The 112,845-nt window shown below is 73.2% G+C and carries 95 protein-coding genes and 2 pseudogenes; 49 read left to right on the top strand and 48 right to left on the bottom strand.

From position 1 onward, the window contains the following. Positions 1-19: 19 nt before the first annotated feature. Together ACIBQ1_RS42310 and ACIBQ1_RS42305 are read right to left on the bottom strand one after the other, a co-directional pair. Positions 20-1,225 (bottom strand): hypothetical protein, encoded by a 1,206-nt coding sequence (locus ACIBQ1_RS42310; RefSeq protein WP_397286151.1) that lies wholly within the window; start codon positions 1,223-1,225, stop codon positions 20-22. A gap of 34 nt (positions 1,226-1,259) precedes the next feature. Then, positions 1,260-1,883 carry a DivIVA domain-containing protein gene (locus tag ACIBQ1_RS42305; RefSeq protein WP_397286150.1) on the bottom strand — a complete coding sequence of 208 codons (624 nt, stop codon included), beginning with the start codon at positions 1,881-1,883 and terminating at the stop codon, positions 1,260-1,262. Between the two features lie 308 nt (positions 1,884-2,191). On the opposite strand from ACIBQ1_RS42305, the gene ACIBQ1_RS42300 reads away from it, so the two are divergent. From ACIBQ1_RS42300 to ACIBQ1_RS42290, 3 genes are read left to right on the top strand one after another with little or no spacing between them, the layout of a single operon-like run. Next, a complete protein-coding gene (locus tag ACIBQ1_RS42300) occupies positions 2,192-2,752 on the top strand; it encodes a dihydrofolate reductase family protein (RefSeq protein ID WP_397286148.1) in 561 nt (186 codons plus the stop codon). A gap of 11 nt (positions 2,753-2,763) precedes the next feature. Next, positions 2,764-3,102 carry a YciI family protein gene (locus tag ACIBQ1_RS42295; protein WP_397286146.1) on the top strand — a complete coding sequence of 113 codons (339 nt, stop codon included), beginning with the start codon at positions 2,764-2,766 and terminating at the stop codon, positions 3,100-3,102. 3 nt (positions 3,103-3,105) lie between these two features. Next, on the top strand, positions 3,106-4,269 hold the full coding sequence (locus tag ACIBQ1_RS42290; RefSeq protein ID WP_397286144.1) for an RNA polymerase sigma factor: 1,164 nt from the start codon (positions 3,106-3,108) through the stop codon (positions 4,267-4,269). 208 nt (positions 4,270-4,477) lie between these two features. Here the strand turns inward: ACIBQ1_RS42290 and ACIBQ1_RS42285 are convergent, their stop codons facing one another. Next, positions 4,478-5,086, bottom strand: coding sequence for a nucleoside/nucleotide kinase family protein (locus ACIBQ1_RS42285; protein ID WP_397286142.1), 609 nt, complete (start codon positions 5,084-5,086; stop codon positions 4,478-4,480). A 204-nt stretch (positions 5,087-5,290) separates the two neighbouring features. Between ACIBQ1_RS42285 and ACIBQ1_RS42280 the strand changes: the two genes are divergently transcribed. After that, positions 5,291-5,773 carry a DUF4396 domain-containing protein gene (locus ACIBQ1_RS42280; RefSeq protein WP_397286140.1) on the top strand — a complete coding sequence of 161 codons (483 nt, stop codon included), beginning with the start codon at positions 5,291-5,293 and terminating at the stop codon, positions 5,771-5,773. A gap of 4 nt (positions 5,774-5,777) precedes the next feature. Here ACIBQ1_RS42280 and ACIBQ1_RS42275 read toward each other — a convergent pair. Next, positions 5,778-6,029, bottom strand: a pseudogene (locus ACIBQ1_RS42275) (ABC transporter ATP-binding protein); the annotation flags it as partial. Positions 6,030-6,260: 231 nt separating this feature from the next. On the opposite strand from ACIBQ1_RS42275, the gene ACIBQ1_RS42270 reads away from it, so the two are divergent. Beyond that, a complete protein-coding gene (locus ACIBQ1_RS42270) occupies positions 6,261-6,752 on the top strand; it encodes a hemerythrin domain-containing protein (RefSeq protein ID WP_397286138.1) in 492 nt (163 codons plus the stop codon). Here the strand turns inward: ACIBQ1_RS42270 and ACIBQ1_RS42265 are convergent, their stop codons facing one another. From ACIBQ1_RS42265 to ACIBQ1_RS42255, 3 genes are read right to left on the bottom strand one after another with little or no spacing between them, the layout of a single operon-like run. Continuing rightward, a complete protein-coding gene (locus ACIBQ1_RS42265; RefSeq protein WP_397286136.1) occupies positions 6,753-8,003 on the bottom strand; it encodes a cytochrome P450 in 1,251 nt (416 codons plus the stop codon). Next, positions 8,000-9,400: an aldehyde dehydrogenase family protein gene (locus ACIBQ1_RS42260; RefSeq protein WP_397286134.1), complete on the bottom strand. Its 1,401-nt coding sequence runs from the start codon at positions 9,398-9,400 to the stop codon at positions 8,000-8,002. The genes ACIBQ1_RS42265 and ACIBQ1_RS42260 overlap by 4 nt, the downstream gene beginning before the upstream one ends. Continuing rightward, positions 9,397-10,470 (bottom strand): NAD(P)-dependent alcohol dehydrogenase, encoded by a 1,074-nt coding sequence (locus ACIBQ1_RS42255; RefSeq protein ID WP_397286132.1) that lies wholly within the window; start codon positions 10,468-10,470, stop codon positions 9,397-9,399. Before ACIBQ1_RS42255 ends, ACIBQ1_RS42260 begins: the two co-directional genes overlap by 4 nt. A gap of 168 nt (positions 10,471-10,638) precedes the next feature. Between ACIBQ1_RS42255 and ACIBQ1_RS42250 the strand changes: the two genes are divergently transcribed. The 3 genes from ACIBQ1_RS42250 (at position 10,639) to ACIBQ1_RS42240 (ending at position 13,838) form a co-directional block, all read left to right on the top strand. Further along, positions 10,639-11,856, top strand: a complete 1,218-nt coding sequence (locus tag ACIBQ1_RS42250) for a CaiB/BaiF CoA transferase family protein (RefSeq protein WP_397286130.1) — start codon at positions 10,639-10,641, stop codon at positions 11,854-11,856. Further along, entirely contained in the window at positions 11,853-12,773 is a 921-nt protein-coding gene (locus ACIBQ1_RS42245; protein WP_397286128.1) for a citryl-CoA lyase, read from the top strand. Before ACIBQ1_RS42250 ends, ACIBQ1_RS42245 begins: the two co-directional genes overlap by 4 nt. A gap of 309 nt (positions 12,774-13,082) precedes the next feature. Further along, positions 13,083-13,838 carry a GntR family transcriptional regulator gene (locus tag ACIBQ1_RS42240; protein WP_397286126.1) on the top strand — a complete coding sequence of 252 codons (756 nt, stop codon included), beginning with the start codon at positions 13,083-13,085 and terminating at the stop codon, positions 13,836-13,838. A 105-nt stretch (positions 13,839-13,943) separates the two neighbouring features. Here the strand turns inward: ACIBQ1_RS42240 and ACIBQ1_RS42235 are convergent, their stop codons facing one another. Further along, positions 13,944-15,359 (bottom strand): 2-oxoadipate dioxygenase/decarboxylase family protein, encoded by a 1,416-nt coding sequence (locus tag ACIBQ1_RS42235; protein ID WP_397286124.1) that lies wholly within the window; start codon positions 15,357-15,359, stop codon positions 13,944-13,946. A 68-nt stretch (positions 15,360-15,427) separates the two neighbouring features. Between ACIBQ1_RS42235 and ACIBQ1_RS42230 the strand changes: the two genes are divergently transcribed. The 4 genes from ACIBQ1_RS42230 to ACIBQ1_RS42215 all read left to right on the top strand — a co-directional run bounded on the left by ACIBQ1_RS42230 (position 15,428) and on the right by ACIBQ1_RS42215 (position 21,973). Continuing rightward, the gene (locus ACIBQ1_RS42230; RefSeq protein ID WP_397286122.1) at positions 15,428-18,214 is read left to right on the top strand and encodes an FAD-binding and (Fe-S)-binding domain-containing protein; all 2,787 of its coding nucleotides are present in this window, start codon (positions 15,428-15,430) and stop codon (positions 18,212-18,214) included. A 9-nt stretch (positions 18,215-18,223) separates the two neighbouring features. Further along, positions 18,224-19,180, top strand: coding sequence for a LysR family transcriptional regulator (locus ACIBQ1_RS42225; RefSeq protein ID WP_397286120.1), 957 nt, complete (start codon positions 18,224-18,226; stop codon positions 19,178-19,180). Positions 19,181-19,246: 66 nt separating this feature from the next. Next, complete coding sequence (locus ACIBQ1_RS42220) at positions 19,247-20,401, top strand: NAD(P)/FAD-dependent oxidoreductase (RefSeq protein ID WP_397286118.1); 1,155 nt, start codon at positions 19,247-19,249, stop codon at positions 20,399-20,401. Positions 20,402-20,440: 39 nt separating this feature from the next. Then, positions 20,441-21,973, top strand: coding sequence for an aldehyde dehydrogenase family protein (locus tag ACIBQ1_RS42215; protein ID WP_397286116.1), 1,533 nt, complete (start codon positions 20,441-20,443; stop codon positions 21,971-21,973). Between the two features lie 6 nt (positions 21,974-21,979). Here ACIBQ1_RS42215 and ACIBQ1_RS42210 read toward each other — a convergent pair whose 3' ends face one another. Further along, positions 21,980-22,828: an alpha/beta fold hydrolase gene (locus ACIBQ1_RS42210; RefSeq protein WP_397286115.1), complete on the bottom strand. Its 849-nt coding sequence runs from the start codon at positions 22,826-22,828 to the stop codon at positions 21,980-21,982. A gap of 129 nt (positions 22,829-22,957) precedes the next feature. Here ACIBQ1_RS42210 and ACIBQ1_RS42205 point away from each other — a divergent pair, with 129 nt between their 5' ends. Then, complete coding sequence (locus ACIBQ1_RS42205; protein ID WP_397286113.1) at positions 22,958-23,557, top strand: TetR/AcrR family transcriptional regulator; 600 nt, start codon at positions 22,958-22,960, stop codon at positions 23,555-23,557. A gap of 21 nt (positions 23,558-23,578) precedes the next feature. After that, a complete protein-coding gene (locus ACIBQ1_RS42200) occupies positions 23,579-24,082 on the top strand; it encodes a cupin domain-containing protein (RefSeq protein WP_397286111.1) in 504 nt (167 codons plus the stop codon). 29 nt (positions 24,083-24,111) lie between these two features. Here ACIBQ1_RS42200 and ACIBQ1_RS42195 read toward each other — a convergent pair whose 3' ends face one another. The 3 genes from ACIBQ1_RS42195 to ACIBQ1_RS42185 are packed head-to-tail and all read right to left on the bottom strand — an operon-like array spanning position 24,112 to position 27,182. Further along, positions 24,112-24,894, bottom strand: coding sequence for an enoyl-CoA hydratase-related protein (locus tag ACIBQ1_RS42195; protein WP_397286109.1), 783 nt, complete (start codon positions 24,892-24,894; stop codon positions 24,112-24,114). A 43-nt stretch (positions 24,895-24,937) separates the two neighbouring features. Further along, positions 24,938-25,981, bottom strand: a complete 1,044-nt coding sequence (locus ACIBQ1_RS42190; protein ID WP_397286107.1) for an acyl-CoA dehydrogenase family protein — start codon at positions 25,979-25,981, stop codon at positions 24,938-24,940. A gap of 55 nt (positions 25,982-26,036) precedes the next feature. After that, positions 26,037-27,182 (bottom strand): acyl-CoA dehydrogenase family protein, encoded by a 1,146-nt coding sequence (locus ACIBQ1_RS42185; RefSeq protein ID WP_397286105.1) that lies wholly within the window; start codon positions 27,180-27,182, stop codon positions 26,037-26,039. A 131-nt stretch (positions 27,183-27,313) separates the two neighbouring features. Here ACIBQ1_RS42185 and ACIBQ1_RS42180 point away from each other — a divergent pair, with 131 nt between their 5' ends. After that, positions 27,314-28,165: a trypsin-like serine protease gene (locus tag ACIBQ1_RS42180; RefSeq protein ID WP_397286103.1), complete on the top strand. Its 852-nt coding sequence runs from the start codon at positions 27,314-27,316 to the stop codon at positions 28,163-28,165. Between the two features lie 204 nt (positions 28,166-28,369). On the opposite strand, the gene ACIBQ1_RS42175 is transcribed toward ACIBQ1_RS42180, so the two are convergent. From ACIBQ1_RS42175 to ACIBQ1_RS42160, 4 genes are all read right to left on the bottom strand, one after another. Beyond that, positions 28,370-28,624, bottom strand: coding sequence for a hypothetical protein (locus ACIBQ1_RS42175; protein ID WP_397286101.1), 255 nt, complete (start codon positions 28,622-28,624; stop codon positions 28,370-28,372). Between the two features lie 114 nt (positions 28,625-28,738). Beyond that, entirely contained in the window at positions 28,739-29,698 is a 960-nt protein-coding gene (locus ACIBQ1_RS42170) for a hypothetical protein (RefSeq protein ID WP_397286099.1), read from the bottom strand. An 84-nt stretch (positions 29,699-29,782) separates the two neighbouring features. After that, positions 29,783-31,201: an amidase gene (locus tag ACIBQ1_RS42165; protein WP_397286097.1), complete on the bottom strand. Its 1,419-nt coding sequence runs from the start codon at positions 31,199-31,201 to the stop codon at positions 29,783-29,785. Positions 31,202-31,437: 236 nt separating this feature from the next. Next, a complete protein-coding gene (locus ACIBQ1_RS42160) occupies positions 31,438-32,868 on the bottom strand; it encodes an alkaline phosphatase PhoX (protein ID WP_397286095.1) in 1,431 nt (476 codons plus the stop codon). Between the two features lie 223 nt (positions 32,869-33,091). Between ACIBQ1_RS42160 and ACIBQ1_RS42155 the strand changes: the two genes are divergently transcribed. The 3 genes from ACIBQ1_RS42155 to ACIBQ1_RS42145 all read left to right on the top strand — a co-directional run bounded on the left by ACIBQ1_RS42155 (position 33,092) and on the right by ACIBQ1_RS42145 (position 34,707). Next, positions 33,092-33,448 carry a luciferase family protein gene (locus tag ACIBQ1_RS42155; protein WP_397286093.1) on the top strand — a complete coding sequence of 119 codons (357 nt, stop codon included), beginning with the start codon at positions 33,092-33,094 and terminating at the stop codon, positions 33,446-33,448. A gap of 90 nt (positions 33,449-33,538) precedes the next feature. Further along, positions 33,539-33,769: a three-helix bundle dimerization domain-containing protein gene (locus tag ACIBQ1_RS42150; protein ID WP_397286091.1), complete on the top strand. Its 231-nt coding sequence runs from the start codon at positions 33,539-33,541 to the stop codon at positions 33,767-33,769. Positions 33,770-33,942: 173 nt separating this feature from the next. After that, positions 33,943-34,707 carry a DUF2267 domain-containing protein gene (locus ACIBQ1_RS42145; protein ID WP_397286089.1) on the top strand — a complete coding sequence of 255 codons (765 nt, stop codon included), beginning with the start codon at positions 33,943-33,945 and terminating at the stop codon, positions 34,705-34,707. A 13-nt stretch (positions 34,708-34,720) separates the two neighbouring features. Here the strand turns inward: ACIBQ1_RS42145 and ACIBQ1_RS42140 are convergent, their stop codons facing one another. Then, positions 34,721-35,362: a response regulator gene (locus ACIBQ1_RS42140; protein WP_397286087.1), complete on the bottom strand. Its 642-nt coding sequence runs from the start codon at positions 35,360-35,362 to the stop codon at positions 34,721-34,723. Next, positions 35,302-36,399, bottom strand: coding sequence for a sensor histidine kinase (locus ACIBQ1_RS42135; protein WP_397286293.1), 1,098 nt, complete (start codon positions 36,397-36,399; stop codon positions 35,302-35,304). Before ACIBQ1_RS42135 ends, ACIBQ1_RS42140 begins: the two co-directional genes overlap by 61 nt. Before the next feature lie 83 nt (positions 36,400-36,482). Between ACIBQ1_RS42135 and ACIBQ1_RS42130 the strand changes: the two genes are divergently transcribed. Beyond that, a complete protein-coding gene (locus tag ACIBQ1_RS42130) occupies positions 36,483-39,971 on the top strand; it encodes a protein kinase (protein ID WP_397286085.1) in 3,489 nt (1,162 codons plus the stop codon). Positions 39,972-40,004: 33 nt separating this feature from the next. Here the strand turns inward: ACIBQ1_RS42130 and ACIBQ1_RS42125 are convergent, their stop codons facing one another. Beyond that, entirely contained in the window at positions 40,005-40,979 is a 975-nt protein-coding gene (locus tag ACIBQ1_RS42125; RefSeq protein WP_397286083.1) for a helix-turn-helix domain-containing protein, read from the bottom strand. 175 nt (positions 40,980-41,154) lie between these two features. Here ACIBQ1_RS42125 and ACIBQ1_RS42120 point away from each other — a divergent pair, with 175 nt between their 5' ends. After that, positions 41,155-45,114 (top strand): S8 family serine peptidase, encoded by a 3,960-nt coding sequence (locus ACIBQ1_RS42120; protein ID WP_397286081.1) that lies wholly within the window; start codon positions 41,155-41,157, stop codon positions 45,112-45,114. A 52-nt stretch (positions 45,115-45,166) separates the two neighbouring features. On the opposite strand, the gene ACIBQ1_RS42115 is transcribed toward ACIBQ1_RS42120, so the two are convergent. Further along, positions 45,167-45,505 carry a hypothetical protein gene (locus ACIBQ1_RS42115; protein ID WP_397286079.1) on the bottom strand — a complete coding sequence of 113 codons (339 nt, stop codon included), beginning with the start codon at positions 45,503-45,505 and terminating at the stop codon, positions 45,167-45,169. Positions 45,506-45,646: 141 nt separating this feature from the next. Here ACIBQ1_RS42115 and ACIBQ1_RS42110 point away from each other — a divergent pair, with 141 nt between their 5' ends. The 4 genes from ACIBQ1_RS42110 to ACIBQ1_RS42095 all read left to right on the top strand — a co-directional run bounded on the left by ACIBQ1_RS42110 (position 45,647) and on the right by ACIBQ1_RS42095 (position 49,336). Beyond that, entirely contained in the window at positions 45,647-46,477 is an 831-nt protein-coding gene (locus tag ACIBQ1_RS42110; RefSeq protein ID WP_397286077.1) for a PP2C family protein-serine/threonine phosphatase, read from the top strand. A gap of 79 nt (positions 46,478-46,556) precedes the next feature. Next, complete coding sequence (locus ACIBQ1_RS42105) at positions 46,557-47,807, top strand: cytochrome P450 (RefSeq protein ID WP_397286076.1); 1,251 nt, start codon at positions 46,557-46,559, stop codon at positions 47,805-47,807. A gap of 32 nt (positions 47,808-47,839) precedes the next feature. After that, positions 47,840-48,436: a TetR/AcrR family transcriptional regulator gene (locus ACIBQ1_RS42100; RefSeq protein WP_397286074.1), complete on the top strand. Its 597-nt coding sequence runs from the start codon at positions 47,840-47,842 to the stop codon at positions 48,434-48,436. A 45-nt stretch (positions 48,437-48,481) separates the two neighbouring features. After that, a complete protein-coding gene (locus tag ACIBQ1_RS42095; protein ID WP_397286072.1) occupies positions 48,482-49,336 on the top strand; it encodes an aldo/keto reductase in 855 nt (284 codons plus the stop codon). Between the two features lie 51 nt (positions 49,337-49,387). On the opposite strand, the gene ACIBQ1_RS42090 is transcribed toward ACIBQ1_RS42095, so the two are convergent. The 4 genes from ACIBQ1_RS42090 to ACIBQ1_RS42075 are packed head-to-tail and all read right to left on the bottom strand — an operon-like array spanning position 49,388 to position 52,420. Next, positions 49,388-50,170 carry an IclR family transcriptional regulator gene (locus ACIBQ1_RS42090; protein WP_397286070.1) on the bottom strand — a complete coding sequence of 261 codons (783 nt, stop codon included), beginning with the start codon at positions 50,168-50,170 and terminating at the stop codon, positions 49,388-49,390. Between the two features lie 14 nt (positions 50,171-50,184). Next, positions 50,185-51,174: a PDR/VanB family oxidoreductase gene (locus ACIBQ1_RS42085; protein WP_397286068.1), complete on the bottom strand. Its 990-nt coding sequence runs from the start codon at positions 51,172-51,174 to the stop codon at positions 50,185-50,187. After that, on the bottom strand, positions 51,171-51,362 hold the full coding sequence (locus ACIBQ1_RS42080) for a hypothetical protein (protein ID WP_397286066.1): 192 nt from the start codon (positions 51,360-51,362) through the stop codon (positions 51,171-51,173). Before ACIBQ1_RS42080 ends, ACIBQ1_RS42085 begins: the two co-directional genes overlap by 4 nt. Before the next feature lie 5 nt (positions 51,363-51,367). Further along, a complete protein-coding gene (locus ACIBQ1_RS42075) occupies positions 51,368-52,420 on the bottom strand; it encodes a Rieske 2Fe-2S domain-containing protein (protein WP_397286064.1) in 1,053 nt (350 codons plus the stop codon). 295 nt (positions 52,421-52,715) lie between these two features. On the opposite strand from ACIBQ1_RS42075, the gene ACIBQ1_RS42070 reads away from it, so the two are divergent. Together ACIBQ1_RS42070 and ACIBQ1_RS42065 are read left to right on the top strand one after the other, a co-directional pair. Continuing rightward, the gene (locus ACIBQ1_RS42070) at positions 52,716-53,828 is read left to right on the top strand and encodes an arabinogalactan endo-beta-1,4-galactanase (protein ID WP_397286062.1); all 1,113 of its coding nucleotides are present in this window, start codon (positions 52,716-52,718) and stop codon (positions 53,826-53,828) included. A 293-nt stretch (positions 53,829-54,121) separates the two neighbouring features. Further along, complete coding sequence (locus ACIBQ1_RS42065) at positions 54,122-55,786, top strand: VanW family protein (RefSeq protein WP_397286060.1); 1,665 nt, start codon at positions 54,122-54,124, stop codon at positions 55,784-55,786. 3 nt (positions 55,787-55,789) lie between these two features. Here ACIBQ1_RS42065 and ACIBQ1_RS42060 read toward each other — a convergent pair whose 3' ends face one another. Both ACIBQ1_RS42060 and ACIBQ1_RS42055 read right to left on the bottom strand, forming a co-directional pair. After that, entirely contained in the window at positions 55,790-56,032 is a 243-nt protein-coding gene (locus ACIBQ1_RS42060; protein WP_397286058.1) for an isocitrate lyase/phosphoenolpyruvate mutase family protein, read from the bottom strand. A gap of 137 nt (positions 56,033-56,169) precedes the next feature. After that, positions 56,170-56,796: a DUF305 domain-containing protein gene (locus tag ACIBQ1_RS42055; RefSeq protein ID WP_397286056.1), complete on the bottom strand. Its 627-nt coding sequence runs from the start codon at positions 56,794-56,796 to the stop codon at positions 56,170-56,172. A gap of 407 nt (positions 56,797-57,203) precedes the next feature. On the opposite strand from ACIBQ1_RS42055, the gene ACIBQ1_RS42050 reads away from it, so the two are divergent. Beyond that, entirely contained in the window at positions 57,204-57,488 is a 285-nt protein-coding gene (locus tag ACIBQ1_RS42050; protein WP_397286054.1) for a GlsB/YeaQ/YmgE family stress response membrane protein, read from the top strand. Between the two features lie 16 nt (positions 57,489-57,504). Here ACIBQ1_RS42050 and ACIBQ1_RS42045 read toward each other — a convergent pair whose 3' ends face one another. After that, entirely contained in the window at positions 57,505-58,323 is an 819-nt protein-coding gene (locus ACIBQ1_RS42045; RefSeq protein ID WP_397286052.1) for an ion transporter, read from the bottom strand. Positions 58,324-58,434: 111 nt separating this feature from the next. Here ACIBQ1_RS42045 and ACIBQ1_RS42040 point away from each other — a divergent pair, with 111 nt between their 5' ends. Next, positions 58,435-59,403 (top strand): GlxA family transcriptional regulator, encoded by a 969-nt coding sequence (locus tag ACIBQ1_RS42040; protein WP_397286050.1) that lies wholly within the window; start codon positions 58,435-58,437, stop codon positions 59,401-59,403. Positions 59,404-59,438: 35 nt separating this feature from the next. On the opposite strand, the gene ppk2 is transcribed toward ACIBQ1_RS42040, so the two are convergent. Then, on the bottom strand, positions 59,439-60,233 hold the full coding sequence (gene ppk2, locus ACIBQ1_RS42035; protein ID WP_397286048.1) for a polyphosphate kinase 2: 795 nt from the start codon (positions 60,231-60,233) through the stop codon (positions 59,439-59,441). A 73-nt stretch (positions 60,234-60,306) separates the two neighbouring features. On the opposite strand from ppk2, the gene ACIBQ1_RS42030 reads away from it, so the two are divergent. Beyond that, entirely contained in the window at positions 60,307-61,974 is a 1,668-nt protein-coding gene (locus ACIBQ1_RS42030) for a SulP family inorganic anion transporter (protein ID WP_397286046.1), read from the top strand. On the opposite strand, the gene ACIBQ1_RS42025 is transcribed toward ACIBQ1_RS42030, so the two are convergent. The 3 genes from ACIBQ1_RS42025 to ACIBQ1_RS42015 form a co-directional block, all read right to left on the bottom strand. Continuing rightward, the gene (locus ACIBQ1_RS42025; protein ID WP_397286044.1) at positions 61,971-65,012 is read right to left on the bottom strand and encodes an AfsR/SARP family transcriptional regulator; all 3,042 of its coding nucleotides are present in this window, start codon (positions 65,010-65,012) and stop codon (positions 61,971-61,973) included. The two genes, ACIBQ1_RS42030 and ACIBQ1_RS42025, sit on opposite strands and share 4 nt — an antisense overlap. 252 nt (positions 65,013-65,264) lie before the next feature. Next, on the bottom strand, positions 65,265-68,144 hold the full coding sequence (locus tag ACIBQ1_RS42020) for an AfsR/SARP family transcriptional regulator (protein ID WP_397286042.1): 2,880 nt from the start codon (positions 68,142-68,144) through the stop codon (positions 65,265-65,267). Positions 68,145-68,152: 8 nt separating this feature from the next. Continuing rightward, entirely contained in the window at positions 68,153-71,002 is a 2,850-nt protein-coding gene (locus ACIBQ1_RS42015) for an AfsR/SARP family transcriptional regulator (RefSeq protein WP_397286040.1), read from the bottom strand. A gap of 283 nt (positions 71,003-71,285) precedes the next feature. On the opposite strand from ACIBQ1_RS42015, the gene ACIBQ1_RS42010 reads away from it, so the two are divergent. The 7 genes from ACIBQ1_RS42010 (at position 71,286) to ACIBQ1_RS41980 (ending at position 78,024) form a co-directional block, all read left to right on the top strand. Further along, complete coding sequence (locus ACIBQ1_RS42010) at positions 71,286-71,768, top strand: DUF1772 domain-containing protein (protein ID WP_397286291.1); 483 nt, start codon at positions 71,286-71,288, stop codon at positions 71,766-71,768. Between the two features lie 87 nt (positions 71,769-71,855). Beyond that, a complete protein-coding gene (locus ACIBQ1_RS42005) occupies positions 71,856-74,159 on the top strand; it encodes a sensor histidine kinase (RefSeq protein WP_397286289.1) in 2,304 nt (767 codons plus the stop codon). Then, entirely contained in the window at positions 74,134-74,775 is a 642-nt protein-coding gene (locus tag ACIBQ1_RS42000) for a response regulator (protein WP_397286038.1), read from the top strand. The genes ACIBQ1_RS42005 and ACIBQ1_RS42000 overlap by 26 nt, the downstream gene beginning before the upstream one ends. A 176-nt stretch (positions 74,776-74,951) precedes the next feature. After that, on the top strand, positions 74,952-75,476 hold the full coding sequence (locus ACIBQ1_RS41995; RefSeq protein ID WP_397286036.1) for a hypothetical protein: 525 nt from the start codon (positions 74,952-74,954) through the stop codon (positions 75,474-75,476). Then, complete coding sequence (locus tag ACIBQ1_RS41990; RefSeq protein ID WP_397286034.1) at positions 75,473-75,925, top strand: hypothetical protein; 453 nt, start codon at positions 75,473-75,475, stop codon at positions 75,923-75,925. The genes ACIBQ1_RS41995 and ACIBQ1_RS41990 overlap by 4 nt, the downstream gene beginning before the upstream one ends. Before the next feature lie 5 nt (positions 75,926-75,930). Continuing rightward, positions 75,931-77,403 (top strand): multicopper oxidase family protein, encoded by a 1,473-nt coding sequence (locus ACIBQ1_RS41985; protein WP_397286031.1) that lies wholly within the window; start codon positions 75,931-75,933, stop codon positions 77,401-77,403. A gap of 12 nt (positions 77,404-77,415) precedes the next feature. Then, positions 77,416-78,024, top strand: a complete 609-nt coding sequence (locus ACIBQ1_RS41980; protein WP_397286030.1) for a hypothetical protein — start codon at positions 77,416-77,418, stop codon at positions 78,022-78,024. Here ACIBQ1_RS41980 and ACIBQ1_RS41975 read toward each other — a convergent pair. From ACIBQ1_RS41975 to ACIBQ1_RS41965, 3 genes and pseudogenes are all read right to left on the bottom strand, one after another. Next, the gene (locus tag ACIBQ1_RS41975; RefSeq protein ID WP_397286028.1) at positions 78,021-78,908 is read right to left on the bottom strand and encodes a YceI family protein; all 888 of its coding nucleotides are present in this window, start codon (positions 78,906-78,908) and stop codon (positions 78,021-78,023) included. The genes ACIBQ1_RS41980 and ACIBQ1_RS41975 overlap by 4 nt on opposite strands. A 43-nt stretch (positions 78,909-78,951) precedes the next feature. After that, positions 78,952-79,560, bottom strand: a complete 609-nt coding sequence (locus tag ACIBQ1_RS41970) for a collagen binding domain-containing protein (protein WP_397286288.1) — start codon at positions 79,558-79,560, stop codon at positions 78,952-78,954. A gap of 222 nt (positions 79,561-79,782) precedes the next feature. Further along, positions 79,783-81,231, bottom strand: a pseudogene (locus tag ACIBQ1_RS41965) (MFS transporter); the annotation flags it as partial. Positions 81,232-81,392: 161 nt separating this feature from the next. Between ACIBQ1_RS41965 and ACIBQ1_RS41960 the strand changes: the two are divergent. Continuing rightward, positions 81,393-82,043, top strand: coding sequence for a TetR/AcrR family transcriptional regulator (locus tag ACIBQ1_RS41960; RefSeq protein ID WP_397286026.1), 651 nt, complete (start codon positions 81,393-81,395; stop codon positions 82,041-82,043). A 16-nt stretch (positions 82,044-82,059) separates the two neighbouring features. On the opposite strand, the gene ACIBQ1_RS41955 is transcribed toward ACIBQ1_RS41960, so the two are convergent. After that, positions 82,060-83,217 carry an alkaline phosphatase PhoX gene (locus tag ACIBQ1_RS41955; RefSeq protein WP_397286024.1) on the bottom strand — a complete coding sequence of 386 codons (1,158 nt, stop codon included), beginning with the start codon at positions 83,215-83,217 and terminating at the stop codon, positions 82,060-82,062. 178 nt (positions 83,218-83,395) lie between these two features. Between ACIBQ1_RS41955 and ACIBQ1_RS41950 the strand changes: the two genes are divergently transcribed. After that, a complete protein-coding gene (locus ACIBQ1_RS41950) occupies positions 83,396-84,316 on the top strand; it encodes a hypothetical protein (RefSeq protein WP_397286022.1) in 921 nt (306 codons plus the stop codon). A 23-nt stretch (positions 84,317-84,339) separates the two neighbouring features. Here ACIBQ1_RS41950 and ACIBQ1_RS41945 read toward each other — a convergent pair whose 3' ends face one another. From ACIBQ1_RS41945 to ACIBQ1_RS41925, 5 genes are all read right to left on the bottom strand, one after another. After that, positions 84,340-85,128 carry an N-acetylmuramoyl-L-alanine amidase gene (locus ACIBQ1_RS41945; protein WP_397286020.1) on the bottom strand — a complete coding sequence of 263 codons (789 nt, stop codon included), beginning with the start codon at positions 85,126-85,128 and terminating at the stop codon, positions 84,340-84,342. Positions 85,129-85,181: 53 nt separating this feature from the next. After that, positions 85,182-85,841, bottom strand: a complete 660-nt coding sequence (locus ACIBQ1_RS41940; protein WP_397286018.1) for a response regulator — start codon at positions 85,839-85,841, stop codon at positions 85,182-85,184. Next, the gene (locus ACIBQ1_RS41935) at positions 85,838-87,106 is read right to left on the bottom strand and encodes a sensor histidine kinase (RefSeq protein ID WP_397286016.1); all 1,269 of its coding nucleotides are present in this window, start codon (positions 87,104-87,106) and stop codon (positions 85,838-85,840) included. The genes ACIBQ1_RS41940 and ACIBQ1_RS41935 overlap by 4 nt, the downstream gene beginning before the upstream one ends. Before the next feature lie 56 nt (positions 87,107-87,162). After that, positions 87,163-88,857 carry an FAD-binding oxidoreductase gene (locus tag ACIBQ1_RS41930; RefSeq protein ID WP_397286014.1) on the bottom strand — a complete coding sequence of 565 codons (1,695 nt, stop codon included), beginning with the start codon at positions 88,855-88,857 and terminating at the stop codon, positions 87,163-87,165. A gap of 70 nt (positions 88,858-88,927) precedes the next feature. After that, positions 88,928-89,626 carry a DUF2306 domain-containing protein gene (locus ACIBQ1_RS41925; RefSeq protein ID WP_397286012.1) on the bottom strand — a complete coding sequence of 233 codons (699 nt, stop codon included), beginning with the start codon at positions 89,624-89,626 and terminating at the stop codon, positions 88,928-88,930. 170 nt (positions 89,627-89,796) lie between these two features. On the opposite strand from ACIBQ1_RS41925, the gene ACIBQ1_RS41920 reads away from it, so the two are divergent. The 3 genes from ACIBQ1_RS41920 to ACIBQ1_RS41910 all read left to right on the top strand — a co-directional run bounded on the left by ACIBQ1_RS41920 (position 89,797) and on the right by ACIBQ1_RS41910 (position 92,214). Continuing rightward, positions 89,797-90,399 carry an RNA polymerase sigma factor gene (locus tag ACIBQ1_RS41920; RefSeq protein WP_397286010.1) on the top strand — a complete coding sequence of 201 codons (603 nt, stop codon included), beginning with the start codon at positions 89,797-89,799 and terminating at the stop codon, positions 90,397-90,399. Further along, on the top strand, positions 90,396-90,890 hold the full coding sequence (locus tag ACIBQ1_RS41915) for a hypothetical protein (protein ID WP_397286008.1): 495 nt from the start codon (positions 90,396-90,398) through the stop codon (positions 90,888-90,890). Before ACIBQ1_RS41920 ends, ACIBQ1_RS41915 begins: the two co-directional genes overlap by 4 nt. A 337-nt stretch (positions 90,891-91,227) precedes the next feature. Continuing rightward, entirely contained in the window at positions 91,228-92,214 is a 987-nt protein-coding gene (locus tag ACIBQ1_RS41910) for an arabinan endo-1,5-alpha-L-arabinosidase (RefSeq protein ID WP_397286006.1), read from the top strand. Positions 92,215-92,265: 51 nt separating this feature from the next. Here ACIBQ1_RS41910 and ACIBQ1_RS41905 read toward each other — a convergent pair whose 3' ends face one another. Together ACIBQ1_RS41905 and ACIBQ1_RS41900 are read right to left on the bottom strand one after the other, a co-directional pair. After that, positions 92,266-94,410: a beta-galactosidase gene (locus ACIBQ1_RS41905; RefSeq protein ID WP_397286003.1), complete on the bottom strand. Its 2,145-nt coding sequence runs from the start codon at positions 94,408-94,410 to the stop codon at positions 92,266-92,268. After that, the gene (locus ACIBQ1_RS41900) at positions 94,407-95,393 is read right to left on the bottom strand and encodes a LacI family DNA-binding transcriptional regulator (RefSeq protein ID WP_397286001.1); all 987 of its coding nucleotides are present in this window, start codon (positions 95,391-95,393) and stop codon (positions 94,407-94,409) included. Before ACIBQ1_RS41900 ends, ACIBQ1_RS41905 begins: the two co-directional genes overlap by 4 nt. 384 nt (positions 95,394-95,777) lie before the next feature. On the opposite strand from ACIBQ1_RS41900, the gene ACIBQ1_RS41895 reads away from it, so the two are divergent. From ACIBQ1_RS41895 to ACIBQ1_RS41880, 4 genes are all read left to right on the top strand, one after another. Beyond that, on the top strand, positions 95,778-96,683 hold the full coding sequence (locus ACIBQ1_RS41895; RefSeq protein WP_397285999.1) for a carbohydrate ABC transporter permease: 906 nt from the start codon (positions 95,778-95,780) through the stop codon (positions 96,681-96,683). Beyond that, complete coding sequence (locus ACIBQ1_RS41890) at positions 96,680-97,585, top strand: carbohydrate ABC transporter permease (RefSeq protein WP_397285997.1); 906 nt, start codon at positions 96,680-96,682, stop codon at positions 97,583-97,585. Before ACIBQ1_RS41895 ends, ACIBQ1_RS41890 begins: the two co-directional genes overlap by 4 nt. Positions 97,586-97,607: 22 nt before the next feature. Next, entirely contained in the window at positions 97,608-98,966 is a 1,359-nt protein-coding gene (locus tag ACIBQ1_RS41885) for an ABC transporter substrate-binding protein (RefSeq protein WP_397285995.1), read from the top strand. A gap of 63 nt (positions 98,967-99,029) precedes the next feature. After that, a complete protein-coding gene (locus tag ACIBQ1_RS41880) occupies positions 99,030-100,556 on the top strand; it encodes a hypothetical protein (RefSeq protein ID WP_397285993.1) in 1,527 nt (508 codons plus the stop codon). Here the strand turns inward: ACIBQ1_RS41880 and ACIBQ1_RS41875 are convergent. From ACIBQ1_RS41875 to ACIBQ1_RS41860, 4 genes are read right to left on the bottom strand one after another with little or no spacing between them, the layout of a single operon-like run. Continuing rightward, positions 100,503-102,614, bottom strand: a complete 2,112-nt coding sequence (locus ACIBQ1_RS41875) for a dipeptide ABC transporter ATP-binding protein (RefSeq protein WP_397285991.1) — start codon at positions 102,612-102,614, stop codon at positions 100,503-100,505. The two genes, ACIBQ1_RS41880 and ACIBQ1_RS41875, sit on opposite strands and share 54 nt — an antisense overlap. Positions 102,615-102,631: 17 nt before the next feature. Further along, positions 102,632-103,711, bottom strand: a complete 1,080-nt coding sequence (locus tag ACIBQ1_RS41870; RefSeq protein WP_397285989.1) for an ABC transporter permease — start codon at positions 103,709-103,711, stop codon at positions 102,632-102,634. A 12-nt stretch (positions 103,712-103,723) separates the two neighbouring features. Continuing rightward, complete coding sequence (locus tag ACIBQ1_RS41865; protein WP_397285987.1) at positions 103,724-104,713, bottom strand: ABC transporter permease; 990 nt, start codon at positions 104,711-104,713, stop codon at positions 103,724-103,726. 4 nt (positions 104,714-104,717) lie between these two features. After that, complete coding sequence (locus tag ACIBQ1_RS41860) at positions 104,718-106,727, bottom strand: ABC transporter substrate-binding protein (protein WP_397285985.1); 2,010 nt, start codon at positions 106,725-106,727, stop codon at positions 104,718-104,720. A 272-nt stretch (positions 106,728-106,999) separates the two neighbouring features. On the opposite strand from ACIBQ1_RS41860, the gene ACIBQ1_RS41855 reads away from it, so the two are divergent. From ACIBQ1_RS41855 to ACIBQ1_RS41845, 3 genes are read left to right on the top strand one after another with little or no spacing between them, the layout of a single operon-like run. Further along, entirely contained in the window at positions 107,000-108,835 is a 1,836-nt protein-coding gene (locus ACIBQ1_RS41855; RefSeq protein WP_397285983.1) for a DUF2264 domain-containing protein, read from the top strand. Continuing rightward, on the top strand, positions 108,819-109,865 hold the full coding sequence (locus tag ACIBQ1_RS41850) for a LacI family DNA-binding transcriptional regulator (protein WP_397285981.1): 1,047 nt from the start codon (positions 108,819-108,821) through the stop codon (positions 109,863-109,865). Before ACIBQ1_RS41855 ends, ACIBQ1_RS41850 begins: the two co-directional genes overlap by 17 nt. Further along, on the top strand, positions 109,862-110,857 hold the full coding sequence (locus ACIBQ1_RS41845; RefSeq protein WP_397285979.1) for a hydroxyacid dehydrogenase: 996 nt from the start codon (positions 109,862-109,864) through the stop codon (positions 110,855-110,857). Before ACIBQ1_RS41850 ends, ACIBQ1_RS41845 begins: the two co-directional genes overlap by 4 nt. A 42-nt stretch (positions 110,858-110,899) precedes the next feature. Here ACIBQ1_RS41845 and ACIBQ1_RS41840 read toward each other — a convergent pair whose 3' ends face one another. Both ACIBQ1_RS41840 and ACIBQ1_RS41835 read right to left on the bottom strand, forming a co-directional pair. Further along, positions 110,900-111,916 (bottom strand): class I mannose-6-phosphate isomerase, encoded by a 1,017-nt coding sequence (locus ACIBQ1_RS41840; protein ID WP_397285977.1) that lies wholly within the window; start codon positions 111,914-111,916, stop codon positions 110,900-110,902. 76 nt (positions 111,917-111,992) lie between these two features. After that, positions 111,993-112,232 carry an EamA family transporter gene (locus ACIBQ1_RS41835; protein ID WP_397285975.1) on the bottom strand — a complete coding sequence of 80 codons (240 nt, stop codon included), beginning with the start codon at positions 112,230-112,232 and terminating at the stop codon, positions 111,993-111,995. Here ACIBQ1_RS41835 and ACIBQ1_RS41830 point away from each other — a divergent pair. Further along, positions 112,224-112,517 carry an SDR family oxidoreductase gene (locus ACIBQ1_RS41830; RefSeq protein WP_397286286.1) on the top strand — a complete coding sequence of 98 codons (294 nt, stop codon included), beginning with the start codon at positions 112,224-112,226 and terminating at the stop codon, positions 112,515-112,517. The genes ACIBQ1_RS41835 and ACIBQ1_RS41830 overlap by 9 nt on opposite strands. Positions 112,518-112,845 lie beyond the last annotated feature (328 nt).

Below are 112,845 nucleotides of genomic sequence, written 5' to 3'. Positions count from 1 at the left end.
AGCGGGGTGGCCCCGTGGCTCAGCCGTCGCGGCTCATCGGGGTGACGCCGAGGGCGAGGAGCAGGTAGTGACGCTGGCGCAGGGTGAGGTCCCCGATGCTGGCGCCGCTGCCGATCCTGCCCCTCCGCAGCACGCGGGTGATCTCGGTGGCGCTGCGCCCCGGCAGCGCCCGCAGCACCGTCTCCACGTCGGCGCCGATGGTGGCCAGGTCGGTGCGCGACAGCAGGGCCTCCAGGCCGAGCCGCCCGGCCGCGACGGCGGCGCGCAGCTCGCCGGCCGTCATCGGCTCCGGCCCGGGCGACGGCTTGGGCCGGGGCGACGGCGTACGCGGCTGCGGGATGGACGGCTTGCCCGCCAGGCGGGCGGCGGCGACGGGTACGGCCGGGGCGGGCAGTTCGTCGACCAGCATGGTCTGGGCGATGACGAGCAGCCCGCCCACGGCCAGCACGCCCGTGGCCACGACGACGACCTGACGGCGCGCCAGCCGGCCGCTGGCGCGGGCCATCTGCAACCCGACCAGCGCGGTACGCAGCAGCACGCCGGTGAGCACGCCCAGCAGGATCGGCACGCTCTGCGGCGGCAGCGGCGCCACGCTGGCCAGCAGGACCCCGGCCGCCGGGCTGAGGCAGGCCAGCGCCAGCCAGGGCACCAGCGGTTTGCGGGCCAGGTCGAGCATGGCCGTCAGGGCCAGCCCTTCACCGGCCGAGTGGATCATGAGCGCGGCCACGACGATGATCGAGGCGGCCAGCACCAGGGTGGCGCCCTCGATCATGCGGTGCAGGCTCAGCGCGACGGCGGTGCCCACTCCCCCGTACACGGCGGCGTTGACGGCCTGCTCGACCCGCCTGTGCATGCCGGGCGCGTGCCGGGCGCGCCGCCCCACCTCGTGCGGGTGCGCGCACCCGTGGCGGGTGAAGTGCGTGATGACGGCATACCCGAACAACCCGGCCAGCGCCACCAGCCACACCGGAACGTGCGTCGCGACGGCCTCCCGCCAGGCGTCGGGCATCACGTCGGTCAGGGCGGTGATGAGCATGAGCGCCGAGGCGACGGCCAGCCAGACGCTGATCCGGTCGGCCTTGCGCTGCGCCAGGTGGGCGCCGGCCAGCGTGGACAGCGCCACCAGGCCCACGGCGGCCCACACCGTCCAGACCGGCATGGCGGCGCCCAGGGCCGCGTCGTGCGCCGGCGACTGCAGTACCGGCCCCCCGATCGGCAAGGACATGTGACGGCCTTTCTGGCGAGAGTGCGGAGATCGATCACTGGGCCGCGAGGGGGCCGGTGCGCGCGCCGTGGGCGGGCGTGGAGACGTCCTCCAGGACGGTGCGCAGCCGGCCCAGCTGGGTGTGCAGGCTGTCCTGCAGCCGCCGGCCGTGGTCGGTGAGAACCGTGTCGAACTGGTTCAGCTGCTCCTCGATGGCCTCCTGGTAGGCCAGGCGGGCGGTCCGGGTCAGCGCCTCGGCCGCGGCGGCGGCGTCGAGTCGCAGCCGCTCGGCTTCGGCGCGGGCCTCGGTCAGGATCCGGCGTGCCTCCTGCCGGGCGATCTCAACGGTCTCGCGCGCGCTCTCCTCCGCGGCGGCCAGCGTGTCGGCCGGGGCCGGGACGGCCGCGGCGAGACGTTCGCGCAGGTGGGCGTTGTCCTGCCAGAGCAGGCTGATCGTGGTCTCCACGGTGGACAGGAACGTGTCCACCTCGGCCAGGTCGTAGCCGGCCCGCAACCGGACCACGCTGAAGACCTGGTGGTGCACGGCGGTGGGAGTCAGCAGGGTGAGCTGTCCCGGGCCGGCGGCCTGGGCCGGCACGGTGACGAAGCCGTCGCCGTCGGCGGCGTGGCCGTCCGGGATCGGGAGGCCGTAGACGTGGTCTTCGTGCTCGATGTGCATGACGGAGTTTCACCGAACCTTTCACCGTCAGCGCTGGAACGGCCGGGCGCGCCCGCGCCGGTCCCGGGGCATGGAGGGGTGCCCCGGATCGGGGGGAACCGGTGCGAAACCTTGACCGTCCAACCAGGCAACTTATACGCACAGTAGTTGACACGTTACCGTGCGATTAAACATGGGCCCAGACGCTCACAGGTAAAGGCCGCCCCGGACCGCCAGATGTGACCAGGGCCACACCGCCTGCCTGTCCCCCGGCGCCGTCCCCGTCCGTCCTCCCGCCGAGCAACCGGCTACGAGGAGGGTCCAAGGACATGGGCAAGCTGATCGTCATCGAGTTCGTCACCCTCGACCTGGTCGTCGAGGACCCGGACGGGGCCGACGGGACGCCGTGGGGAGGCTGGGCCTTCCGGTACGGGCCCGAGGCGGTGGCCGGCGACAAGTTCGCGCTGGGCGAGGTGCTGGACACCGGGGTCATGCTGCTGGGCCGCGCCACCTGGCGGCGCTTCTCGCGCATCTGGCCCGGCAGGGACGACGAGTTCTCCCGGAAGATGAACGCCATCCCCAAGCTCGTCGCCTCCCGATCGGCGGAAGGCGTCGAGGCGTGGAGCAACTCCGCCTTCCTGCGGGGCGACCTGGTCAAGGAGGCGGCCGAGCGCAAACGGGAGCGGGATATCGTGGTCGCCGGCAGCGGCAGCGTCGTCGCCGCGCTGGGGGCGCACGACCTGGTCGACCAGTACCGACTGCTGGTGTTCCCGACCGTGGTGGGCCAGGGCCGCCGCCTGTTCGACCGGCCCCTCGGCCTGGCTCTCGAGTCCGCCGAACGCGTGGGCCCGGCCGTCCGCCTCACCTACGGCCGCGACGCGGCGGCGTGAAGGAGACCACCGTGAAATACGCGCTGCTGATCAACGAGCGTCCCGGGGCGTACGACGGGCTGACCGCCGGCGAGCGAGCGGCCATCACCGCCGAGTACGTCGAGCTGATGCGGGACGAGCGCATGATCTCGGGCGAGCGGCTCCAGCCGGCCGGAACCGCGACCACCGTCCGGGTCCAGGGCGGCCGGACGCTGGTCACCGACGGGCCGTTCGCCGACACCAAGGAGATCTTCGGCGGGTTCTACATCGTCGAGGCCGCCGACCTCGACGACGCGCTGGAGCTCGCCGCCCGCGTCCCCGCCGCCCGCCTCGGCGGATCGGTCGAGGTGCGACCGCTGGTGGAGCGGTAGCCGGTGCTGGAAGAGATCTTCCGCGACCAGTGGGCCCGCGTGTTCGCAGCGCTGGTGAGCTACACCGGCGACATCGACGTCGCCGAGGAGGCCGCCCAGGAGGCGTTCGCGGTCGCGGCCGAGCGCTGGGCCCGCGACGGGGTCCCGGACAACCCCGGGGCCTGGCTCGTGGTGACCGGGCGCCATCGGGCGATCGACCGCCTTCGCCGGGATCGTACCCATGCGGAGAAGATCCGCCTGCTGGACCGGCCGGAGCCGGAAGAGGAGGTGACGATGGACGAGTCGGCGGTCCCCGACGAACGACTCGAACTGTTCTTCATGTGCTGCCATCCCGCGCTGGCGAACGAGGCCCAGGTCGCGCTCACCCTGCGCGCCCTGGGCGGTCTGTCCACCCCGGAGATCGCCCGTGCGTTCCTGGTGAACGAGGAGACGATGAAGCGGCGGCTCTCCCGGGCGCGCGACAAGATCCGGGCGGCCGGGATCCCGTTCGGGATCCCCCGGGAGCACCTGCTGCCCGCCCGCCTGGAGGCGGTGCTCTCCGTGCTCTACCTCATCTTCAACCAGGGGTACGGCGACGGCCGCGCCGACCTGGCGGCCGAGGCCGTCCGGCTGACCCGGGTCCTCGTCGAGCTCGTGCCCGGCGAGCCGGAGGCCGTCGGGCTGCTGGCGCTGATGCTGCTGCACGACTCGCGGCGCGCCGCCCGGGTCCGTGACGGCGAGATCGTCCTGCTGCACGAGCAAGATCGCGGCCTGTGGGACGCGGCCCGGATCGAGGAGGGGCAGGCGCTGCTCGACCGCGCCCTCGCGCTCGGCGCCCGCGGCGCCTACGCGGTGCAGGCGGCCATCGCGGCGTTGCAGACCGAGGAGCGGATCGACTGGCCGGCCGTGGCCGCCCTCTACGACCGGCTGCGCGAGCTGACGGGCTCGGCGGTGGTCGAGCTGAACCGCGCGGTGGCGGTGGCCGAGGTGGAGGGGCCGCGGGCGGCGCTGGCGATCGTGGACGCGCTCGATCTCGGCGGCTACCGCTACTTCCACTCCACCCGGGCCGAACTGCTGCGCCGCCTGGACGACACCGCGGGGGCGCGGGCCGCGTACCGGAAGGCGCTCGAACTGGCCACCACCGAGGCCGAGCGCCGCTTCCTCACCCGCCGCCTCGGCGAGCTCTGACCTCTTGTCCCAGGTCACCGACCCGTCAGCCATCCGAGTCGCCGGAGTTCGCGGTCATGCCGCCCGTCTTCGCCACCGGGTTCCTGGTGGGGTTGATCGAGTGGACGTGCGTTCAGGCCGGCAGGGGCACCCACGAACGCGCCACCGTTCCCCCCTCGCAGACGGCTGGGTCAGGGGTTTGGGGGCGGGGAGATGATGTCGAGGTCGATCAGGAGGTCGGCGCGGGCGCGGGTGGCTCGGATGGCGGTGGCGTTGGGCTCGTCGACCTCGGCGACCCACCGGGCGGCATGGGAGGGGTCTTGCCGAACTGGACGTGCCGCCGGGTGAGGCGGTCCAGGCGGGCGCGGTCGTCGACCTCGACGTACCAGACCTCGGTCATGGCCGCCCGCACCCGCCGCCACGCGTCCTCGTCGGCGAGGAGGTAGTTGCCCTCGCTGACCACGACCCGCGCGGCCGGCGGCACCGGGATGGCGCCGGCGATCGGCTGCTCGATCTCGCGGTCGAAGGACGGGGCGTAGACGACGGTGCCGGTCTCGGCGCGGATGCGCTGCAGGAGCGCCAGGTACCCGTGGGCGTCGAAGGTGTCCATGGCGCCCTTGCGCCGCAGCCGCCCGAGGCGTTCGAGCTCGACGTCGGCCAGGTGGAAGCCGTCCATCGGCACCCAGACCGCCGGCAGCCCGGCGGCGGTGAGGCGCTCGGCCAGCCAGCCGGCCAGCGTGGACTTGCCCGCTCCGGGGCAGCCCGCGATGCCCACCACGACGCGGTCGCCGGCGGCGGCCAGCGCGCGTACGCGCTCGATCAGGTGCGCGCCGGTCACCGGACGCCTCCGGCAGGCGGGAAGCAGCAGGCGCGGACGCCCGGGAGCGGGGTGGGGGTCACGGCTCTCCTCGGATCAAGGGGTGCGTCCCGGCGTACGGACTGAGCGCGTACGTCTCCAATGAGCTGCAAGCGTATCGACGCTCTGGCAGAGGACATACCCCATACCCGTACAATGTGTTTTCCCTCTACTAAGGAGCATCGTATGGACCACAGTGAGCACCACGAGCATGCGGCCCCGCCCGTGGCCACGTGGGGGATGGCCGCGCAGGCGACCCTGCACTGCCTGACCGGTTGCGCCATCGGCGAGGTGCTGGGCATGGTCATCGGCACCGCCGCCGGCCTGTCCAACCTGACCACCGTGGTGTTAGCGGTCGCGCTGGCGTTCGTGTTCGGTTACGCGCTGACCATGCGGGGCGTGCTGCGGGCAGGTGTCGACTTCCGCACCGCGTTGAGGGTGGCGCTGGCCGCCGACACCGTCTCCATCGCGATCATGGAGATCCTGGACAACGCGGTGATGCTGCTCGTGCCCGGCGCCATGGACGCCGGCCTGGCGAACTGGCTGTTCTGGGTGGCGCTGGCCGCGTCGCTGCTGGTGGCCTTCGTGCTGACGACGCCGGTGAACAAGTGGCTCATCTCACGGGGCAAGGGCCACGCGGTGACGCACCAATATCACCACGGCCACTGAGCGTTCACCCGCCGTGCCACGAGCGCCAGAGCCTGGCGTACGCGCCGCCGGCCGCGACGAGCTCGTGGTGCGTGCCGAGCTCGGTGAGGCCGCCGTCCCGCATGACCGCCACCCGGTCGGCGTCATGGGCGGTCTGGAGGCGGTGGGCGATGGCGATGACGGTACGGCCGTCGAGCACGGCGGCCAGGGCGCGCTCGGTGTGGCGGGCGGTTCGCGGGTCCAGGAGCGCGGTGGCCTCGTCGAGGATCAGCGTGTGGCAGACCATCCAGGCGGAGCCCAGCAAGGCGCCGCAGGCGACGCGGCCGAGCTGCCTCGTGACCAGCCACCACAGGTACCGTCCGGCGCCTCGGCAGTCGGGGTCCCGGGGTCCACGATCTTCACCCTATTTGACGGGTCGCCGGAACGATGATGGGGTCCGTACCAGCGTCGCGGTGCACCCGGCAAGCAGACAGCCGAGGGCATGGAGGCGCCGGAACATGGGACGACCATGGAAACACCCGACGGGCGCCTGACGGCGTTCGGCAACCAGCTGATCGACGTGCACATCTGGCTCCGCGAGCAGCTCGCGGCGCTGCGCGAGGACGTGGACGCCCACCTCGCGGGCGGCGCGCTCCCCCGCGACCTGCGGGCCCACTGCCTGACCTTCTGCTCCGCGCTGGAGCGGCACCACACCGGCGAGGACGGCGACGCCTTCCCCGAGCTCGCCCGGAGCTTCCCCGAGCTGCGCCCGGTGCTGGAGGAGCTGCGCCGCGACCACCGGCTGGTGGAGGACTCGCTGCGGCGGCTGCAGGCGCTCCTCGACGACCCCGGCCGGGATCGCGACCCGGTTCGGGTGCGCGGCGAGCTGGACACCCTCGCCGCGCTGATGGAGACGCACTTCGTCTACGAGGAGAAGCGGATCGTCGCGGCGCTCGACGCGCTGGACGCCCCGGAGTGGCGCCGGTCCAGGCCCGGCTTCCTGATCTCCGGCGACACGTGATCAGCGGCGGAGTTTGTACCGGATGGGCAGGTGCTTGATGCCGCCGACGAAGGTCGTGGCGGTCCATTCCGGTACGCCGGCGAGCTCGATGCTCTCCAGGCGGGGCAGCAGCTCGGCGAACAGGGCCTTCAGCTCCATCCGGGCCAGCGCCGCGCCGAGGCAGTAGTGCACGCCGAACCCGAAGGCCAGGTGGCGGTTGGGGTCGCGGCCGACGTCGAAGGCGAACGGGTCGGTGAACACCTCCTCGTCGCGGTTGGCCGAGGGGTACGACAGCAGGACCGACTCGCCCGCCTTGATGTCCACGCCGTTGAGGGAGGTGTCGGCCGAGGCCGTGCGCATGAACTCCTTGACCGGGGTGACCCAGCGGATCATCTCGTCGACCGCGAGCGGCAGCAGACCGGGGTCCTCGCGCAGCCGGGCCAGCTGGGCGGGGTGTTCGATGAGGGCGTGCAGGCCGCCCGCGACGGTGGAGCTGGTGGTGTCGTGGCCGGCGGAGGCGATGATGACGTAGTAGGAGGCCGTCTCCACGTCGTCGAGCGGCTGGCCGTCCACCTGGGCGTTGGCGATGGCGGAGGCCAGGTCCTCGGTGGGGTGGGCGCGGCGGGCGGCGGTGAGCTGCTGGAAGTAGGCGAAGAAGTCGAGGAGCACCGCGAACTGGTCCTCGGCGGTGTCGCCGCGCCTGGTCTCCGCGTCCGCGCCGCCGAACAGCTCCTGGGTGAGCTTGAGCATGCGGGGGAAGTCGGATTCGGGCAGCCCGAGCAGGGAGAGGATGACGTACAGCGGGTAGTGCACCGCGATCTGGGTGGCGAAGTCGCATTCGCCGCCGTGGTCGGCCAGCCGGTCCACGTAGCGCCGGGCGAGCTCCTGGATCCGGCCCTCCAGGTCGCGCATGGCCTTGGGGCGGAACCAGTCGGCGCCGATCGCCCGGACCACCCGGTGGTCCGGGTCGTCCATGTGGACCAGCGTGCGCAGCTGGATGCCCTGCGCCGCCTGCTCCCTGGCGTGCTCCTCGAACGCCCTCTTGCCCAGGACCGGGCGCGGCGCGCTGAGCCAGAGGGCGTTGTCGCGCTCGACCCGCATGACGTCGGCGTGCCGGGTGACGGCGTAGAACGGGGTGTACTCGGGCGCCTCCACGAGATGGACCGGAGCCTCGCGGCGTAGCAGGGCGAGCGCCTGGTGCAGCCGCGCCTCGTCGGCGTAGGCGACGGGCTCGGCCAGCATGAGCCCCGCCTGCTCGATGGTCATGTTCATGATTCATTCCCTACCAGGACTTGGAGCTCGGTGTAGCCGTACAGGCCCCAGGGGCCGTTCTCGACGCCGAGGCCGCTCCACTTGTGGCCGCCGAAGGGCAGGTCGGGGCGGACGCCGCGGCCGTGGGCGTTGATCGAGACCTGGCCGCAGTCGAGCTCGGCCGCCACCCGCGCGGCCCGGTCCGGGTCGGGCGACCACACCGACGCCGTCAGGCCGTAGGTGGTGCCGTTGGCCCGCTCGACGGCCTCGCCGAGGTCGCGGTAGGCGATGACGGGCAGCGCCGGGCCGAACTGCTCCTCATCGACGATGCGCGTCCCGTCGCTCGCGCCGGACAGGATGGTCGGCTGGTAGAAGTAGCCGGGGCGGTCGATCGGCCGGCCACCGGCCGCGGCCGTCGCGCCGCGGTCCAGGGCGTCGCCGACCAGGCCGGCGACGCGTTCGTACTGCGGGCGGTTGTTGATGGGGCCGAGCTGGGCGCCCTCGGCGGTGCCGGCGTCCACCCGTACGGACCGGGCCCGTGCGGCCAGCGCCTCGACGAGGTCGGCGTACAGCCGTTCAGGGGCGTAGACCCGCTTGACCGCCAGGCAGACCTGGCCGTTGTTGGCGAACGCGCTCCAGAACAGGCTGTCGGCGATCTGCCCGGGGTCGGCGTCGTCCAGGACGATGGCGGGGTCGTTGCCGCCGAGCTCCAGGGTGACCCGTTTGAGGTCCTCGGCGGCGGCCGCGGCGACGCGCTTGCCGGTGGCCGTCGAGCCGGTGAAGCTGATCTTGCGGGGCACGGGATGGGCGGTCATGAGGGCGCCGAGCGGGTCGCGGCCGCTGATGACGTTCAGCACGCCGGGCGGGAGGATCGCCCGCAGCGTCTCCCCCATCGCCAGGGTGGTCAAGGGGGTGTACGGGGAGGGTTTGAGCACCATCGTGTTGCCGGCGCGGAGAGCGGGTGCGATCTTCCACGCGGCCAGGGCGATCGGGAAGTTCCACGGCGTGATGGCGGCCACCACGCCGAGCGGGCGCCGGATCACCTCGGCGGAGCCGTCCTGCGACACCTCGCGGGGCAGGTCCAGGTCGGCGTAGTAGCGCAGCCACGTCACGGCGGTGGCGATCTCGCGGTGGGCGTCCTTGAGAGGTTTGCCCTGCTCGGCGGTGAGGATCGGCGCGAGCCGCCCGGCCGCGGCCCGCAGCGCGTCGGCCGCCTCCCTGAGCAGGGCCCGGCGCCGCTTCTCGTCGCGCCGCCAGGCCGGGAAGGCCGCGGACGCGGCCGCCATGGCCTGGTCGAGCCGGTCGGCTCCGCAGTCGGGCGCCTGGGCGAAGACCTCGCCGGTGGCCGGGTCGACGACGTCGAAGGCGCCGGCGCCGGGTACCGCGGCGCCGTCGACGGTCATCGCGAACCCGGTCATGTGCCCGGCAGCAGGACGGGCTTGACCGTGGCGCCGCTCGCGGAGTCGCGTTCGGCGTCGTTGATCGCGTCCAGCGGGTACGTGCGGATCAGCCGGTCGAACGGGAACCGGCCCTGCCGCCACAGCCGGATCAGCCGCGGCACGAACTCCTGGGGCACGGCGTCCCCCTCGAAGATGAAGCGGACGGTGCGCCCGGCGAGCGCGGTCGGCGGCAGCGTGATCTCGCCGCCCGCGCCGACCAGGCCGCACGACCCGCCCGGGCGCAGCACGGCGATGGCGGTGCGGATCACCTCCGGCACGCCGGTGGTGTCGAGGGAGTGGTCCACCTGGCCGACGGCGGCGGCCAGGTCGGGGTCCGCGCCGTCGAGCGCCCGGGTGGCGCCGAGCTCCAGGGCCAGCTCGCGCCTGGAGGCGTGCAGGTCCACTGCGACGATCTCGTCCGCGCCCGCGGCCTTGGCGGCCATGACCGCCGCCAGGCCGACCGCTCCCGCGCCGAACACCGCGATGCCGGCGCCCGCGCGGACGTTCAGGGAGATCAGCACCGAGCCGGCCCCCGTCTGCAGGCCGCAGCCCAGCGGGCCGAGCAGCTCCAGCGGCAGCGACTTGTCGACGGTGACCAGGTTGCGCTCGGTGGCGACGGCGTGGGTGGCGAAGGAGGACTGGCCGAACCAGCGGGCCGCGACGGGCTCGCCGACGGAGCAGATGGCCCCGGTCGATCCGTCCGCGCGCACCCCGCTGAGGTTGCGTGCCATGAACTCGTCGCAGTACGGGGCCGCGCCGGTCAGGCACCGCCCGCACCAGCCGCAGGAGTCGTAGCTCATCACGACGTGGTCGCCGGGCGCCACGCGGGTCACCCCGGGGCCGACCGCCTCGACGACCCCCGAGCCCTCGTGCCCGAAGACCATCGGCATCGGCAGCTCCGCCAGCCCGCGGAACAGCACGTCGGTGTGGCACATGCCCGCGCCCGCCACGCGGACCAGCGCCTCGCCCGGGCCGGGCGGGGCGAGGGAGATGTCCTCGACGGTGAACGGCTTGCCCGGGTCGCGCAGGATCGCGGCTTGAGCTCGCATCACACTCCCCGGTTTTTGGATGGAGCCGTCCAATTGATGGCGACGCTAAGGCGGTTCCCCGGGCGTGTCAAGCATTCCTCGGCGTGCCGGAGACCGGGGTCATCGACATGCCTGCGCGAACCGCTGTACGGTATTTTTGGACCACATAGCGGTACGGACAGGGAATCGATGACCGACAACGCATCACCGCGGCTGCTCGACGGCGTACGCGTGCTCGACATGACGAACGTCCTGTCCGGCCCGTACGCCGGCTACCAGCTCGCCCTCATGGGCGCCGACGTGATCAAGCTGGAGATCCCCGGCACCGGAGACCTGGCCCGCCAGCTCGGCGCCGACCCCGCCCTCAACGACGAGAACCTCGGCGTGTCCTTCCTGGCGCAGAACGCGGGCAAGCGCTCGGTCACCGTCAACCTCAAGCACGACTCCGGCCGCGAGGTCTTCGCCAGGCTGCTCGGCGAGGCCGACGTGCTGCTGGAGAACTTCCGCCCCGGCGTGCTGGACAAGCTCGGCTTCGGCTGGGACCGGCTGCGCGAGATCAACCCCGGCCTGGTCTACTGCGCGCTGTCCGGCTTCGGCGCCACCGGGCCCATGCGCGGGCGTCCCGCCTACGACCAGGTGATCCAGGGCCTGGCGGGCATCATGAGCGTCACCGGCACCCCGGACACCGCGCCCGTGCGGGTGGGCTACCCGGTGTGCGACAGCGCCGGGGGCATCACCGCCGCCTTCGCCGTGGCCGCCGCCCTGCACCGCAAGCTCCGCACCGGGCAGGGCGCCTACCTGGACGTGTCCATGCTGGACGCGGCGCTCACGGGGATGGGCTGGGTGGTCTCGGACTACCTCGTCGCCGGGTGGGAGCCGGTCGCCATGGCCAACGAGAACCGTACGTCGGCGCCGTCGGGGACGTTCGAGACCGCCGACGGCCGGCTCAACATCGCTGCCAACAAGCAGGAGCAGTTCGAGGCGCTCTGCCGGGTGCTGGGCCGGCCGGAGCTGCTGAGCGACCCCCGCTTCCGCACCAGGGACGACCGCAAGGTCCACCGCGACGCCCTGCGCGAGGAGCTGGAGAAGACGTTGACGACGAGGTCCGCGGCCGAGTGGGACGAGATCCTGCTGCCGGCCGGCGTGCCCGCCGCGCCGGTGGTCACCGTCCCGCAGGCGCTGCGCTCGCCGCAGGTCGAGCACCGCGGCCTGCTGCACCGGCTGCCCTCCCCCGCCTCCGGCGGCGGCGAGCTGGTCCTGCTGGGCGGGGCCGCCCACGTGGACGGCCGACCCCTGGCACCCGCCGGCCCGCCGCCGAAGCTCGGCGAGCACACCGACGCGGTGCTGCGCGCCCTCGGCTACTCCGAGTCCGACATCGTCCGTCTGCACGAGGAAGGAGCGGTTTGAGCACGACCACAGAGCAGGTGACCGATTGGTGGTCCACCGCCATATCCGACATATCCCCCGGCGTCATCCGGCTGCACGGGTATCCCGTCGAGCAGCTCATCGGCCGGCTGTCGTTCGCGGACACGATCTGGCTGATGCTGCGCGGCGACCTGCCCTCGCCCGGCCAGTCCGCGCTGTTCGAGGCCGCGCTGGTGTCCGGGGTGGACCACGGGCCGCAGGCGCCCTCGATCGCCGCCGCCCGCATGGCCGCCACCTGCGGCGTCGGCCTCAACACCGCCGTGGCCACGGGCGTGGGCCTGCTCGGCGACGTGCACGGCGGCGCGGGCCAGCAGTGCATGGCCGTGCTCGCCGACATCCGGGGGCGGACGACCCCCGCCGCTCTGACGGGACCCGACCCGACGGGACCCGACCCGGCAGGAGCCGACCCAGCGGGAGCCGACCCGACAGGAGGCGACCCGGCAGGGCCCGATCCGGCGGGGGCCGGCCTGACGGAGGCCGTCTCGCGGGTGCTGGCCGAGTATCGGGGCACCCGGCGGTACGTTCCCGGGTTCGGCCACCGCTTCCACCCGCGAGACCCGCGCCGCGACCCGCTCGTGCGGGCGGTCGAGGACGCGGCGCGCGACGGCATCGTCGAGGGCGCGTACCTGCGGATCGGGCTGGAGATCGAGCGGCTGCTCGCGCCGGTCCCGATGAACGTCGACGGCGCCACCGCCATCGTCTACAGCGAGCTCGGCTTCGCGCCCGAGCTGGGCCGGGGCCTGTTCGTCGTGTCGCGCGCGGTCGGCGTCCTGGCGCACGCCTGGGAGGAGCACGGGCAGGGCCGCCGCATCAAGGGCCCCATCCCGCCCCCGCTCCTGCCCGCCTACCGGGGACCGAAGCCCCGCGACCTGCCCCTCCGGAACCACGGCACCGCGTGACCCGCCCGGCCGCCCGGACCACAGCGCCGCGTGACCCGCCCGACAACCCCGGACAGCGCTCTATGGCGATGACGTCCCCGGGAGCAGGGCGGGCTGGCGGCCTGGGCACGGTGACCGCGGCCATCACGAACGGCTCCCGCCCGGCGCTCTCGGGGACCGTGATCTCCCGGAAGCGGTCGATGCTGAAACGGCCGCCCTCGCGGCGGCGGGCGCGGACGGCGGGCACAGGCAATGGGCACAGGCGGTGGACCGCGGCACGACGACCCCGGCGCATGATCGCCACCGGTCCCGTACAGGTAGCATGCCGACATGCCGCCGACCCGCGAACACGCCGAGCTGAAGCTGCAGCCGTTGCCGCACGCGGGCCGGTCGCTGGCCGAGCAGGTGATCTCCGAGGTGCGCCGGGCGGTGCACACGGGCGCGATGGTCCCCGGCCGGCTCTACTCCGTCTACCAGGTGGCCGAGCAGCTCAACGTCTCCAGGAGCCCGGTCCGGGAGGCGATGCTGCGCCTGGCCGAGGCGGGGCTGGTGCAGGTCGAGCGCAACCGCGGGTTCCGGGTCGTGCTGCCGCACCCCCGGGAGATCGTCGAGATCTTCGGGGTGCGGCTGGCGCTGGAGCTGCCCGCCGTACGGCGGGCGGCCAGGGGTGGCGCGGCCGGGCTCGGCGAGGAGCTGCGGGCGACCATGGAGGAGATGGCGGCAGCGGTCGAGGCGGCCGACGATGCCTTGTTCTTCCAGCTCGACCAGGCCCTGCACGACCGTGTCCTGGCCGCGGCGGGCAACGGCAGGGCCCGCGCGATCGTCGGCGGGCTGCGCGACACCATGCGCATCCTCGGCACGTCCACGGACGACCGGTCCCGCACGCTGCGGCAGGTGCACGAGGAGCACGAGCCGATCGTGGCGGCCCTCGCGGCGGCGGACGCCGAGGGCGCGGTGCTCGCGATGCGGGCCCACCTGACCAACACCGGCCTCATCCTGGCCCGCCAGGCGGCCAGGGCCCAGGGCGAGCCCGCCGACGTGGACGCGTTGTGGGCCTCCATCGTCGACGAGCCGCAGCCGGGCTGACGAGCCGGAGACGGGCCGACGGGCCGACGGGCCGCAGCCGCGCCGACGGGCCGCAGGCGGGGCGACGGTGGGGCGCAAGCCGGGCCGACGAGCCGCGGGCGGGGCTCAGCCGGGCTGGCGGGCCGCGGGCGGGGCGAGCTCCTGGGCCAGGCCCAGCTCGTCGCGCACGCGGGCCAGCGACGCCGCCCGGATCGAGGCGTACAGCTCGTAGGGGTCGTGCAGCGGACGGCCGAGCACCCCGGCCAGCGCGTCGGCGCCGAAGTCCGCGCCCGCCGCCGTCACGTCCTTGGCGCCGTCGGAGGTCAGGTTCGACTGGAAGATGCCGGCCGCCGAGCGCGGCAGGAAGTCCTCGTACACGATGGGCCGGGCGCCGACCCACCCGTCCGCCAGGAGGGTCGCGAGGTCGGCGGGCGGAACGGCGCCGGGGCGCGCGTCCAGGACGTGGAAGGTGAAGTAGGCGAGGTCGCCCGCGACCAGCTCGGCCTCGGTAGGCGGCACCCGGTCCGACCACAGCTCGGCGCCGGCCGCGTTGCGCTCCTCCGCGGTGACCCGCTGCCCGGCGAGCACCCGGTCCAGCTCGGCGGACAGCGCGTCGTAGAGCGCGCGTCCCGCGGGCGTCACCGCGATGCCCCGCGCCTCCACCTCCCCGAAGCGCACGCGCAGGTCGTCCCGGACGACGCGGCCGTCGTCCTCCCGGAACATCCTCGGCTCGGCCAGCGCGCGGAAGGAGGTCTGGCGCAGCAGGAGGTCGGGGCCGTCCCAGCGGGGCGGGCCCTGGATGGCGTCGATCATGGTGATGCCGCGCTCGCCCATGCGGGCGTAGAGCGCGTCGATGTCGAGCACGCGCGGGGTCAGGTGGTTGACGTGCGTGGAGGCCACGCCGCCGATGTCGGCGGCCACCGCCGACACGCGCTCCAGCTCGGCGTACCAGCCTCGGGAGACGGGCTCCGCCGACAGCTCGAACGCCCGCGTGGCCAGCGTCAGGAACTCCTCGGCCGCCTCGTCGTCCAAGCCGCCCTCGGCCTCGGCGCGGTCGGCCAGCTCCAGCAGCCGCGGCGGGAACAGCCGGCGCGCCCCCAGGAACTCGCCGAGCCGCCGCTCCAGGTCCGCGCCGAAGAACCGCCGGTCGCCCGTCACCAGCATGGAGGTGAACACGCGGAAGGGGTTGGCGGCCAGCTCGGCCTCGTCCACGGGGCGGAAGGCCGTGGAGACGACCGGCACGGAGCTGCTGGCCGCCTCGCGCAGGTCGTAGTAGCCGACGGGGTACATGCCCATGGCGCCGAAGATCCGCGCGACCTGCGCCAGCTCGGCCGGGGTGCCGACGCGGATCGCGCCGTGCCGCTCGGCGGTGACGCGGCCGATGGAACCGAGCCGTTCGGCGTCGGCGCCCGTCCGGGCCAGCACCTCGCGGTTCACCTCCTGCGCGACCTCGACCAGGGTGTTGTACGCGGGGACCTCGGTGCCGTACATCGCTGACAGGCGCCGGGCGAAAGCCGCCCGCAGTGCGGTCGCGTCGACCATCGTGCCTTCTCTCCTCGCCGGCCGGAAGCGAGTAGCATGCTACATGAGTCGCATGTAGCATGCTACTCATGGACCGCGCTGCCGCTCTCGCGACCGACCTTCGCCGCCGTGGGGTCACCGACGTGCTGGACGACTCCACGTCCCGGGCGCTCCACTCCTCCGACGCCTCCCTCTACCGGGTGCCGCCGCTGCTGGTGGCCCGGCCCAGGTCCGCCGAGGACGTGGCCACGGCGGTCGAGCTGTGCGCGCGCCACGGGATCCCCCTCACCGCGCGCGGCGGCGGCACCTCGGTGGCCGGGAACGCGATCGGCCCCGGTCTCGTGCTCGACTTCAGCCGCCACATGAACCAGGTGCTGAGCGTCGACGCCGAGACCCGCACGGCGGTGGTGCGGCCCGGCGTGGTCCAGGCGGCCCTGCAGCGGGCGGCGGCGCCGTACGGGCTCAGGTTCGGCCCCGACCCGTCCACCCACACCCGCTGCACGATCGGCGGCATGATCGGGAACAACGCCTGCGGTTCCAGGACGCTCGGCTACGGCCGCACCTCCGACAACGTCACCGGTCTCAAGGCCGTGGCGGGCGACGGGACCGCGCTGGACCTGCCCGCCCGGGACGCCCCCGCCGCGCTGCGGGAGCTCGCGATGGCGAACCTGGCCACGATCCGCACCGAGTTCGGCCGGTTCGGGCGGCAGATGTCGGGATACGCGCTGGAGCACCTGCTGCCGGAGCGGGGCTTCGACGTGGCGCGCCTGCTGGTGGGCAGCGAGGGCACGCTCGCCGTGCTCACGGAGGCGACGGTGCGGCTGGTGACCGATCCGGCGCACCGCGCCCTGGTGGTGCTCGGCTACGCCGACATCGCCGCCGCCGGGGACGCCGCGCCGGGAGTGCTGGAGCACCGGCCGACGGCCTGCGAGGGCATCGACGCGCGCATCGTCGACGTGGTGCGCCTGCGGCGGGGCCCCGGCGCGGTGCCGTCGCTGCCGCGCGGCGCCGCCTGGCTGTTCGTCGAGGTCGCGGGCGACGACGAGACCGAGGTGCTGGAGCGGGCCGCACGGGTGGCGGCCGGCGGCGAGGACGCGCTGGTCGTCACGGACCCGGCGAAGGCGGCGGCGCTCTGGCGCATCCGCGAGGACGGCGCGGGGCTGTCGGGGCGCAGCCCCGCCGGACGGCCCGCGCACGCGGGCTGGGAGGACGCCGCCGTGCCGCCCGCGATGCTCGGCAGCTACCTGCGCGACTTCGAGTCGCTGATGGCCTCGCACGGCCTGACCGGCCTGCCGTACGGGCACTTCGGCGACGGCTGCCTGCACATCCGGCTGGACGTGCCGCTGGAGCGGCCGGGCGGGCGCAAGGAGTTCAGGGACTTCCTGGTGGCCGCGGCCACGCTGGTCGCCGGCTACGGCGGCTCGCTGTCCGGCGAGCACGGCGACGGCCGCGCCCGCAGCGAGCTGCTCCCGCTCATGTACTCGCAGGCGGCGATCGACCTGTTCGCCGGGGTCAAGGCGATCTTCGACCCGGGCGACGTGCTCAACCCCGGCGTGCTCGTACGGCCCCGCCCCTTCGACGCCGACCTGCGCGTCCCGGCCGCCCGCCCGGTGCGCGCGGGCCTGGCCCTGGCCTACCGCCACGACGGCGGCGACTTCGGCCAGGCCGTGCACCGCTGCACGGGCGTGGGCAAGTGCCGCGCCGACAACACCGCGGCCGGCGGGGTGATGTGCCCGTCCTACCTGGCCACCAGGGAGGAGAAGGACTCCACCCGGGGCCGCGCGCGGGTGCTGCAGGAGATGATCAACGGCTCGGACGTCTCCGGCGGGTGGCGCTCCCCCGAGGTCCACGAGGCCCTCGACCTCTGCCTGTCCTGCAAGGGTTGCGCCTCGGACTGCCCGACGGGGATCGACATGGCCGCGTACAAGTCCGAGGTGCTCCACCAGACCTACAAGGGGCGGATCCGCCCGGTCACGCACTACTCCCTGGGGCGGCTGCCGCGCTGGGCGCGGCTGGCGAGCAGGATGCCGCGGGCGGTGAACGCGCTCATGCGGGTGCCGGGGCTGCCGGCGCTGGCCGGGGTGGACCGGCGGCGCGGGCTTCCGGGATTCGCGCGGGAGACGTTCCGGGCCTGGTTCGAGCGGCGGGAGGTGGCGGGCAGGCCGGCGGAGGGCGAGCCGGTGATGCTGTTCGTCGACACCTTCACCGACCATTTCGCCCCCGAGATCGGCCGCGCGACCGTGAAGGTGCTGGAGGCCGCGGGCTACCGGCCGCGGATCAGCGCGCGCCGCCAGTGCTGCGCGCTCACGTGGATCTCCACCGGCCAGCTGGACGCGGCCCGCGCCATCCTGGGCCGCACGGTCGCCGAGCTGACCGAGGCCGCCGGTCAGGGCGTGCCGATCGTCGGGATGGAGCCGTCGTGCACGGCCGTGCTGCGCTCGGACGCGCTGGAGCTGCTGGAGGAGGCGGTGGCGGCGCCGGTGGCGGGCATGACCCGCACGCTGGCCGAGCTCCTGTCCGATACGCCCGGCTGGCGGCCGCCCTCGCTCGACGGGGTGACGGCGGTGGCCCAGCCGCACTGCCACCACCACGCCGTCATGGGCTGGGAGCAGGATCTCCGGCTGCTGCGGGAGGCGGGCGCGCGGGTGAGCCGGCTGGGCGGGTGCTGCGGGCTGGCGGGCAACTTCGGCGTCGAGAAGGGGCATCACGACGTGTCCGTGGCGGTGGCCGAGCACCAGCTGCTCCCGGCGATCCGGCAGGCCGAGCCGGGTACGACCGTGCTCGCCGACGGGTTCTCCTGCCGGACCCAGATCGCCGACCTGTCGGACCGGCAGGGCACGCACCTGGCCCAGCTCCTCGCCGACCGGCTGCCGTAAGGTCTGCTTATGCTCAATCCGCTCCACCTGCGGACGCTGACCGCCGTGCTGAACGCGGGCTCGTTCGCCGCCGCGGCCAGGCGGCTCGGCTACACGGGGTCCGCGGTCTCGCAGCAGATCGCGGCGCTGGAGCGGACGGTCAGGATGCCGCTGTTCGAGCGCGGCGCCCAGACGATCACGCCCACGCCGGCGGCCCGGTATCTGGTGTTGCGGGCGTACGAGGTGCTGGCCGCGCTGGACGCGCTGGAGGAGGACGTGCGCGGCATGTCCGAGGGCACGATCGGCCGGCTCAGGCTGGGCAGCTTCCCCACCGCGAGCCAGCGCCTGCTGCCGATCGCCCTGGCCACGTACGCGCGCACGCACCCGGCGGTGGAGACCCTGCTCGACGAGGGGGAGCCCGACGAGCTGGTCCCGCTGGTCCGGGCGGGAGAGCTCGACCTGGCCCTGGTCTACCGCTACGACCTGGTGCCCCGGGCCTGGCCGCGCGACCTGCGGGAGATCCCGCTGCTGGCGGAGGAGCTGCTGCTCCTGCTGCCCGAGCGGCATCCGCAGGCCGGCGCCGGGACGGTCGGGCTCGACGGCCTGGCTCACGAGACGTGGGTGTCCACCAGGGAGGGCACCTCGGGGGCCTCCTGCCTGCGCCGGCTGTGCGCGCAGGCGGGCTACGAGCCGCAGGTCGACTACCGCAGCAACGACTACGGCGTCATCCACGGGTTCGTGCGCTCGGGGCTGGGGGTCGCGCTCGTCCCGGCGCTGGCGCACCTGCCCGGCGAGGGCGTGGTCGCGACCAGGCTCGGCGGCGTCGAGGCCCGCAGGCACATCGCCGCCGTGCACCGGACGGCCGGCGCGAACCCGGCGGTGGCCGGCGCCGTGTGCGCCCTGCGGCTGGCCGCGGCCCGGCTGGGAGACGATCTTCCCCGGAGCATAAGAACTTCTTACGCCTCGCCCACAGATGCCGATGCTTGACCGCTTCCTCCGGCTCTGTCCGATCCCCGATCCTGAATGCGGTAAGCGCGGAAAGGAAGCCGATCAATGGGACGTGTCCTGCCCCAGCGGGCCTCGGTGGTCGTCATCGGGGGCGGCGCCATGGGCGTCAGCTCGGCGTACGAGCTGGCCGCGGCCGGCGTGAGCGACGTGGTCCTGATCGACCAGGGGCCGCTGGGCTCCGGCTCCACCTCGAAGGCGGCCGGGGGCGTGCGCGCGCAGTTCTCCGACCGGGTCAACATCGAGCTCGCCGTGCGCAGCCTGGAGACGTTCGAGACCTTCGCCGAGCGCTTCGGGCAGGAGATCGACCTGCACAAGCCGGGCTACCTGTTCCTGCTCGACTCCCCCGAGTCGGTCGCGGAGTTCGAGAAGAACGTGGCGATCCAGAACGACCTCGGCGTCCCCAGCCGGATGATCCCGGTCCGGGAGGCCAAGGAGCTGTCGCCGCTGATCGACACCGAGGGGCTGCTCGCCGCCGCCTACTCCCCCAGCGACGGCCACTGCACGCCCGAGTCGGTGGTGCTCGGCTACGCGGGCGCGGCCCGGCGCCTGGGCGCGCGGCTGCTGCCGAACTGCGCCGCGACCGGCATCGAGACCGTGGACGGCCGCATCGTCGCCGTCCGGACCGAGGGCGGCCGCATCGAGACCGACACGGTGATCTGCGCGGCGGGCGCCTGGTCGCGGCAGGTCGGCGAGTGGGTGGGGGTCGACCTGCCGGTGACCCCGCTGCGCAGGCAGATCCTGGTCACCGAGCCGGTCGCGGAGCTGCCGCCGATGGCGTTCACCATCGACTTCGGCACCACGTTCTACTTCCACCGCGAGGGCCCCGGGCTGCTCCTCGGCATGTCCGACCCCGACGAGACCCCGGGGTTCAAGCTCGACCGCTCCGACGCCTGGCTGCCCGGACTGGGCGAGGCCATGGCCCGCCGGGCTCCGGCGCTGATGGAGACCGGCATCGCCACCGGCTGGGCCGGCCTGTACGAGGTGACCCCGGACCACAACGCGCTCATCGGGACCGCCCGCGGCGTCGACCGGTTCATCTACGCCACCGGCTTCTCCGGCCACGGCTTCCTGATGAGCCCGGCCGTCGGCGAGGTGGTCCGCGACCTCTACCTGGGCCGGACGCCGTTCGTGGACGTCACCGGCTTCGACGCGGGCCGCTTCGCCCTGTCGGGGACCAGGCCCGAGATCAACATCGTCTGAAGAGACCGTATCCCAACACCGTCTGCCAAGGAGAACCTGATGCTGACCACGCTGCCCGGCCCCGACGAGCTGGCCGCGACGGCGCGCGAGACCGCCAAGCGCTGCGGTGTGGACGTGGACGCGCTCGGCGGCGGCGTCACGACGACCTCGCCGATCAACGGCGGGCCGCTGGCCGCCGTGGACTGGGTGGGCCCCGGCGCCGTCGACACCGCCGTGGAGCGGGCCGGGCAGGCGTTCCTGGCCTGGCGGGCCGTGCCCGCGCCGGCCCGGGGCGCGCTGGTCAAGCGGTTCGGCGAGTTGCTGGCCGCGCACAAGGCGGACCTGGCCACGCTGATCAGCCTGGAGGTCGGGAAGATCACCTCCGAGGCGCTCGGCGAGGTCCAGGAGATGATCGACATCTGCGACTTCGCGGTGGGCCTGTCCCGGCAGCTGTACGGGCGCACGATCAGCTCCGAGCGGCCCGGCCACCGGCTCATGGAGACCTGGCACCCCCTGGGCGTCGTCGGCGTGATCAGCGCGTTCAACTTCCCGGCGGCCGTCTGGTCGTGGAACACGGCCATCGCCCTGGTGTGCGGCGACCCGGTCGTCTGGAAGCCGTCGGAGCTGGCGCCGCTGACCGCCCTGGCCTGCGCGGCCCTGCTCGACCGGGCCGCCGCCGAACACGGCGCGCCCGCGCATCTGAGCCAGGTCCTCCTCGGCGGCCCCGAGGTCGGCGAGGCGCTCGTGGACCACCCCGGGGTCGCCCTGGTCAGCGCCACCGGCTCGACCCGCATGGGCCGCGCGGTGGGGCCGCGCGTCGCCGCCAGGTTCGGCCGGTCGCTGCTGGAGCTCGGCGGCAACAACGCGGCCGTGGTGTGCCCGTCGGCGGACCTCGGGCTGGCCACGCGCGGCATCGTGTTCTCGGCCGCCGGGACGGCGGGCCAGCGGTGCACGACCATGCGCCGCGTCATCGCCCACGCCGACATCGCCGACGCGCTGGTCGAGCGGCTCAGCGACGCCTACGCGCGGCTGCCGGTCGGCAACCCGATGGCGCCGGGCACCCTCGTCGGCCCGCTGATCAACGGTCGCGCGCACGCCGCCATGCTCGCCGCGCTGGAGGCCGCCGGGGAGCAGGGCGGCACGCTGGTGGCCGGCGGCGGGCGCCGGTTCGCCGACCAGGCTCCCGACGCCTTCTACGCCGAGCCGGCGCTGGTGCGGATCGGGGCGCAGACCCCGATCGTGACCCAGGAGACGTTCGCGCCGATCCTCTACGTCATGCCGTACGACACCCTGGAGGAGGCCATCGCGCTCAACAACGCGGTGCCCCAGGGCCTGTCGTCCAGCATCTTCACCCGCGACCAGGCCGAGGCCGAGCTGTTCGTCTCGGCCGAGGGCTCCGACTGCGGCATCATCAACGTCAACATCGGCACCTCCGGCGCCGAGATCGGGGGCGCGTTCGGCGGCGAGAAGGAGACCGGCGGCGGGCGCGAGTCCGGCTCGGACGCCTGGCGGGCCTACATGCGCCGGGCGACGAACACGATCAACTACTCCGGGAAGCTGCCGCTGGCCCAGGGGGTCGAGTTCACCTTGTGACCCGCGCTACTCGCGCGAGTCCAGCCACCCGGCGGTGGCCGTCACGAACAGATCGGCGTCGTCCAGCCACGGGAAGTGCCCCGCTCCCGGCTGGACGACGAGGTCGGCGTCCGGGAAGAGCCCGGCGACCTCGGCCGCCGCACGGGGCACGGTGTTCACGTCCACCTCTCCGGCGAGCACCAGCACCGGCGCCCCGAACGCCGCGAGCGCGGCGCGGGTGGCCTCCGGGTCGAAGGCGCCCTCGGCGGCGAACACGGCCGCCGCTTCCTTGTTCTGGCGCAGCTCGCGGCTCGCGTCGCAGGCCCGTGCCGCCGCGTCCCACCGGCCGTGGAAGAGGGGCGCGACGGCCTCGGCGTCGCCGTCCGCGCCCTTGCCGGACACGATGGCCTCCAGGGCCGCCATCGCCCGCGGGTGCCAGGGCTCGGCTGCCCGCGAGCGCGCGACCTCCAGCCGGTCCTCCCCCGTGATGGTGATCCCGAGGGCCATCGCGCTCGGCCCGATCAGGGCGAGCCTGCGCACGCGCCGGGGGTGGCGGGCCGCGTACAGGACGGCGACGTTCGTGCCGGCGGAGTGCCCGAGGAGGTCGATCCGGTCGAGCCCGAGGTGCGTGCGCAGGGCCTCGACGTCGTCGACGAGGCGGTCGCAGCGGTAGGAGGCGGGGTCCTCGGGTGCCGCCGACCCGCCGGTGCCGCGCGGGTCCAGCATGATCAGCCGCCGGTGCGCGGACAGGCCGCCGAGCTCGCCCAGGTAGGCGGAGTCCTGCATCGGCCCGCCCGGCAGGCAGACCAGCGGCGTTCCCTGACCGTGCTCGTGATAGGCGAGGCCGGTCCCGTCATGGGCGGAGAAAGTCGGCATGACCGAGATCGTGTCAGCCGGCGCGCGGCCGGGCCAACTCGAGGCATATACGAAACCTCTGTTGCGTAAATGGGCGACCCGGATGTACCTTCAATTTCGCTACCACGGTAGCGAAATGGAGGGATTCACATGAGGCCACGAGGGCGACCGCGTGACACCGAGGTCGACGAGCGGGTCCTGCTGGCCGCCACCGAGCTGCTGCTGCGGCGCGGCTACGGCGGCCTGTCCACCGACGAGGTGGCCGAGCGGGCCGGCATCGCCAAGACCACGCTGTACCGCCGCTGGCCCACCAAGGACCACCTCGCCCTGGCCGTGGTGGCCAGGCTGCAGGACCACGACGAGATCACCGACACCGGCGACATCCGGCGCGACCTCACCGACTACATGGAGAAGGTCGCCGCCGGGCTCAACCGGATGCGGGTCGCGGGCCTGCCGCCCGGCCAGGAGAGCCGCTCGGCGGGCACGGTGGCCGAGCTGGTCGCCGCCGCCGCCCGCCACGACGACGTCGGCGAGCTGGAGCGCGCTGTCTACGCCCGCCGCAACGCGCTGGCCTGCCGGCTCATCGAACGCGCCCGCGACGAGGGCCGCCTGCGCCCCGACGTCGACCCCATGACGCTGCTGGAGCAGCTCGCCGGGGCCCTCTACTACCGCGTCCTGATCACCGGCGACCCGGTGGATCGCGCCTACGCCGAACGCCTGGTCGCCGCCGCCCTCGACGGCGCCCTGTAACTCCCCGGGAAGGACCACCCCATGTCGCTCATCACGCCTGACACCGCAGTCGTACGCGCGGCCGACGCCGAGATCGTCGGCGGCGGCGACGCCCCCGCCACCGGCCGGCTCCTGCTCGACTCCAGCGCCACCGGAGGCGCCCTGAGCAGCCTCCGCATGACCCTCACCCCGGGCGCCGACGGCGCCGTGCCCCACCTGCACACCGCGTCCAGCGAGCTGTTCTACGTCCTCGGCGGCGCCGCCCAGGTGCTGGCGGGCGACGAGGTGCTCACGCTGGAGGAGGGCGACCTGGCCGTGGTGCCGCCGAACGTCGCCCACGCCTTCGCCGCCGCCCCGGGCTCCGAGGCGGACCTGCTGATCGTGATCACGCCCGGCGTCGAGCGCTTCGAGTATTTCCGCCTGCTGGCCCGCCTGCGCTCCGGCGCGGCCACGCTGGAGGAGCTGCTCGACTCGCAGGAGCTCTACGACAACCACTTCCTCGACAGCCCGCGGTGGAAGGCGGCCCGCTCGCTCGGGCAGAGCTGACTTTGAGGGCTGACGATCAGGGCTGACGATCAGGGCTCCGGCTTGGGCGGTTTCCGGTCCCACCCCTGGCTGCCCTTGCGCCCCAGCGACCACATCTGCATCCCGCGTTCGATCTCCAGCGCCGACGGCCAGGACACCGCGGGCGGGCCGAGTTCGAGGGTGGCGCTCTGCTTGATCCGCCGGGCCAGCTGGGGGTCGGCGGCGGCCTTGGCCACGAGCCGGGTGGCGGCGGCCGGCATGGCGTCCGGCTCGACCACGTCCCAGGCCAGGCCGCGCCGCACGGCCTCGGCCCCGGACAGCGCCGCGCCCAGGGCCCCGAGCGCGATGGCGTGCTGATATCCGGCCGCGCGGCCGAGTAGGGACAGGTGCCCGCCGCCCGGGTGGATGCCGCGCGCCACGAACCCGCTGTCGAGCACCGCGTCATGGCTGACCAGCATGAGGTCGGTGGCCAGGGCCAGGTTGAGCCCGGCGCCGACCGCGCCGCCGGTCACCAGCGAGACGCTGGGCACCGGGAGCCGCCCGACCTCGACGAACGCCGCGTACACGGCGGAGGTCCGCGCGATCGACTCGGGCGCGGCGGGATCGGCGGAGGAGGCGGCCAGGTCGCGGGTGTCGGCGCCGCTGCAGAAGTAGCCGCCCGCGCCGTCGACGAGGACCGCGCCGATGGTGTTGTCGCCGTGGACAAGGGCGCAGAAATCCCCGATGAGGGCGGCCATCTCCAGCGTGATGGCGTTCTTGCGCCGGGGGTTGTTCAGGGTGAGCCTGGCGATCCCGTCGCGGACGGTCGTGAGGGCGGGCGGTTCGGCGTCCATGATGCTGCTCCTGTCTTCAACGGGCCCTCTCAAAGGGGCGCTGTCAGAAGGGCGCTGACGGCGGGCCGCCGGTGACGAGCTCCCACACGTCGCCCGATCTCCTCGCCAGGTCGGCGCACCTGCGCTGCCAGTGAAGCTCGTTGCCGTGTTCCTCGCGCCACGCCCACAACCTCCTGGTGCAGGCGCCGAGCCGGTGCTCCGTCGTGAACCCGATCGCGCCGTGCATCTGGTGGCCGGCGGCGGCCACCGACCGGGCCAGCGCGGACGCCTCGGCCTTGGCGCAGGCCACGACGAGCTCCCGGTCCCGGTCACCGTGCCGCAGCGCCGCGACCGCCGCGTCCGCCATCACCTCGACGGTGACCACGTCGGCCGCCAGCCGTGCGAGCCGGTGCTGGACCGCCTGGAAGCGGGCCAGCGGCCGGCCGAACTGCACCCGCTCGGCGACGTGGCCCGTGGTGAGCGTCAGGACGGCGCGGGCGGCGCCGGCCAGCTGCAGCGCGCGGGCGGTGGCTCCGTGCAGCTCCAGCTCCTGGCGCCACGGGCCGGGCGGCAAGGGCGTGACCGCCGCCTCGGCCCCGTCGAGCACGGCGCTGTCGCGCTCCTCCCCCGCCAGGTTCTCGCCGGGTGACGGCCGCTCGGGGGCGCGCAGCACGGCGGTCGCCGGCCCGTCCGGGGTGTCGGCCAGGGCCACCAGATGATCGGCGGATCGCAGCCAGGGCACGCGGGTCAGCGGGCCGGTGACCGTCCACCGGCCGCCGGGGGCCGGTTCGGCCACCAGCTCGCCCACGTACGCGGTCACCGTCCCGGGCGGCAGGGCGGCCCCCGACGCGGCCAGCAGCGGGCCCGCGATGAACAGGGCCTCGGCCAGGGGCAGCGCCACCCCGCCCGTGGCCGCCGCGGCGCCGGCTTCGCGGACCACCACGGCGGCGTCCGCGAGCGTTCCGCCGCTCCCGCCCTGGCGCTCGGGAACCGTGAGCGAGGTGAAGCCGAGCTCCTCCAGCCGGGTCCAGAGCCCCGGGCCGTGCGCCTCCACGGCCAGCAGTGCCCGCACCGCCTCGGCCAGGACGCGAAGGTGATCGCCCGTCATAGGAGCGGCTCCCCGGCCATGACCGCCTCGGCCGGATCGCGAAGATGATCGCCGGTCATGGGAGCAGCTCCTTGGCCACGATCGAGCGCAGGATCTCGTTGGCGCCCCCGCGCAGGGTGAAGGCCGGGACGTGCAGGACGGCCTTGGCCAGCATGGCCGCGAGCCCCTGGCCGCCCGGCTCGGGGCCGACGTGCCGCCGCACGGCGTCCACGACGTCGCCCTCGAACTCCGTGCCCAGGTCCTTGACCAGAGCCGCCGCCACGGCCGGGCTCTCTCCCCTGGACAGCCGCTCGGCGACCGACAGGGACAGCCGGCGCAGCGCCACCAGCCGGGAGACCAGCCGGCCCAGCTCGGCGTGCGCGACCGGGTCGTCTCCCAGGTTCTCCGGCCGGGCCCACTCCCGCAGCAGCGGCAGCGTGCTGAGGACGCGCTCGGGGCCGGAGCGTTCGTTGCCCAGCTCCGCGGTGACCTGGCGCCAGCCCTCTCCCCTGCGGCCCAGCAGGGCGCCCGCCGGGATCACCGCGTCGTCGAAGATCACCTCGTTGAAGTGGTGCGCCCCGTCGATGGTGATGATCGGCCGGATCGAGACCGCCGGGTGGGGCAGGTCCACGATGAACTGGGAGAGCCCGGCGTGCCGGTCGCCGGCGTCGTCCGTGCGCGCCAGGACGGCCACCGCCGTGGCGATGTGCGCCACGCTGGTCCACACCTTGGTGCCCGTCAGCCGCCAGCCGTCCTCGACCTCGGCGGCCCGGGTCCGGACCGAGGCCAGGTCCGAGCCCGAGTCGGGCTCGGACATCCCGATCGCGAAGAAACTCTGGGCGCGAGCGATTCTCGGGAGATACGTGTGTTTCTGGTGCTCTGTACCGTTACGCAGGATGCTGGGGGCGATCTGCCGGTCGGCGATCCAGTGGGCGGCCACCGGCGCCCCGGCGGCCAGGAGCTCCTCGGTGACCACGTAGCGCTCCAGCGCGGTCCGCCCGTGCCCGCCGTACGCGGCGGGGATCGTCATCCCCACCCACCCGCGCGCGGCCAGGCGGCCGCTGAAGGCCGGATCGACGCCGGACATCCAGGCGTCGGCCTCGCGGGCGAAGCCGCCGGCCGCGATCTCGTCCTCGAGGAAGCGCCTGACCCGCAGCCGCAGCTCTCGTAACCCGTCCGGCAGCCCGGCTACCGCGCCGAGCGCCAGGGCCTGAGCATCCACGAATGGGATCTTATCCACGCAAGGGCTCCCACCCCTGGAAAGGCACCGCCAAACCGGCCGGGCCTGCGAATATGAGTAGATCTTTTGCTCATATGTGCCATTCAGTGCCCGCCGACGCCTAAACTTCGGGGATGCGTTATGTCCCTTTTGTCCTGGTTGTCGCCGCCACGGTGGCGTACACCGCGACTCCCGCAGCGGCCATCACCAACGGCTCCGCCGACGGTGACACCCACCCGGAAGTAGGGGCTCTCATTTCCGATGAGCAGAATCCCGACGGCACGTGGACGTACTGCACCGGAACGCTCATCTCGCCGACCGTCTTCCTCACCGCCGCCCACTGCGGTGAGCCGAAGCAGAAGACCGCCAAGGTCTCCTTCGTCGACCGCTACAAACGCGGGGCCCAGCTCTACTCCGGCCGGTACATCCCGGACCCGCGCTTCTCGGCCAAGTCCGAGCTCCACGACATGGCCGTCGTCCTGTTCGACAAGCCCATCCTGAGCATCAAGCCCGCCCAGCTGCCGCCCGCGGGCCTGCTCGACCTCCTCAAGGCCGAGAACAAGCTGGAGTCCGCACGCTTCACCCCCGTCGGGTACGGCTCGCTCCAGCCCACCATGAGGAAGCCGCGCGACCAGCGCTTCCACTACACCGACACGCGCCACCAGGCGACCATCTCCTTCAAGAGCATGACCCGGAGATGGCTCAACCTCTCGCTGTCCACCAAGGGCGACGGCAGCACCTGCTTCGGCGACTCGGGCGGCCCGAACTTCCTGGGCGGAGTCACCTCGCACCTCCTCATCGCCACGACGATCTCCGGTGCCGACGACGCCTGCAGGAAGACCAACTACGACTACCGCCTGGACTCCGCCTCGGCGCGGCAGTTCCTCGGCAAGTACGTCACCCTTCCCGGCCCCGCCCAGCCAGCGGCGCCAGCGGCGGCTCCGAGCGCGCAAGCGGCGCCTCCGAGCCGTCCGAGCGCGGGCTGAAGATGGGCCGGGGCATCGGGACGCGCTCGGCCGCCGGCGACGGCGCCTGATCCACGAGCGCCTGGATCGCCGTCCTGCGCCTCTCGATGCCCGCTCCGTCGATGCTGATGCGCCGCCTGCCGCGGCTCTTGTCATCCATCACGCACGGGAGCGTACTGAGATCGACACCAAGAGCAGGTCACGAGCGCGCCCGGTTACCCCCCGTCAGTCGAAGGTCTCGTGGACGGTGTCCGGGACATCGTCGTCCAGCTCCACGCGTACCCGCTCGATCGTGCCGGTGAAGGGGAAACCGCGCGGATAGTCCCAGCTCACCGGCGACAGCGCGTCGCGGCCCAGCACCAGGCCCTGCCGGCCGATCAGGTAGCGGGCGGTCGTGAGCGGCTCCTTCCCGCCGTCGGGGCGGCCGTCCACCGCCAGGGAGGCCACGCCCTGGCGGGGGCCGGTCCTGGTGAAGATCATCGACAGCACGTGGTCGCCCGGCGGCAGGAGGCGGTCGCCGCGCTCATGGTCACCGGCGACCCGTACCCCGCACCGCCACCTGGCCGCCGTGACCCGCGAGCCCGAACCCGGCCGTCAGGAGCGGCGCCGGAAGTAGCAGGTCGTGGCGGTGGCCAGGGCGGCGCCCCAGATCGGCCAGAAGCACTCCGGCAGCCAGGCGCCCCATTCGTCCAGGGTGAACCGGCCGGCGATCGTCACCCTGAGGTAGGTCAGCCCGGCCACGGTGACGACGATCGAGACGAACCCGGCGGGGATGACCGCCAGCAGCGGCGGCACCCGCCTGCCGCGCAGGCCGGGGATCCAGCGCGGGAAGACCTCGCCCCACCGCTGGGTCAGCCCGAGCGTGAGCACGCCGCCGAACGCGCCGAAGGTCGCCAGGTACGCGCCGGCCAGCCACAGGCCGTCCTCCCCCTGGGCGAGGAACTCCGGGCTCACGCCGAGCGGGATGCCCAGCGCCCACGCCCACCGGGTCAGGCAGTACACCAGCGGCACCGCGACGGCCACGTACACGGCCCGGCGCCCCCGCTCGGGGGTGAACCAGCCCGCCACGCCCCGGTCGCGGCCGTACGCCAGCGCCGCGCCGGCCAGGAGCAGCCCGCCGAGCACGCAGACGAGCTGGTTGAGCACCGGCCACGGCCAGGCGTCGGCGAGGGTGGCGCCGCCCAGGCTCCAGTCGAAGAGCGGCGCGACCAACAGGAGGGGCGTGTAGGCCACGCCCATCATGAGCCGGGAGTCGGGCACGACCAGGACGAGAAGCACGGCGATCGGCCAGGCCAGGCAGAGCGGCGCGCGGCCGCCGCTCCCGCGGGTCAGCGCCAGCGCCGTCACCAGGGTGAGCAGCGCGAAGGCGGCGATCCACCAGCCGAAGACCGGCGTGACCCCGGCCAGGACGGACAGCGCCCCGTCCGGGTCGGGGTCCGAGGCGCCCCAGGGGAAGCCGGGCGCCCCCAGCGCCCACGCCGCCCCGAGCAGGCCGTAGCCCAGCGCCCACAGCGCCGCCGCGTGGCCGCGTCGGCCAGAAGTGAGGGTTTCCATGCGGTCAAGCCTCCTGGCGGGCCCCTCACCTGGCCAGATGCCGTTCGGCACCTCTTGAGGCCGGCGGAAGTGCCGTTCGGCACCTCAGGAACGGTTCCCGGCGAAGACCGCAGGGGTGCGCTCCTTCCAGGGCATCGCCTGTTCCAGGTGGGCGGCGATCCGGAACAGCAGGTCCTCGCGCCCGTAAGGGGCGACGATCTGCACGCCGACGGGCAACCCGTCGGCCTGGCCGAGCGGCAGGCTGATCGCGGGCTGCCCGGTGATGTTGAACACCATCGTGAACGGCCCGTAGTCGGTCAGCGACTCCAGCCAGCTCGTCATCGTGTGGCCGGGGTCGTCGTAGCGCAGCGTGCCGTGCGGCGCGGGCGGGCGGGCCAGCGTGGGGGTGACGAGCAGGTCGTACTCGGTGAAGAACCCGGCCACCGAGCGGGTCACCCGGTTCTGGGCGTCGAGGGCGGCCAGCAGGTCCAGCCCGGTGTACTCCCGCGCCGCCCGCAGGAACCGCCGGGAGACGGCCTCCATCCGGGCCGGGTCGGGCTGCCTGGGGGCCAGGAGCAGCGTGGAGGCGATCGCCACGCACTCGGCCGCCAGGCTCCGCATGACCGCCTCCCAGTCCACGGCCGGGCTCGCCTCGGTGACCCCGTGCCCGGCCCGCTCCAGCGCCTGGCCCACCCGGACCGCCGCCTCGGCGACCTGGGCGTCCACCGCCGTCCCCGACCAGGGTCTGGTGGTCACCGCCACCCTCAACCGGCCGGGACCGGCCCCGGCCTCGTCGGCGTACCTGCCCCGCGGGGGCGGCGCGGTGTACTTGTCGCCGATGCCGGGCCCCTGGACGGCGTCCAGGAGGTGCGCGGCGTCGCGGACGGTCCGCGTGAGCGCGAACTCGTACGACATGCCGAGCATGGCCTCGCCCGCGTCGGGCCCGCACGTGATCCGGCCGCGGCTCGGCTTGAGCCCGACCAGCCCGCAGCAGGAGGCCGGGACGCGGATGGACCCGGCTCCGTCGCTGGCGTGCGCGACGGGCACGGCGCCGGCGGCGACCAGGGCGGCCGCGCCGCCGCTCGACCCGCCCACGCCCCTGTCCAGGTCCCAGGGGTTGCGCGTGGTGCCGTACCTGAGCGATTCGGTGGCGAAGCTGACGCACAGCTCCGGGACGGTGGTCAGGCCCAGCGTGACCAGGCCGGCGGCCCGGAAGCGGGCCATCAGGCCGGTGTCGTGCGCGGGGACGACGCCCGGCAGGGCCCGGCTGCCGAGGGTGAACGGCACCCCCTCGGCCACCGGCCCGTGATCCTTGATCAGGAACGGCACCCCGGCGAACGGCCCGTCCCCGGCATGGGCCGGCGCCGGGCTGAACACCGGCAGGGCCAGGCCGTTCACCTGGGCGTCCGCGAACGCCAGGGCCCGCCTGGCGGTGGCCTCGACCTCGTCGGCGGTGACCTCGCCCGACCTGATCAGATCCCGGATCCCGACGGCGTCGTACCGCGCGTATTCATGGAGCTCCATGGAGAGCCTCTTTCTGGGCGTCCTCGACGCCCGCAACCTCGATCACATGTGGCGGTGGGCGGCGCGCGGCGCGCACCGCCGGATGACGGACAGCCTGAACACAGGCGATGGTCGCTCCGGGACCATCGCCTGCTGCGATCGAGGTGCTTCTACGCTCGGTACATCACGACCATGGTGACGGGTGCCGCCCATGGCCGTCGAGCGGTTTGTCCGGCGGGCGGGAGGGCGGCTGCGCGTCAGTCGTCGGCGTGCCCGTGGCGCCGCCACGGGCCGGTGATGGCGAAGACGTGGCCGGGCGCCTGGATGTTGGCGAACAGGATGCGGCCGTCGGCGCTGAAGGCCGGGCCGGTGAACTCGCTGTCGTTGAGGTCGTTGCGCGCCATCGGGTACGACTTGCCCTGCGCGCTGACGCCGATCAGGTGCTGGATGCCCTCGCCGTCCTCCGCGAGGATCACCCCGCCGTACGGGGAGACCGTGATGTTGTCGGGCCCGTCGTAGTCGGTGTCCTGGCTGGGGTCGGGGTTGACGCCGAAGATGACCTTGAGGGTGACCGTCTCGGTGCGCGGGTCGTAGAACCACACCTGGCCGTCGTGCTCGTTGGCGCTGCCGTCGGTGTGACGCGCGTAGCTGGCCACGAAGTACGCGCCCCCGTCGCCCCACCAGGCGCCCTCCAGCTTGCGGCTGCGGGTGACCTGGTCGTTGGCGAACTGCAGGCGTACCGACTGGGTCTTCGCGTCGCGGTCGGGCACCTCGACCCAGCGGACCTTGAAGCGCGTGCCCGGCTCGGTCGCCTCCGACAGGTCGGCGACGTGCGTGTCGTCCCGGTAGCAGCTCAGCGCCGCCAGCTTGCCGGCGGTGTCGCCGCCCTCGGACAGCGCCAGCGCGCGCAGCGCGCCCTTGCGGCCGTGGAAGCGCCTCGGCGGGGTCCACCGGTAGTACAGCCCGTTCGGGCCGCCGGCGTCCTCGGTCAGGTAGATCGCCGACGTCCTCGGGTCGACGGCGACGGCCTCGTGCGAGTAGCGGCCGAGGAACTTCAGCGGCACCGGGTCCTGGTTGGCCTCGCGGTCGAACGGGTCGACCTCGAACACGTAACCGTGGTCCTTCTGGTAGGCCCCGCCGGCGCGCTGCTCGGTCTCCTCGCAGGTCAGCCAGGTGTTCCAGGGGGTCTTGCCGCCGGCGCAGTTGTTGTGGGTGCCGGCCAGGCTGACGTACTCGCGGATCCGCTCGCCGCGGGCGTCCACGTCGATGTTCGTGGTGCCGCCGCCGGCTCCCGGATCGTAGGTGAGGCCGGACAGCGCCGGCACCCGGTACGGCTCGCTGCCGCCGATCTCGTGGTTGTTGACCAGCGTGCCGCCCCGCCCGTGCGAGAAGCTCGCGGTGCCGTCGGCGTCGCTCGGGGTCGGCTCGCCGCTCTCCAGCAGGGTCACCCCCGCCTCGGCGACGATGCGGTACGTGAACCCGGCCGGCAGGGCCAGGATCCCGGCCGGGTCGGGGACCAGCGGGCCGTAGCCCTGCGGGGGCCGGGTGGCGGCGATCGCGGCCGGGCCCGCGATGGCCTCGTAGCTGCCGGCTAACGCGATGCCGAGGCTTCCGGCGGCGGTGCGGCCGAGGAAGGAACGGCGCGCGATGGGACGAGGGGAATGACGAGGGGAATCAGGTGAGGACACGGGACATCTCCTCTAGCGTCTGACGCTTTTACACCAGCCGACCCAACGATGCCACGGAGACGGCCGCCGCGCCGCCCGCTGTCGGCATGATGAACGCCGGTTGAATAACCGGCCCGCCCGTCACCTCGGACGACTCGGCGGGGGTTCGACTTTCTCACGACGCGGATAACAGTTGAAGAACGGACGATGGCGGGTCGGCGGTCCGGTGCAGCAGCATGGAAACGTGACAGTCATTTCAGCCAGGCGGCGATCCACCGGGCGCCGGGGGCCGTACGTGGCCCGAGCGGTGGCCCAGCTGCTGTCCTGGCCGGCCCTGGAGCTGAGCGACACCAGGCGCGGAGTGGCCTTCGCCGTCCGTGGCATCGAGATCCTGCGCCTGACCGGCGCGGACGAGGTGCGCCTGCGCCTGACCGAGCCCGCGATCGGGCGGCTGGCGCCGTACCTGCGAGACTGCGAGCAGGTCCTGGCGTGCGCCGACGCGGCGTGGGTGGCGCTGAGACTGGAGGCCGAGCCCGACCTCGACCTGCTGCTGGCGCTGACCAGCGTGGCGATCAAGGCGCACGCGTCGGAGGTCGCCTGATATCGGACATGGACCGCCCGCCCTTGGTGACTGATTTATACCGAAAAAGTCCTCTATATGGCGGGCAGTGGAACGTGCTATGACAAGTTCATGGCGTACGACGAGCGTCTCGAACGTGAGGCGATCCAGGACGTGGTCAACCGGCTGATCGCCAGATACACCGGCACGCGCTCGGCCGAGCAGGTCGAGGCGGCCGTGCGGAAGGCCTACGACCGCTTCGCGAACAGCCCGGTCCGCGATTTCATCCCGGTGCTGGTGGAACACGACTCCAAGGAGCTGCTGCGCGGCGGCGCCCTGGCGGAGGTCCCGTCACCGATGTGAGGTGAGGGGCTCCATCGGCGTCCCCAGCGTGCGGGACACCTCGCGTGCGGTCTCGGCGACCAGCGGCCCAGCTCGCGGGCGGTGCTCGGCCGGCTGATCCCCTGGCCTGTGACGGCGTCCCTTTCCGGGGTAGCTGACCGGCGGAACGCGACAGTCCGGCGCGGGGAGCGGGAATGAATTACGATCAGTTCCTCAAGATCGTGGAGCAGCAGGCCGGGGCAGGGCCCCGGGCCGCGGAACGCGCCGTGCAGGCCACGTTCCGCACGCTCTCCGAGCGGCTCTCGAAGGTGGAGAGCCGGGATCTGCTCAGGGAGCTGCCCCCGGAGGCGATGCCCTGGCTCTACACCGAACGCGACCCCGAGACCTTCGGCGTCGGCGAGTTCCTCCGGCGGGTGGCCGAGCGCGCCGGCGTCGACGCCGAGACGGCCGGGCGGCACGCCCGCGCGGTCTTCTGGGCGATGGGGCAGGCCGTGAGCCCCGAGGAGTTCGCCGACATGGCGGCCGATCTCCCGCACGACTTCGAGCCGCTGATCACGGAGGCCGAGCGCCGCTACGTCGAGATCGTGCCGGCCAGGGCGTTCCTGGCCGGGGTCGCGGAACGGGCCGGGCTCGACCCCGAGGGCGCGCGCCGGGCCACCGAGGCGGCGCTGGAGACGCTCGCCGAGAGCGTCGCCCCGGGCGAGGTCGAGAACCTGGTCAGCCAGCTGCCCGCCTCGCTGCACGCGCCGCTGAAGCGCGGGGTGGGCGCGGCCGCCCGCATGCCGCTGGAGGAGTTCGTCCGTCGGATCGCCGAGCGCGAGGGGGTCTCCCCCGAGAGGGCGCGCGAGCACGCCGGCGCGGTCTTCGCCATGTTGCGCGAGTCGATCGCCGGCGAGGAGTATTTCGACGTGACGGTCCAACTGCCCGACGAATACCGCACTCTGCTCCCACATCCCTGACAATCAAAAGGGGTCACGGCTCGGCGCGGCCGGTGGCCCAGGCCCACGCGGCGATGGCGACGCGGTTCCTGGCCTCGATCTTGCGCTGGATCGCGGCGATGTGGTTCTTGACCGTGCCCGGCGCGAGGAAGAGTTCGGCGGCGATCTCGGCGTTGGTCCTGCCCTGCGCCACCATCGCCACGATCTCCTCCTCGCGCTCGGTGAGGACGACGTGCGGCGTTCCGTCCGGTGTCCCGCGCGGCAGGCCGCGCTGCCGGAGCAGCCGGACGGTGAGCTGGGGGCTGATGAGCATGTCACCGTTCATCGCGGCCCGGACGGCCTCGACGAGCAGCATGGGGCCGGAGCGCTTGAGCACGAACCCGGAGGCGCCGTTCCGCAGCGCCGCGTGAACGTACTCGTCCAGCCCGAACGTGGTGACGATCACGACGTGGACGCCGGTGCCGGCCAGGGCGCGGGCCACCTCGATGCCGTCGGCTCCCGGCATGCGGATGTCGGCGAGCACGACGTCGGGCCCGATCGCCCTGGCGGTCTCGATCGCGGCCCGGCCGTCGGCGGCCTCGGCCACGACCGTCATGTCGGGCTGGGCGTCGAGGATCAGCCGGAAGGCGGCGCGGATGCCTTCCTGGTCGTCGGCGATGAGGATGCGGATGGCCACCCCGGCGATTGTGCCAGCGGCAGTCGGGCGACCAGCGACCACCCGTCCGCCACGGCCTCCGCCACCAGGTCGCCGCCCTGCTCCCGGACGAGTGCGGCCAGGCTGGGCAGCCCGGATCCGCCGCGCCGGCCGCCCCGCGCCCGCGCCACGCCGTCGTTGGTCATGGTGATCTCGAGCGCGCCGGACTTCTCGGTCACGGCGAGGTCGACGCGGGCCGCCCGCGGGGCGTGCCGCCGCACGTTGGTCAATCCCTCGATCACGATCCGGTAGGCCAGGGCCCCGACGTCCGGGGGCACCTCCGGCAGCGGGTCCACGCGCAGGCGGACCTCGGCCGGGCCCGCGGCGGAGAAGCGTTCGGCGGCGGTCCGGATGCCGCCGACGTCGCCCGCGGGGGCGAGCGGCCGGTCGTGGTGCAGCGTGTCCAGGGTCCGGTCCAGCATCGACATGGCACGCTGGCCGGCCGCCTCGACGCGTTCGAGGGCGCGCAGCGGGTCGCCCGCCACCATGCCCGCCTGGGCGTGCGCCACCATCTCGCTGATGTCGTGGGCGACGAAGTCGTGCAGGTCCCGGGCCAGCCGCAGCCGCAGGGCGGTCCGGGCGTCGGCCGTCGCGCGCTCCTGCCGTACGTCGAGGAAGCGCAGATAGCCGCCCACGGCGGCGGCCAGGAGCGCGCCCAGCCCCCAGAACGCGCACGCGCCCACCGCTTCCAGCGGCGAGACCGGGAAGAAGAACCGCAGCAGCCAGAGCGCCCCGGCCAGGCCCGCCGCCGACGCGGCAGGAGCCGCCTGCCGGGGCGGCGCGTACCGGACGACCAGGCCGGCCAGCGCCGCCAGCGCCAGGCCCTCGGCCATGCCCATCGCGTCGGCGCCCGGCACCGCCTCCACCGCGCCCAGGACGTGGGCCAGCGTGACGGCCAGGGAGACCGCCGCGGCCAGGAGGGTCAGCGCGGGCAGGCGCGCCCGGAGCCGCGGGCGGAACGGCGCGGCCCCCGCCGATGAGACCGCGGCCAGCGCCGGTACGGCGTCGGCGACCCACATCAAGCTCACCGACCCGACGATACGCGCAACCTCAGGTCAGGGCCCGCCGCAACTTCGGCGCACCGCTGGGCATCTAACCCGCCGTGGAGGCGTTGACCGCGGGAGATCCGCAGCGGATCGGGGACTACTGGCTGGCCGGGCGGCTCGGCTCGGGAGGGCAGGGGGTCGTGTACGACGCCTATGACCCCGAGGGCCGGCGGGTGGCGGTGAAGGTGCTGCACGCGACGGGAGGGCGCGGGCGCTTCGCCAAGGAGGCGGCCGCGGCGGAGCGGGTGGCCTCGTTCTGCACCGCCCGGCTGCTGGCGGCCGATCTCGACGGCGGCAAACCGTACCTGGTCTCGGAGTACGTGCCGGGTCCGAGCCTGCGCGAGGCCGCACGGGACGGGCGGCGCTTCACCGGCGACGACCTGCACCGGCTGGCCACGGCGGTGGCCACGGCGCTCACCGCGATCCACGAGGCGGGCGTCGTCCACCGCGACCTGAAGCCGGACAACGTGCTGCTCGGCCCCGACGGGCCGCGCGTGATCGACTTCGGCATCGCCAGGACGGCCGAGATGTCGCTGACCAGCACCGGCGAGCTGGCCGGCACGCCCAGCTACATGGCGCCCGAGGTGCTGACTGGGCAGCGGGCGGACACGGCGGCCGACGTCTTCGCATGGGGCGCGATCATGGTGTTCGCGGCCACCGGGCAGGACCCGTTCGGCGGCGAGAACCTGGGCGGCGTCATGCACCGCGTGCTGACGCACCACCCTGACCTGAGCGCGCTGCCCCCGGCGCTGGCCGCGCTGATCGAGGCCGCGCTGGAGAAGGATCCGCGGGCCCGGCCGTCCGCCCGCGACCTGCTGCTGGCGCTGGTCAGCGGCGACAGGTCCGACGTGGGCGGGCTGCTGGCGGCCGGAAGCCGCCGGGCCGAGGGGATGCTGGTGCCCGACCGGGACGACCCAGCGCTGGGCTCGATCGCCGAGGACGCCTACGGCGCGCTGGGCCCGGAGGCGCGCGATCTGGCGGCCGAGGTGTTCCTGCGGCTGGTCGCGGTCGGCGCCGACGGCCAGGAGACGCTGCGCCGGGCCGGCCGCGAGGAGCTGTTCGGCGGCCGTCCGGACCACGAGGCGGCGGCCGTCCGGCGGATCCTGGAGGCGTTCTCGTACGTGCTCAGCACCAGGGACGGCTCGGTGGCGCTGGCGCGTCCCGGCCTGGTGCGGGCCTGGCCGCGCTTGCGCACGTGGATGGACGCCGAGCGCGCCGGGCTGGCGATGCTGGACCAGATCAACGCGGCGGCCCGGCACTGGGAGGAGCACGGCCGGCGCGACGGCGACGTGCTGCAGGGCAGCCGCCTGGAGCGGGCGCTGAGCTGGGCGGCGACCGGTCGCAGGCACCTGACGCTGACCCCGTTCGAGCGCGACTTCCTGCGTGCGGGCACGGAGCTGACCAGGAGGCGCGCCCGGCGCAGGACGCTGGTCACGACCGCGCTGGCGGGGCTGCTGGTGGTGGCGCTGGCGGCGGGCGGGCTGGCCGTGTGGCAGCGCCGGCAGGCCGTCGAGCGGCTCGACATCCTGACCGCCAAGCAGGTCGCGGCCGAGGCCGACCGCATGCGTACGACCGATCCGGGGCTCGCGATGCTGCTCAGCGTGGCCGCGTACCGGGTGTCGCCGCAGCCGGAGGCCCGCTCCAGCCTGATGGGCTCGCTCCAGCAGCAGGAGACGGCCGCCTTCCGCGACCCGCCGGTCAGGGGTATGGGCCGGCGGACGCTGAGCCGCGACGGGCGCACGCTGGTCAGCTTCAGCGAGGGCGGCGTCAACGTCTACGACGTGCGCAGCGGCAGGCGGACGGCGAACTGGCCCGGCATGACCCTGCGCGGGACGATCATCCAGGGCCCCGCGCTCAGCCGCAGCGGGCGCCTGCTCGCCCAGACCACCTCGGACGAGCTCGGCGTCTGGGACCTGAAGACCGGCAGGACGCTGGTGCGGAGATCGCTCCCGGCGACCGGGAACGGCGGCTACGGCGTCGTGTTCGGCGAGCACGAGACGACGCTCGTGGTCACCATGGCCGACGACGTCCCCTTCCTCGTCGATGTGACCACCGGCAGGCAGTTCGGCCGGCTGGTCTACGCGGACCGGACGACGGCGCAGACTCCCGCGCCGCTCGTCGACCCGACGGGGAAACACCTGCTGCTGCCCGGCTACCGGTTCGACCAGATCGCCCTGCCCGGCTGGACCGTCGAGCGCCCCTTCCCCGCCTGCGTGAAGAACCACGTGCTGGCGGCCTACAGCGCGGACGGCAAGACCCTGGCCTGCTCCGATGTCGCGGGCGACATCGTCCTCGTGGACGCCGTCACCGGCCGGAAGCGCACGCTGAAGGAGACGCTGAACTGCGCGATCTGCCACGACTCCGCGCGGCTCCGGTTCAGCGCCGACGGGCGCTACATCGCCGGCTTCTACGGCCGGGACCTGGAGGTCATGCGCATCGGCGACCAGCGGACCGTCCTGCGCTACCGCGGCGAGGGCGACTTCGGCGACGTCCGCTTCGACCCCGACGGCAGGACGCTGCGCTACCTCGTCGACGACACCGTCATCAGCGTGGACCTCGCGCCGCGCACCCCGTCCATCGCCCTGCCCGACACCCCGATGCTCAGCGGCGACGCCCACTGGGCGGTGTCCGCGACGAGCGGCACCGAGCTGAGCGTGTTCGACCTGCGGACGCGCAAGGAGGCGGGCCGCATACCCCTGAGGGAGGAAGGGCCCGTCCAGGGCATGGACGACGCCGGCACCAGGCTGGCCCTCGCCGACATGGACCGCACGATCACCCTGTGGGACCTGGCGACCAGGAAGAAACTCTGGTCCAAGCGGGTGGGGGACGGCGACCACCAGCCGGCGAACCTCCATTTCACCCCCGACGGGCGCAGGATCGCCGTCACCCTCCTCCTGGGGGAGAGCCCGTTGATGAGCGAGATCGTGCTGGACGCCGCCGACGGCCGCGTGGTGGCCTCGTACCAGACCCGGCTCAGCGTCGGCCCCTTCCTTCCTGGACGGCAGGTGTTCGTCTCGGGCGACGGCCGGCTCGTCGACGTCATGACCGGCAAGGCCACCGGCTCCGGGTTCGGCGACTCCGGCGCGCTGGCCATCAGCCGTGCCGGGCTCCTGGCCGTCCAGGAGCCCGGCACCCACCGGATCGCGCTGTGGGACGTCAAGGGCCCGACCCCGCTGCGCCCCGCCCTGCCCCGCGCCGCCGACACCAGTGCCAGCGCGCTCTTCTCACCGGACGGCAGGATCCTCGCCACGGCCACCGACCAGGGCGTGCTCGAGTTCTGGGACGTCCCCTCCAGGCGCCGGCTCGGCAGCTCGTACCGGGTCGGGGAGTTCGACCCCTCGTCCATGGCCTTCGGCCCCGACGGGAACGTCCTGTACGTCGGCATGCAGGACGGCCTGACAGCCGGGGCCGTGCGCGAGGTGCCCGTCGGGGACGCGCTGATGATCGGGAAGGTGTGCGCGCGGGCCGGTCGCACGCTCACGCCCGCCGAATGGGACCGCTACCTCGATGACGTGCCCTACCAGGACGTGTGCGCGGCCCGATAGCGGGCGCCCGGCGGCCGGACGTGCCGTGACCGGCTAGATCCAGCCCCGTTCCCGGGCCGCCAGCCCCGCCTGGAAGCGGGTGACGGCGTTCAGGTCCTGCATGACGGCGTGGATGCGGCGCTGCACCGTGCGCAGCCCGAGGCCCAGCGCCCGCGCGATGGCCTCGTCCGTCAGGCCGCCCGCGAGCAGCGCGAGCAGATCCCTGGTCGGCTCGTCGGGCTCGTCGGCGGCCGCCGTGGGCCGGGGCGCCGCGCGCAGCGGGAACCCCCGCCGCCATTCGAGCTCGAACAGCGCGATCAGCGCGTCGAGCAGGGCGGACTGGTGCAGGATGAACGCCGCGTCGATGGCGTACGCCCCGTTGCGGATGGGAATCAGCGCGAGCGCGTCGTCGGCGATCCACATCTTGGCCGCCGCGTCGGCCACCACGCGGGCCTTCTCGCCCCGCGCGACGGAGTCCTGGATGAGCCGTAACTTGCCGGGCAGCGCCACGGACTCCAGGTCGTACACGCTGCGGTAGTCGATGCCCGACTTGAGCATCCGCCGCTCGCGCTCGACGTTGTCGGCGTGACCGCGCATGACGTACGGGGGCTTGTCGATGTTGCGGAACATGGTCTGCGCGCTGTCCTGCAGCGCGTACGCCCTGCTGATGATGTTGTCGGTCCCCGTGACGACCTCCACCTGCTCGGCCGGGTGCGCCGCGTAGCGGGAGGCCAGGTGGAACGACGTGGTGAGCTCGTGGATGGCCGTGCGCACCTGGTGGAGCTCCTCCTCCTGGCGGGTGAGCAGCGGCCTGAAGGCGACGTCGGGGGCGACGGCGACGTAACGGGCGCGGCGGCCCGGCAACCTGCTGGCCAGGCCGCGCCGCGCGAAGGCCGCCAGCGTGCGGGCCGCCAGGAGGGTCGAGACGCCGCAGTGCGTGGCGAGTTCGGCGGCGGACGATCGCGGGTTCTCGACGAGCGTCGCGTACAGGCGGCTCTCGGCCGGTGACAGGCCAATCGCTTCGAGCATCGACGCCCTTTCTCCCGGTGACGGGAATGGCGGGTTACCGCCATCTGGCGGGTTTTGGCCCGTTCGGCGGGCTTGTGCCCTGACTGATTCCCAGATTAGGTCAGCGAGGAAACGATCTCCATCGCGCGCGGGCGACGATGGCCGGCGTTTCTCAGGTCTGGAGAAAGGTGTGCGTATGCTGTCCACCCCCCGGCGCCGCGGCCTCGTGGCCTTATTCGCGTCATTCGCGTCCTTACTGGCCGTCCCGCTCGCCGCGGTCCCGGGGACGGCCGCCGCGACGACCGGGCCGGCCCCGGCCACCGGGGCGACCGCGCAAGCAACCGGCCTGGCGCCGGTCAGGATCACGCTGATCACCGGGGACACCGTCACGTACGCGAAGGACGGCGCGGGCCGCGCCTCGGCCACGCTGGAGCCCGTCGAGGGCCAGGAGGCGCGCACGTACCAGGCCCGGCAGGACGACCACGGCTACTACGTGATCCCCGCTGACGCCGCGCCTTACGTCGACAAGGGACTGCTGGACAAGGAGCTGTTCAACGTCGACTACCTGGCGGCCAACGGCTACGGCGACGCCAGGACCGCGCAGCTCCCGCTCATCGTCCAGTACCAGCCGCAGACCAAGGCCGCCGATCTGGCGGGCAAGGCCAGGTCGCTGAAGGGCGGCACGGAGCCGATGGTGCTGGAGAGCATCGACGGCGCCGCGATCAAGGTGGACAAGAAGCAGGCGCCCGCGTTCTGGCAGTCCCTGGGAGGAGGCCGGAACGACGTCAAGGCCCTGACGAGCGGCCTGCGCAAGGTGTGGCTCGACGGCAAGGTCAAGGCGCTCGACGACGTCAGCAACCCGCAGATCGGCGCCCCCACCGCCTGGGCGGCCGGGTACGACGGCACCGGCGCCACGGTGGGCGTCATCGACAGCGGCATCGACCTGGCCCATCCCGACCTGCAGGGCAAGATCGTCGCGGCCCGCAGCTTCGTCCCCGCCGGCAGACCGGGCGGCGGCAACCCCGATGAGGTCACCGACCGGCACGGTCACGGCACCCACGTGGCGTCCATCATCGCCGGCAGCGGCGCCGCCTCGAACGGCAAGTACAAGGGCGTCGCCCCCGGTGCCCGGCTGACCATCGCCAAGGCCCTGGACGACACGGGCGGCGGCAACAACTCCGAGATCATCGCGGCGATGCAGTGGCAGGCGGCCACCGAGCACGCCCGGGTGGTCAACATGAGCCTGGGCAGCCAGAACCCGACCGACGGCACCGACCCGCTGAGCCAGGCGGCCGACGAGCTGACCGCCCGGTACGGCACGCTGTTCGTGGTCGCGGCGGGCAACTCGGGCCCCGGCCGGTACACCATCGCCTCCCCCGGCGCGGCGGCCTCGGCGCTCACCGTCGGCGCGGTCGACTCGGCCGACAAGATCGCCTCGTTCTCCAGCCGCGGCCCGCGCCTGGGCGCGGACTTCGCGATCAAGCCGGAGATCACCGCGCCCGGCGTGAACATCGGCGCGGCGCGGGCGGCGGGCACCTCGCTGGGCGCGGGCAGCAGCGTCCCGGGCGGCGGGCCGATCGACGACAACTACACCGCGGCGTCCGGCACCTCGATGGCCGCCCCGCACGTGGCCGCCGCCGCGGGCGTCCTCGCCGCCCAGCACCCCGACTGGACCGCCGACCAGCTCAAGACCGCGCTGACGGGCACCGCGAAGCCGGGCGACGCCACGGTCTACGAGCAGGGCTCGGGCCGCCTGGCCCTCGGGCAGGCGGTCACCCAGCAGGTCTTCGACGACCTGGCGACGGTGCACGCGGGGTTCACCGACCCGTACAGCGGCCAGACGCTGACCAGGAAGGTGACCTTCCGCAACGCCGGCAAGGAGCCCGTCACGCTGGCCCTGTCGATGACGCTGAAGCGCGATGACGCCCAGCCGCCCGCCGGGATGGCCACGCTCACCCCGTCGTTGCTGACCGTCCCCGCCGGCGGCACCGCCGTCGCGGACCTCACCGTCGAGCCCACGCTCGGCGACCCCGGCTGGTACGAGGGCCGCCTGACGGCCACCGCCGGCACGGCCCGGTTGACGGCGCCGATCGCCTTCCACAAGGGCGCCGAGATGGACACCGTGCGCGTCCGGCTCGTCGGCAGGCCGGAATGGGCGCTGAACCCGGGCGTCGTGTCCGCCCTCCGGGTCAGCGACACCGACCCGCTCCTCCAGGGGGAGCCGATGACCACGGCCGGCGAGAGCTGGCGCACCACCGACACGCCCGGCACGCTGGAGACGGAGCTCAAGCTCGCCCACGGCGGCGTCTACTCCATCGGCGACATGCCCTGGTGGTACACCAAGCCCGACCGGCAGATCCAGTACGCCGCGCTGCTCGCCCCCGAGATCAAGCTCGACGGCGACACCACGGTGACCCTGGACGCCACCGACCTCGAACCGATCCAGGTGAGCACGCCGCGCACGTCGGAGCCGGTGTTCATGAACGTGATGGTCACCCGCACGACGGCCTCCGGCCAGATGTACGGGGGCGCCTCGCTGCTCAGCTACGAGCCGGTCACCAGAGGCCGGTTCTGGGTCACGCCGACGCGGAAGGCGCCCACGGTGGGCACCTCAACAGTGCTGTTCGACCAGGTCCGCCGCGCCCCCGAGGTCGAGCTGAGCGTGCCGGGGCTCCGGCTCACCCCCCGCTACGTCAGCGAGCACGACCCGCTGGTGCCGAAGTTCACCGCCGACCAGCGCCTGAGCCTGACCACGGGCGACGACATGCGCGGCGGCGCGGACGCGCGCGGCAAGCTCGTCCACCTCCCGGCCAGGGACTCCCTCGATCTCTTCCTGGCCGACCTGGACCTGGCCATCAAGGCGGGGGCCGCGGGCGTGGTCACCAGCGACCGGTTCGCCTGGCTGCTCACCGCCTCGACGTACGCCGCCCACAACAAGATCCCGGTGCTGTACCTCGACAGCGGCGAGGCCGACCGGCTCGGCAAGGCCCTGTCCCGCAAGCCGTACCCGAGCGCCGCGCTGCGTGCCACGCCGACCACCCCGTTCGAGTACAAGCTGGCCTACTACCTGAAGGGGACCACGGCGGGCCGCCTGAACTTCGCGCCCAAGGCCCGCGACCTCACCGAGATCGACACCACCTACCACGCCCAGTTCGCCCCGAAGGCGGGCACGTGGGGGCCGTACGCGGACTTCACCGAGGTCAACCACACCTACTCGCCCGAGCAGCGCTTCAGCATCCGCGGCTCGCACTCCTTCACCGGGCCCGCGACGAGGACCGAATACTACAACTCCCCCGGCCGGGACATCCTGTGGGAGCGCAACTACACGTTCTTCGACCCCGCCTCGGGCGGCGCGCGCTTCGCCTCCTCCGCGCGCGGCTTCACCCGGGCCACCCAGGAGCGGGAGGACTGGAACGAGGCCATCATGCCCGCGCAGTTCGCGATCGGCTCCGGCCTGCCGGACTGGATCAGCCCGGCCGTCTACTGCGACGGCTGCCGCCAGGGCGACCGGCTGCGGCTGCGCGCGCTCAGCCCGATCGGCTTCGGCTACTACTCCGACGCCTCCGACCCGAGCCACATGTACCAGGGCGCGCCGGGGACCGAGGAGATCCACCTGTTCAACGGCGCCGCCGAGGTCGAGCCGCAGTACGACGACCTGGGCGTGCCCTACTACACCGTCCCCGCCGGGGCCGGCACGTACCGGGTGACGAGCTCGTGGAAGGACGCGTTCCCCGGCAAGCACGCCGGCACCGGCGTCGAAACCGCCTGGACGTTCCGCTCCGCCCGCCCGACGGGTGACAGCACGCCCTACGCCTGCCTGGACACCGTGCTGTGGGAGGACAAGCAGCCCTGCGCCCAGGTGCCGATGATCCGGCTGCGCTACGAGCTCGGGCTGCCGGAGAACGACACCGTCCAGGGCGGCAGGCCGTTCGCCTTCACCGTCAAGGCGGAGGGCGGCCGGTCGGCGTCGCTGCGGGGAGTCTGGATCTCCGCCGACAAGGGCGCGCACTGGACGCGGGCCACGGTGCTGCCCGGCGGCAAGGTGCTGGCGCTCAACCCCAAGGGCCCCGGCAGCATCTCGATCAAGGTCGAGGCGCGGGACAAGGACGGCAACTCCGTCCAGCAGACCCTCGCCGACGCCTACCTCGTGAAATGAACGCGGCCGGCGGGGGCAGGACACTGCCCCCGCCGGCGTCGTGTCCGAGCTCTCAGCCGCCGGGTCCGGTCGGCTGGATGGGGGCGCCGCCGCCGTCGCGCTCGCACGTGCCTGCGCACCTGTACGGCCCGCGGTCGATCCGCATCTCCACGCGCCTGCCGTCGGGCGCGGTGTAGAACGCCCCGAAACCCTCCTCGTTGACCGCGCCCACCGACTGCTCGGCCAGTTCGAACCCGGGCAGGTCGACCACGTACATCAGGTCGGGAGCCACGCCCTGCCGCCGGGCCTGGTCCATGGCCGCCCGGCTCAGCGCGGTCCCCGAGCCGCAGCCCGCCGGCATGGCGGCCAGTGTCGCCAGGGCGAGCAGCGTGAGTAATCGGCGTGATGACATGCCCTCAGTCTGAGGCACCCGGGTGCCGCCGGCGCGGCGCGCCGTACGCGCCGCGACCCTGGAAACCGGCTTTGACCTGGTCCTCCGACTAAGCTCAGCACGGTGGTCCGCGACTGCCGGGGACGGGGAGGGGGCGGCGCGATGTCCATCCCCGACGGGCCCCTGCGGCGCATCCGCAGGCTGGAAGAGCAGCTCGCCGACGCCAAGCAGGACGTGCTGGCCCTGGTCGCGGAGCTGGAGGAGCGCGACGAGCGGCTCAGGCGGGCCCACCGGGCGATCTTCCGCGAGCTGGAGGACGCCCTGCGCCCGCCGATCCCGCGCGTGGAGCAGGCCCGGCTCGCGGTCTACTACTCCTCCTCCGAGGACGACGCGCCCACCGGCGGCGACCTCTACGACGTGGTGGTCATGCCGAGCGGCGAGCTGCACGTCGTCGTGGTGGACGCGGCCGGCCACGGCGTGGCCAGCACCCGTGCCGCGCTCAACATCATCCACGCCGTCCGCGTGCTCTCCCTGGCCGGGTTGCCGCTGGAGAACGTGGTGGAGCGGGCCGCGGCCATCCTGCAGCCGGTCTACCCCGATCTGGCCGGGACCGTACTGGTGGCCCGCTTCGACCCGGGCACCGGGGCGCTCCGGGTGGCCACCGGCGGGCACCCGCCGCCGCTGATCGTGCCGCCCGGGGAGCCGGCGACGTACCTGGAGGCGTGGGGGCGCGGCCTGGGCTATCCCGATCCGGGCAGCGACCACGTGGCCGAGCGGCGGCTGGCGCCCGGCACGCTGGTGCTCTTCTACACCGACGGGCTGGTGGAGGCCCGGCGCGACCTCAACGCGGGGCTGGACGAGCTGGCCGAGCTGGCGGGGCGGTACCGGGACCTGCCGGTGGACGAGCTGACCGACACCCTCGTACGGGTGATGCACCGCACGGTGCTGCACAGCGACGACACCCTGCTCCTGGCCATGCGCTGGACGCCCTGACTCCGACCTGGGCTGTTGACATAATGACCTCGGGTCAATATTAATGACCTAAGGTCAATAGAGTCCGAGGAGTGCGAAGATGTCCATGGCGACGGAGACGTCCGGTCTCCACCTGGTCGGCAGGCTGCTCGATCCCGCGTCGAGAGCCGACCCCTATCCGATCTACGCCGAGTTCCGCGCCCGCGGCCCGGTGTGGATCGAGGAGATGTCCTCGTTAGTGGTGGCGAACTACCACGACTGCGAGACGCTGCTGCGCGACCCGCGGCTCAGCGCCGAGCGCGGGCGGTTCTTCAACGCCGGTCGGACCGCCGACCCGTATCCCGCGGACGCGCCGTCCTCGGTCCGGCAGCCGTGGTTCCTCTCCCTGGACCCGCCGGACCACACCCGGCTGCGGCGCCTGGTCAGCAGCGCGTTCACCGCCCGGACCGTCGCCCGGATGGAGGGCTCCATCGCGCGGCTGGTCGACGAGTTCCTCGACCGGGAGGCCGGGAGCGAGACGTTCGACGTGGTGTCCGGCCTCGCCTACACCCTGCCGGTGACGGTCATCTGCCGCATGCTCGGCATCCCGGCGGCCGACGAGCGGCTGTTCCACCGCTGGTCCGCCCAGCTCACCCGGCTGCTCGACGGCTTCGCCGGCCCCGACGAGGGAAGCGACGAGACCCCGGAGTGGGTGGGCGGCATGGTCGAGATGCACCGCTACGTCAACGAGCTCGTCGCCGGGCGACGCCGGAGCCCGCGCCAGGACGACCTGATCTCCGAGCTGCTCGCCGCGGAGGACGGCGGCGACGCGCTCAGCCATGACGAGCTGGTCTCCACGATCGTGCTGCTGCTGGTGGCGGGGCACGAGACGACGGTCAACCTGATCGCCAACGGGGTGCTCGCCCTGCTGCGCCATCCGGGCCACCTCGCCGCCCTGCGCGACGACCCCGGCCTGGCGCCCGCGGTCGTCGAGGAGACCCTGCGCTACGACCCGCCCGTCCACCTCACCGCCCGCGTCGCCGACCAGGACCTGCGCGTCGGGGAGGCGGAGGCGCCCGCCGGCAGCCTGGTCATCCTCCTGCTGGCCGCGGCTCACCGGGACCCGGAGGCGAACCCGGACCCGGACCTGTTCGACCCGAATCGCGAGCAGCCGCGGCACCTGGGATTCAGCTTCGGCGCGCACTTCTGCCTCGGCGCGCCGCTGGCCAGGCTCGAAGGCCGGCTGGCGCTGACCGCGTTCGCGCGGCGGGTCCGGGAGCCCAGGCTCGTCGCCGATCCGCCGTACCGGGAGCACATCAACCTCCGCGGCGCGCGCGAGCTCCTCGTCGCCCACGCGGGGGTGACCCGGTGAGGATCGGCCCGCGGGAGCACTAGCCTGGTGCGATGGCCACCTCCAGGAGCCGCCGGCGCCTCTCCCCCGAGGCCAGGCGCAACGAGCTCATCGACGCCGCCATCCGGCTCCTGGAGTCCGGGCAGGAGGTGACCAACTGGGTGCAGGCCGTCACCGCCGAGGCCGACTCCGCCAAGGGCACGTTCTACGTCTACTTCTCCTCCTGGGAGGAGATGCTCGTCGCGGTGCGCGACCGCGTGCTGCGGGGCTATGTGGACCGATACCGGCAGCTCGCCGAGTCCACCGAGCCGATCGACTGGTGGGCCGCCCTCGACGCCGAATGCGCGGCGGGCGTCGACACCATCGCCCGGCGCGGCGGGATCCACGACGCCGTCCTCCACTCCAACGTCGCGCTCGCGCCCGTGGACGAGGAGCTGGACATGATCACCGCTCTGGCCGGGGCGCTGCGCCGTGGCATGGCCGACGGCGCGTTCCGCCCCGTCGACCCGCACATCGCGGCCCGGATCCTGTTCACCGTCGTGCACGGCGCCGGAGACGCGATCGCCGCCGGCGAGGACCGGCAACGCTGGGTGGAGACCATCCGCGACCTCGCCCGCCACTGGCTCGCGCCGCCCGGGGCGGCGAATTGACCTGGAGTGCGCTCCAGCAGGCAGGGTGGACCCATGCACAACGCCATGAGAACGCGCACCATCGGAAACCGCCACGTCGGGGCCATCGGGCTCGGCGCCATGCCCATGTCGGTGGCCGGGCACATGCCCGACGAGGACCAGTCGATCCGCACCATTCTCGCGGCCTTGGACGCCGGCGTCACCCTGATCGACACGGCTGACGCCTACACGCCTTCCCATGACGACGTCGGCCACAACGAGCGCCTGGTCGCCCGCGCCCTGGCCCGCTGGAGCGGCGACGCCGACTCCGTGCTCGTCGCGACCAAGGGCGGCCACACCCGCACACCCGGCGGCGGCTGGTCCGTGAACGGCAGCCCGGACTACCTCAAGGAGGCCTGCGACCGCTCCCTCAAGGCCCTCGGCGTGGAGAGCATCGGCCTCTACCAGCACCACCGTCCTGACCCGAAGGTGCCGTACGAGGAGACCATCGGCGCGCTGAAGGACCTGCACGACGCCGGCAAGATCCAGATGGCCGGCATCTCGAACGCCGACCCCGAGCAGATCAGGCTCGCCCACGGCATCCTCGGCGACCGCCTGGTGAGCGTGCAGAACGAGTACTCCCCGCGCTTCCGCTCCAGCGAGCCCGAGGTCGACGTCTGCGCCGAGCTCGGCCTGGCGTTCCTGCCCTGGTCGCCGCTGGGCGGCATCGGCCGCACCGGGGAGCTGAGCCGGCGCGACGCCTTCATCGAGATCGCCGAGGCGCGCGGCGTGTCCCCCCAGCAGGTCTGCCTCGCCTGGGAGCTGGCCCGCAGCCCGGTCGTCATCCCCATCCCCGGCGCCAGCCGGCCGGAGACGATCATCGACTCCGCCGCCGCGGCCGACCTGGAGCTCAGCGAGGAGGAGCTGGCTCGGCTCGGCTGACCGGGACCCGTCACGTGAGGAGCCGGCGCGCCTCGGGCCGACCGGGACCCGTCACGTTCTCGCGGTGGACGGCGGCAGCGCCCGGGAGATGGCCCGGGCGCTGGTGCGCAGGAGCGGGGCGAGCGCGAGGGGTGAGGAGCTGCCGTGGTGGACCACGAGGGACACCGCGGCCACCACCTCGCCCTGGGCGTCGTGGATCGGCGCGGCGACCGACAGGGCGTCCATGGTGACCTGCCGGTCGCTGACGGCGTAGCCGCGGGCGCGGGTGTCGGCGAGCGCGGCGCGGATCTGCTGCGGAGTGGTCATGGTGCGTTCGGTGTAGCGGGTGACGGGGCCGGACACGACCTGCTCCTGCACCTCGGCGGGGGCGTACGCGAGCAGCACGAGCCCCACGCCCGTGGCGGTGAGCGCGAAGCGGCTCCCGACCCGCGTCAGCACGGGGACGGCCTTGCTCCCGGCGATCCGCTCCACGAACACCACCTCGGTGCCCTCCCGCACGGCCAGCTGCACGTTCTCGCGGGTGACCTGGGACAGGTCCTCCAGGTACGGCAGGGCGGCCTCGCGCAGGCCCAGCCCTCGGGGGGCGAGCGAGCCGAGCTCCCACAGGCGCAGGCCGATGTGGTAGCACCCGGCCGGGTCCCGTTCGAGCGCGCCCCAGGCCAGCAGCTCCGCGACCAGCCGGTGCACCGTGGAGACCGGCAGGCGGGCGTGCCGGGACAGCTCGCTGAGGGTGAGCGAGCGCCGGTCGGGCGTGAACGCGCCGAGGATCTGCAGCGCGCGGGCCACGACCGGGCCGGTGCGCTCGGCCGTCTGCCTGGGGGCGGGGATCGGCATCGGCGGCTCCGGGGTCAGAGTTCGAGGACCAGTTTGGGGCAGGCGGCGCGGGAGACGCAGATGAACATGGTGTCGTTCACCGCCCGCTCCTCTGCGGTGAGGAGCGAGTCGCGGTGGTCGACCGCGCCGGCCAGCACCGCGGTCTCGCAGGTGCCGCAGGTCCCCTCATGGCACGAGGATAGGACCTGTACGCCGGCCTCCTGCACGACGTCGAGGATCGACCGTTCCGGGGGCACCGTGAGGGTGACGCCCGAGACGGCCAGTTCGATCTCGAAGGCCCCCGTCCGTACCGGGGCGGTCGCCTGCTTGGGCGCGAAGCGCTCCATGTGCAGCGTTCCGGGCGGCCGGTCCGCGCAGCGGCGCTCGACGGCCTCCAGCAGCGGGGCCGGGCCGCAGCAGTACACGAGGGTGTCCGGTGTGGCCCGCGCCAGGAGGGCGTCGAGGTCGAGCAGGCCGTGCTCGTCCTGCGGGCGCAGCTCCACCCGGTCTCCGTGCGCGGCTTCGAGGTCGCGGGCGAAGGCCATCGAGCCCGCCGTACGGCCGCCGTAGACCAGGCGCCACCGGGCGCGGGCGGCTTCCACGGCGCGCACCATGGGCAGGATGGGGGTGATGCCGATCCCTCCGGCGACGAACAGGTAGCCGGCCGCCGGGTGGAGCGGGAAGTGGTTGCGCGGGCCCCGGGCGAGGACCGCCGTGCCGGGGTGGAGCTCTTCGTGCGCGTACGCCGAGCCGCCCCGGCCGTCCGGCTCGCGCAGGACGGCGACGCGCCAGGTCGTGCGGTCGGCCGGGTCGCCGCACAGCGAGTACTGGCGGACGCGGTCGCCGCCGAGCACGAGGTCGATGTGCGCGCCGGGCTCCCACGCGGGCAGCTCGGCGCCCGCCGGGTCGCGCAGGTCGAGGGCGACGACCCCGTCGGCCACCGGCTCGCGAGCGTGCACGACCAGCTTGCGCTCGATGCCCGCCGGGCTGCCGGGGTCCGGGCCGGGCGCGCGCCCGCCGCTCATCGGACGGCTCCCGGGTCCATGGGGGCGTCGTGGCCGGCCGGGTGGCCGAGGAGCCATTCCCAGACCTCGACGGGCCCGTCGGCGACGTGCGCGGCGCCGCAGTGGCAGGTGCCCTGGAGCAGATCGCTCCCCGGCAGCCACACCACGCGGAGCAGCCCGCGCCCGGCGGGGAAGCGTCCGGGCTCCATGCCCGTCACGCCCGCCCGGCCGGGGCGACCTGCCCGGCCAGCCTGGCCAGCAGGCGCCGGGCCGCCAGCCCGCCCGTGTCGATGTTGATCGACAGCTCCTGGTAGCCCGCCGGCTCGGTCGCGATCACCTGTTCCAGCACGTCGAGCGCGGCCACGTCCTGCAGCACCACCGTGCGGTTCTGCTCGGCCAGGAAGTCGGACACGGCCTGGTCGTCCAGGGCGAAGTCGCGGGCCACCGCCCAGAAGTCGTGCGTGGAGTGCTCGGTCTCGGGCGTGATCGCGTACACCACCTCGACGTGGAAGGCGTCCGGGTCGCTGCCGTCCGCGTTCGGCAGCACGCCGGGCGGGGCGATGCGCGAGTGCAGCTTGTACAGGCACGGCGGGGTGTACTCGATGTCCTGCCAGCGCATGATGCGGCCGGTCAGCCCGGTGGACTTGGCGTAGAACGGCGGGCATTCGGCGTCGTCCATGTGGCGGCTGACGTGGACGATCCCGGCCTCCTCGTCCACGGCGGTGGTGATCGGGGTGGCGGCCACCTCGGGGGTGCCGATGTAGCCGCCGTGCAGGTACGTCTCGTGCGACAGGTCCAGCAGGTTGTCCACCAGCAGCCCGAACCGCGCCTGGAGCGGCTCCATGCCCGACACCGTCGTGTACTCGGGCGAGTCCAGCCAGGGCGCCCGCGGGACGCGGGACTCGTCGGCCTTGGCCGGGTCGCCGATCCAGACCCAGACGAAGGAGTCCCGCTCGACGACCGGATAGCTCTTCAGCCGGGCGGTCCGCGGCACCCGGGTCTGGCCGGGGACGGCGACGCAGCCGCCGTCGGCGCCGTAGGTGAAGCCGTGGTAGCCGCAGACCACCTGGTCGTCGACGAGCCGGCTGGGCGGCTGCGACAGCGGGAACCGGCGGTGCACGCAGCGGTCGGACATGGCGGTGACGGTCCCGGCGCGGGTGCGCCAGAACAGGATGGACTCGCCGCATATGGTGCGGGAGAACAGCTCCTGGCCGATCTCGCGCCCGTACGCGGCGGCATACCACTGATCGCGGGGGATGGTCGACACGGCGACTCCTTCGTGGTGCGGCGGCCGGTGTGAACGATGGTGACCTCGGTCACCTGGACCGCGGAACAACGATTTCCGGATGCCGGAAAACGAATGTTCGGAAACACCGGCGAAACTCGCTCTTCCCCAGTGCCGGATTCTTCTTTATCCTCATGCTCAAGCAGTCTGTGAACGTTCACAGTATGCAGAAGGCCGCTTTCGCCCCCTAAAGGCGCATTTTTCAGGTAGCTCGCCGCCCCATGCGTCCGTGAACGTGCACACAGTCGGGATTTCGGCTCTACCAACGGGACCGATCATGACCACGTACCACTTACGAAGGATCCGGGTCACACTCCTGCTGACACTCGCGGCGCTGATCGCCCTCGCGCCCGCGACACCCGCCCAGGCCGCGCTCTCCATGCGCGGCGCCGACGTCTCCTCGCTCCAGCGGAGCCTGGACCTGGGGGCCAAGTACTACAACGCCGCCGGGACGGCCGCCGACCCGCTGGACATCCTCACCGGCGCCGGGGTCAACTACGCCCGGCTGCGCATCTGGAACAACCCGGCGAGCGGCTACAACAACAAGGCGAAGGTGCTGGCCTACGCCAGGACGGTCAAGGCCAAGGGCCTCGGCCTGATGATCGACTTCCACTATTCGGACACCTGGGCGGACCCGGGCAAGCAGTTCAAGCCGGCGGCGTGGGCCGGTCATGGCATCGCGCAGCTCCAGACGGATGTGTACAACTACACCTACGACATCTGCACCAGTCTGAAGGCGCAGGGCACCACCCCGGACAGCGTGCAGATCGGCAACGAGATCAACGTCGGCATGCTCTGGAACGACGGCAAGGTCATCAACAACGACTTCACCAACCTGAGCCTGCTGCTGAAAGCCGGATACAACGCGACCAAGGCGTGCAACAGCGGCACCCAGGTGATCATCCACACCGCGGACGCCGACAGCCTGGCGAACGCGCGCTGGTTCTACGACGGGATCCGCGCCAAGGGCGTGCCCTGGGACATCACCGCCCTGTCGTACTACTGCATGTGGCACGGCTCGCTGTCCACCCTGTCCAGCGTGATCAGCGACGCGCGCACCCGTTACGGCAAGCCCGTCATCGTCGCGGAGACCGCCTACCCGTTCACCGCGAACAACGCCGACAGCGAGCCGAACGTGATCAACGGCTCGGCGCCGTGCTCCGGCTACCCGGCCACCTGGGCGGGGCAGGCGAGCAACTTCACCGCCGTCCAGAACACCGCCCGCGGCGCCGGGGCGATCGGCGTCTTCTACTGGGAGCCGACCTGGTACGCCATCGCCGGCAACGGCTGGGACCCGGCCAACATCAACGGCACCGGCGACCAGTGGGACAACATGGCCACCTTCAACTGGACCGGCGGCGTCAATCCCGGCATCAGATGGACCCCGTAGCGCGACCCTGACCCCGGCTCGACGGCCGCCGTCCCGCGGGCGGCCCGCCGGGGGACGGCGAAGCCGTGACCAGCAGTTTCGGTGACTTCCCTACTACATCTGCTAGTAGACTTCGTCACCATGCGCGACCCCCGGGCATCACTCCAGGTCAGGTCGGCGGAGAACTCTCAACGGGTCGCCAGCCGTATCCAAGACCAAATGGACATCACAGTTACCGGGTCCGGGACCTTCCCGACCGGCGGTCACCTCGCCGCCGGCCCTCACCCGGACCGTACCTTCACGCTGGTGCCGTCGTGAGCGCCCGCCGCTCCCGGCGCACGCTCGTCGCCGTCGCCGCCGTCGTCCTGGTGGCGGTGCTCGGCTACGCCGTGCCCGCCATCTCGCTCGCCGGGAAGATCCCTCCGGGCACGGTCGTGGACGGCGTCGACATCGGCGGTCTCGCGCCCGAGGCCGCCCGCTCCCACCTCGACCGGCAGCTCGCCCAGCGCGTACGCCAGCCGATGACGCTGATCGCGGGCGGCAAGCGGATCCAGCTCACGCCCGCCGAGCTGGGCCTGGACTTCGACGCCCGGGCCACGATCGAGGCCGCGATGGCCGGGGCCACCACTCCGACCGGCATCGCCCGCTCGCTCTTCGGCAGCCGCCGGCTCCCGCCCCGGGTCCTCGTGGACGAGCAGCGGCTCGCCGCCGGGCTCGCCGGCCTGGCCAAGCGCGTGGACACCAAGCCGGTGCAGGGCGGCGTCCGGTACCAGGGGCTGGAGCCGCGTACGGTCCTGCCCAAGCCCGGACGCGCGCTGGACCGCGACGCCGCGGCCCAGGCGGTGCGGGCGGCCTTCGCGGCCGCGCGCCCTTCCGTCGAGCTGAAGGTCCAGGTGACGCCGCCCGCGCTCACCGAGGCCAAGGTCAAGGAGATCGCCGCCTCCACCGCGCGCACGGCGGTCGCGTCCCCGCTCACGCTGGCCAGCGGCGGCAAGCAGGCCACCGTGTCCAGGGAGCAGCTGGCCGCCGGGCTCCGCTTCGTCTCCGACGGCAAGGGCGGCCTGCGCCCGTCGTACGACGCCGGCAAGATCGCCGCGGACATGGCCAAGGCGCTGCTGATCACCCCGGCCAAGGACGCCTCCTTCACGATCGTGAAGGGCAAGCCGAAGGTCGTCCCGGCCAAAGCCGGCCACGGCGCCGACATCAAGACGCTCGGCCCGGCCATCGCCGAGGCCGTGGCGGCGGGCAGCCGCCGCGTCGACCTGCCCGCGACGGCGCGGCAGCCACGGGTGAGCACGGCCGCGGCGGCGAAGCTCGGCGTCAAGGAGCAGGTCAGCTCGTTCACCACCCAGTACCCGTGCTGCGCGCCCCGCGTGACCAACATCCACACCATCGCCGACATCGTGGACGGCTACGTGGTGCGTCCCGGGGAGACGTTCTCGCTCAACGATGTGGTCGGCAAGCGCGACAAGGCCCGCGGCTTCGTCGAGGCGCCAATGATCCTCAACAACCGGTTCGTCAACGACGTCGGCGGCGGGGTCTCCCAGTTCGCCACCACCATGTTCAACGCCGTCTTCTTCGGCGGCTTCCAGGACGTCCAGCACCGGGCCCACCAGTACTACATCTCCCGCTACCCGGCCGGGCGCGAGTCCACGGTCTCCTTCCCGCAGCCGGACTTCCGCTGGCGCAACGACTCCAGCTACGGCGTCCTGATCAAGGCCTCGTACACGAACACTTCGGTCACCGTGCAGTTCTGGAGCACCAAGCGCTACGACATCGAGTCGAAGAGCTCGGAGCGCTACAACGTCAAACCCGTCGAGACCCTGACCGAGACCGGATCCGAGTGCATCCCGATGGAGGGCTCGGAGGGGTTCGCCATCGACGTGTGGCGCACCTTCAAGAAGGACGGCAAGGTCGTGCGCAAGCAGCGCTTCCACACCGTCTACGACCCCGAACCCCGCCTCACCTGCGAGAAGTGACGCTCAGGGCCGTCCTCCGAGGAGGGAGTTGAGCCTGCCGTAGTCGAGGCCGCCGGCGAGCGTCTCGTACGTGCCGCCGCCGAGCAGCTCGCCGGCCGCCCGCGCGGCGCACGCGTACGCGGCCCGCGCGCCCGCGGCCTCGATCAAGGCCGCCGAGGCGGCGTCCCAGGCGTTGGGGAGCACGAGGACCGTGCCCTGGTGCAGGGCTCTGAACCGGGCGGCCCGCGTGACTGTGGTTGGCGTCATGCCGATCTCCTTCCAGGGCGCGGTACGCGACTTCACCGCACCGCGCGTCGACGACATCAAAGGACCTTCCACATTGCGGGATCAGGTCTGGCCATATTCGGACATGTCAGTATCCGCCGCCCGGCCGAGACCTCGCGTCACCGAATCCGGGCGATGAGCTTCTGCATCTGCGTCACCTGGGCCTGCTGGTCCTTCATGATCCGCTCGGCCAGCCGCTTCGCCTGGGAGTTCTTCCCGTGCTTGCGCTCGACGCGGGCCATGGCGATCGCCTCCTGGTGATGATCGATCATCATCGTGAGGAACGCCTTGTCGAAGGCGGTGCCCCGGGAGTCCAGCAGGGTCTTGATGGTCGCGTCGGTCATGCCGGCCGGCGCGTCATGCCCCGCCTCGCTGACCGGCGTCGCCTTGTCCCACTCCTTCAGCCAGCCCTGCATGGTCTCGATCTGCGGCTGCTGGTTGTCCTTGATCTTCTCCGCCAGTTCCTTGACCTCCTCGGTCGCTGCCCTTGTCGTGGCCAGCTCTGCCAGTTCGATGGCTTCCTGATGGTGCGCGATCATCATCTGCGCGAACATCACGTCGGCGTCGTCGAAAACCGGTTTCGACTGAGCGGTCGCCGTCGCGACCGGCACGGCCCCGGACATCATGGTCGTGTCCCGCCCCGCCTGACTTGTCGAATTACCGCCGCAGGCGGTGAGGACGAACGCCCCCACCGCCAAGGCCGTCGCCAGTGAGACGCCGTGCACAGCCGCTGGTTTTGTGGTCATGGCCGCTGAACCCCCCGATTTCAGCACGTCAGCCCACCCCGTCTACACGAGGCTGACCTGGCCATATGTTCCCCGGGAGCACCCGTTGCTACCGTACGAGATCCACACTCCCACCCGACCCGCCGCCGACGCCCCGGGAACGGGCATCCCTCAACCCGGCCGACGCGCCCGCCGCAGCACGGCAGCAGGCGCCCGCCCGCGCCCTCGGCCGCCCAACGGCACGTCCAGCAGACGGCGCGGCACTCGTCCGAAGCACGGCGGCGGACGGCACGGCCGCTCGGCATGCCCGCAGTGCCGCACAGCGGCGGCGAGCGGCGCGAGGAGGGGGCTGCGAGCGGACAGGAACCGCGCTTGGCGCGTGTTCGTTGTGCGGGGCAGACGGACCACCGAGCGTCGGGGAGTTCAGCATGGCGATCACCGGCATCATTTCCGGACTCATCATCGGCATCGTGATCGGCGCCCTCGGGCGGCTGGTCATCCCGGGGCGGCAGCGCATCCCGATCTGGCTCACGATCGTGATCGGCGTCGTCGCGGCGCTGATCGGCACCGCGATAGCCACCGTTCTGGGCGTGGCCGCGACCGGCGGCGTCGACTGGATCGAGCTGGCCATCCAGGTCGCCCTGGCGGCCCTCGGCGTCTCGCTGACGGTCGGCCTCTACGGCGGCAAGCGGCGAGGACAGCGGCGAGGGTAGCGGCGGCCCGGGACCGTCAGGGCACCTTGCCGGTCGCGGGCGCGGGCTCGCGCGTCAGCAGCTGGTCGAGCTTGGCGTTGACCGCCGCCAGCTCCTGCTTGACCTCCTCCAGCTCCACCTGCGCGCGGGTCTCCGCCGGGGACGGCTCCGGGGACGGCTCCGTCTCGTGCATGGCGTTGACCACCACGGCGATGAACAGGTTCAGCGCGACGAAGGTCGACATCAGGATGTAGACGATGAAGAAGACCCACGCCCACGGCTTGTGCTGCATCACCTCCTGCGCGACGTTGCCCCAGTCGTCGCCGGTCATGATCTGGAACAGGGTGAACAGCGAGCGCGGCAGGTCCTCGAAGCGTTCGGGCACGAGCTCCCCGAACAGCTTCGTGGAGATCACCGCCGCGATGTAGATCATCAGCACCAGCAGGCCGATGATGGAGGCCATCCCGGGCAGGGCGGTCAGCAGCGCGCCCACCACGCGCCGCATGCTGGGCACCGCCGAGACCAGCCGCAGCGCCCGCAGGATGCGCAGGGACCGCAGCACCGACGTGGGGCCGGAGGCCGGGACGAGCGCGACGGCCACGATGGCGGCGTCGAACCAGTTCCACGGGTCGGCGAAGAACGACTTGCGGTAGGCGTACAGGCGGGCGGCGATCTCGACCGTGAAGATCGCCAGCGCGATCCGGTCAACGGCGTGCAGCAGCCCGCCGGCCCGCTCCATCAGGTACGCGCTCGTCTCGCAGCCGATGGTGATCGCGTTGACGACGATCACGGCGATGACGGCCCGCTGCACGAACTTGCTCTCCAGGACGGCACGAACACGTTCTGGCCCGGACAACTTCTACCCCGCCCCCAGGTGACGATCATGATTATGGATCATCGTAGTGGGCGGCGGCGGGTGGAAGATCAGGGATCGCGGCGGGGCGCGGCTCACCCGTACGATGTGGCCATGCGGCTGATCGTCGTGATCGGTTACGACGGCATCGAGCTCGTGGACGTGGCGTCCGTGACGACCGGTTTCGACCACGCCAACCAGCAGGGTGCCGACCCGGCGTACGAGGTCGTGTTCGTGACACCGATGGGCCGGCCCGTGCGGTGCGACTCCGGGCTGGAGCTGTCCGCGCAGCACCGGGTCGACCGGATGAACGGCCCGATCGACACCCTGGTCGTCTCCGGCGGCCGGGGGCACGCGGCCGCCGCCGCGAACCCCCGGTTCGTCAGCCAGGTCACGCGGCTGGCCGGGCTGTCGCGGCGGGTGGCGTCGGTGTGCACCGGGGCGACGGTGCTGGCCGCGGCCGGGCTGCTCGACAACCGCCGGGCCACCACGCACTGGTACTACGCCGGGCAGTTGGCCGCGCGCTACCCGCAGGTGGACGTCGACCCGGCGCCGATCTTCATCCGGGACGGCGACGTGGCGACGTCGGGCGGGGTCACCGCCGCGCTGGACCTCACGCTGGCCTTCATCGAGGAGGACCACGGGGCCGAGCTCGCCCGCCGCGTGGCCATGGGCATGGTCGCCTACCTGAAGCGTCCAGGGAACCAGGCGCAGGTGAGCCTGTTCAACCGGATCCCGCGCTCCGATCAGGCCCTGGTACGGCGGGTCGTCGACCACGTGATCAGCAACCTCGACGGCGATCTCGGCGTCCCCCGGCTGGCCGCGCTCGCCGGGGTGAGCGAGCGGCATCTGAGCAGGCTGTTCGTCGAGCACGTCGGACGGACCCCGTCGCGGCTGGTCCGCGACGCGCGGCTGGAGGCGGCCTCCCAGCTGCTCGCCGGATCGCGCGAGCCGGTCGCGGCCATCGCCCGCCGGTGCGGGTTCACCTCCGCCGAGTCACTGCGGCAGGCGTTCGTGGCGTGGGCCGGCGTCTCGCCGTCACGCTTCCGTTCCAGGGCGACCGGGCGCGAGCCAAGCCGCTGAACGGGTCCGGCGCAGCCGCGGCCGACGGGCCGGGGTCAGGCGAGGTCCGCGGTCACGTCCGGGACCGGTGTCTCCACCCGCGGCAGCCGCCGGTAGCCGCTCGGGTCGGGCCGGTCCGGGATCTCCAGGGGCGCCCGCCGCACCTCCTCGTACGGGATCGTGGACAGCAGATGGGAGATCATGTTGATCCTGGCCCGCCGCTTGTCCTCGCTCTCCACCTCGTACCACGGCGCCTCGGGGATGTGCGTGTGGATCATCATCTCGTCCTTGGCCCGCGAGTACTCCTCCCACCGCGTGATCGACTCCAGGTCCATCTCCGACAGCTTCCACCGCCGCATCGGATCACCCAGCCGCGCCCGGAACCGCCGTTCCTGCTCGCCGTCGCTCACCGAGAACCAGTACTTGCGCAGCAGGATCCCGTCCTCCACCAGCAACCGCTCGAAGATCGGGCACTGGTGCAGGAAGCGGGTGTACTCCTCCTGCGTGCAGAACCCCATGACCCGCTCCACCCCGGCCCGGTTGTACCAGCTCCGGTCGAACAGCACGATCTGCCCCGCGGCCGGCATGTGCTCCACGTACCGCTGGAAATACCACTGCGTCCGCTCCCGCTCGGTGGGCGCGGGCAGCGCCGCGATCCTGGCCATGCGCGGGTTGAGGTATTCGGCGACCCGCTTGATCGTGCCCCCTTTGCCCGCCGCGTCCCTCCCCTCGAAGACCACGACCACCCGCGCGCCCTCCGCCTTCACCCACTCCTGCAGCTTCACCAGCTCCGCCTGCAGCTCAAGCAGCCGCTTCTCGTAAGGCTTGCGCCGCAACCTGTCAGAGCTCACGCGATCAGACTCCTCCCACCGGCAAGGGCGCGCGGTGCTGGCGCCCGCGTGCCATCATGCGCCATCCTCGGGCGTGCTCCGTTTTCTGCCCGGCCTGGCCAGTCTGACCGCCTACCGGCGCGAATGGCTGCGTGGCGACCTGCTCGCCGGGCTGACCGTCGCCGCCTACCTCGTCCCCCAGGTCATGGCGTACGCCACCGTGGCCGGCCTGCCGCCGGTGACCGGGTTGTGGGCGATCCTGGCGCCGCTGGCCCTGTACGCCCTGCTGGGCTCCTCCCGCCGGCTGTCGGTCGGGCCCGAGTCGACCACCGCGCTGATGACCGCCACCGCCATCGGCCCCCTGGCCGCCGGGAACCCCGCCGGGTACGCCGCGCTGGCCGCCACGCTGGCCGTCACCGTCGGGCTGCTCTGCGTGGGCTGCCGGCTGCTGCGGCTGGGCTTCGTCGCGGATCTGCTGTCCAGGCCGATCCTGGTCGGCTACCTGGCCGGCGTGGCCGTCATCATGATCGTGGGCCAGCTCGGCAAGCTCACCGGCGTCCCGGTGTCGGGCGAGTCCCTCATCGAGCAGGTGTCGTCGTTCGTCCGCCAGACGCCCCACGCCCATCTCGGCACCGTCCTCATGGCGGCCGCCGTGCTGGCCTTCCTGTTCCTGCTTCAGTGGCGGCTGCCCGCGGCCCCGGCGCCGCTGCTCGCGGTGCTGCTGGCCACGCTGAGCGTGACGGTGTTCCACCTGGAGGCCCGGGGCATCAAGGTGGTCGGCGAGATCCCGGCGGGGCTGCCCTCCCCCGCGCTGCCCCCGCTGGAGAACCTCCTGCTGCCCGCCGTCGGCGTCTTCCTCGTCGGCTACAGCGACAACATGCTGACCGCCCGCTCCTTCGCCGCCCGCCACCACCAGGACATCGACGCCAACCAGGAGCTCCTCGCCCTCGGCGTGGCCAACCTGGGCGCGGGCGTGCTGCACGGCTTCCCGGTCAGCAGCAGCGGCAGCCGCACCGCGCTCGCCGACGCCGCCGGCGCCCGCACGCAGCTGTACTCGCTCACCTGCCTGGTCGCCGTCGCGGCCGTGCTCATGTTCGCGGGGCCGCTGCTGGCCGACTTCCCCACCGCCGCCCTCGGCGCGATCGTCGTCTACGCCGCCACCCGGCTCGTCTCACTGCCCGATTTCGTGCGGCTGGCCCGTTTCCGCCGCACCGAGCTCCTGCTCGCCCTCGGCGCCTTCGCCGGCGTCCTGATCTTCGACATCCTGTACGGCATCCTGCTCGCCGTGGCGTTGTCCGTCGCCGAGATGCTCTCCCGGGTGGCCCGCCCCCACGACGCCGTCCAGGGCCTGGTGCCGGGCCTGGCGGGCATGCACGACGTCGACGACTACCCGGCCGCCCGCACCATCCCCGGCCTGGTCATCTACCGCTACGACTCGCCGCTGTTCTTCGCCAACGCCCAGGACTTCCACCGCCGCGCCCTGGCCGCCGTCGACCAGCAGGCCGACCCCGTCCGCTGGTTCGTCCTGAACACCGAGGCCAACGTCGAGGTGGACATCACCGCCCTGGACGCCGTCGACTCCCTGCGCCAGGAGCTGGACCGGCGCGGCATCGTCTTCGCCATGGCCAGGGTCAAGCAGGACCTGCGCACGTACCTGGACGCCTACGGCCTGACCGCCGCGGTCGGCGAGGACCGGATCTTCCCCACCCTCCCGACCGCGGTCGCCGCCTACCGGCAGTGGCAGGCCGAAACGACAACCTAGGGGCCGAGCGCGCGAGGGGCGTGCGCGGCGGCCAGCCTCAGCTGCAGGCGGGTGTGAAAGGACAGCGTGGAGACGAGCGCCTGGTGGCCGCCGTGCGGCAGGGCGGTGCGGAACGCCTCGTGCAGCAGGTCGTCGGCGCCGGAGATGCATCTGATCTCGTGGCTGACGGTGAGCGCGCGCCGCAGGTAGCGCGTCGTCTCCGCGTTCCGTCCCGAGGCCAGGTTCGCGAATCCCATGGCGGTGAGCGCGAGGCTCTCGCTCCAGCGGTCGCCGATCTCGCGGGAGATGGTCAGCGCCTGGCCGAGCGGATGGGACGCGTCCCCGAAGTCGCCGGTGATCAGCCGGCCGAGGCCGATCACGATGAGGGCCAGGCTCTCCCCCCAGCGGTCGCCGATCTCGCGGGAGATCGAGAGCGCCCGGTAGAGGGGGCCGGTGGCTTCCGCGCCGCCTCCGGCGATCAGGCAGGTGAAGCCGACGGCGACGAGGGCCAGGCTCTCACCCCAGCGGTCGCCGACCTCGCAGGTGACGCTGAGCGCCCTCTTGAGGTGGACCATGCTCGCGCGGTGATGCCCGAGCTGGCGGTAGGCGGTGCCGATGCCGACCAGCGCGCGGCCCTGGCCGCACAGGTCGCCCGCCTCCCGGTAGCGGGCGAGGGAGCGCTGATGCTGGCGCAGCGCCTCGGCGAAGTGGCCCGCGCGGTCGTGGATGAACCCCAGATGGTTGCGCGTCTTGGCCTCGCCCCAGCCGTCGCCGCTCTGCTGGTCCAGGACGAGCGCCCGGCCGTGGTGGTCCAGCGCCTCGGAGAGGTGCCCGGCCCGCCAGTACGCGAAGCCGAGGTTCTTCATCGTCTCGGCCAGGACGCGGGGGTCACCGGTGTCCCGCGCGGCGTCGAGTGCCCGCAGATGCGTGTCGATCCAGTCGCGTACGTGCCCGCGGATGAGGAAGAACCGCCAGAGCGCGTGCGCCAGCCGCCAGGTGAAGTCGTCCCATCCGTACTCGGCCGACAGCACGACGGCCGCGACGAGGTTGGCCCGCTCCTCCTCCACCCACGCCAGCGCGTCGTCCGGGCCGTCCAGCGCGGGCGGCTCGGCGGGGGCGCGGTCGATCGTGTCGGGGAAGCGTTTCCTGGTGGGTTCGACGAGGTCCGCGGCACGGCCGGCGGTGTGGAGGTACCAGTTCAGCACGCGGCGGAGCGCGGCCGTCCGTTCGGCCAGGCCGTCCGTGAGGGCGCTCTGCTCGGCGGCGTACGCGTGGAGCAGGTCGTGGAAGCGGTGCCGGTCCTGTCCCGGTCTCTCCAGCAGCGACCGGTCGGCCAGGACGTCGAGCAGCCGCCGCGCCTCGGCGACCGGGACGCCGGCCAGCGCGGCCGCCGCCCCCGGGCCGACGTCGGGACCGGGGTGCAGGCTCAGCAGCCGGAACATGCGGGCCGCCGGCGGCTCCAGCGCGCGGTACGACCAGGAGAGCACCGCCCGCACGCTCGCCTCGTGGTCGTCGGAGGTGTCCAGCGCGTCCAGCCGGGTCCGCTGGGCCCGCACCTCCTCGGCCAGGCTGTTCAGCGGGCTGTCGGGGCGGGACATCGCGTGCTCGGCCGCGATGGTCAGCGCCAGCGGCAGGTGGACGCACGACCGGGCCAGCTCGGCGGCGGCCCACGGCCTGGCGCCGATCCGTTCCGGACCGAGGATCGCGGCCAGCAGGGCGGCCGACTCGCCGGGCGAGAACTGGCCGAGGAGCAGGAGCCGCGCCCCCTCCCGAACGGCCAGCCCGCGCATCTGGTTGCGGCTGGTGACCAGCACGAACGAGTGCGAGCCCGGCAGCAGCGGACGCACCTGGGCCGCGTCACGGGCGTTGTCGAGCAGCATGAGGACCCGCCGCCCGGCCAGCACGCTGCGCAGCAGCGCCGAGCGCGCGTCGCTCTCCTTGGGAACCCGCTGCCCGACCACGCCCAGCGCGTTGAGCAGCAGCTCCAGCGCGGCATGGGGCTCGACGGGCGCGCCGGGACCGAAGCCGCGCAGGTTGAGGTAGAGCACGCCGCCGGGGAAGCGGTCGACGACCGAGTGCGCCCAGTGCACGGCCAGCGCCGTCTTGCCCACGCCGCCCATCCCGCTGATGGCGGCGATCACGATGGGCGGCGACGCCTGACCGTTCTCGCGGGCGAGGAGCGCGTCCAGAGCCGCGAGCTCGCGCCGGCGCCCGGTGAAGGAGGCGAGGTCGGAGGGCAGCTGCTGCGGGCGTACCAGGCTCGCGGGCGGGTCGTCCTCCTCGTCGAGGTCCTGCCAGGCGGGCGGCTCCGCGCGGGCCTGGGGCTCGTCGAGCCCGCGGGCGGGCTCGGGGTCGTCGGCGAGGATGGCGGAGTGCACGCGGACCAGCTCCTGGCCGGGGTCGATGCCCAGCTCCTCGCGCAGCAGCACGGCGACGCTGCGGTAGGTCTCCAGCGCCTCCGCCCGGCGGCCGGACCGGTGCAGCGCCACCAGCAGCTGGGCCCACAGCCGCTCGTGGAACGGATGCTCCGCGGTCGCCTCCTTGAGGACTCTGACCATCTCGTCGTCGCGGCCGAGCCGCAGGCCGAGCTGGAACCACCGGTCGACGGCCCGCAGCCGCTCCTCCACGACCAGCGGCACCTCGTCGCGGTGCAGCGACTCCGACGGAACCCCGGACAGCATGGGGCCGCGCCACAGCCCCAGCGCGCCGCCGAGGAGATCCGCCTCGCCGGCGGCGTCCGAGCTCGCGCCGGCCCGCGCGACCAGCTCCCGGAACCGCGACAGGTCCAGCCCATCGGGCGGCAGGTCGATGGCGTAGCCGTCGTTGGACGTGCGGATCAGCCGCCGGGCGCCGTCACTCCCCGGGTCCTCGCCCAGCGCGCGCCGCAACCGCGCGACGTGCGTGTGCAGCGCGCTGCGGGCGCTGTTGGGGACGGCGTCGGCCCAGACCCGCTCGATCAGCTCGTCCGGTGAGACATGGTGGTTGGCTCGCAGCAGCAGCGTGGCGAGCACGATCCGCTGCTTGGCCGCCGGCAGCGAGATCGGCCGGCCGTCACGCAAGATTTCGAGCGGTCCCAGAACCCCGAACCGGAACCCAGCATATGAACTTATATCCACATTCATCCTGACGTCGCGGGTGTTGGACGACAGCACGGGCGGGTGGGGAGGCGGCGTTTCCCCCGTCGCGCCTTGGATCACCACCCATCCTATGCGGGATGATCCGCCGCGCGCGGCCACGATCAGGGCGCGGACCAGCGGAGTCCGGGTGCGGCAGGTCTCGTCGAGCCGATCGACCTCGATGCCGTCACCACCTCAAAGGTGGCGTTCGATGACGTCAGGCGTGCGGGGGACGGCGCTCGCGTGGACGGCGGCCTGCTCCGCGGCCGAGATGAGGCCGAGGCGCCGCAGCGCCTGCGCGGACTCGTGCCAGCACCTGCGGGCCTCCTCCGCCCGGCGCAGGTCGTGGTAGGCCCGGCCCAGGCCCCACAGGTGTTCGGCCTCGCCGTAGGAGCCGCCGTGCCCGCCCGTGCCGTCGAGCGCCAGCGCCTCCCTGAACCGCTCCACCGCCGCGCCCGGATCCCCCACGAGCCGGTGCGCCTCGGCCAGCTGCCCGATGGCGCCGGCGAGGGGCAGGAGGCAGTCGCCGGCCCGGAGGGCGGCCACGGCCTGGCGATGGGCGTCGAACGCCTCCCCGAACCGCTCGGCCCGCCGGTGGGCCAGGGCGAGGTTCGTCAGCGTGACGCCCTCGTGGCAGCGGTCGGCGTGGGCGCGGTGCAGGCGCAGAGCCTCCAGGTGGCGGCCGACGGCCCGCTCGAACCTCCCCATGCGCCAGCACACGGTCCCGGCGTGGTCGAGCACGACCGCCGCGCGCCGGGTGTCGCCGATGCGGCGGTAGTCGCCGAGAGCCCGCTCGAAGCACTGGTCCGCTTCCGCCAGGAAGCCCAGCTGGGACCTGGCGGCGCCCAGGCCGGTGTACGCGAACGCCCGGTAGGCGACGTTCCCCATGCGTTCCGCGCTCTCCACGCCGATCTGGGCGATCAGCAGCTCCTGGTGCCAGTGGCCGCGTACGTGGAGCGGATGGGCGAGCGCGGCGACCAGCGCCACGGCCAGGTCGTCGTCCCGGCCGGCCGCCTGCCGGACGACGGTGACCATGTTGGCGGCCTCCGCGTCCACCCAGGCGTGCGCCTCCCGCCGGCCGGTCAGGGCCATCCCCCGGTCGCCGTCAGGCGCGGACCCCAGGGTGATGCGCCACCTGGCCGCCGGGTCGAGCAGCAGCGTCGCGCCGCGCCCGGTCGCCAGGTAGCAGTGCAGGACCCGGCGCACGGCCGCGTCGACGACCTGGCCGGGGTCACACGCCTCCGCGCGCTCCCGGGCGTACAGGCGGAGCAGGTCGTGCACGCGGTAGCGGCCGGGGGCGGGGCTGTCGGCCAGCCGGCACTCGACCAAGGTCTCCAGGAGCTCGTCGGCGCGGCCGGCGGGCAGGTCGGCCAGGACCGCGGCGACCTCGGCGCCGACGTCCGCGCAGCCGAGCACGCCCAGCAGCCGAAACAGCCGCGCGGCCGCCCCGTCGCCCCCGGTCGCGAGCTCCCGGTAGCCCACCTCGAACCCGGACCGGACCGCCCTGCCGTCCACCTGCAGCTCGGCCAGCCGGCGGCGCTCGGCCGCGAGCCGGTCCCGCATCGCGGCCACCGTCCAGGCCGGCCGGGCGGCCAGGCGCGCGGCGACGATGCTCAGGGCCAGGGGCAGGCCGCCGCACAGCCGTACCACGTCGGCCACCGCCTGCGGCTCCGCCTCGATGCGCTCCTGGCCGGCCAGCCGCGACAGCAGGAGGCCCGCGTCCTCGTCGGGCAGGACGCCGAGGTCGCGGTGGACGACCCCGCCGATGGGCGCGAGCAGCCGCCGGGACGTGATGACGACGCCGCAGCCCAGCCCGCCGGGGACGAGCGGGCGTACCTGCTCCGCGTCGCGGGCGTTGTCCAGGACGACCAGGACGCGCCTGCCGCTGGTCAGCGATCGGTACCGGGCCGTCGCCTCCTCGACCGAGGCCGGGACGGCCGGCTCCGCCAGGCCCAGGGAGCGCAGGAACCGGCGCAGCACCTCGACGGGCCGCGCCGGCTCGCCGTCGGTCGTGGCGCCGTGCAGGTCCGCGTACAGCTGGCCGTCGGGGAAGTGCCCGGCCACGCGGTGGGCGACGTGGACGGCCAGCGCCGACTTCCCCACGCCGCCCGCGCCGGTGATCGCGACGATCGCGGGGCGCCGGCGGCCGGCCGTCATGTGATCGCGCAGGAACTCCACCTCGGCGCCCCGCCCGGTGAAGGCGCCGTTGTCGGCGGGCAACTCGGCGGGCGACCCGATGGACGGTTCAGGGGGCACGGATGCCACCGGCGAGTCTCGCGGCGGCGGCTCGGCGGCCCCGGTCGGCGCGGCGATGTCCCGGCGCGCCTGCTGGATCTTCGGGCCGGGGTCCAGCCCGAGCTCGCCCAGCAGATCGCGGACCCTCCGGTACGTCTGCAGCGCCTCCGACTGGCGTCCGGCCCGCGACAGGGCGGTCATCAGCTGGGCCCAGAAGCGTTCGTGCGACGGGTGCGCGTCCACGGCCGCCTGCAGGCCCGGGATCGCCTCGGCCGGCTCCCCCCGGCTGATCGACACCTCGAACCAGCGTTCCTGCGCCCGCAGCCGCTCCTCCTCCAGGATCGGCACGACCTCGCGGTGCAGGGACGCCGACGCGACGTCGGCGAGCACGGGTCCGCGCCACAGGGCCAGGGCCTCGCGGAGCAGCCGCGCCTCCCGCGCGGCGTCGTCGCGCGCCCGCGCCTCGGCCGCCAGCTCCGTGAGGCGGCGGAACTCCAGGATGTCGAGCGTCTTCGGGGTGGTCCGGATGGAGTAGCCCAGGTCGTGCGTTTTGATCAGCTCCCGGCCGCCGCGCAGGGTGCGCCGCAGCCGGGCCATGTGCGTGTGCAGGGAGGCGAACGGATTGGCGGGCGGTTCGCTCCCCCAGAGCCGCTCGATCAGCTCGTCCCTGGTGACCAGGTGATTGGCCTGGAGCAGCAGGGTCGCCAGGGCGACCCGCTGCTTGGCGGCCGCGACGGTGACCGGGCTCCCCCGCCTGACGACCTCCAGCTGGCCGAGCACGCGGAAACGCAGCGCGTCGTCGAGTTCCAATGGCAGCCCTTTCCGGTGTCCGTGGCGCATCCGGCAGCTCATAGCTGCCGCTGGATGACCTCCGGGGTTTCGGGTGTCGTGCTCGTCTGGATGCGGCGCTTCTCGCCCGCCGAGATGAGATCGAGGTCGTGCAGGATCGTCGCGGCCTCGTCCCAGCACAGGCGGGCGTCGCACGACTTGCCCAGGTCGTGCAGGGCCCTGCCCAGTCCCCACAGGCGTTCGGCGTGCCCGTACGAGCCGCCGTGCCCGGCGCGGCGGTCGATGTCGAGGGCCTGCTCGAAGTGGCGGATGGCACGTTCCGCCCGGCCGGACAGCCGGCAGGCCTCGGCGAGGTTGCCCAGCGCGGCGGCGTGGAGCCGCCCGTTGCCGCTGGAGCTGAAGATGGCGATGGCCCTGCCGTGCAGGTGGAAGGCCTCCTGGTAACGCTCCATCCGCTGGTGGGCGAGCCCGAGGTTGGACAGGGTGATGCCCTCGCCGAGCCGGTTGCCCAGGCTGCGGTGGACCTTCAGCGCCTGGCGGTGATAGTCGACGCTCTCGACGTAACGGCCCTCGCGGCACTTGGCGCTGCCCAGGTCGTCGAGCAGGGTCGCCTCGTGGCGGGTCACGCCGACCGCCCGGTAGGCCCGCAGCGCCTGCTCCAGGTGGGGCACGGCGTCGGCCATCCGCTCCCGGGCCGACAGCGCGGTGCCCAGGTTCTGGTGGATGATCGCCCGGTAGAGCGCGTTGCGCGACCGGGTGGCCGCGACGATCGCGGTCTCGCAGATCTGCAGCTCCTGCCGCCACCGGCCGCGGGTGAACAGCACGTACGACAGCGCCGTGGCCAGCCCCACGGTCAGGTCGTCGTCCTCGCCCCTGGCCGCCTGCCGCACCACGGTCACCGCGTTGTACGCCTCGTCGTCGGCCCAGGCCAGCGTCTGCTCGCGGGTCTCCAGCAGGAGACCGCTGCCCGCCGGAAGGGCCGGACCGACCTCGGCCCGCCACAGTTGCGACGGGCTGAGCAGGCCCACGGCCCGGCGCGCGGTGGCCAGGTAGAAGTGCAGCATCCGCCGCACCGCTCGGGCCGCGTCGCCGTCCGCCGCCGCACGTTCGCGGGCGAACAGGCGCAGCAGGTCGTGCATGCGATACCGGCCCGGCGCGTACGTCTGCACCAGCTGCGCGTCCACCAGCAGCTCCAGCAGCCGTTCCGCCTGCTCGGCGGGCACGTCGGCGAGCGCGGCGGCGGTCGGCACGCCGATGTCGTGGCCGTCGAAGAGCCCGAGCAGCCGGAACATGCGCGCGGCCGCCTTACCGGCGGAGAAGGACAGCAGATCCTCGTGACTCACCATGAAGCTGGCGCGGATGGCCCGGTCGTCCGCCTCCAGCCCGCCGTCCGGCGACCGTTCGGCCCGCCGCATGCGGGCGGCCATGGCCGCGACCGGCCAGTCCGGCCGCCGGGCCAGTCGCGCGGCCGTGATGGACAGCGCCAGCGGCAGGCCGCCGCAGCGCCGTACGATCTCCGCGCTCGCGCCGGGCTCGGCCGCGAGCCGCCCGGCGCCGACGAGCCGGCCGAGCAGCGCGTGGGCGTCGGCCTCCGGCAGCACGTCCAGCTGCAGGTGCTGGACCCCGTCGAGCGAGGTGAGCATCCGGCGGCTGGTCACCAGCACGCCGCAGCCCCTGCCGCCGGGCAGCAGCGGACGCACCTGCCCGGCGTCGCGCGCGTTGTCCAGCACCATGAGCAGCCGCCTGGTCCCCGTCATCGAGCGGAACAGGCTCGCCGCCGCCTCCACGTCGTCGGGCACCGCGGAGGCCGGCACGCCCATCGCGTGCAGGACGCGCCCCAGCGCCTCGCGCGGCCCCAGCGGGGGGACGTCGGGGGTGGCGCCCTGCAGGTTGACGTACAGCTGCCCGTCGGGGAAGCGACCGGCGACCCGATGGGCGACGTGGATGGCCAGCGCGGACTTCCCGATCCCGCCGGGTCCGGCGATCGCCGCCACCCCCGCCCGCTCCAGGGTCGCCGTCAGGGACTCCACCTGCTCCGCCCGCCCGCTGAAGACCCGCACGTCCGCCGGCAGCCGCCCGACGACCGGGGCCGCGGCGGCCTCGGACCTCGCCCGCGGTGCGGGCAGCCGGCCTGCGGCCCCGGGCCCGGCCGGTGGCGGCGGGACGGCCTCCAGCGGCTCCTGGCGCAGGACGAGCGCCTGGACCCGCCGCAGCTCCGGGCCCGGCTCCAGGCAGAACGCGTCCCGGAGTCCCTTGCGCACCGTCTCGTAGACCTCCAGCGCCTCCGCCTGGCGACCGGCCTGGTAGAGGCAGAGCATGAGCCGGGTGCCCAGCCGCTCGCTCAGCGGCGAGCCGGCCAGCGCCGCCCGCAGCTCGCCGATGATCTGCGGACCCTGACCGGCGCGCCACGCGAGCTCGAACCACTCCTCCTGGGCATGCGTCCGCTCCGCCAGCACGGACGGCACGTCGTCGCGGTGCAGCACGTCCGACGGCACGTCGGAGAGCATCGGCCCCCGCCACAGTCCGAGCGCCCGCCGGAGCAGGAGGCCCTTCCCCTCCTCCTCCGCCTCCGCCGCCCCGGCCACCAGCTGCCGGAACCTGAGCAGATCCACCGACTCCGGATCCGCCCGCAGGAGGTAGCCGCCGCCACCGGTCTCGATCGGCTCCGATCTGTCCTGGCCCCCGTTGAGGACAGACCGGAGCCGGGTCATGTGCGTGTGGACCGCGGCCCGCGGGTCGAGTGGAGCGTCGTCGTGCCACAGCCGGTCGATCAGGCGGTCCATCGACACGTGCCGGTTCACGTGCAGCAGCAACGTCGCCAGCGCGACCCGCTGTTTTCCGGCACTGATCGCAAGCGCCCTTCCGTCGCGCTCCACCTCTAATGCGCCGAGCACCCTGAAAACGATCACATTGACCTCCTTCGCAGCCATCAGAGGCATGTGGGGACAGACGAGACGCCCGCGGCCGTTCCGGCACCGGCCCGCGAACCTTTCTCCGCACGAACGACGGTAGCCACCGGCGATGTCGCCGTTCTTGCACGAACCTTGCGTCGCGCGGACCGCGCGTTTCACCGGCGCGGCCGGGATCGGCGCCGCACGCGCGACAGGCTCACGACAGGTCCGCGAAAGGACCTGATGCGATCGTGAGGCCCGGACGACATCGCCGAGCCCGCTGGAGGACTCTGTGGAAGGCATGCGGATCACGGCGCTGATGGCCGCCACGCTCTCGATGGGCCTCGTGGCGGGGGTCTTCGGCCTGTACGCGCACACGATCATGCCGGGCCTCGCGCGGACCGACGACCGCACCTTCGTCGGCGCGTTCCAGTCCATCGACCGGGCGATCATCAACCCGTGGTTCATGGCGGGCGGCTTCCTGGGCGCCCTCCTGTTCACGGTCCTCGCCGCGCTGGCCTACATCGGCCGCCCGGCCCTGCCGTGGATCGTCGCCGCGCTCGTCCTGTACGCGATCACCGTGGTCATCACCCTGGTGGTCAATGTGCCGCTCAACGACGCGATCAAGGCGGCGGGGAACCCCGGCCACATCGACGTGGCCGCTGTCCGCGAGGCGTTCGATGAGATGCGCTGGCGCGGCTGGAACCTCGTCCGCGTGATCGCCTCCACGACCGCGTTCGGCCTGCTCGCCTGGGCGCTCACGTTGTCCGGCACGTCGGGCTAGCGCCCGCTGACACGCCTTCCCGGCCAAACCGTAGGCGTCCGGGTGATGGTTTCCCGCCCGGGTGTCGGTCACGATGTGTGCGTGTCCATGTGGCGACTGTGGCCGGCGCTCTGCTCGGCACTCTGGGCGGCGCCGCGGCGGGCGGCGTCAGGGTGGGCGCGCCGGGTCCCGGCGGGAGTGGCGATCGTCCTGGTGGTGCTGGGCGTGGTGGCGACCGCCGTCGGGCTGGACTCGCCGTCGGACGGCAGCGTCGTGCCGCTGGGCTGGCGCGCCGACGGCGTGGTGGTGGACGTCCCGGGGCCGCCCGGCGGGCCGGGGCTGCGCACCGGTGACCTGGTGACCGGCGTTTCCGGGCACCGGCTCGCCGACGGTCTGGGCGCCGTCCCCCGCCCGCGGCCGGGCACGACCCTGGTCTACGACGTGGTCCGCGGGCGGGCGATGACGACGGTGGTGGTCGGGGCCGGCCGCCCCGATCCGTACCCGCTGCTCGTGGCGGGCTGGGGCGATCTCGTCTTCGTCCTCGCGCTGGCCGGGCTGGCCGTCGCGCTGTATCTGCGGCGGCCCGAGGAGCCCGCGACGGCTCCGCTGCTCGTGCTCGCGTCGGGGCTGCTGGGCAGCACGCTCACCGTCACGGCCGGGCTGCCCGCCCTCGCCCTGGCCACCGGCGGCGCCCAGCTGTGGCTGTTCCACCTCAACGCGATCGCGGCGTACTCGATCTCGTGGGGAGGGCTGCTGGCCTTCACGGTCGCGTTCGCCGCCCCCCGGCCGCTGCCGGCGCGCAGCCGCCGGGCGATGGCCGTCGCGTACGCCGCGCCGCCGGCCGCGATGGCGCTCTGGTGCGCGATCGCCGCGCTGGCGGCCCCCAACGCGCTCGGCCGGCTCGGCCTGGTGCACGGCGGCCAGACGGCGGTCGTGGCGGCCAGCCTGGTCACCAGCACGGCGTGGGGCTTCATCGGCTACCGCCGCAACCCCGACCCGCTGACGCGCGGCAGGATGCGCTGGCTGCTGGCGGGCGGCGCGGGCGCGACGCTGCTGAGCCTGGCCGGCTGGCACCTCCCCGAGCTGCTCGCCGCGGCGCGTCCCCTGCCGGCGGGCGCCCTCGGGCTGTCGGGGCTGCCGTTCGTGGCCGGGATCGGGATCGCGCTGCGCCGCCATCGCCTGTTCGACATCGAGCGGCTGGCCAACCGGTCGCTGGTGTACGCGGGCGTGGTCGCGATCCTGGTCGCCGGGTACGCCGCCGTCGTGGCGCTGCTGGTCAGCGGGCTGGGGTTGTCGCAACCGGTGGCCGCCGCGCTCACCGCGGCCGGGGCGGCGCTCGCGCTGGCCCCGCTGCGCGCGCTGGCGCAGAGCACGGTCAACCGGGTGATGTACGGCGACCGCCACGACCCGTCCGCGGCGCTGACCCGCCTCGGCACCCGGTTGCAGGCGGTGCTGCTGCCCGCCGACGTGCTTCCGGCGATCGTCGAGACCGTGGCCCGGTCGCTGCGCGTCCCGCACGCGGCGATCGACCTGGTGGACGGCTCGGGCGCCGGTCACCGGGCCGCGCAGTACGGCGTACCCGTCGGCGAGGTGCACGTCGAGCCGCTGCGCTACCACGGAACGCTCATCGGGCACCTGCGCGTCTCGGCGCGCGGCGGCGACGATCCGCTCGACCCCGTCGACCTCGGCCTGATCGCCTCCCTGGCGCAGCAGGTGGGCACCGCGGTGCAGGCGGTCCGGCTGCATGACGACCTGGTCAGGTCCCGCGCCGACGTCGTGGCCTCGCGCGAGGACGAGCGCCGCCGGTTACGCCGCGACCTGCACGACGGGCTGGGCCCGACCCTGGCCGCGATCCGGCTCAAGGCCGGCCTCGCCGCGCGGGACGTACCGCCCGGCTCGGCGGCGCGCCCGCTGCTCGACGAGATCTCCGCGGAGGCGGCGGCGTCGCTGACCGACGTGCGGCGCCTGGTCGAGGCGCTGCGCCCGCCCGCGCTGGACGAGCTCGGCGTCGTCGGCGCCATCAGGGCGCGGGCGGCGACCCTGTCGGGCGCCATGTCCATCGAGGTCATCGGCACGGAGCCGCTGCCGGCGCTCCCGGCCGCGGTCGAGACCGCCGCCTACCGGATCGCCGTCGAGGCGATCACGAACGCGCTCCGCCACAGCGGCGCGACCCGCTGTACCGTGACGGTCACGACGCCGGACGGCGGCGTGGAGGTGACGGTGCTGGACGACGGCCGCGGCCTCGCCCCCGGCCGGACGGCCGGCGTGGGGATCCGCTCCATGCGGGAACGGGCCGCCGAGGTGGGCGGGGTCTGGTCGATGCGCTCCCCGCCCGGCGGCGGCACCCACATCCGCGCGTTTCTGCCGACGAGCCTGGGAGGGGACCATGATCAGGCTGATCCTCGCCGATGACCACCCCGTCTTCGTGTCGGGCCTGCGGGCCCTGCTCGACGCCGAGACCGGCATGACCGTGCTGGCCGTCGCCGCCACCGGCGCGGACGCCCTGCGCCTGGCCGTCGAGCACCGGCCCGACGTCGCCGTGCTCGACGTGAACATGCCCGGCGGCGACGGGCTCACGGTCACCGCGCGGATGCGCGCCGCCGGCCTGCCCACCCGCTCGCTGATCCTGACCATGTACGACGACGACGAGAACGTGCTGGCCGCCCTGCGCGCGGGCGCCCACGGGTACGCGCTCAAGGGCGCCGGCCCCGAGGAGATCGTGGCCGCGGTGCGCGCGGTCGCCCGCGGCGAGGCGGTCTTCGGCGCCGGCGTGGCCGCGCGCATCCTGGCCCACTTCGCCCGCGCCGCGGCGGCGTCGCCGTTCCCGCAGCTCACCGAGCGCGAGCACGAGGTCCTCGGGCTCGTCGCGCGCGGCCTGGACAACACGGCGATCGCCCAGCGGCTCGGCGTGAGCGGCAAGACCGTACGCAACTACGTCTCGAACGTCCTGACCAAGCTGCACGTCGCCGACCGGTCGGCGGCCATCGTCCGGGCCCGCGAGGCGGGACTCGGCGGCGAACCGCGCTGACCCGGCCCTGAGGCACCCCGGCCCGCGCTCCCAGTCGGGCTCCCAGTCGGGCTCCCAGCCGCGCTCCCAGCCGGGCGCCGTCCGGCTCCCGGCGCGGGCTCCCGGCGCGGGCTCCCGGTCCGGAAGGGACATCTGCCCCGTGACGCCGGGACGCGACGGCGCCGACGCTGACGGTCATGAGGACGCGGGTGGCCGGCGGGCTGTGCCTGATGGCGTCGTCGGCGCTCTGCCTGGCCGGGCGCCTGGCGGGAGAGCCGGCCCTGTGCCCGGCCGGTGAGCCGGGCGTCGGGCCGGTCCGCGGCACCGGTGCGTGGCTCGCCGTCGTGGCCGTCTCGCTGGTGTACCGCGACCTGTCCACGCGAGGGGCCCGCCACGCCGGCCGGGCGCCTGCCGCCATGGTCCTCGCCCTGCTGGGCGTGGTCGCCTCGGCGGCGACCGTCGAGGCGGCGCTGCACGTCGCGGGCCCGATCCTGCCGCCCGCGCTGGCCGTCGCCGCGGCCTCGGGCATAGCGGGCCTGTCGTACGTGGCGGGCCGGGCCGGGCTGGCGCACCCGGTCGCCGTCCTGATCACGGCGGTGGCCGCGCCGCTCGGCGCCCTCACCGCCGACCTCGCCGTCCCCTACCTCCTGGGCGCCGGCCCGCTCGGCGCCGCCCTGCTCGTCAAGGCGCTCCGCGCCACGTCGGAAGGACAGACACCATGAGAATCGTCTACAAGATCCTGGCGTACGCCGTCGCCGTCGAGGTCGCCGTCCAGGCGACGGTGATCGTCCTGGGCTTCGCGGGGCTCGGCAAGTGGGTCTCGGACGGCAACGTGTTCGACAAGGCCGTCATGGAGAGCGACGACCTCCCCTTCCCGGAGGTCGTCGGCATCATCGTGCACGGCATCAACGGCGGGATCGTCATCCCCGTCATCGCTCTCCTCCTCCTGATCGTCTCGTTCTTCGCCCGGATCACCGGCGGGGTGAAGTTCGCCGCGTTCGTGCTGCTCCTCGTCGCCGCCCAGGCGATGCTCGGCTACGCGGCCCACGACCTGCCCTGGCTGGGCGGGCTGCACGGGCTCAACGCGATGGCGCTGTTCGTCGTCGCCCTGCACGCCGCCCGGCGCGCGCGGCCGGTGACCGCCGACGCGCCCGCCTCGGCGACGGTGTGAGGGTCATGGCCCTCACCCGCCGGGTGCGGCTCGTCGTGGCCTGCGCGGCGACGCTGTCCGTTCTCGCCCCACTGGCCTGGCTGTGGCAGGCCAGTGGGCTGCCGCCGGCGTACTCGGTCATGGACATGGGGCACGCCGACGGCGGCCGGCAGGCGGGCGAACCGCACCACGGGGAGCATCGGGGCGGGACCACCCGAGACCTCACCTCCCTGGTCGCCGACCCGGCGCGCCGGCCGGACGTCGTGGTGACGCTGATCGCGCGCAAGCAGCGGGTCCGGCTGGCGTCGGGCCGCGAGATCGACGGGTACACCTTCAACGGCCGCTCCCCCGGCCCCCAGATCACGGCCGTGGCGGGCCAGCTCGTACAGGTGCGGCTGGTCAACGAGTCGGTGCCCGACGGCGTGACCGTGCACTGGCACGGCGTGGACGTCCCGGGCGGGCAGGACGGCGTCGCCGGGGTCACCCAGGACGCGGTCCGGATCGGCCGGGATTTCGTCTACCGGTTCGTCGTGCGCCGGGCCGGGACGTTCTGGTACCACTCCCACCAGATGTCGCACGGGCAGGTCGCCGGGGGCCTCCTCGGCGCCCTGGTCGTCCGGCCCGCGCGCCCGCCCGCCGCCCTCGACGTCGTCGCCCTGGCACACCTCTACCACGGCATCCGCACCCTCAACGGGTCCGAGTCCGACCTCACCGTACCGGCGGCGCCAGGCGCGACGGCGCGGGTCCGCGTGATCAACACCGACAACGGCCCCACCCCCGTCTGGGTCACCGGCGCCGCGTGGCGCCTGGCCGCCGTGGACGGCACCGATCTGCACGGTCCCACGGCCGTCGAGCGGGCCGCCGTCCTCGTGACGGCCGGCGGCCGGGCCGACCTGGAGGTGACCGTGCCGCCGGGCGGCGGCTCCGTACGGGTGCAGATCGGCGGGCCGCTGTCGGTGGTGGTCGGCGGCTCCGCCGGCGTGCCGCCGAGCGCCCGCCCGGCCGCCACCCTGGACCTGCTGACCTACGGCACCCCCGCGCCCCTAGGCTTCGACGCGGCGCACCCCGGCCGCGCCTTCCGCTACGAGATGGGCCGCCGGCCGGGCTTCCTCGACGGGCTCCCCGGCCTCTACTGGACCGTCAACGGCCGCATGTATCCGGACGTGCCGATGTTCACGGTCGCCGACGGCGACGTCGTCCGCATGACGATCGTCAACGACAGCGGCGAGGTGCACCCCATGCACCTGCACGGCCATCGCGCGGTGGTACTCGCCCGCGACGGCGTGCCCGCCACCGGGAGCCCCTGGTGGGTCGACTCCCTGAACGTCGAGGACGGCGAGTCCTACGACATCGCCTTCCTCGCCGACAACCCCGGCATCTGGGTCGACCACTGCCACAACCTGCCGCACGCGCGTGAGGGGCTGCTCGTCCACCTCATGTACGAGAACGTCACGACCCCGTTCCTCATCGGCGGCCCGGCGGGCAACTCGCGAGAATGAAGGAGGACAACAGTGAGGACGGATCCCCTCCGGCTGCCCGCGTCCCTACGGCTGCAGGCGGTGGCCGGCGGCGTCGCGGGCCTGATCGCGAACGTGTTCCTGGTCCTGTTCTACGTCGTCGCGCGGCCCTGGGGCGACGATCCGGGCGACAGCCGGCTCGGCCCGGCCAACGACGTCCTCGTCCTGCTCCAGTACCTCGCGCTCGTGCCCGTGGTCCTCGGGCTGGGACGTCTCATGGCCGGCGACGCCCGCGTGCGCGTGTGGACCAGGATCGGCCTCGTCGCCGCCGTCCTGGTCGTCGTGCTGCAGGCGCTGCTGCTCACGGGTGTGCTGCCGTTCGCGTACCAGGTCGTCCCGGTGAGCCTGAGCGGCGTGGCCGGCATGTGCTGGGCCGGCGCGATCAGCGCGGCGGGGGCGCGGAGCGGCGTCCTGCCCGCGGCCGTGACCCGCCTCGGGCGCGCCATCGTGATCGGGCTGCCGGTCGCCGTCGTCGCGTTCGGCGTCGGCTTCCTCGTCACGGTCGTGGCCGACGTGTCGTGGGCCTGGGCCGCCGGCGGGATCCCGGGGGCCGTCGTCTGGACGATGTTCCCCCTGTGGACGCTGCTCGTGGGACTCCGCTAAGGCAGGGACGCGCCCTGCACGGCCTGGATGTCCAGCTCCACCTTCAGCGTCGACCCGATGAGGTTGACCCCGGCCCGCACGACCTGGTTGTACGTCATCGCGAAGTCCTCGCGGCGCAGCTCCGTCACCGCCCGGAACGCCGCCCGCAGGCCGCCCCACGGGTCCGGACCGGTCCCGAGGTAGGCCAGGTCGAGGTCGACCGGCCGCTGCACCCCGGCGAGCGTCAGCGTCCCGTGCACGATCCACCGGTCGGAGCCCGCGGGCGTGAGCCCGGTGCTGCGGAAAGAGATCATCCGGTACGCGGCGGCGTCCAGGAAGTCGGCCGAGCGGAGATGGTCGTCCCGGGTGCCGTTGCCCGTGTCGATCGACGCGGCCACGATGTCGGCGGCCACCGACGAGGTCTCGGGGTCCGGGCCGATCTCGATCCGCCCGGCGAACTGGGTGAACCGGCCCCGCACGGTGCTGAGCCCCAGGTGCTGGGCCGTGGCCGCGATCGTGCAGTGGGCGGGGTCGAGCGTCCAGATCCCGGGCGGGGGAAGCTCGGCGCCGCCCTGCCGGGCCAGCACCACCGTGCCCAGCTCGGCGGTGCCGGACGCGGTGGCGATCGCCGTCATCGCGGCGGGCGTGTATCCGGCCGCGGTGGTGACGGCCGTGTAGGCGCCGGGCGCCAGCGGGCCGGTCGACACGGCGCCCTCGGCGTCGGCCTCGGCCCGCGCGACCTGCTGCCCGGTCATGTCGGTCACCGTGACGATCGCGTGCGGCACGGCCCACCCGTCCTTGGTGCGGATCAGGGCGTGCAGCCCCCGGCGGCCGGCCGGGGCGCCCCGCCGGTCCTGCGGGCTCACCGGGGCGCTCCGCCCGGTCTGCTCTTGGCTGGTGTACATGGTGCTCGTTCCTTCGGAGCGGTCGTCGCGCTGTCGGGTGTCGTCACTCGGCGTGGGCCAGCCACAGGTCGCGGTCGTCGTCGCGGCCGTCGATGCTCACGGTGTCGGCCACGGGCGGGTATCCGGTGGCGATGACCGTGTACTGGCCGCCGGTCAGGTCGGCGAAGGCGTACGCGCCGTCCTCGCCGGTCGTCGTGGTGCCGACCACGTTCCCGGCCGCGTCCAGCAGCGTCACCCGCGCGTCGTTCAGCGGGCCGCCGTCGCGCACCCGTACGGTGCCGCGGATCCTGGCGCCGGGCCGCAGCTCGACGTCCTGCCTGGTCAGGACGGTGCCGACGACCTCGACCGGGACGGCGGCCGGGCGGAAGGAGTCCGCGCTGACCGCGAGCGTGTAGCCGCCCGGGACCACGCCGGACAGGCCGTAGGCGCCGTCCGCGTCGGTGGCGCCCGTGGTGACGACCTCGCCGCGGACGTCGGTCAGCACGACGACCGCCCCGGGCACCGGCTTGCCCTCCAGGTCGCGGACCGCCCCGGTCAGCCTGCTCGATCCGGCGAGGACGAGGTTGAAGTCGACCGGCCGGTCGCCCACGACGAGGGTCGCCACCTGCGGTTCGCGTTCGGCGGCCGACGCGATCAGGACATAGCTCCCCATGCCGGGCGTCCAGATGGCGTACCCGCCGTCAGCGCGGGTCGCGGCCCGGGAGAGCTGCCGGCCGCGCGCGTCGATCAGCGTCAGCGTGGCGTGGCCGACCGCGTGGCCGTCGTCGCCGCTGACGGAGCCGCGGATCTCGACGCCGCCGTCCCGCGGGTCCGCCCAGGCGTCGCCCGCCGTCGCGTACGCGGGCTCGCCCGCCGAAGGCGCGGGGACGGCTGCCGAAGGCGCGGGGACGGCCGCGTGCGCCGTGGCCGGGGCCGCGCTCCGGCGCGGGAGGAAGGCGGCCAGGGCGAAGGCGAGGAGGGCGGCGCCGGCGCCGATGCCCATGACGACGCGGAAGCCGTCCTGGGAGGGGACGGCGACGGGGCCGAGCGTGATGGTCATCTGGGACAGGACGACTCCCGCCACGGCGCTGGAGACGGAGGTGCCGACCGCGCGCATGAGGGTGTTGAGGCTGTTGGCGGCGGCCGTCTCGGAGACCGGCACGGCCCCCATGACGAGGGCGGGCATGGAGGCGTAGGCGAATCCGATGCCGGCCCCGATGACGCAGGAGACCAGGACGAGCTGCCAGATCTCCGACATCAGCACGATGTTGAGGCCGTATCCGGCGGCCACGATGAGGGCGCCGATCATCAAGGTCACCTTGGGACCCCTGGCCGCGGACAGGCGGGCCGACAGCGGCGCGAGGACCATCATCACCAGGCCGGACGGCGCCATCACCAGGCCCACCGTCAGCATCGACCGGCCCAGCCCGTAGCCGGTGGCCTCGGGCAGCTGCAGCACCTGCGGCAGCACCAGGGACATCGCGAACATCGCGAAGCCCATCATGGTGGAGGCGAGGTTCGTGAACAGCACCTGGCGCCGCGCGGTGGTGCGCAGGTCCACCATCGGCTCCCGGGTGCTCAGCTCCCACCAGCCCCACAGCAGCAGCAGCACGACCGCCGCGGCGAACAGGCCGATCGTGAGGGAGTCGCCCCAGCCCCAGTCCGCGCCCTTGGAGATCGCCAGGAGCAGGCACACCAGCGCGGCCGACAGTCCGGCGGCGCCGACCACGTCGAAGCGCCCGCCGCCGCGCACCGCGGATTCGGGCACGAGGGCCAGCACCACCACCAGGGCCACGGCACCGAGACCGGCCGCGGTCCAGAACAGCGCGTGCCAGTCGGCGTTCTCGGCGATGAGGGCGGCGGCGGGCAGGCCCAGGGCGCCGCCCACGCCGAGCGAGGCGCTCATGAGCGCGGTCGCGGAGCCGAGCCGGTCGGCGGGCAGCTCGTCGCGCATGATGCTGATGCCGAGCGGGATGACGCCGGAGGCCAGCCCTTGCAGGGCCCGCCCGACGATCATGGGTGTCAGGGTGTCGCTGAGGGCGCACACGACCGACCCGGCGACCAGCAGGATCAGGCTGAACAGCAGCATGCGCCGCTTGCCGTACATGTCTCCCAGCCGTCCCACCACCGGCGTGGCCACCGCGCTGGCGAGCAGCGTGGCGGTGACCGCCCAGGTGGCGTCGGACGCCTCGGCTCCCAGCAGCTTGGGCAGCTCGGGAACCAGCGGGATCACCAGGGTCTGCATCAACGACACCACGATCCCGGCGAAGGCGAGCACCACCACGAAGGTGCTCGACCGCGGGGGATCGGCCGCGTGGGCGCGGCGGGCGGGGATGTTGGCCATGCGAGGTCTCCGTAAGGGGGTTGGGGGAGGCAAACGACGAGGCATTAGTAAATCAGTCGCTTGACTTAAGACTAACAGCGCGGTTTTACTGAGCACAACCGCAGGTCAGGCTCGAAGGAGGCCCTCGTGAGCAGGCGTGACGTTCCGGTACGGTGGTGCCGATGACCGGCAAGACCGTACGCGCCGAGCGTGCCGAAGTGACCCGCGAGCGCATTCTCGCGGCGGCGGAGCGGCTGTTCGCCGAGCACGGCGTGCTCGCCGTGTCCAACCGCCAGGTGAGCGAGGCCGCCGGGCAGGGCAACAACGCCGCCGTCGGCTACCACTTCGGCACCAAGACCCACCTCGTACGCGCCGTCGCCCGCAAGCACGCCGAGCCGATCGAGCGGATCCGCGAGTCGATGGTGTCCGGGCTCACCGACTCCGCCGGCGTGCGCGACTGGGTCGCCTGCATGGTGCGCCCGGTCACCGAGCACCTGTCGGACCTCGGCTCCCCCACCTGGTACGCCCGTTTCGTCGCCCAGGTGGTGACCGACCCCGCACTCCGCGCGATCATGGCCGACGAGACCCGCTCCTCCGCCTCGCTGCGGCGCACCGTCGAGGGGTTCAACCGGTGCCTGCCCGAGTTGCCCGCCGAGGTGCGCGCCGAGCGCGGCGACATGGCCCGCCAGCTGATCGTGCTCACGTGCGCCGACCGGGAGCGCGCGCTCGCCGAAGGCGCCCCCACACCCCGTGCCACCTGGCACGACGCCGCGACCGGGCTGATCGACGCGCTCGTCGGGATGTGGCTGGCGGCCGTCACGCGCGAGCCGTGACGGGCGCCGCGCGAGATCAGGTCCTGAACGGCCCGGTCACGCAGTAGGTGATGCCGCCGGACGACGACCCCGAGGTGCCGCGCTGGGAGGAGAAGTACAGCCGGTCGCCGGCGGGGCTGAAGGCCGGACCGGTGATCTCTGACGAGCTCTGGCCGTTGATCCGCAGGAACGGGGAGATCTTGTCGTCGGGTGTGATCAGGCAGATCTCCATGTTGCCGCCGTCCTCGGCCACGTACAGGTCGCCGAAGGTGGAGCCCGTGACGTTGTCGACGCCCGTCAGCGGCGCGGTGCCGGGGCTGACCAGGCTGTCGTCGTAGGCGAGCTCGTAGGTGTTGCCGGTCAGGTCGATCTGCCAGACCCGGTTGTCGCCCTTCGTGGTGAACCAGACCGTGTCGTCGGCGTAGTGGCAGCCCTCGCCGCCGTTGAACGACTTGGAGCCGGACACCTGGCTGCGCGTCGCGGTCGGCGAGCCGTCCGGGTCCGGGACGTTCGCCCAGGTGAACGAGCCTGACGTGGCGGATCCCGCCACCAGCACCTGGAGGGTGCCGGAGGACAGGTCGCCCCACGTGGTGGGGACGAACCGGTAGAAACGCCCGTTGGTCTCGTCCTCGGTGAGGTAGATCACCTGCCGTACGGGGTCGGCGGCGGCCGCCTCGTGCTTGAAGCGGCCCATCGCGGGGCGCTGCACGGCGGTGCCGCCGAACGGGTACGTCTCGTATACGAAGCCCAGGCTGACCTCCTCGCACGACAACCACGTGTTCCAGGGCGTCTTGCCACCCGCGCAGTTCTGCCGGGTGCCGGACAGGATGCGGTTCGCCGAGGTGACGGCGCCGCTGGAGTCGAACCGGACGGCCGAGGCGCCGCCGCCGGGGTTGATCTCGGAGTTGGAGACGTAGATCCAGCCGCTGCCGTCGGCGAAGCACGCGCCTCCGTCAGGGGCGTTGTGCCAGGTGTAGGACGTACCCGGAACGGCCTGACCGGAGCGGGCGATCACCTGGCTGGTGAAGCCGGCCGGCAGTTGGATGCCGTTGGCGTCGGCGGCCTGCAGCGAGCCGTAGGGACCGGGGGCGTTCTGCGCCGGCGCGGCCAGCGCGGCGCCCTGCCAGAGACTGCCGGAGAAGGCGACCGTGCTCGCGCCGAGCACGGTCGCGCGCAGGAAATTGCGGCGTTCCATCGACGAAACCTCCTTGAGAGGGTGCGGCCTCGCCGACAGTATGTCGATCAGACCGACATTCGCCCGTCAGAGAAGTTAACGGCAACAGTGCGGTACATCACATTCCCGTGCCCGGCGTGGCGTCGAAGCCGTCGATCGACTGAACTGGGTGGGACAGCCGCACGACAGAGGAAGGCCGATGACCACCGGCCGGGTGGATATCGTCGAGCAGGGGCCGCGCAGGCCCCGCCGGGCAGGGATCGCGGTGCTGGTCGCCCTCGCGGCCGTGCCGCTCCTCGGGATTCTCGCGAGCCGGGACACGAGCCGTCCCGCGCCGGCGCCCGAGCCGACGCCTGTGCCGGAGAAGACGCCTGTGCCGGTGCGCGACGCGGTCAGCGTGAGATCCAACGCCGTCTACCCGGCGGCGGACGGCGCGGGCGCGACCAGGACGCTGCGGGTCACGTTCCCCGACGGGTCGCGGGCGGAGCTGACCTACCCGGCCGGGCTGAGCCTGGACTCGCTGGGGGCGCGGCCGTACGCCGGCGGCAGGCTCACCGGTGACGGGGACTCCGGGGAGTTCCGCTCCCTGACCGCCCCGCTGTACGGCGAGGCCGAGATCGCCGCCGGCCGCCCGATGATCCGCCGTCTCACCGGCGGCGTCACGCTGTGGCCCGGGCCGCTCGGGGTGGACGGCGCCGGTTCGGTCCTGCTCTTCGCCTTCGGCGACTGGCGGCTCGCCCTGCAGGACGAACGGGCCGGGATGACCTTCGAACAGCGGCTGGCCTGGGCGGAGAACCTGCGCGGCACGCTCACCCCCGACGGCTTCCTCACCCTGTCGGCCGGCGGGCCGCTGCGGCTCTCGCGCCCCGGCGAGGTCCGCGACGGCGTGCTCGTCGGGCCGCAACTGTGGCTCGGCGGGCTGAGCCGCCGGATGCTGGTGCTGGCCCCGGTCGGCCGGCACGACCCTGGCTGCGGGCGGCTGGGCAGGGCGTCCGTCGCCCTCGACCCGCGCCACGCCATCTCGGGCAGCGCCTGCCGTGACGGCTTCTACCTGGCCGCGTCAGGCGACGAGAGCTTCGTGCGGAGCGCGCTCAGGAACGTCCGCGTCCGCGCCCTGTGAGCGACCCCACCCACCAGGCCCGGTCAGGCGCCGGTGAGATAGTTCTTGATGCCTTCGGCCAGCGCGCCGGCGATGCGCTTGCGGAAGGCGACGTCGGTCATCTTCGCCGCGTCGCCCTTGTTGCGCATGTTGCCGCACTGGATGAACACGACCGGCCGGGTCGACAGGTTGAGCCCGCCCAGGTCGGTGCGGGACCGCATGCCGTCCTCGCCCCTGTAGTTCGCGTACGGCATGCCCGTGCCGGCCTCGTATGCGTCGCGGATCGCCAGCCCGAGCCTGCGGGACGGCTCGATGACCTCGTCGTTGCGCCCGGCGATCAGCCCGGGGGTGATCACGTGGAACCCGTGCCCGCTCGGCTTGCCGCTGTCGCCGTGGATGGACACCACCGCGTCCGCCCTGGCCTCGTTCCCGATGGCCGCCCGCTCGGTGACGCAGGGGCCGACGCCGTCGTCGTTGGATCGGGTCAGCACGACCCGGGCGCCCATCTGCTCCAGGAGCGGCCTGAGGTTCTGGGTGACGCTCCAGGCGAAGGCGTTCTCCTGGTATCCGTCGGGGGTCTCGAAGCCGACGGCGTTGCAGGCTTTGCTCTTGGTGATGATGTCGACCTGGCGGTTGATCTCGTTGGGATGCGTGGCGTTCCCGCCGTTGTGCCCGGGATCGAGCACCACGACCTTGCCTGCCAGCGGTCCCTTGCTCGTGGGCGACGGCACGATCAAGCCCGACTGGCTCTGGCCCGGCGCGGCGTCGCCGCACCCACCGGACAACGCGGCCAGCAGGGTGAGTGCCACGAGTCCAGGTCGATGAACGCGCATGAACAGACCGTATCGGGCGATGACCCATCAAGACCGGAAATCGCGCCGCGGGTTCAGGGCTGTTCGGGCGTTCGCGGGACGAGCAGCCCCCGGTTGAACGCCTCGGTGACAGCGGCGGCGCGGCCGTTCACCCCGAGTTTGGCGTAGATGTTCAGCAGGTGGGACTTGACGGTGGCCTCGGTGAGGAACAGCCGGGCCGCCGCCTCCCTGTTCGTGGCTCCAGCCGCCACCAGTTGCAGCACCTCGACCTCGCGTGGGCTGAGCGGGCCCGGGGCGGGCCGGCGTACCCGGTTCATGAGCAGGGCCGCCACCGACGGCGCGAGCACCGCCTCGCCCCGGGCCGCCGCCCGGACCGCGCGCGACAGCTCGTCGCGGGGAGCGTCCTTGAGGAGGTATCCGGTGGCGCCGGCCTCGATCGCGGGGAGCACGTGGCTGTCGGTGTCGTACGTGGTCAGCACCAGCACGCGGGCCCCGATCCCCAGCTCGGCGAGCTCCCTGGTCGCGCTCACCCCGTCCATGCCCGGCATCCGCAGGTCCATGAGGATCACGTCCGGGCGCAGGGCCAGGGCCAGCCGGACCGCCTCGGCCCCGTCGGCGGCCTCGCCCAGCACCTCGAACTCCGGGTCGCGGGCGAACATGCTGCTCAGCCCGTCCCTGACCACCGGGTGATCATCCACGATCAGCAGCCCGATCGGGGCGGCGGGGCGGCTCACGCGCCCGCCTCCGCCCGATCGGCCGGGACTCGGGCCGAGATGCCCGTGCCGGTGCCCGGCTCCGACTCGACCTGCAGCGTGCCGGACAGGCTCTCCATCCGTTGCCGCATCGCGATCAGGCCGAACCCGCCGCGCTCGGCCCGCGGACCGAGCGCGGCGGTGTCGAGCGCGTTATTGAGCTGGGCCGGGTCGAAGCCGCCGCCGTCGTCGCGGACGTCCAGGGCCGCCTCGTTCTCCAGGTACGACAGCGTCACCCCCACCCTGGTCGCCCGCGCGTGCTTGGCCACGTTGGCCAGGGCTTCCTGCGCGATCCTGAGCAGCGCGGCCTCCGCCTCTGGCCGGATCGGCCGGGCCGTACCGGTCGTCGTGACCTGGACGGGGATCTCGTGCAGCGCCGACCAGCGCTCGGCGACGCCCGCCAGCGCCTCGCTCAGCATGGCCGAGCGCAGCGGCTCAGGACGCAGCGCGTGCACCGACCGCCGCGCCTCCGACAGGCTCTCCCTGGCCAGCTTGGTCGCGGCGGCGACGTGCCGGCGCCAGGCCGCCGGATCGTCGCCGGCGTGCTCGGCCGCGCGCAGCTGGCTGACGATGCCGGTCAGCCCCTGGGCCAGGGTGTCGTGGATCTCCCGCGCCATGCGCTGCCGCTCGTCCCGCACGCCGGCGTCGCGCGCCTGGGCCAGCAGCCGTTCGTGCAGGGCGGCGTTCTCCGCCAGCGACGCCGCCAGCCTGCGGTTCGCCTCGCGGACCTCGTGGAGCGCGCGCTCCCGCTCCTCGTTCTGGCGGGCGGCGCGCCGGGCGAACCAGGCGAAGGCGCACATGGGGACGACGTTCGCGGCCACGACGGCGCCGTAGGTGGCCAGGCCGACGACCGTGGTCTTGTCCACGCCGTACGCCTGCGCCGTGCCCGCGACCACCCCCACCGCGCCCACGCCGACCGCCTCCCACGGCCAGCGCAGGACCCGGAAGGCGTAGACGTACCCCACGGGGGTGAAGAAGCCGAACCACGGGTCCCTGATCACCAGGATCGCCGTGAGCAGGATCAGCACGGTGAAGAACACGGCCATCACCGGCGGCCGCCCGCGCCAGGCGGGACGGAGGGTGAAGACGCCCAGCATCCACGCCGCCACCAGCGCGCACAGGGCCAGGTCGACGATCAGGGACGCGCCCGAGCCCTTGACGGCCACGGTGACCCCGGCCAGGAGCGCCAGCAGCGCGTACGGCCCGACGATCAACGACACGGGCCACCGTGCCACCGGATCGCTCATCCGCGTCCCCCTCCCCGGCGCTCGCCCCCAGCGGACAATCTAGTCTCCGCCTCGGCTCATCCCGATGCCGGTTCGACGGCCAGGGCGTGCCGGAAGACGTTGCGCGGATCCCACCGGGCCTTCACCCGCTGGAGGCGCGGGTAGTTGTCCTTGAAGTAGAGCGTGTGCGCGGGTACGCCAGAGGTGTTCCACGCGGGATCGGCCAGGTCGGCGTCCGGGTAGTTGATGTAGGAGCCGTCGTCGACCTCGCCGGGCACGGGCACGCCGCCGGTGCCGGCGTACACGTCGCGGTAGAGCTCGCGGACCCAGGCGAGGTTGGCCGCGTCGTCCGCCTCGTCGGCCCAGACCGTCTGGTAGACCGCCTTCATGACCACGTCCCGCTGGGCGATGGCGGTGGCCCTGGGCGCCACCGCGCGGATCTGGCCGCCGTAGCCGACCAGCAGCATGCCGGCGCCCGGCCCGCCGGTGTCGTTCTTGAGGTTGCGGTAGATGGCCGCGAGCTGGGTCTCGGTGAAGCCGCGCCGCAGGTAGCCGGCCTTGATCTTGTACCGCCGGGTGAGCACGTCGCCCGGCTCGCCGCTGCCCGGCCAGGTCATCCGGTGCAGCCACGGCATCGTCCGCCGCTGGTCGTACACCGGTGTGAGATCGACGCCGTCCGTCACCGCCGACACGAAGCCCGTCACCATGCCGTCGGCGCCGGGGAGGTCCGCGTCGATCTGCGCGACCAGCATGACGGTCCCGCCGGCGCGGTGCGACGGCTGGAGGAGCCCGTACAGCCCGGCGTACGGGGAGCCGGGCGCGCTGTTGCGCTCGTGCCAGGTCCCGAAGTTACGCAGCAGCCCGGTGAGCGCCTGCTCGGTCATGTGCTCCCAGGACCAGATGACCACGTGCTGCACCATCCGCCGGGGTGCCGGGGGCAGCAGCCGGGACGGGTCGGTGCCGGCGGCCCCGGGCGAGCGCAGCCAGTACCGGGTCACCACCCCGAAGTTGCCGCCGCCACCGCCGGTGTGCGCCCACCACAGGTCACGGTTCGGGTCGTCCGGCTCCCGGGTGGCGACCACCGCGCGGGCGGTGCCGTCGCGGTCGACCACCACGACCTCCACGCCGTACAGGTGATCCACCACCGAGCCGTGGCGCCGGGACAGCGCCCCGTACCCGCCGCCCGCGAAGTGCCCGCCGGCGCCCACCTCCGGGCAACTGCCCCCGGGGATCGTCACGCCCCAGCCGGTGAGCAGCGTCCGGTACACGTGACCGAGAGTGGCCCCGGGTTGCACCGCGAACGCCCGCCGGCCGGCGTCATAGCCGACCGCGTCCATCGGCGACAGGTCCAGCAGCACCCGCACCGCCGGGTCTGCGGTGAAGCTCTCGAAGCAGTGCCCGCCGCTGCGCACCGCGACCCGGCGGCCGGACCGCACCGCCTCCCGCACCGCGCGCACCACCTGGTCGGTCGACCCGACCACGCGGATCTCGTCCGGGCGGCCGGCGAAGCGGAAGTTGTTGCCCCGCAACAGGTTGTCGTAGCGCGAGTCGCCCGGACGCACCGTCACCGGGCCGAACACCGCCGAGTCCGAGTCCGCCGCCGCGACGCCGGCATCCCACGTGCCGGCCGCCACAGTGGCCGCCACAGTAGCCGCCCCTGTGACCGCCCCTGTGACCACCGCTGTGGCCGCCGCCGCACCCGCACCCGCACCGGCGAGCAGCCCCCGGCGGCTCACCGCCGCGCGCTCACTCCCGTCGCCTGCTTCTGGCATGTGTCCCGCTCCCTTCCGATCGAAGGCCGTCAGCGTCTCAATCCGGCAGCGAGCCGCACATCCGCCTATGTCATGAATCGGCGGCTGAGCTCCTCGCCCCTCCGGACGGCTGATCCGCCCCGCCGATCGGCTGACGGGCGGCCCGCCGGGAGCGCCCGCGGATGGCCCATTCGGCCACGGTGAGGTTGATGCCCCATCCCAGGCCGTGGAGCAGTGCCCTGGCGACGGTGTGGGCGTCGCCGCCCGTGGCCGCGTACCAGGCGGAGAAGAGCACCGCCTGCGTGCCCGCGCCCATGCCGAGCGCGTAGGCGCGGATCATCCAGGCGCGGTGCCGGGCGACGTCGCGACGCAGGATCGCGGCGAGGCCGAGGGCGAGGCAGACGGCCATGGCCGAGCCGGCCGCCAGGCGGAAGGCGGTCAGGAGCCCGGTGTGGCCGGCGGGAAGGTCGGAGAACAGGGTCATCCACACGCCGGTGAGCGCCGCGAGCAGGCCGCACGGCACCAGCAGCCGCCCGGCCGCCCGATGCCAGGCGGGCCTGCGGCGGCGGAAGCCGGGCGCGAACTGGAAGGCGCCCAGGACGCTGTAGACGGTGACGCCCGCGATGTGCAGCATCACCGGCACGGGGCCGGCGTGGAAGCGGGCGCTGTCCGCGGTGATGGCGGCGCCGCCGGTCAGCTCGGCCACGCGGACGGCGCCCGCGAGGACGGGGACGGCGCTGAGGGCGAGCAGTCCGGCCGGGATGAGCCGGGCGGCCTTCGTGTGGGTCATGGCTCGATGGTGGCAACGGGGGCGGGGCCGGTTCATCGGCGTAAGGGCTCGTGCTCGTTCCGCCTTTCGGCCGCCGGCGGGGTAGTACTTTCGGCCGTCGGGGCCGTGACCCGGCGGCCGTGAACCTCGTCGGCGTCTCGTCCGACTGTGCAGGGTGACGGGAGGAAGAGATGACCGATGAGCTGCTGGTGGTCCGCGCCCAGTTGGGTGAGCGGGCGGCACTGGCCGAGCTGGTGGAGCGCTGGCGGGTGCCGGTGTGGACGTACGTACGGCGCATGCTGGACGCCGAGCGGGCCGACGACGTGAGCCAGGAGGTGTGGCTGGCCGTGATCCGGGGGCTGCCCAGGTTGCGGGAGCCGGCCCGGTTCGCGCCCTGGCTGTTCACGATCGCCCGCCGGTCGGTGACCGACCGCCTGCGCAGCCAGTACGCCCGGGAGGAGCTCGCGGCCCGCGACGTGGCCGCCGAGGTCCCGGTGGAGGGCCCGGTGGCGGGCCCGGTGGCGGGCATGGCGGCGGGCCCGGTGGCGGGCATGGCGGCGGGCCCGGTGGCGGGCATGGTGGAGGCCATAGTCGACCGTGCGGAGCTGGTGAGCGCCCTGTCGGAGCTGCCGGTGCTGGAGCGGGAGATCCTCGTCCTGTTCTACCTGGAGGACCTGTCGGTGGAGGACTGCGCGCAGATCTGCCGGATCCCCGCCGGCACGGTCAAGTCCAGGCTCAACCGTGCCCGTCGCCTGCTGCGTGCCCACCTTGAGGAGAAGGGAACCCGGCCATGACCGAGGAAGAACCGCGCCTGTCGGCACGAGAGATGATCGAGCGGCTCGAACCCGCGCTGTCGCCGAAGAGGCGCGTCCGGGCGCTGGTGGCGCTGCTGGCCGGCCTGATCGGGGCGCTGTTCGCGGGCACGCTGTGGTGGAGCGAGCCAGGGCCGCTGCCGGGGCGCACCCAGCTGGCCTTCGCCATGCTCATCCTGTTCTGCCTGGCCTGGGCGGGCTACGGCGGCTGGCTGGTGACCCGCCGGGTGCCGCTGTTCGCCGCCGACCGGGTGATCGCCGCCTGGCTCGGCCTGGCCGCCTCGCTCGCCACCACCGGCGTGCTGGCCGTCGTCGCCGTCCAGCGCGGCACCGGGCTGGGCCTGACGCTGGCGGTCGGAGGGGTGTTCGTCGCGGGGGCGCTGGTGCTGGCCGTCCGCGCCCATGCCCGCCAGGCCGCGCTGCTGCGCCGCCTGCGCGAGCTGACCGACCCGCCCGGGCCGCCCTCCCCTTGACCGCCGGGCCCGGCCGACCCGCTCCCGCCTTGAGCACCGGCGCGGGGAGAGCCGGCCACCCGCTCCCGCCTTGAGTGCCGGGCCGGGGCGCCAGGCCACCTGGTCAGCGCCCCGGCCCGGGCGCGTGAAAGTTTCACGCGCCCGACCTGCGGCGGTGGCAGACGTGCTTGACGCCCCCCAGGTGAACGGTAACTCTGGCCAGTCAAGTGTTAGCGCTCACAGAGACCTGAGAGAGGTTCAGCGGTGAGCCGCGCCTGGAGGTCTTCGGCTGCTCCGCGGCGGACGGCGCGAACATCCGGCAGCGGTCCGTCAGGGCCGTCTCCTAGGAGGTCACGTCATGTGGAAACGAGCTCTCGTCACCCTCCTGCTCGGCGCCGCCGCGGTGCTGCCCGAGCCCGTGCCCGTGCCCCTGGCCACGCCGACCACTCCCCCGTCGTCCTACCCCAATCCGGGGCGGGTGACGGGCGACACCGGCGTGCACGACCCGAGCGTGGTCAAGCGGCCCGACGGGTCGTACCTGCTGGTGCACACCGGTGACAACATCACGATCAAGACCTCGACCGACCGGACCGCCTGGCGCAACGCCGGCGCGGTCTTCCCCGGCGGCGCGCCGTGGACCACGTCGTACACCGGCGGCAGCGCCAGCCTGTGGGCACCCGACATCTCCTACCGCAACGGGCGCTACTACCTCTACTACTCGGCGTCGACGTTCGGCTCGCGCAATTCGGCGATCTTCCTGGCCACCAGCGCCACGGGCGCGTCCGGCTCCTGGACGAACCAGGGCCTGATCGTCTCCACCACGTCGTCGAGCAACTACAACGCCATCGACCCCAACCTCGTCGTGGACGCCCAGGGCCGCTGGTGGCTCTCCTTCGGCTCGTTCTGGACCGGGATCAAGCTCATCCAGCTCGACCCCGCCACCGGCAGGCGCCTGGGCACCTCGATCACCGGCCTGGCCCAGCGCACGGGCGGCACGACCGCGATCGAGGCGCCGTTCATCTTCAGGCACGGCTCGTACTACTACTTGTGGGCGTCGTTCGACGCCTGCTGCCAGGGGGCGAGCAGCACCTACCGGATCATGGTCGGCCGTTCCACCAGCGTCACCGGCCCGTACGTGGACCGCAACGGCGTCGCCATGACCTCGGGCGGCGGCACCCAGGTGCTGGCCGGGCACGGCAGCGTCCACGGGCCGGGCCACCAGGCGGTGGTCCCCGACAGCGACGCCGAGGTGCTCTACTACCACTACTACGCGAACAACGGCGCGCCCCTGCTGGGCATCAACCTCCTCGGATACGACAACGCCGGCTGGCCCTTCGTCTACTGACCGGCCCCAACTGACTGGGCCCCTACTGACCGGGCTCCTACTGACCGGGCCCTATTGACCGGCCCCGGAGCGGAGCACGGCGACGCCCGACGGCGGCAGCGTGACCGCCTCGACGTCCTCGCCCGAGAGGGCGTCGGTCCACTCGCCGCGGAGGGCGACGTCGTGCTTCTCGCCGGAGTGGTTCAGCAGGATCAGGAAGCGGCGGCCGGCTCCGGCGCGCACGCTCGCCTGGACCCCGGGAGGCAACCCGTCGACGGCGGGGGTGACGCCCGCTTCGGCGAGCGCCCGCGCGAGGACCGACCGCATGGCCGGCTCGTCGAGGCGGGTCGAGACGTAGCGGGCGGTTCCCTCGCCGAACGCGTGCCTGGTCACGGCCGGGCGGCCGGCCCCGTCGGGGCCGTCGAAGACGAGCTCGGCCTCGGCCCCGGTGAGCCGCAGGTCCTCGCGCCACAGGTCGGCCGTCCCTTCGAGGTGCGCGAGCGGCCCGCAGCCCCGTACGGCGAACGTCTCGTGCTCGGCCGCCGGCCAGAACTCCTCGACCCGCACCCCGAGGACGTCACGCAGCGGCGCGGGATAGCCGCCCAGGTGGACCCGGTCGTGCTCGTCCACGATGCCGCTGAAGAACGAGACGACCAGCGCGCCGCCGCCGGACACGTACGCCGAGACCCGCCGCGCGTCCTCGCCCGCCAGCAGGTACAGGTTGGGCACGACGACGAGCCGGTAGCCGGTCAGGTCGGCCGACGGCGGCACCACGTCCACGCCCGCGCCGAGCTCGAACAGGGGTCCGTAGTGGTCGAGCAGGCGGTCCTGCTGGCGCACCCCGTCGGAGGGGTGGGAGTCGAGTTCGAGCGCCCACCAGCTGTTCCAGTCGAGCAGGAGCGCCACCTGGTTGCGCACCCGCGTACCGGCCAGGTCGGGCACCGAGGCCAGCTCCCTGCCGAGCGCCACGATCTCGCGGTAGACCCTGCTGTCGGCCCCCGCGTGCGGCACCATGCCGGAGTGGAACTTCTCCGCGCCGCCCCGTGACTGCCGCCACTGGAAGTAGAGGATCGCGTCGGCCCCGTGCGCGACCGCCTGCCAGCTCCACAGCCGCATCTGGCCGGGCTGCTTGATCGCGTTTCTGGCCCGCCAGTTCACCGCGCTCGGCGCCTGCTCCATGAGGATCCACGGGTCCCCGCCGGCGGCGCCGCGCATCGTGTCGTACACCAGGCCGGGGGCCAGGTGCGGCCGCTCGTCGTGGGGGTCGGGGTAGGAGTCGACCGACACGACGTCCACCCCCGGCGCCCAGTCGAAGACGTCGACGGCCTTCAGCCCGGCCAGGAAGTTCGTGGTGATCGGCACGTCGGGGGTGATCCGCCGCAGGATGCCGGCCTCCAGGTCGTAGCAGGCGCGCAGCGCGTCGTTGCCGAAGCGCATGTAGTCGAGCTGCTGGGCCGGGTTGGGGTACGTCGGAGCCACGCGGGGCGGCAGGACGTGGTCGAAGGAGGCGTAGCGCTGCGACCAGAAGTCCGTCGACCAGGCGTCGTTCAGCGCCTCGACGTCGTCGCCGTAGCGCTCCCGCAGCCAGCGGCGGAAGTCGTCCGCCGACACCTCGCAGTAGCAGGCGGGGATGTGGCAGCCGTACTCGTTGCCGACGTGCCACAGGCCGAGGGCCGGGTGGCCGCGATAGTGCTCGGCCAGCCGCTCCGCCAGCAGCGCGGCGCGTTCCCGGTAGACCGGGCTGGACGGGCAGAAGTGCTGGCGCCCGCCGGGGCCGAGCACGGTCCCGTCCGCGGTGACCGGCAGGATCTCGGGGTGCTCGTGAACCAGCCAGGGCGGCGGGGAGGCCGTCATGGTGGCGAGGTCGGCGGTGATCCCGTGCGCGTGCAGGTCATCCAGGACCTGGTCGAACAGGGAGAAGTCGTACGCTCCGCGCGCCGGCTCCACGCGGGCCCAGCCGAACACCCCGACGGTGACGAGGTTCACCCGGGCCTCGGCCATGAGGCGCAGGTCCTCCGCCCTGGTCTCGGCCGGCCACTGTTCGGGGTTGTAGTCGCCACCGAAGGCCATGCCGCCGAGCCGGCGCCGGAGCCGGTCGGCGGGGGACGGGGCTCCGGCGGTCCCGGAGACCGGCCTGACATCGCGGGGTACGGCGTTCATCGTCGGCGCGGCGGCCTCGCCGGGCGAGGTCCGCCGCTCCTCCTTTCTCTCTGTCACGAACGGGGCGGCGCGGCGGTGCTCTGCCTGACGACCAGCTCAGGGGCGACGAACGCGGTGGCGGACGGGGCCGACCCGGTCTCGATCTGGCCGATCATGAGCGAGACGATCTTCTCGGCCACCACGTCGAAGTCCTGGCGGACGGTGGTGAGCGGCGGGGAGAGGTAGGCCGACTCGTCGAGGTCGTCGAAGCCGGCGATGCTGACGTCCTCGGGGACGCGGCGGCCCGCCTCGATCATGGCGCGCATCACGCCGAGGGCCATCTGGTCGTTGGCGGCGAAGACGGCCGTCACGCCGGGCCGCCGCGCCAGCTCCAGCCCTGCCCGGTAGCCGCTGGCCGCGCTCCAGTCGCCGAACAGCAGCTGGGGAGTCGCGGCCCCCGCCTCCTTGAGCGCCGCGTGCCAGGACTCGGCCCGGCGCCGCGCGGCGTAGGAGTCCTCGGGCCCGGCGACGTGCCAGACGGTCTCGTGGCCGAGGTCGAGCAGGTGGCGGGTGATGATCCGGGCGCCGAGGGCCTGGTCGGTGTCGACCATGGGGTGGCGGTGGCTGACGTCGCCGTCGGCCATCACGACCGGGACGCCGGGCGGCAGGCGCAGCGACGGGGTGTCCAGGATCTGCGCCTCGATGAGCACGATGCCGTCCACCGCCTGCACCGTGAGCTGGTCGAACGCCTCGTGCACGGCCTGCTCGGTCTGCGACTCGACGGCGATCATGTTGACGGTGTAGCCGGCGCGCTGCGCCGCCCTGGTGACGGCGTCGACGGTGCGGGCGTTGCCGAAGCTGGAGAGGCCGAAGCTGATCAGGCCCAGGGTGCGGAACTGGCCGGTGACCAGGGCGCGCGCGGCGGTGTTGGGCCGGTATCCGAGGACCCGCATGGCCGACAGCACGCGCTGGCGGGTCTCCTCCTCGACGTTGCTGCGGTTGTTGACCACCCGGGAGACCGTCTGACTGGAGACTCCGGCCATCGCGGCGACGTCGGCCATGGACGGTCGTCTGCGCGAGCGCCGTCCCACCGGCGATTCCTGGGTCGTCCCGTCCAACTGCCACCTCTGATCGTCCGATGTTCTCGCCCCGATGTTTACGTAAACATGCCCCAGCCGTCAATGGCCGCGAGAGCTCGACACAAAAGACTGCCAAATCGCCAGATGTGTTAACCGAGGGTTACCTATTGACATGATTCGGCGGCGGCTCCAGACTACGGGACACCTTCTTCATGTTTACGCAAACACACGATCACCGCAGCTACCGCAGCGAGTAGGTCCCCGGTGGCGCAGGTAGCAGCGCGGCCCATCGGCCGCAGACGGCCCCGACAAGGAGAGCTCAGTGCCAGTATTCGTGGCAGCGCGAACATCGCAGAGGAGCGCGACATGACCGCGCGGGCCGCCCGGCCCGGGCGGACGCTCCTTCGCCTGCGGGTCGCCGGCTACGCCTTCTTCCTGCCGTTCTTCGTGTTCTTCCTGGTCGCGGTGGTCGCGCCGCTGGTGTACGCGATCTATCTCAGCTTCTTCCAGGACCGCCTCATCGGCGGCACGGTCTTCTCCGGGCTGGCCAACTACACCCGAGCCCTGGGCGACGCGCTGTTCGGGGCGGGCCTGCTCCGCGTGGCGCTCTTCCTGGTCGTGCAGGTGCCCATCATGCTGCTCATCGCGCTGGGATGCGCGCTCGCCATCGACAGCGGCAGGCTGCGCTGGCCGTCGCTCTTCCGGATCTCCATCTTCATGCCGTACGCGGTGCCGGCCGTGGTGGCGGCCCTGATGTGGGGTTACATGTACGGCGACCAGTTCGGCCTGGTGGGACAGCTCGGCGACGCGCTGGGAGTCGCGGCCCCGGACCTGTTGTCGCGCCCCTGGATGCTGACCTCCATCGGCAACATGGTGACCTGGGAGTACGTCGGCTACAACATGATCATCCTGTACGCCGCGCTGCGGGCCATCCCCGAGGAGCTCTACGAGGCCGCCGAGATGGACGGGGCGGGCGCCATCCGCGTCGCCTGGAGCATCAAGCTGCCCGCCCTGCGCCCCGCGCTGCTCGTGGCGACGATCTTCTCGGTCATCGGCAGCTTCCAGCTCTTCAACGAGCCGAACATCCTCCAGAAGCTCGCGCCCGCGGTGATCTCGACCAGCTACACCCCCAACATGTACGCCTACAACCTCGCCTTCAACGGCCAGCAGATCAACTACTCGGCCGCCGTCGCCGTGGTCCTCGGCCTCGTCACCGTCGTGGTCGCGTACGCCGTGCAGCTCGTCACGGCGAGAAGGGAGCAGACCCTGTGACCGCGGTCGCCACGCGCCGGTCCGGCGCGCACCGATCCGCCCCCGCCAGGCGGCGCAGGAAGAGCGCCACCCTCACCGTGATCATGCTGGTGATGTTCGGGTACGCGGTGCTCCCGCTGTTCTGGCTGCTGGCCAACGCCAGCAAGAGCGGCGCCGACCTGTTCTCGACCTTCGGGCTGTGGTTCGGCGGGGACTTCCACCTGTTCGCCAACATCGGCGACACCCTGAGCTACCAGAACGGCATCTTCCTGCGCTGGTTCGGCAACACCGTGCTCTACGCCGTGGTGGGCGCGGGCGGCGCCGCCCTGCTGGCCACGCTCGGCGGGTACGCCCTGGCGAAGTACGACTTCCCGGGCCGCAAGCTGCTGTTCGCGACCGTGCTCGGCGCGATCTCCATCCCGGGCACGGCCCTGGCGGTGCCGACGTACCTGCTCTTCAGCCAGGTCGGGATCGTCGACACCCCGTGGGCGGTGCTCATCCCGGCGCTGTGCAGCCCGTTCGGCGTCTACCTGATGCGGGTCTACGCGGCCGACGCCGTGCCCGACTCGATCCTGGAGTCGGCCCGCATCGACGGGGCCGGCGAGTTCAGGATCTTCCGCACCATCGCCCTGCGGCTGCTGGCCCCCGGGTTCGTCACGGTCCTGCTCTTCGCGCTGGTCGCGACGTGGAACAACTATTTCCTGCCGCTGATCGTGCTGAACACGCCGGACTGGTTCCCGCTGACCGTGGGGCTCAACCAGTGGAACGCCCAGGCCAACAGCGGCACCTCGGGCGCCGGAGACGCCAGCTACCAGCTCATCCTGACCGGCAGCCTGCTGTCCATCGTGCCGTTGATCGTCGCCTTCCTGGTGCTCCAGCGGTACTGGCAGTCGGGTCTGGCCACCGGAAGCGTCAAGCAGTAACCCCCGTGAGTGAGGAAACATCATGAGAAGACATGCGATGACCGCCGGTGTCGCCGCGGCCCTGTCACTGGCACTGGCCGCGTGCGGCGGTGGCTCTGGAGGGGGCGCCACCGCGGCACCGTCCGCCGCCCCGAGCGCGTCGGCGGCCGTCCAGGACGCGCTGAGCAAGCCGGCCGAGCTGACGTTCTGGACGTGGGTCACGGGGATCGAGAAGACCGTCGCCCGCTTCCAGGCGAAATATCCGAACATCAAGGTCAACGTGGTCAACGCGGGGCAGTCCGCCGACCAGTACACCAAGTTGCAGACCGCGATCAAGGCCGGCTCCGGCGCGCCCGACGTGGCGCAGGTCGAGTATTTCGCGCTCCCCCAGTTCGCGCTGGCCAAGCAGGTCGTCAACCTGGCCGACTACGGCGCCGCCGAGCTGAAGGACAAGTTCGCCCCCGCGGCGTGGGGCCAGGTGGCGATCAACGGCGGCGTGTACGGCATCCCGCAGGACACCGGCCCGATGGCGATGTTCTACCGCAAGGACATCTTCGACAAGCTGAAGATCAAGCCCCCGACCACGTGGGCGGAGTTCGTGGAGGCGGCCAAGAAGATCAAGGCCGACAACCCGGACAACTTCATCACCACCATCGACCCCGGTGACGCCGGCGGCGTGGACAGCATGATCTGGCAGGCGGGCGGCACGCCGTTCAAGACCTCGGGCGAGAGCTCGGTCAGCGTCAATCTCGCCTCCGACCCCGGCGTCAAGCAGTGGGTCGGCACCTGGAACACCCTGCTCGGCGAGAAGCTGGTCGACCCGCAGCCCGGCTGGACGGACGAGTGGTGGAAGGGCATGGGCTCCGGCAAGTACGCGACCTGGCTGACCGGCGCCTGGGCCCCGAACGGCATCATCAACTCCATCCCCAAGACGAAGGGCAAGTGGGCGGTGGCCCCGATGCCCCAGTTCGACGCGGCCAAGCCGATGAACTCCGAGAACGGCGGATCGTCGGTGGCGGTCATCCCGCAGAGCAAGAACGTCCCGGCTGCCGTCGCCTTCGCGGAGTGGCTCAACTCCGACCCGGAGGCCGTCAAGTCGCTGAACTCCGAGGCCGGGCTGTTCCCCGCCACGAAGGCGCTGCTCGACGACCCGGCCTTCCGTGACGCTCCGCAGGACTTCTTCGACGGGCAGAAGATCAACCAGGTCCTGGGCGACGCCTCGGCCGCCGTCCGCCCCGAGTGGCAGTACCTGCCGTTCCAGGTGTACGCCAACAGCATCTTCAAGGACACCGTGGGCCAGGCCATCGACGGCGGCGGCGACCTGGCCGCCGCGCTGAAGACCTGGCAGGACCGCATCACCACCTTCGGCACCGAGCAGGGCTTCACGCTCAGCAGCGGCTGACCCGGGCGGATCGGGCGGCCCGGCGCGATGCCCCGGGCCGCCCGATTCCTTATGATCGAAGCCGTGCTGTCCGGTCTGGTGCGCGAGATCCGCGAGGTCGCGGCGAGCGACGAGCCGCTGCCCGCCCTGCCGTACACCGCCTTGCGCGAATTCGGGCGCACGGGCGACCGGCTGGGCTACGAGCGGCGCTACTTCGGCCGCCGCGCCAGACTCGCGGCCCTGGCCCTGCTCGATCCGGGGGACGCGCTCGACGACGTGGTGTGGGCCACCTGCGACGAGTACACGTGGGTGCTGCCCGCGCACCGGTCGATGCCCGTCGACCTGTTCGCCTGCGAGACCGCGCACACGCTGGCCGAGATCGCCGGACGGGTGGACCCGGTGGTCGGCGAGCGGGCCCGAGCCGAGGTCACGAGGCGGGTCCTCGACCGGTTCCTGGACCCGCGTCCCATGGAGTGGGAGGGGTTCGGCAACAACTGGGAGGCGGTGTGCGGGGGCGCCGCCGGGATGGCGGCGCTCGCCGTGCTGGACGACCCCGAGCCGGTGCTGGCGCGGTGCCGGGCCGCGATGCGACGCTTCCTGGACGGGTACGGCGACGACGGCGGCTGCGTCGAGGGCGTCGCGTACTGGGTCTACGGGTTCGGCTACTTCGTCTACTTCGCCGAGGCGCTGCGCGAGAGCACCGGGGAAGACCTGCTCGACGATCCCAAGGTGGCCGCGATGGCCGCGTTCCCGCACCGGGTGCGGTTCGCCGACGGCGGGCACGTGCCGTTCTCGGACACGACGGACGACCCGTCGCTCCCGGCCGGGCTGCTGACCCGGCTGGCCGAGCGCTTCGGCACGCCGGGGCCGGACAGGGTGCCCTCGTTCCACGCCGACCACTGCTACCGGTGGGGCCATCTGTCCAGGACGCTCTCCTGGTCCCGCCCGGTGCCGTCGCGTCCCGTGGCGGCCGTCAGCTACCTGCCCGACCTGGCCTGGGTGGTGGACCGGGGCGAGCGCGGCTACGGCTTCGCGGCCAAGGGCGGGCACAACGACGAGCCACACAACCATGACGACCTGGGCCATTTCGTCCTCAGGGCCGGCGGTCGCAACGTGCTCGACGACCTGGGGGCCGGGGAGTACACGCGGGACTACTTCGGTGACCGGCGCCACACCCTCCTGCACCCCTCGGCGGAGGGCCACTCGCTGCCGGTCGTCGGCGGCGTCCCCCAGCGCGGCGGGCGCGCCGAGGTCCTGGAGTACACCGAGACGCCCGACGGCCTCACCTTCGCGCTCGACCTCACCTCCGCCTACCCGGCGCCCGTGCTCCGCCGGTTCCGCTGGCACCGGGACGGCCGGCTCGACCTGCGTGACGAGTTCACCGGCGACGTGCCGGTCGAGGAGGTGTTCGTCAGCCGGATCCGCCCCGAGCCGCGCGGCGGACGGGTGAGCTGGGACGGCCTGGTCACCCTCGACCATCCCGGATTCGCGGCCACGGTCGAGACGCTGCGCACCCGCGACCACCACGGCCGCCCGGACACCGTCTACCGCCTGCGGCTACGCGTCCCGCCCGGCCATCCGGCCGTCGACCTCCGCTTCACCTGCCGCTGACCCGACCCCGGCGAGGGTGAGCTCGGCCGCGTGATGGCAGGCCGCCCGCCGCCGCTCGCCGTACGCCCGCAGCTCGGGCATGTCGGTGTGGCACAGCCCGGCGCGGACGTGCGCGCAGCGGGTGTGGAAGCGGCACCCGGGCGGCGGCGCGGCCGGGTCGGGCAGGTCGTCGGCGATCTCGAAGGCGTGCCGCGCCCGCCGCCGCGCCGGGTCGGGCACCGGCACGGCGTGCAGCAGCGCCTCGGTGTACGGGTGGCGCGGCCGCCGGTAGAGGCCGGCCGTGTCGGCGTCCTCCACGACCTTGCCCAGGTACATGACGGTGACCCGGTCGCTGATGTGCTCGACCACGGACAGGTCGTGCGAGATGAACAGGTACGTCAGCCCGAGCTCCTCCTGCAGGTCGGTGAGCAGGTTGAGGATCTGGGCGCGCACGGACACGTCCAGCGCGGAGACCGGTTCGTCGGCGACCACCAGCCGGGGTCCGGTGATCAGCGCCCGCGCGATGTTGATGCGCTGCCGCTGGCCGCCGGAGAACGCGTGCGGGTAGCGCCGCATGTACTCGGGGCGGAGCCCGACGCGGGCCAGCATGTCCGCCACCCGGTCGGTCAGCTCGCCGCCGGAGGCGATGCCGTGGGTCTTGAGGGGTTCGCCGACGATCTGCCGCAGCGTCATCCGGGGGTTGAGCGAGGAGAACGGGTCCTGGAAGATCACCCGGATCTGCCGCCGGAACTCCTTCAGCCGGGCCCCGGTCACCGTGGCGAGGTCGACCTCGTCCCCCGAAGCGGTCCGGTAGAGGATGCGCCCCGCGGTCGGGCCGGCCAGCCGGGCCACGCAGCGGCCGAGCGTGGTCTTCCCGCACCCCGACTCCCCCACCAGGCCGAGCGTCCGGCCGGGCAGGATCGTCAGATCGACCCCGTCCACGGCCCGCACGACCCCCGTCGGCCTGCGGAACAGGCCGCCGCCGATCGGGTAGTGCTTGGCCAGCCCCTCGATCCTGAGCAGGGGTTCGGCCGCCTCCGAAGCGGCGGCGGCCCGCTCGGCGACCCGGAGCGCCGGGGCAGGCGGCTCGGCCGGGACCTCGTCGAGGTGGCAGGAGGCCACGTGCGCCGCGCCGTACCTCCTGAGCGGGGGCGGCGCGGTGTCGCAGAGGCCGTCGATCGCGTGGTCGCAGCGGGTGTGGAACGGGCACCCGTCCGGCACCTGACGCAGTGACGGCACCATCCCGCGGATCGCGGTCAGCCGCCGGCGGGCCCCGCTCCCCCGCAGCTCCGGGATCGAGCGGAGCAGCGCGCGCGTGTACGGGTGGCGGGGATCGGAGAAGATCTCCTCCACGGTGCCGTGCTCGACGATCTTGCCGAGGTACATCACGGCGACCTCGTCGGCGATCTCCGCGACCACGCCGAGGTCGTGGGTGATGAACAGGATCGCCATGTCGTTCTGCGCGCGCAGGTCCATCATCAGGTCGAGGATGCGCGCCTGCGTGGTGACGTCGAGCGCGGTGGTCGGCTCGTCGGCGATCAGCAGCGCCGGGTCGCAGCACAGCGCGATCGCGATCATCACGCGCTGGCACATCCCGCCCGACAGCTGGAACGGGTAGGCGTCGAAGCGCTGCCCGGCGTTGGGGATGCCGACCTTGCGCAGCAGCGCGACGCCTTCCTGCCGGGCCTCCTGCCTGGTCAGGTCGCGATGCAGCCGCAGCGCCTGGGAGAGCTGGGCACCCACGGTGTACATGGGTGACAGGGACGCCATCGGCTCCTGGAAGATCATCCCGATCTCGCCGCCGCGCACCCGCCGGAGCTCCTCCCCTGCCGGGTCGAGCCCGGCCAGGTCGGTCGCGCCCTTCCAGTGGATCGAGCCCTCGACGATCCGCCCCGGCCGGTCGACGAGCTGCAGGATCGAGCGCGCGGTGACGGACTTGCCGCATCCCGACTCGCCGACCAGGCAGACGGTCCTGCCCGCCGGCACCGACAGGTCCACCCCGTCCACGGCCCTGAGCACGCCTTCCGAGGTGAAGAAGTGGGTGCGCAGCCCCTCGATCCTGAGCAGCGGTCCTTCCACGGGGCCCTCCGGAGAGATCAGTGCTTGTACGGGTCGGCCGCGTCGCGCAGGCCGTCGCCGAAGAAGTTCATGGCCAGCACGGTCACCACGACCGCGAGGCCGGGGATGAGCATCCAGGGCGCGGTGGACACCGCCCGGATGTTCTGCGCCTCCTGCAGCAGCACGCCCCAGCTGATCATCGGGGTCTGCAGGCCGAGCCCGATGAACGACAGCGCGGTCTCGGCCAGGATCACCGACGGGATCGACAGCGACAGGTTGGCGATGATGTGGCTGGTGAACGACGGCAGCATGTGCCGGAACATGATCCGCAAGCGCCCGGCGCCGTCGGCGGTCGCGGCCATGACGTACTCCTCGCCGCGTACCGCGAAGAACTTGCCCCGCACCTCCCTGGCCATGCCGGTCCAGCCGACCAGCGAGATGACGACGGTGAGCGCGAAGTAGCGTTCGAGCTGGCTCCACGAGGCCGGCACGGCCGCGAACAGCGCCATCCACAGCGGGATCGTCGGGATCGACATGATGATCTCGATGACGCGCTGGATGACCGTGTCCGTGCGGCCGCCCACGTACCCGGACACGCCGCCGAGCACGACGCCCAGCACCAGCGAGAGCAGCACGCCGACCAGCCCGATCGACATGGACACCGTGGTGCCCCTGATGATCCTGGACAGCAGGTCACGGCCCACCGAATCGGTGCCCAGCAGGTACATGTGCCCCCCGCTCGAAGGGCCGATCAGGTGCCGGTCCCAGGGGATGAACCCGAGCAGCTCGTACGGCTCGCCCTTGACGAAGAAGCCGACCGGCACCTTCTTGCCCTCGTCGACCTCGAACGACAGCGCCAGCGTCTCCGGGTCCTGCTTGAAGGTGTACGGGTGGACGTACAGCCCGGTGCCGGTGTCGAAGTGGAGCGCCTGCGGCGGGGCGTAGGTGTAGTCGGCGTTGGTCCGCTGGCCGGAGCCGGGGGCGAGGAACGGCGCGAAGACCGCCACCAGGTAGATGGCGACGGTGACGAAGCCGCAGACCAGCGCGACCCGGTGGCGCTTGAAGCCCCACCAGACGAGCTTCCACTGCGACGCGACGGCGAGGGTCTCGTCCTTCATGATCGGGCCCTCCTAGTACCTGAGCCGGACGCGCGGGTCCAGCCAGCCGAGCGCGACGTCGGAGACCAGCGTGCCGACCACCACCAGCACCGCGCTGATCAGCAGGATCGCCCCGGCCAGGTACATGTCCTGGGCCAGCAGCGCGCGCAGCATCAGCGGCCCGGTGGTCTGCAGGTTCAGCACCTTGGAGGTGATCGCGTCCGCGGCGATCAGTCCGGGCAGGACCCAGCCGATGGTGGAGAAGAACGGGTTCATCGCCACCCGCACCGGATACATGATCGTCATCTTCCGTTCGGGCATGCCGCGCGCCCTGGCCGCGACCACGTACGGCTTGCGCAGCTCGTCCAGCAGGTTGGCGCGCAGCACGCGGATGTTGCCCGCGGTGCCGGCCGTGCCCCAGATGACGATCGGGATCCACAGATGGGCCACCAGGTCGCCCGCCTTGGCCAGGCTCCACGGGGCGTCGCGGTACTCCGGCGACAGGATCCCGCCCGCGTTCAGGCCGAAGAACTTGAGCCCGACCCACATCAGCACGAGCGCGATCAGGAAGTTGGGCACGGCGAGCCCGAGATAGCCGAGGAAGGTGAAGGTGTAGTCGCCCGCCGAGTACTGCCGGATCGCGGAGTAGACGCCGATGGGGAACGACACCGCCCAGATGAAGACGAGCGTGACCAGCGACAGCGTGATCGTCAGCGGCAGCCGTTCGGCGAGCAGCGCGGTGACCGGCCGGGCGTAGTCGAAGGACTCGCCGAAGTCGCCGTGGAACAGGATGTTGGAGATCCACTGCCAGTACTGCACGATGACCGGCTGGTCCAGGCCGTAGCGCTCGGTCAGCCGGGCCACCTCGCCCGTGGGCACGGCGTCGCCCAGGGCGGCCCGCTGCGCGGTCAGCGTGGTCAGGTAGTCGCCCGGCGGGAGCTGGATGACCACGAACGTGACGACGGAGATCGCGACCAGCGTCGGGATGAGGACGAGGACGCGCCTGCCGATGTAGCGCAGCATCGGCTCAGGCCCCGAAGTACCAGGTCGGCACGTTGACGAGTCCGGGCGAGAGGAACTGGAACGCGTCGGGGTAGCTCGCCGGCACGTTCTTCAGCTTGTTGCCGACGATCGCGTAGCCGTCGGTGGGCAGGACGATCCCGATGACGTAGAACTGCTCCTTGGCGATCGTGAGGATCTGCCGGAACAGCTCCTTACGCTTGGCCTGGTCGGGCTCGGTCCGCATCTGCCGGTAGAGCTCCATCTGGCGCAGCGTCTGCGCGGGCGGCTTCTCCCCGTCCTCGTTCTCGCCGCGGGTCTGGAAGTACATGCCCCAGCGGGTGGCGTAGTTGGACTCCTCCCCGTTGGGGAACCACCAGCGCGGCTCGTCGATCTCGATGCGCAGGCCGCCGTCCCCGGCCCAGACGTTCGCGTCGTGGTCGTTGGCCTTGGCCGCCTTGCGGTCGTAGAACAGGGTGCGCTCGATCGGGTTCACCTTCATCTCGACGCCGACCGCCGCCCAGTTCTGGCGGACCATCTCGGCCGCGTTGGCCCACTCGGGGAACAGCGTGATCAGGTCGAGGGAGAAGCGCAGCCGTTCGCCGCCCGGCAGCAGGCGGAAGCCCTCGCCGTCCTTGCGGGTCAGCCCCGCCTGGTCGAGGTGCCGGCTGGCCAGGTTCACGTCGTACTGCGTGTACTGCTTGGCCATCTGCTCGTCGAAGAACTCCGAGTTGCGGTGCGGCGCCGCCTGCCAGGGCTCGCCCTGGCGCTGGTAGGCGGTGTTGATGATGTTCTGCCGGTCGATGGCGTGGGACAGGCCGACGCGGAAGTCCTTGTTCCTGAAGACCTCGCGCAGCTCCTTGTTCTTGTGGCACAGGTTCAAGGAGATGATCATCCGGTTCATCGAGGTCGGCTCCACCTTGATGAAGCGGTAACCGCCCTTCTGCCGTCCCTCGGCCAGCACCGGCTTGTTCACGTCGGAGTTGATGTGCCGGGCGTGGAAGTCGAGCTTGCCGTCCACGCCCTGGAGCAGCATCACCTCGGCCTCCTGGATGATCGCGAACTCCAGCTTGTCGATGTAGGGCAGCTGCGCGCCGCCGGAGTCGACCTTCCAGTAGTACGGGTTACGCTCGGCCACCGCCCGGTCGCCGGTGTTGAGCGGGTCGGTCACCACCCAGGCGTGCAGGGTCGGGCGTTCGGGGTTGTTCCACCACTTGATCCGGTCCTCCCAGTAGGCCGGGAACTCGCCGAACCCCTTCTTCTTCATGTCCTTCTCGACGTCCTTGTTGTACGTCGGGTGGAAGTCCTTGAGGTAGTGCTTGGGGAAGAAGCCGAAGTTGGTCCCCGTCCAGGTGGCGGTGCGGCAGCCGTCGAGGAAGTCGCCCTTGGGCTTGGCGAAGGTGAGCTTCACCGTGTGGTCGTCGACCTTCTCCACCTTGGCGCGCTCGCCGTCCACGTGCAGCAGCGCCGGCACTCCCGTGGTGGTGACCTTCTCGTTGTAGTAGACGTCCTCGATCGCGAACAGCACGTCGTCCGCGGTGAACGGCTCGCCGTCCGACCAGCGCATGCCCTTGCGCATGTGGAGGGTGTACGCGGTGCCGTCGGCGTCGGCGGTGACCTCCTTGAACGTGCCGGGCAGCGTCGTCCTGCCGGCCGGATCCACGCGCAGCATCGGCTCGTAGGCGATCAGGCGCTCCAGCCACGGGTCGTCGCCCTCGCCGAGGCAGGCGCCGTGGTAGGTGCCGCCGTAGCCGCCCGGGCCCTCGGGCCCGTCCACGACCAGGCGGTCGGCCACCTCGGGCAGCCGTTCGGCGAGCGCGGGCAGCTTGCCCGCCTTGACCTGCTCGGCGAGCGCCGGGGCCTCCAGCGGGCGGTTGGCCGGAGGCGCGCTCTTCGACGCCTGCGATCCGCCCTGTGATCCGCCCGGTGATCCGGGGGCGGTGCACGCCGACAGCGACGTGGTGACGAGGAGAGCGCCGCCGCCGAGCCTGATCAGGTCGCGACGGCTGAGGCTGGAGAGATCGGGTCGATGGGCCATGTCGAGACTCCAAGAGCGGCTGGGGGCGAATGGCTTGGTAACCGGTTACTCGACAAGTTGCGCTGAACGCTAAGAGCCGGTTACCCGGTCGTCAAGACCCATCCGCGTATCCCCGAATCCGGAAATATCCGGCCTTCCAGCGGGTTCACCACTCGGGTCGGTGGAGTTGTTAGCATCTCGTTACCTTCGACCAGAGCGGGTCTTGACGGCGGTTGTGAAGCGTGCGTATGTTCGCGCCGGGTTGACTAGTAACCGATTACCAGGAGGCGCTCGTGCGCGCTGACCGCCCTCGCGAGCACTGGGTGAAGGTGGCGGACGGGCTGCTCGACGCCGTGGTGCCGCATGCCTCTCCCGGCTTCTCGCAGTACCGGCTGCCGGGCCGGACGAGCTGGTCGGGGCCGGCCTCCGACGGGCTCGAAGGGTTCGCACGCACGTTCCTGCTCGCCGCGTTCCGCCTCGCGGGCGACCCGGCCGACGCGCCCGCGGGCCTGCTGGAGCGCTACGCCGACGGGCTCGCGCACGGCACGGACCCCGGCCACGAGTACGCCTGGCCGGCCGTCACCGACCTGAGCCAGCCGATCGTGGAGGCCGCCTCGATCGCGATCGCGCTGCACGAGACCCGGCCGCTGCTGTTCGACCGGCTCGACCCGGGTGTCCAGGAGCGGGTGGTGTCCTGGCTGGGCGAGATCGTGGGCAAGCGGGCCTGGCCGTGCAACTGGGTGCTGTTCAAGGTGATCGTCGAGCAGTTCCTGGCCGGGGCCGGCGGGCCGTACGACCAGGGCGAGATCGACGGGCACCTCGCGGACGTCGAGCGCTGGTACGTCGGCGACGGCTGGTACACCGACGGCGCCGGGCAGAACTACGACTACTACTGCGGCTGGGCCATCCACCTCTACACGCTCTGGTGGGCCAGGATGTCGGGCGCCGACGCCACGATCTACAAGGAGCGGCTGCGTACGTTCCTGGACGGCTACCGGCACTTCTTCGCCCCCGACGGCGCCCCGATGCACCAGGGCCGGTCGCTCACGTACCGCATGGCGAGCCTGGCCCCGCTCTGGCTCGGCGCGCTCGTCGACGCCTCGCCCGTCGAGCCGGGGACCACGCGCCTGATGGCGGGCCGCACGCTCGACCACTTCGCCGCCCACGGCGTGCCCGACGAGCGCGGGCTGCTCACCCTGGGGTGGCACCGGCCGTACCTGCCGGTGACCCAGGGCTACTCGGGGCCGGCGTCGCCGTACTGGGCGAGCAAGGGGTTCCTGGGACTGCTGCTCGGCCCGGACCACCCGGTGTGGACGGCCCCGGCCGCCGAGCCCGGCGACGGCGACCTCACCGTGGCCCTGCCCGCGCCCGGCTGGCTCCTGCACCGCACCGACGGGGTCACCCGCCTGGTCAACCACGGCAGCGACGGCAACGACCCCGACGCGGCCAAGGACGACCCGCACTACGCCAAGTTCGGCTACTCCACGCACACCGCGCCCGAGACCGGCCCCGGCGGCCGGGCCGAGAACGTCGACAACCACCTCGCCGTGCTCCTCCCCGACGGGCGCGCCACCCGGCGCCGCCGCATCGAGCGGATCGGCGTCGCCCGCGACTTCGCCGCCTCCCGTTACGCCGACGGCGAGGTCGTCGTGGAGACCGCCTCCGTGCTCGACGGGCCGTGGGAGGTGCGCGTGCACCGGGTCACCGCCCCGGCGGGCGGCGTGGTCCGCGACGGCGGCCACGCCCTCGCCTCCGGCGAGCCCTGCGCGGTCACGCTGGCCGGGCTCACCGCCTCCGTGCGGACCGCCCCGGACGACCTTGTGAGCGAGATCGCCGGGCTGCACGGCTGGCGGACCGCCCAGGCGGCGTTGCGCCAGGACGAGAACGCGATCGGCCCGCACTCCGCCACGCCGTACCTGGTCGGCGCCCATCCCGGCGGCGCCGCGGTCTACGTCTCGGCGGTGCGGCTGGGCCGCGGCTCCCCGGCGCGGATCCCGGAAATTCGCGTGGAGGGCGACCTGGCCTCGTGGAATGATGCCGCTGGATCGCGGGTCACGGTCGCGCTCGGCCGCGAGCCCGCCTACACCCGCAACGGATCCGTGGGGGCGCGCGTTGTCTGGACCGGCTAAACGCGTCACCATCCGCGACGTCGCCAAGCACGCCGGGGTCTCGGTGGCGACCGTCTCGCGCACCCTGGCCGGTGACTACCCAGTGCAGCCGAGCACCAGGCACAAGGTGCTGCGCGCGGTGCGCGAGCTGGACTACGTGCCGAACGCCCAGGCCAGGGCGCTGTCCGTGGCCTCGCCCGGAGCCGTGGCCATCGTCGTCAACTCGGTGTCGGTGCCGTACTACGCCTACATCGCCCAGGGCGTGGAGGAGCAGGCCGCCGCCGAGGGGCGCCTGTCGCTCATCTGCACCACCGGCGGCGACATGGAGCGCGAGCTCAGCATCGTCCAGATGATGCGCGAGCAGCGCGCCGAGGCGGTGATCCTGGTGGGCAGCGTGATCCTGGACGACGACTACCGCGAGCGCATGACGCGCTACGCCCACGGGCTGGCCTCCTCGGGCTCGCGCCTGGTGCTGTGCGGCCGGCCGCCGCTCGGCGACGGGGTCCCGGCGCTCACGGTGGGGTTCGACAACACGGGCGGAGCGCACGCGGTCACCGCCCACCTGCTGTCGGCCGGGCACCGGCGCATCCTCTACCTGGGTCTGCGGCCCGGCCACACCACGTCGGACAGCCGCGTGGCGGGCTACCGCGCGGCCCTCGCCGACCACGGGCTCGGCCACGACCCGGCGTTCGAGCTGCGCTGCGACTTCGACCGGGCCAGCGGGTACGCGGCGATGAAGCGGCGGCTCGCCGCCGGGCACGACTTCACCGCGGTCTTCGCCGCCACCGACGTGATCGCCGCCGGGGCCGTCCAGGCGATCCACGAGCACGGGCTGCGCGTCCCCGAGGACGTCTCCGTCGTCGGCTACGACGACGTGCCCCCGGCCGAGGACATCGGGCTGACCACCGTCCACCTGCCGCACGCCGAGCTGGGCCGGGCCGCCGTGCGCCTGGCCCTGTCCGGCAAGGACCCGCTGGCCGAGCCGCCGATCACGCTCGGCACCCACATCGTGGTCAGGCGCTCGGTGCGGCGCCTGCGGAGCGTGCGGTGAGGGCCGCCTTCGCGATGCACGGCGGGCTGTTCGGCGAGCTCTTCCCCGATGACGTGCGCGAACGGCTGGCCGGGCTGGTCGACGCCCCCGACGCCGTGCTCCCCCACCTCGGGGGGACGCTCGCCGACGTGGACGTGCTGATCACCGGCTGGGGTTGCCCCCGCATCGACGTGGCCGTGCTGGAGCGCGCGCCCAGGCTGCGGGCCATCGCGCACGCCGCCGGCAGCGTCAAGGAGCACGTCACCGCGGAGGTGTTCGAACGGGGCATCATCGTGTCGTCGGCCGCCGCGGCGAACGCGGTGCCGGTGGCCGACTACACGATGTCGATGCTGGTCCTGGCCGCCAAGTCGGTGCCGCGCCGGATCCGCGGCTACGCGGCGGGCGGCTGGCCGGACGGCCCCCGGCCCGGCGGCGTGCCGACTCCGGGCGAACGCGCCGGGCTCGGCGCCGCCACCGTCGGCGTCATCGGCGCCTCCCGCGTCGGCCGCCTGGTGATCGAACGGCTCCGGGGATACGGCGTGACCCCGCTGCTCAGCGACCCCTTCGTGGACGCCCGCCGGGCACGCGAGCTCGGCTGCGAGCCGGTCGGACTCGACGACCTGTGCCGGCGCGCCGACCTGGTGACGGTCCACGCGCCTGCCCTGCCCGAGACCTACCAGTTGCTGGACGGGCGCCGCCTGGGCCTGCTGCCGGACGGCGCCACGCTGGTCAACACCGCCCGCGGCACTCTCGTCGACACCGAGGCGCTCACCGGCGAGTGCGTGTCCGGCAGGCTGAACGCGATCCTCGACGTCACCGACCCCGAGCCGCTGCCGGCGGGCCATCCCCTGCTGTCCGCGCCCGGGGTCTGGGTGACCCCGCACGTCAGCGGCGCCCGCGGCGGGGAGCTGCGCGCGCTCGGAGAGTACGCGGTGGGCGAGGTCGAACGGTTCGTCACGGGGCGGCCGCTCCACGGCCAGGTGCGCCTCACCGACCTGCCCCGCATCGCCTGACGCCAGGCCACGCTCGACGACCCTGGCTCGGGCCGGCCCGGTTCAGGCCGGCTTGCAGCGCACCGCCGTGACGTCGCCGCGCAGCGTGCACCGCCCGGCCGCGTACGGGACCAGCAGCGTGTCCCCGGCGGCGACCGGGACCGGCGCGCCGTGCTCGCCCTCGACGGAGCCCTCACCGGCCGTGATCACGACGACGGAGTACGCCGGTTCCAGCACGCTGACGGGATCGGGGCGCAGCCGCTCGGCCGCGAAGAACTCGTCGGCGAGCTCGGCGAAGAGCCGGTGGACCCCGGGCCGGGCGTCGGCCGCCGGGCGGCGGTCGCGGCTCAGCTCGCCGAGTTGTTCCGCGCCCCAGCCGCTCCTGTCGACGCAGGCGAGCGCCTGGTCGAAGCCCAGCCCCAGATGCCCGGCGGCCGGGCCGTCGATGTCGAAGCCCTTCCACTCCAGCAGCACGGAGAAGTCGGTCGGCTCCTGCACCTCGACCATGAGAACCCCGGCCCCGATGGCGTGCGGCAGACCCGCGGGGCAGACGATGGCGTCGCCGGCCCGCACCGGCACCCGGTTCGTGGCGCCGAGCATCTGGTCGATCCGCTGGTCCGCGACCCAGCCGGCCAGCTCGCCCGGCTCCACGTCCCTCGCGAAGCCGAGGTGCACCACCGCCCCCGGCTCGGCCGAGACGATCACCCACGCCTCGGTCTTCCCGTACGGCGAGGCCAGGTGGGCGGCGGCGAACCGGCGGTCGGGGTGCACGTGCAGCGGCAGGCGTTCGCCCGCGTCGAGCAGCTTCACCAGGATCGCCGGGTCGGCACCGTGCTTCGCGACGTGCCGCTCCCCCAGCCACCACAGGGGATCGCCGGCGATGGCCTCGGCCAGTGACCGGCCGTCGGGCAGCGTGGTCAGCCCCGCGGGCGCCGCGCCGTGCCGGCTCGTGGTCGAGGCGATCCAATCCTCCGGATAGTACGGATCATCGACGGGACGAATGCCACGGAACCTGCCGATGCGCCCCTCGCCCCGGTAGAACGAGCGGGGTGTGTTGGCGGGCAGGCGGTAGATAGTCATACTCCCTGAATCATGTCAGACGTGCCAGAAGCGGCACCACTCGGGGGAAGCTCCCAGCAGGTCGTCGCCCTCGTGTTCAACTCCGGCGAGGAGCAGCGGGTTCTCCTACGACGGCGCGCTGCCGTACCGGGAGCCTGCCCTGGGTGACGGCCAGGACGGCTCCGACGAGGAGCACGGCCGCGCCCACCGCCTGCACGGTGCCGAACGACTCGCCCAGGAACAGGGCGGAGCACGTGGTCCCGACGACGGGCACGAGGAACATCATGATCGACGCCGACGCCGGCCCCACGTCACGGATGCCCCGGTAATAGAGCATGCCGATGCGCAGGACGGCGGCCGCATCATCAACCTGTCGGCGGCGGCGACCAGGATCGCGATGCCCGAGCAGCCGTACGCGAGGAGCAAGGCCGCCGTCGAGGCACTCAGCCGCTCCCTGGCCCAGCTGGCCGGCGGGCGGGGCATCACGGTCAACGCCGTCGCGCCCGGCCCGACGGTCACCGACCCGAACCCGTGGATGCCCGACGACCCCGAGGTCCTGTCAGCGTCAGTCACCCGTTCCTTCGCTCGGGGGGCGTGCCACGTTCGCCCCCTTCCCCGCTGAACCCCTCACGAACGTCATCGACCACGCGATGTCGTGTCAGCGACGGTGTCAGGACGGCAACGGCCCGATATCAGGGCGGGCGGCGACAGTGGACGCCATGAACGGTTCAGCCATCGCGGCCTCGGGGCTGCGAACTGGGCCACGCCGAGCTCGCCCCCGCCCCTCGTGCGGCGCTCATGGAAGCCCGTGAGCGACCCGCCGGGACGGGTTTCGCAAGATCGAACACTGTATGCAGTCGGGTCGGGAGCAGGCGAGGTGAATGATGCTCGACGGTAGGGCCCAGGGCCTTTCTTCCGCCGGTTTCCCGGTCGGCTGTGCCACTCCTGGC

The sequence above is a fragment of the Nonomuraea sp. NPDC050153 genome, from assembly GCF_044460125.1.
Lineage (GTDB): Bacteria > Actinomycetota > Actinomycetes > Streptosporangiales > Streptosporangiaceae > Nonomuraea.
The sequence above is the reverse complement of the archived record's forward strand: the minus strand, read 5'-3'. Positions and strand labels throughout refer to the sequence as shown.

Excerpts from the sequence above, each read along its gene's own strand:
- ACIBQ1_RS42135 (WP_397286293.1), bottom strand. The coding sequence starts at position 36,399 with ATGTGGGTCGCCGACGCCGTACCGGCGCTGGCCGCGGTCTCATCGGCG.
- ACIBQ1_RS41975 (WP_397286028.1), bottom strand. The coding sequence starts at position 78,908 with ATGTACACCAGCCAAGAGCAGACCGGGCGGAGCGCCCCGGTGAGCCCG.
- ACIBQ1_RS42060 (WP_397286058.1), bottom strand. The coding sequence starts at position 56,032 with ATGACGCCAACCACAGTCACGCGGGCCGCCCGGTTCAGAGCCCTGCAC.
- ACIBQ1_RS42205 (WP_397286113.1), top strand. The coding sequence starts at position 22,958 with ATGAGGCCACGAGGGCGACCGCGTGACACCGAGGTCGACGAGCGGGTC.
- ACIBQ1_RS41920 (WP_397286010.1), top strand. The coding sequence starts at position 89,797 with ATGACCGATGAGCTGCTGGTGGTCCGCGCCCAGTTGGGTGAGCGGGCG.
- ACIBQ1_RS42190 (WP_397286107.1), bottom strand. The coding sequence starts at position 25,981 with ATGACGGGCGATCACCTTCGCGTCCTGGCCGAGGCGGTGCGGGCACTG.
- ACIBQ1_RS42050 (WP_397286054.1), top strand. The coding sequence starts at position 57,204 with ATGGCGATCACCGGCATCATTTCCGGACTCATCATCGGCATCGTGATC.
- ACIBQ1_RS42210 (WP_397286115.1), bottom strand. The coding sequence starts at position 22,828 with ATGCCGACTTTCTCCGCCCATGACGGGACCGGCCTCGCCTATCACGAG.
- ACIBQ1_RS42250 (WP_397286130.1), top strand. The coding sequence starts at position 10,639 with ATGACCGACAACGCATCACCGCGGCTGCTCGACGGCGTACGCGTGCTC.
- ACIBQ1_RS41870 (WP_397285989.1), bottom strand. The coding sequence starts at position 103,711 with ATGAAGGACGAGACCCTCGCCGTCGCGTCGCAGTGGAAGCTCGTCTGG.
- ACIBQ1_RS42105 (WP_397286076.1), top strand. The coding sequence starts at position 46,557 with ATGTCCATGGCGACGGAGACGTCCGGTCTCCACCTGGTCGGCAGGCTG.
- ACIBQ1_RS42040 (WP_397286050.1), top strand. The coding sequence starts at position 58,435 with ATGCGGCTGATCGTCGTGATCGGTTACGACGGCATCGAGCTCGTGGAC.
- ACIBQ1_RS42220 (WP_397286118.1), top strand. The coding sequence starts at position 19,247 with ATGGGACGTGTCCTGCCCCAGCGGGCCTCGGTGGTCGTCATCGGGGGC.
- ACIBQ1_RS41995 (WP_397286036.1), top strand. The coding sequence starts at position 74,952 with ATGAGGACGCGGGTGGCCGGCGGGCTGTGCCTGATGGCGTCGTCGGCG.
- ACIBQ1_RS41925 (WP_397286012.1), bottom strand. The coding sequence starts at position 89,626 with ATGACCCACACGAAGGCCGCCCGGCTCATCCCGGCCGGACTGCTCGCC.
- ACIBQ1_RS42100 (WP_397286074.1), top strand. The coding sequence starts at position 47,840 with ATGGCCACCTCCAGGAGCCGCCGGCGCCTCTCCCCCGAGGCCAGGCGC.
- ACIBQ1_RS42195 (WP_397286109.1), bottom strand. The coding sequence starts at position 24,894 with ATGGACGCCGAACCGCCCGCCCTCACGACCGTCCGCGACGGGATCGCC.
- ACIBQ1_RS42260 (WP_397286134.1), bottom strand. The coding sequence starts at position 9,400 with ATGACCGGGTTCGCGATGACCGTCGACGGCGCCGCGGTACCCGGCGCC.
- ACIBQ1_RS41955 (WP_397286024.1), bottom strand. The coding sequence starts at position 83,217 with ATGGAACGCCGCAATTTCCTGCGCGCGACCGTGCTCGGCGCGAGCACG.
- ACIBQ1_RS42200 (WP_397286111.1), top strand. The coding sequence starts at position 23,579 with ATGTCGCTCATCACGCCTGACACCGCAGTCGTACGCGCGGCCGACGCC.
- ACIBQ1_RS42225 (WP_397286120.1), top strand. The coding sequence starts at position 18,224 with ATGCTCAATCCGCTCCACCTGCGGACGCTGACCGCCGTGCTGAACGCG.
- ACIBQ1_RS41985 (WP_397286031.1), top strand. The coding sequence starts at position 75,931 with ATGGCCCTCACCCGCCGGGTGCGGCTCGTCGTGGCCTGCGCGGCGACG.
- ACIBQ1_RS42095 (WP_397286072.1), top strand. The coding sequence starts at position 48,482 with ATGAGAACGCGCACCATCGGAAACCGCCACGTCGGGGCCATCGGGCTC.
- ACIBQ1_RS42265 (WP_397286136.1), bottom strand. The coding sequence starts at position 8,003 with ATGAACATGACCATCGAGCAGGCGGGGCTCATGCTGGCCGAGCCCGTC.
- ACIBQ1_RS42010 (WP_397286291.1), top strand. The coding sequence starts at position 71,286 with ATGCGGATCACGGCGCTGATGGCCGCCACGCTCTCGATGGGCCTCGTG.
- ACIBQ1_RS42235 (WP_397286124.1), bottom strand. The coding sequence starts at position 15,359 with ATGGTCGACGCGACCGCACTGCGGGCGGCTTTCGCCCGGCGCCTGTCA.
- ACIBQ1_RS42180 (WP_397286103.1), top strand. The coding sequence starts at position 27,314 with ATGCGTTATGTCCCTTTTGTCCTGGTTGTCGCCGCCACGGTGGCGTAC.
- ACIBQ1_RS41990 (WP_397286034.1), top strand. The coding sequence starts at position 75,473 with ATGAGAATCGTCTACAAGATCCTGGCGTACGCCGTCGCCGTCGAGGTC.
- ACIBQ1_RS42215 (WP_397286116.1), top strand. The coding sequence starts at position 20,441 with ATGCTGACCACGCTGCCCGGCCCCGACGAGCTGGCCGCGACGGCGCGC.
- ACIBQ1_RS42300 (WP_397286148.1), top strand. The coding sequence starts at position 2,192 with ATGGGCAAGCTGATCGTCATCGAGTTCGTCACCCTCGACCTGGTCGTC.
- ACIBQ1_RS41840 (WP_397285977.1), bottom strand. The coding sequence starts at position 111,916 with ATGACTATCTACCGCCTGCCCGCCAACACACCCCGCTCGTTCTACCGG.
- ACIBQ1_RS42255 (WP_397286132.1), bottom strand. The coding sequence starts at position 10,470 with ATGCGAGCTCAAGCCGCGATCCTGCGCGACCCGGGCAAGCCGTTCACC.
- ACIBQ1_RS42055 (WP_397286056.1), bottom strand. The coding sequence starts at position 56,796 with ATGACCACAAAACCAGCGGCTGTGCACGGCGTCTCACTGGCGACGGCC.
- ACIBQ1_RS42070 (WP_397286062.1), top strand. The coding sequence starts at position 52,716 with ATGACCACGTACCACTTACGAAGGATCCGGGTCACACTCCTGCTGACA.
- ACIBQ1_RS42165 (WP_397286097.1), bottom strand. The coding sequence starts at position 31,201 with ATGGAGCTCCATGAATACGCGCGGTACGACGCCGTCGGGATCCGGGAT.
- ACIBQ1_RS42085 (WP_397286068.1), bottom strand. The coding sequence starts at position 51,174 with ATGAGCGGCGGGCGCGCGCCCGGCCCGGACCCCGGCAGCCCGGCGGGC.
- ACIBQ1_RS42170 (WP_397286099.1), bottom strand. The coding sequence starts at position 29,698 with ATGGAAACCCTCACTTCTGGCCGACGCGGCCACGCGGCGGCGCTGTGG.
- ACIBQ1_RS41915 (WP_397286008.1), top strand. The coding sequence starts at position 90,396 with ATGACCGAGGAAGAACCGCGCCTGTCGGCACGAGAGATGATCGAGCGG.
- ACIBQ1_RS42240 (WP_397286126.1), top strand. The coding sequence starts at position 13,083 with ATGCCGCCGACCCGCGAACACGCCGAGCTGAAGCTGCAGCCGTTGCCG.
- ACIBQ1_RS42090 (WP_397286070.1), bottom strand. The coding sequence starts at position 50,170 with ATGCCGATCCCCGCCCCCAGGCAGACGGCCGAGCGCACCGGCCCGGTC.
- ACIBQ1_RS42110 (WP_397286077.1), top strand. The coding sequence starts at position 45,647 with ATGTCCATCCCCGACGGGCCCCTGCGGCGCATCCGCAGGCTGGAAGAG.
- ACIBQ1_RS42270 (WP_397286138.1), top strand. The coding sequence starts at position 6,261 with ATGGAAACACCCGACGGGCGCCTGACGGCGTTCGGCAACCAGCTGATC.
- ACIBQ1_RS41835 (WP_397285975.1), bottom strand. The coding sequence starts at position 112,232 with ATGCTCTATTACCGGGGCATCCGTGACGTGGGGCCGGCGTCGGCGTCG.
- ACIBQ1_RS42145 (WP_397286089.1), top strand. The coding sequence starts at position 33,943 with ATGAATTACGATCAGTTCCTCAAGATCGTGGAGCAGCAGGCCGGGGCA.
- ACIBQ1_RS42175 (WP_397286101.1), bottom strand. The coding sequence starts at position 28,624 with ATGATCTTCACCAGGACCGGCCCCCGCCAGGGCGTGGCCTCCCTGGCG.
- ACIBQ1_RS42280 (WP_397286140.1), top strand. The coding sequence starts at position 5,291 with ATGGACCACAGTGAGCACCACGAGCATGCGGCCCCGCCCGTGGCCACG.
- ACIBQ1_RS42005 (WP_397286289.1), top strand. The coding sequence starts at position 71,856 with ATGTGGCGACTGTGGCCGGCGCTCTGCTCGGCACTCTGGGCGGCGCCG.
- ACIBQ1_RS41900 (WP_397286001.1), bottom strand. The coding sequence starts at position 95,393 with ATGGCCGACGTCGCCGCGATGGCCGGAGTCTCCAGTCAGACGGTCTCC.
- ACIBQ1_RS41910 (WP_397286006.1), top strand. The coding sequence starts at position 91,228 with ATGTGGAAACGAGCTCTCGTCACCCTCCTGCTCGGCGCCGCCGCGGTG.
- ACIBQ1_RS42080 (WP_397286066.1), bottom strand. The coding sequence starts at position 51,362 with ATGGAGCCCGGACGCTTCCCCGCCGGGCGCGGGCTGCTCCGCGTGGTG.
- ACIBQ1_RS41860 (WP_397285985.1), bottom strand. The coding sequence starts at position 106,727 with ATGGCCCATCGACCCGATCTCTCCAGCCTCAGCCGTCGCGACCTGATC.
- ACIBQ1_RS41865 (WP_397285987.1), bottom strand. The coding sequence starts at position 104,713 with ATGCTGCGCTACATCGGCAGGCGCGTCCTCGTCCTCATCCCGACGCTG.
- ACIBQ1_RS42000 (WP_397286038.1), top strand. The coding sequence starts at position 74,134 with ATGATCAGGCTGATCCTCGCCGATGACCACCCCGTCTTCGTGTCGGGC.
- ACIBQ1_RS41885 (WP_397285995.1), top strand. The coding sequence starts at position 97,608 with ATGAGAAGACATGCGATGACCGCCGGTGTCGCCGCGGCCCTGTCACTG.
- ACIBQ1_RS41945 (WP_397286020.1), bottom strand. The coding sequence starts at position 85,128 with ATGCGCGTTCATCGACCTGGACTCGTGGCACTCACCCTGCTGGCCGCG.
- ACIBQ1_RS42125 (WP_397286083.1), bottom strand. The coding sequence starts at position 40,979 with ATGCTCGAAGCGATTGGCCTGTCACCGGCCGAGAGCCGCCTGTACGCG.
- ACIBQ1_RS42230 (WP_397286122.1), top strand. The coding sequence starts at position 15,428 with ATGGACCGCGCTGCCGCTCTCGCGACCGACCTTCGCCGCCGTGGGGTC.
- ACIBQ1_RS41970 (WP_397286288.1), bottom strand. The coding sequence starts at position 79,560 with ATGGGGAGCTATGTCCTGATCGCGTCGGCCGCCGAACGCGAACCGCAG.
- ACIBQ1_RS42020 (WP_397286042.1), bottom strand. The coding sequence starts at position 68,144 with ATGCGCCACGGACACCGGAAAGGGCTGCCATTGGAACTCGACGACGCG.
- ACIBQ1_RS42150 (WP_397286091.1), top strand. The coding sequence starts at position 33,539 with ATGGCGTACGACGAGCGTCTCGAACGTGAGGCGATCCAGGACGTGGTC.
- ACIBQ1_RS42310 (WP_397286151.1), bottom strand. The coding sequence starts at position 1,225 with ATGTCCTTGCCGATCGGGGGGCCGGTACTGCAGTCGCCGGCGCACGAC.
- ACIBQ1_RS42115 (WP_397286079.1), bottom strand. The coding sequence starts at position 45,505 with ATGTCATCACGCCGATTACTCACGCTGCTCGCCCTGGCGACACTGGCC.
- ACIBQ1_RS42120 (WP_397286081.1), top strand. The coding sequence starts at position 41,155 with ATGCTGTCCACCCCCCGGCGCCGCGGCCTCGTGGCCTTATTCGCGTCA.
- ACIBQ1_RS42305 (WP_397286150.1), bottom strand. The coding sequence starts at position 1,883 with ATGCACATCGAGCACGAAGACCACGTCTACGGCCTCCCGATCCCGGAC.
- ACIBQ1_RS41930 (WP_397286014.1), bottom strand. The coding sequence starts at position 88,857 with ATGCCAGAAGCAGGCGACGGGAGTGAGCGCGCGGCGGTGAGCCGCCGG.
- ACIBQ1_RS41960 (WP_397286026.1), top strand. The coding sequence starts at position 81,393 with ATGACCGGCAAGACCGTACGCGCCGAGCGTGCCGAAGTGACCCGCGAG.
- ACIBQ1_RS41895 (WP_397285999.1), top strand. The coding sequence starts at position 95,778 with ATGACCGCGCGGGCCGCCCGGCCCGGGCGGACGCTCCTTCGCCTGCGG.
- ACIBQ1_RS41950 (WP_397286022.1), top strand. The coding sequence starts at position 83,396 with ATGACCACCGGCCGGGTGGATATCGTCGAGCAGGGGCCGCGCAGGCCC.
- ACIBQ1_RS41935 (WP_397286016.1), bottom strand. The coding sequence starts at position 87,106 with ATGAGCGATCCGGTGGCACGGTGGCCCGTGTCGTTGATCGTCGGGCCG.